Origin of the sequence: Pantoea sp. Fr+CA_20 (assembly GCF_024520835.1) — a bacterium.
Taxonomy (GTDB): domain Bacteria; phylum Pseudomonadota; class Gammaproteobacteria; order Enterobacterales; family Enterobacteriaceae; genus Pantoea; species Pantoea allii.
Map to the genome: position 1 here is coordinate 57,672 of NZ_JALNPN010000005.1, position 111,487 is coordinate 169,158.

Consider the following 111,487-nt stretch of genomic DNA (forward strand, 5'->3'; position numbering starts at 1 on the left):
CTGCTGGCCCAGTTCCTGCGCAGCGACTCCGGGCGTATCGCGGCATTTATCAAAACCAACCTCGGGGGCATGCTGCATCAGGAAGGCAACCACTGGGTGGTGGATCCGGCTGCCAGTCAGGGAATGAGCATCAGCCCCGCGTTTCTCGCCGCCATCAATAAGCTTGCCGATATCTCGGATATTGTCTTTGCTCAGGGGGATGCCGGCGTGCATTTCGAACTGATGGCTCGGCCGTCACGCGATGTGGCGCGGACCCAGTTGACGCTTGATGGCCAGAAACTGGATTACTTTAACCAGATGGAAAGCTGGCAGGGCTTCACCTGGCCCGGCAACACCTGGTACCCGGGTGTGGATCTGAGCTGGCGCTCAACAAGCACTGAAATGCGCTTGTATGAGAGCAACCAAGGGAGCTGGGGCTTCATTCGCCTACTCGATAAGGCACAGGTCACCCCACTCGACAGTAGCCACACCCAATTGGTGTGGATCACCCCTGACAGCAACCCGTTAAAATTCATCATGCGCAGCGAGCTTGGCGACGGTCCGCTTGCGCTGCTCAAACTGAAGGACTTCAGCCTGCCGCAGACCATTTTTTCTGTTGGTACTACTGACCGCTCACTCATCCTTGCCGGAGACGAATAAATGGCGACTGCAGAATCACTCCTTACCCTGTGTCTCCCGGATGCGGGACAGCGTACTGAGCTGCTCGCTAAAAGTCGGGAAAGCCTCACTCTATGGTCGCCGTGGCTGACACCACTCCCGACCGGTCATGGGGCCGGAGATGACCCGACCTATGAGGATGATTTCCAACTCATGCGCGAGGAAATCAACAAACTTTCCGGCACCGATACCGACGTGCTCTGCCGCCTGGCGGAAAGTATTCTGACCCAACATGCCCGCGATATCCGGGTGGTGACCTGGTATGCCTTTGCCCGCCTGCAGCGCGATGGTGATACCGGGCTGACGGACGGTATCCAGTTGCTGACCGCCATGCTGGAGCAGGCGGGGCAACACTGCCATCCGCAGCGCAGCGCCGCAAGGCTGGCTGCACTCGACTGGCTGAACAGTGAAAAAGTGCTTGATGCGTTCTCGCGCTGGCCGGACGTGACGCGTGAAGAGACCGCCAGAACGGCAGCGGCCCTTTCCCTGCTGGAGAACGCGCTGCAACAGCTGACTGAGGCGGAGCGCCCCACATTTGCCGGTCTGCTACGCACGCTGGAAACCCGTCTGGCCGGTAGCGGCGGGCTAGATACGCCGGTTGCTTCATCATGCCCTGACAGCTCAGATGACAGCACACACAATACGTTGGTTTCGGGCGCTGCTGTGCCGGAAGCCACTGCCGTCAAATCGGAAGTGGAGCTGGTTCGCCAACTGCGCGTGCTGTCCTGCTGGGTGGTGGAGCAGCCGCAGGGCTGGCTTGCCGCCCACCGGATGATGAAGGCTGCCCGCTGGGATCTGGTGACGCAATTACCTGCGCTGGATGCGAGCGGCAGGACGCGTCTGCTGCCGCCGAAGGCCGATTACCGCGCTCAGCTTAAACGCCTTTACCTGCAGCAGAGCTGGAACGAACTGGTGGAGCAGGCGGATATGATGTTCACCGAAGGCGGTAATCGCTTCTGGCTTGATTTGCAGTGGTACCTGTGGCAGGGCCTGAGTCGGGCTGGTGGGTCGTGGCAGCACTGGGCAGAGTACATACTCAGTGACCTGAGGTTGTTGCTGAATCGTCTGCCAGGCCTGGAGACACTTGCCTGGAATGACGGCACCCCGCTTGCCGATGAGGTGACGCTGAACTGGATAGCCGAAAAGGTCAGCGATGAGATGCCGGGAATCAGTGGCGAGCCGGCAACCGCCACCACCGCACAGGCAGATGACATTCTTGCACTGGAAGCAGAGGCAATGGAGAAGGGGGACGGCGAAGGCCCGGAGGCGGCGCTGGTCTGGCTTCAGAATCGTCCGGACATGGCCTCACCCCGCAGTCGCTGGCTACTCCGTTTACTCATGGCACGGGTTGCAGAGCAGTATGGGCGCAATGAGCTTGCCCTCCACCTGCTCGGGGAACTCACCGACAGCGCCCCACAACTGACCCTGAGCGAGTGGGAGCCGGGGCTGCTGTTCGACGTCCAGGCCCGCCGCCTGCGTCTGTTGCGCATGAAGGCCGGTCGCAGTGAAAGCGACAAAGCCCGTTTTGCCTCGGAAATGGACGCCCTGCTGGCCGGGCTGATTGCGCTCGATCCAGCACGCGCGATGGTGCTGTGCGGGTAGGATCTGCATTTATTGGTCATTGTACTGATGACGTCTCTTTTCTTTTTGATGATTTCTACACTCAGGATCGCCCTGCATGGATGATTTAACCCTTCGCTACTATGAAGCCGAAATGCGCTACCTGCGCGAAGCCGGTAAAGAGTTTGCCCGCGCCCACCCCGACCGCGCGGCCATGATCAACTTAGATAAAACCGGGGCCCGTGACCCGTATGTGGAGCGTCTCTTCGAGGGCTTCGCCTTCCTGATGGGCCGCCTGCGTGAAAAGCTCGATGATGACCTGCCGGAGCTGACCGAGGGGCTGGTGAGCCTGCTGTGGCCGCATTATATGCGCACTATCCCGTCGCTATCGGTGGTGGCGTTCACGCCGGACTGGCGTCAGCTTCGCAAAATGGAAGTGCTCGAAAACGGCTTCTCCGTGCTGTCGCGCCCGGTCGGTCCCAATAATACGGTCTGCCAGTATCGCACCACTCGTGACGTACCACTGCAGCCGCTGCATCTGAGTGAGGCCCGCCTGCAGACTGAGCCCGATGGTCGCGCCGCCATTCGCCTGCGCTTTGAGTGCCCGGATAAGGTGGACTGGTCGAAAGCCGGGATTGACAAGGTGTGCATTTATCTCGATGCAGACGGCCCGGTGGCATCGGTCCTGCATCTGGCGCTGACCCGCCGGTTACAGGCGATGTATGTTCGTCACGCTGAAACCCACACGGAACGGGTCTGCGTTGAGGGCTGGTGTAAACCCATGGGTTTTGATGACACTGACCGGCTGTGGCCGAAAGGGGACTCGGCGTTTAGTGGCTACCAACTGCTGCTGGAGTATTTCAGCTTCCGCGAGAAGTTTATGTTCGTGGAACTCAGAGGCCTGGAGCTTGCAGGTCTGAGTCAGAAAACCACCTGGTTTGAGGCCGATATCGTGCTCGACGGCGGCTGGCCGTCAGACATGCCGTTTGAGACCGACAACTTCCGCCTGCATTGCGCGCCGGTGATTAATCTGTTCTCACTGGAAGCCGACCCGCTCACACCTGATCCACTGCAGAACGAATACCTGCTGCGCCCGATGCGTGTGCAGGACGGGCATACCGAAATCTACAGCGTGGACGCCATTCATGGGGCGGTGAAGAACGGCAAACATCCGTACGTACCGTTCACCAGTTTCCGCCATCGCGGCGGCATGATGCGCCACGATGCACCGGAGCGTTACTTCCATACCCGCGTCAAGCGAGGCCCCTCGGGCCTGTATGACACGTGGCTTATACTTGGCGGTAAGTCATTCGAACTGGAGCAGCTGTCGCAGACCCCGGAGTCGCTCTCCATTCGCATTACCGGCACTAACGGCCAGCTGCCGCGCCGCTCACTGCAAAGCACCCTGCTTGACCGGGTGGTGAAAGCGGGCAAGGTCCCGGTCAGGGTGCTGAACCTGAAGGTGCCGACCCTGCCGCTTTACCCACCGGCTAACGACCGTTTCCACTGGCGGGTGATGAGCCACCTGGGCTCCTGTTTCCTCAGCATGATGGATAATCCGGAAGTACTACGCGGCACACTGGCGCTATACGACTGGACGGATGATGAGATGAACCGCCGTCGCCTGGACGCCATTGTGGCGGTGAACCACACGCTTATTCGTCGCTTCGAGAAGGGCTTTATGCTGCGCGGCGTGGACATTGAAATCACCCTCAACGCCGACAATTTTGCCGGGGAAGGGGATGTCACTCTGTTTGGTGAAATGCTGCACCGCTTCTTTGCCCTCTATGCCGATGTTCACCTCTTCAATCAGCTCACACTGGTACTGCAACCCACAGGGAAACGACTGCGATGGAAAGAGAATCACAGCCAGCACATTCCAGGCTGACAAAGCGACTTCACGACGACATCTGGCGAGTTAATTTCTACCGCTTCTGCCAGTTGCTGGAGCAGGAAAACCCGGACGCACCGAAGCTTGGCAGTACTGAAAAACTCTCTGCCGATCCGGTGCGCTTTCGTCCGTGGCCGGGAATGGGTTTCCCGGTCAGCGAGCTGAAAGCGGTCGAAACCGACGAGGGCCAGCCGGACCTGCCACCGACGGTGCGGACCACCTTCCTCGGGATGTACGGCGTGGATTCGCCGCTGCCAACGGCCTACCTTGATGATATCGCCCAGCGCCGGGAAGGACATGAAGCCACTACCGCGTTTCTCGATATCTTCAGCCACCGTATCCACACCCAGTACTACCGTATCTGGCGCAAATACGCTTACCCGGCAACCTTTGAAGCCGGTGGCGTGGATGACACTTCTCAGTGTCTGCTGGGTCTGGTTGGGCTGGGCATCCCGGGTACGGCAGAGCAGGTGGCCTCTCCGGTTTCCCGCTTCCTGGCGTTGCTCGGTACCCTGCGCCTGCCGACCCGCAATACCGAAGGCATTCGCCAACTGGTGAGCCTGCTGGCCCCGGAGACCCGGGCCACGGTTATCAGCCCGGACCCGGTAAAAGTCCCCGTGGAGAATCGCAGTGGACTTGGCAAAGCCAGCTGCGTGTCGCTCTCACAGCGGGCCACGCTCGGTAAAACCGGGAAAGAAGCCTGCAGCCGTATTCTGCTGATGCTGGCCACCGACAACCCGGACGAGGCACAGGGCTGGCTGCCCGGCGGCCAGTTGCATACCGACCTGATGGTGCTGCTGCGGGTATACATGGGTTACCGCTCCGATGTGCGCCTTCGCCTCACGGTGCTGGTCAGTTGTCTGCCTGAGCCCCGTCTGGGTAAGACCCACCGGGTACAATTGGGTCGTACCGGCGTGCTGGGCCTGAAGCGTGCCCGTCCCGAAACCCGTACGCACCTGACCGTGAGCCTGGGCACCTATGAAGGCCTGACCTGCGAAACCCTGCTGCCGGCACAGTCCGGTGGCTACCGTTTCGACTGATATTCCGACACACAACACAGACATACCGCACATTCAACACTCCCCTGTTTCTGAAAGCTGAAAAGGACTCCACGAATGACTTTCGCTTCCCTGTCGCGCAGCGCTGCACTGATGCTGCTCTGTTCCCTGTTGACCGCTTGTGGCCTGACTCAGGCCGTGTCGGATGGCACGGTCAGCGCAATCAGAGCCATCTTCTATAAAAAAATCAAGGTGCTACATCTCGATTTTGAACCGCGTGCAGCCATCAATGCCGATGAAAGCCAGACGCCGCTGGCCACCATGGTGCATGTTTACCAGCTCAACGATCGCCAGAAGGTGGATGCGGCCGACTACCAGACACTGCTGCGTGATGCGGACAACGCCCTGAAAGAGGACATCCTTGCCAGCAAGTCACTGCTGGTGATGCCTAAAGGCAGCATGACGCTCAACATGACGATGAACGATGAGACGAAGTTTGTGGCGGTGGTGGGACTGTTTAACCGCCCGGATAGCCGTAACAACACCTGGAAGCTGGTACTGAGTCTGGAAGATCTCGACCCGGACAAAGCGCGGACCATCCAGCTCAACAGTACCGGGCTGGCGTTGGTGCCGGTGAAGGAGTAGCACATGGATACCACCCCCGATAACTGGCTGGCGCTGTTTGACGGACAGACCCGCTACAGCCTTGAGATTAACGACAGTATCCTGAAGCCGGATGTGCTGAACTTTCACGGACGTGAAGCCCTTAACGAACCGTTTGAATGGCGTATTGAGTTCACCACGTCGCAGAAAGGCATCAGCCGTCAGGATGCGATGCTGAAGTATGCCACCCTTGGCATGCTCAGTGGCAGGGTTGTGCAGGGCATCATTACTGGCTTTGAATACCTGAAGGATACTGTTGACCAGACGCATTTCGCGGTGACTCTCTCCTCGCGCCTGGCGCTGCTCACTCACACCCGCCGCTGTGCGGTGTATCAGAATGTCTCTATGCCGGAACTGGTAGAGCAAATATTACGCAGTCATGGGTTCGAAGAGACTGATTTTGAATTCCGGCTGGAGCGGACTTATCCGGTACGTGAGCTTATCACCCAGTGGCGGGAGACCGACCTGCAGTTTATTCAGCGCATCCTGGCCGAAGACGGCATCTGGTTCCGCACTGGCGTCAACATCATCACCGGGCTGGACAGGGTGACTTTTGCCGACAGCCAACTGCACTATCAGTTTGATGTTCACCTGCCTTACCGGGAGCCATCAGCGTTATACGATGGTGCGGTCGAAGCGGTGTGGGATGCACGCGTGTGGCACCAGACGGTGACCGGCAGCGTCGTCACCCGGGATTACAATTACCAGGCCGCCAATACACCGATGGATGCTCAGGCCAGTGTCAGAAATGAGGCGGCTACCACAGGCGAACACTATCACTATGCGGTTCCGTGCCTTGAAGCGGGCGATGACACTTCCCCTGAACCGGAAACCGAAAGCGGGGCGTTTTACGCCCGCATTCAGCATGAGCACGTCCTCAATAATGCAACCCGGCTGCATCTGTTCAGCAACGCCAGCCATCTGACGCCGGGCATGGTGCTGGAGACCGGTGACAGTGCCGTACCGGAGCTGAAAGAGGGGATGGTCATTACGCTCACCACCTTCCGTGCGGCCCGTGACTCCCGTCTGCACGTTTCCGTGTGGGGCATGCCCTACAGCGAGCAGTTTTGCTTCAGACCCGAGCCTGTACCACGCCCGCTGATTGCCGGCACGCTGACGGCCCGTGTCGAGAGCGATGAGAAGAATGCGCCTTACGCGCATCTTGATGAAACGGGCCGCTATCGGGTGAAGCTGGACTTCAGCCGGGAAGACGCTGAACAGGGCTATAACTACCTGTGGATACGTCAGGCGAAGCCGTATGCCGGGGGAACGTACGGTTGGCACACACCGCTGACTGACGGTACCGAAGTGGGGATTGCCTTTGACGGCGGCGACCCGGACCGGCCGTACATTGCCCATGCCTTTCATGACTCTGAACACCCGGACGTGGTGACACGGGATAACCGTAGCCAGAACATTTTGCGCACTGCGGGCCAGAACGAGCTGCGGATGGAAGACCAGCGCCAGAGTGAACATATCGTGCTCCGCACGCCGTTTGGGGCCACGGCACTGAACCAGGGTCACATCGTTGACGCAGAGAACGAACCACGGGGAACCGGGTTTGAGCTGCGCACCGATGAGTACGGGGTTATTCGTGTGGCAAAAGGGCTGCTGATTACTGCTGATGGTCAGGCGAAAGCCGAAGGTGATGTACTGAGCATGAATGAAGCGCTCAGAGAAATTGAAAACGGATATAAGCGCCTTGAGCGCCTGGCGGATGCTGAGCGGCAGGCCCTGGCGCTGGGAGCGGATGTGGCAAGCCAGATTGCTATGTTCAACAAACGCCTGAAACCGCTGAATGAAGTCATTCACTTTACGGCTCCGGAAGGCGTGGCGTTTACCAGTGACGCGCATCTGCAACTGGCAGCGACGGACAATATTGCGCTAAATGCCGGCGGGGATATCAGTACAGGCTCAATGAAAAATACTGCCATTATGGCAGGTAAACAACTTGGCCTGTTTGCCCAGAATGGAAAGCTTAGCCTCATTTCCGACCAAGGGCCGGTATTGGTGCAGGCGCAAAACGATGCCTTGCACCTGAGTGCCGCGCAGAAACTCAGCATCAGCAGCATGAGCGATATCCTCTTTGCGGGAAAGAAAAAGGTCACGCTGATTGGCGGGGGCAGCTACGTCAGGATTGAGGCAGGAGGGATTGAGTACGGTACGCCACACACCTACACCCGTAATATCAAACGTACGCAAAAGCTGCGGCCGTTAAATCAACCTGTTGAGATGCCTGCACTGTTCCCGCCGATTGAAAACACAATTTGTATTCCGTGTCTGCTGAAAGCCATTCAGGCGAATGATGCGATAGTGCAGGGAGCATAACAATGGACAGTACAGAACTCATTACAGCGTTATCCTGCAGTTCAGACGAGAATATCAGCCTGCTGTTTGAAGCCGGAGCGCAGCTGGAAGAGGATTTTCTGGCGTTTAAAACGAAGCATGAAGACAGGCTGCATTCTCTTTATATCCATCCTCAATTGACAGAGTTTCAGAACTACGGTCCCTGGTTGCTGGAAATTGATAATGCAGAGCGGCTACCTGACTACCTGACGTCTTTGCCGGGATGTGCCGCAGTCATTGTTTCAACGCGTTATTCATCAATGCTGGCAGTGCAGTTATCACGTGGATGCACTATTGTGCAGCCGGATGGTTCTACGGCGCTGACGCGCTTCTATGCGAGCCACGTTATCGGTGTGCTGGCGCAGTGTGCCGAGAACGACTGGCATGCCTTTCTGTTCAACGGCATCACACAATGGTGGCTTCCTGGCGAAACGCAGTGGCAAACGCTTGCCATAAATCCCCCGGAAGTAGATAAGCCCACTAATCATATTATCAGGCTTGATAAAGCTACCTGGGAGGAGATTACGGATAAGCCGGAAGTGACCAGTGTCCTGAAAGAATGGCAGAAAATGCCGACCAGCAAGGCGTTTCCGCCTTGCGCGCAGCGATTGATGGTGATCAAGGCGCTGAATAAAGCAGAGGGGATAGGGCTGGCAAAGTCTGAGGATCGGGTGTTTTATGCGCTTTGCTATCTGGGCGGTAGAAAAGACATATTAGAATCTGAGGCGTTACGGAAACAGTTATTTAATATTGTACAGGGAAAGCAATCACTCTCGGATGTAGTGATGAAACTCTTTTCAAATATGTAAGGTAAGGAATGAAAAACATGGATACCGAAAAGCAACAAACGACTAGTGACAAAGAAATTCCTCTCAATAAAGAGAGTATGCCTGAGGGTTTAAGTGGGTGGTTAGTGCTTATAGCATTTCATTTGATAGTGATGGCTACTGTCTATGGGATTTCACTTTTGGCGCTTTTTTTTCGCCCCCGGATATATTTCGATCTTAAGCACTCGTCTGAGAAATTGTTTTTTTTAATATCTTGTGTTGCAAGTGTGATTTGCATTGTAGTAATTGTTCTGGCTCTGGTTGCATTTTTTAGAAAACAATCTATTTTCGTAATTCGCTATAGGTTGTTTATTTATTCTATTGTATTAATTTCGGTTGTTGACTGTGCCAGTTTATTATGGTTTCACGCATTAGGCTATGATTCCCGTTACGGGTACTATGAAGATGATCTATTGCTGAAGCAAGTATTAGCGTCTTTTGTTCATCCTCTTTTCCTGATATGTGTGTGTATTCCTTATTTGGAGAAATCAAAAAGGGTTGAGCAAACATTTACTCGATAATATTTTCATTGAGATGAATGAGGTTGGCAATGACGTTCTTTAATGCTTTGGAAAAAATAGATAAAACTATCAATAAATGTTATACCCGCGGTGGAAAATGGATCTGGGGCAGTTTATTGGCGATGGTTCTGGCATACGGTGGCTGGCTAATCTGGTCATCAATCTGGGGGCCGCCGACGGGGCCAGTAACATTAATTATTCACAGTGAAATTGACAGGCCCATTCTTGGATTCAGTGTCAACGGAGTGGCGGGGCCAAATGCGTTTGCTCACGGAGGTGGTAAGGCAACCTGTTGCGGCAGTATCAGCGGGAAAACGGCGGAAATTATATGGACATTAAGCACCACACGTGCTCAGTATGATGCAGGGCTTCGCAAGGAAACTCGCCGTGTTGAAATGCTAATGCCAGAACGAAAGTGGGGAGAGAATGATTTGCATGTTCACTTTTTGCCCGGGGATAAGGTGTTACTGGGCTGGAGTGATAATGCCTGGTCGCCTTATGAAAAACGGCCAGAAAATATTAAATAGCGGGTGAGCCAGAGAAATAAAAATGGGATTTTTTAAGTCTTACGACAAGGTTAATAATGCCGTGGATCGCGGTTATGCCCGCTGGGGTAAATGGATCTGGGGCAGTTTATTGGCGGTGGTTCTGGCATACGGTGGCTGGCTAATCTGGTCATCAATCTGGGGGCCGCCGACGGGTCCAGTAACATTGATCATTCACAGTGAAATTGACAGGCCGATTCTTGGGTTTAGCGTTAACGGCGTGGCAGGGGCAAATTCTTCTGCACATGATAAAAATAATCCGTATGCTTCGGGACCTGGTGGATCAACTTGTTGTGGCAGTATCAGTGGGAAAACAGCGGAAGTAATATGGACATTAAGCACCACGCGGGCCCAGTACGATGCTGGGCTTCGCAAAGAAAAACGTCGGGTTGTGATGCCAATGCCAGAAAGGAAATGGGAAGAAAATTATCTCCATGTTTATTTTTTTCCAGGAGATAAAGTTCGACTATGGTGGGGAACCGGCTTCGTAAGTCCTAATGCTGAAGCGATTTTAGAGCATACGACTGACAGGAATGATAGATATGGATATCGATAGCATAATTGCGGCTGCGAACCGTGCACAGCAAGCTGAAGATGCAAATATAGGGAATTGTAATAGAACCTGGCAGGTGGGATTCTTTTTTGATGGTATTCATCGTAATATTGAACAGGATGCATCAGAGAACCGCCTAAGTAACATTGCTCGTTTATTTCGGGCTTTCCCCATTGTGCAACAAGATACATCACATGAAAACTACTCAAAATTCTATATTTCCGGATTAGGTACTCCCTTCAAAGAAAATCTAACGTCAAAACTTCATACCATCATGGATGGCGCCCAGAGCTCTGTTATGGATGACCTTAAAAATCACCCAAAAGAAATGGCGAAAGATGCTGCCTTGGATTATTTGAAAAGTGGAAACTGGTGGGAGGTTTTAAAGGACTCAGGAAAAAAACTGATAAGCCCTTCAGAGTGTAAATCGCAGGCGGGCGATGTAGTTAAAAATGCCACAAAGAAATCGGGTATAGAGGCGACACCTTGGTTGCGCGATAATCCCACTATTGCCGAGATGTTGGTAACAGGTGTTGATACCAGAATTACTTCGACAAAAGCTACATTTGAAGAAGCTTTTAAAAACATCAAAATTAAGAGCCCTGTACCGGTAAAACTGATCTCTATTTCACTCTTTGGATACGATGTCGGAGCAACTCTTGCACGTAAATTTATTGATATAATGCTTGATGATATTTGCCAGAAGCAGGGTGATAAACATACTTACCAGGGGATCTCCGTAGAGATTGTTTTTGCAGGCCTGTTTGACTGTACTCGTCATACCCCTGCCAGTAATAATAATGGCGTGGACTGGTTTATTTCTGCTTTTGGGGGGCCAATAAAAGGCATTAGCGTGCTGATGGGCGATAAGTCTGTTGATCAGGAATCGGCATTGCCAGATACGGTTAAAAATGCACTGCACTTGGTCGCAGCACATGAAAACCGGCCATGGCGGAGTATCTATTGTCTTGGTGGAAGTAATAATAAGCACAAGGAAGAGCTGTTACCCGGCTGCGCAGAGGACGTAGGCGGAGGCCTGAAGCCAAATGAACAAAAACCGAGTGCAGAACTTTGTCGGGTGGCCCTTCACCGGATGTACCGCGCCGCGCCGATGGCTGGTGTTCCATTTCCAGATTTACAAACACTAGATCAGACGGATACTGATGTTGCTGCCTATTTCATCATGCAGGATAAGGTTAAGAATAAGTCTGTCGCTCAATGGACAAAGCTGTATCAGCAAGCGGTGCCTTTTAACACTGTCAGTATCGGAGCACAGAACCGTCATCTGGACAGCTATATTGAGTGGCTTGGGCGACAATATTATCAATACCGCTGTGAATGCATGAAGTATGAAAAACAACGTGGTGATATTTTAGCCTCCGCCGGTGCTTCTGCCGGATTATTGGGGATTTCACCACAGGCAAAAGAAACTTCAAGGCACTACCAGAATGAACTTGATGTGTTGCACAAACATTGGGGTTGGCTGGAAGATGTCCATGATGCCGCAATAAGAATGAAGAACAGTATGGAAAACCATCCTAATGATAAGCGTATCCAAATCGTGCCTGATATCTACAGGCCTGCATTGAGGCGAGCGAGGCGTTTTCTCGATTACGCCCATGCAGCTTATCTTGGTCAGCCTCAGCCTTTCCCCGAAGATAATGCGCCCTCAGATATGTATGCCTGGTTTATTCATAACAGACAAGCAACGGGAAAAGATGTTGGCATCTCTCAGGATTTCCTGGTTATTCGTTCACTGGAAAAACCTGATGTGTAACCTGTAACCGTCAGTGACTCTTGCTAAATAGTGACCCTTGGGTCGTTCATCTTTATTTATTCTAAAACGCCGATTACTTGATATCCCGTCATTGCCAGGGTACAGATGGTGTGTGGAGTATGAAGAAAATAATGCTTCGCATGCGTAGTGGCCTCGGCAGATTATGACTACTATTCAATTATGGAAAGCTAAAGGATCATGATTAGAATTGAAAGCATTGAGCAATTAGAAGCATATGTTAGCTTTCTGATTGAAAGAGAACTTTGTGTTATGCCTATTGAAAATTATGGAATAACTCTTTTATTGGATTCCCCCCTTAAAAAAACTCAAGTACAGCTAAAAAGTAAACTTGATAATCGTAATTGGGATGGTTGTTCATATCGTGATGAAGAAAGAAACTTATTGATTTTATTAAGTAGTGCAGGAGCGATGACTAATTGTATTGCCACCGTGCTATCGTTGCATTCGAATTATCTTGAACAGTTTGACTCTTTATAATTAATGATATAACTAAAGCAATGTTAATGTTGAGTAGATTGAGCTTAATCGTAATATGAAGGAAGTGGCCCATGAATCAAAATCCCCCGTCTCTGTGCGAGTTGCTTTATGGCAATTTTGTCGGTGATCTCGATCTTCAACAGGTCAGTGAAGAAAATCAGGTCATCCTTTCGGTGCTGGATAATATGCAACGTATCCTTAACTGTCGTGCCGGAACGTTGGCACATATTCCAGATTATGGGTTGCCGGATATGACCACCATCCTGCAGGGACTTCCCGGCACCGCATATAAACTGATGTCGACTTTGTCAGCCGCTTTGTTGAAGTATGAGCCGCGCCTGAAGTCTATTGAGGTGCTGCTGCTTGATCAGGAAATTCCCGGTGAGTTGCGCTACGCCATTGATGCGGAACTTAACGGTGTTGGTCTGGTGCGCTATGGCACTGAGTTTATGCCCGAGGGGCGCGTTCTCCTGAGGCATCTGAAGCAACAGCAGTATATCGACAAAACAACCCGTCTCTAAGGCGAGATCACATCCTGTCAGTAAAATCACAGTTTCTTTCTGCGTATCGATGACTGGTCTGTAAAATTTGTGCCGGTATTCCTGTATGGTCAGGGTGTGACCGGGTGTATGGAGGTGGCCTTCCAAAATGGAGGACTCGTTAGGACTCTGGGGCGACTATTTATGCGGTCAGGAACGGTGAACAAGTGGACCTTTACTCCGCCTGGTGCTTTATCCCCCTCTGGGCAGGGTTTTGATGAAAGCACTTTCTTTAACCTGATTTTTGAGCTTCTGCCATAGCGGGTGATGAAAAATTAATGATTATTTTTTGCTTTGAATCATTGCAAGTTTTCCTGATGAAATGGTTAATAGCTTTCGAATTACTTAGCCCCAAAGTAACGAAATAAATAATGAATATGAAAATGAGAAAATTAATCTTTCTTCTGGTCTCAGGAATATTGTTTACGGCACAAGCCGATGCTGCGCGTGGAAGGCAGCCCTGTTCCGGTTCAAAGGGTGGAATTGCAAACTGCACATCGGATGGACGTTTTGTCTGTAATGACGGGAGCCTGAGTCAGTCGAAGCGGTTCTGCTCCGGATATGGTTCCTCAGAAACCAGCAATCAGGTAAAACCTTCCACTTCCACTCGCAAAGCTAAGACGAAAAAAGTAACAACTGCGAAAAAGCATAAACCGCAACGCGTTGCAGAAAACGACGAACCGGTTAGTTCGCAACCCCGACCGCCTACATGCGCTCCCCTCTATATGGCCAGCAAGCCCGGATACACCCATTTACCGATTTGCTCAGGGAACCAATATTAATCCCCTTTCTCGTTTTTTAGATTAAATAGTCAGGATTTTAAGAGTAAAGGAAAAAATAAAACATGGCACGAAGAAAAAAAGATGACAATTCAGTAGGTGTTATTCTGGCTATTCTTGGCGCAATTGCCTGGGGTATTTATGTCGTGGTAAGAGCATTAATTAATCTTAATGAGCAATTTATTGAATATGTGTCGGATCCGGTCGGAATCATCGGTCTGTTCTTTGGCTTACTGATAGCCGTTGCATTGATCATACGGGTTTTCATTTACCGGGGATTCCAGAAGAAAACAGCGGAACTTGAACAGGCTGTATCGGACCTCGCTCAAAAAGAAAAAGGTTTTGACGAGCGAGTCATGACTGAAGTGGCCCGCAGCCTGTATCAGGAAAAGAAACATCTTGCCGGTCAGTGGGATGAATTTCACACTGCCAGAAATAAAGCGTCACGGGCGCTGCAGCGCATCGTGGACTCTGCGTATAAATTCAAAGTCAAAACACTGCTTTCCGGTACCACGGTAAATAACTGGCAAAGCAAGTACGACCAGCTCAGGAAGGAGAGAGACGCTTACGCTGCTATCAGCGAGAACATCACTTTTCTGAAACTCGAAGATAATGCCGACTGGGAAGGTGTGAAACAGCAGTTTCTGGATAAGGTTGTCCTGCTCGAAAAAACGCAGGAAGAAAAAGAGTATCAGGCTGAGCTGAAACGTCAGATGCGGGAAGAGAAGCAGCGGCAGGAAGAGCTGGACAGGCAGCAGCGGGAAGCGGAAGAGGAAGAACAGCGCCTTGCTGAACAACAGCATTTACTGGACGAAGCCCTGCTCGCCGCTGAAGGTGCCCACAGGGAAGAACTGGAAAGACAGCGTCTGGAACTGGAACAGAAAATCCAACAGGTACATCTGCAGTATGAACGCGCCAAATCCATGGCCCAGCTGACAAAACAGGGACATGTGTATGTCATTTCGAACATCGGTTCTTTCGGTGAAAACGTCTTCAAAATCGGTATGACCCGCCGGCTGGAACCGATGGAGCGGGTGAAAGAACTGAGCGGAGCAGCCGTACCGTTCGATTTTGACGTTCACGCCATGATTTCCTGCGATGACGCACCCGCACTTGAAAAGACTCTTCACGACCATCTGGAAAGTTACCGGATTAACAGGATTAACCTGCGCAAGGAGTTTTTCCGGGTCGAGCTCAGCAGGATTATTGATGAGGTGGAACGCCACCACGGGCAGGTTGAATACATCGCTGACCCGGTGGCACTTCAGTATCTACAGAGTCTCGAATATGCAGAAAGCAAAGCCGCATAAGCAATAACCCTCAACAGCTCCTTTTACGTCAAACGGACAACTGGTCATGAATGACATCCCCCCTCGTAAAATCAAAACCGGTGGCGACCCGCGCACATTAGCGGATTACGCCGCTCTGCGCGATGAACTGAGTAAGCTCACACATCCAGCGCGCCCGGATGTGAACTGGCGATATGTTGAAAAACGCTGCCTCTCACTGTTTGAGCAGAACGGTGTGGAACTGCAGACGGCAGCCTGGTACACGCTGGCCCGAACGCAACTGGCCGGACTGGTCGGCCTTAATGAAGGACTTGCGATACTCGACGCCCTGATAAGCCATCAATGGGGGACGCTGTGGCCGCAGCCCGTCCATGCCCGCATGGAAATCCTCAGCAGTCTGAGTCAGCGTTTGCAGCAACGGATGCGTTCGATCCCGATCAATTACAGCGACCTCAGCCAGTTGTACCGGGCTGAGCAACGGCTTACCGGTATCGGGGAAGTGCTCAAGCGCCTGGAGCTTAAACATCTCAGCCAGCTCGATACCTTGCGTACCTTAATGCACAATTGCGCTGTCCGGCTGGAAAACAGCGATGGGACAACCAATACAACGGCGACGGTTCAGTCCGGTATAGTGTTGCCGGCCACCGTGATGCATGATGCCGAAGCCTCCATGAGGGACCTTGCGGGTAGCTCGCCTGAGAATACGCCAGAAAGCGCAGTGAAGTGGGTGTACGTGGCGCAGGCGGAACATCAGGCGAATGTGGACGTTTTGGCGGCAATACCTGCTCCGGTAAAAAAACGGACATCCTTCGCTGCCGGGATGTTCACCATGCTGGTGATAAGCACCGTCGCAGTGTGGAGCTGGCAGTATTTTCACCGGCCTGACCCGCTTCAGGCTCAGCTTGCAGCATCCCTGGCGCCTTTACCTGCAACGCTCACGCCTGAACAACTGGATATGTTGCGTCAGCAAACACTTTCATCACAAACAGTGATAACACAAACACAGCAGCAACTTGCCCGACTGGATAAATTGCCTCCTGACTGGAATATCGCCTTGAGTCGACAGCTTTTGGAACAGGCCAGGGCACTGTGGCCGGAGCAGACAAAACCCCTGATAAAGCAATGGCAGCAACAACTTAATGCTGCCGCGTTGCCGACAGAACGCCTGAATGGCTGGCATCAGGGAATGATGACGCTACAGAAACTAAGTGACAGGTTGAACGGACTGGATGAGCAAAAGGGAAAATACATGACGATCAGTGAGCTGAAATCAGTGGTCTTTTCCACGATGCAATTTTTTAATCAATCCATACCGGCTGAAGAACAACTGCGGGCACTGTCACAACATCCTGCGGGGGAACCATTACCTGCTGCTGCCCGGTCTCAACTGGAAATGCATCTGAAACAACTGACAGCCCATTATGCTGAACTGAAACAGCAGACAGAAAAATAAACACAGTGCTAAAAGCCGGGGTTGATTCAATCATCGTATCGTCCAGCAAAAATAAGGTGGTCGTTTCCGGTTATTTATTCCGGCTTACAAAGGACGCTCAAGGATTGAATCGATCGTGGTACAGCATGAGGACGTTTCATTTTTATTCTGGCTTTGTGAATTTCCCCAATTAGATTATCAAAATCGATTTCATGCCATCCAGCCAAGCATAACGCTACTATTGCTAAAGCTGTCAGCGTGCGGAATCTGGTAGCAAGATGCGTTATCAGATTTATGACAATATTGCTAACATCGCAGTGTATTAATTAATGGGGGGTTAGGACATTTTGATTGTTTTTTTGTATCAAAAGAAAAGCTGTCGATACGATGTCTTTGTTTAACCGGGCTTTTTAAATCTTAAAGTCACATGGGTTATGAAAGGGAACAAATACATATAATGGATATAGGGGAGGTGCATAAATCCCGGCATTAATTTCGTGGAGACAGGAGAGATCTTTTCGTCCTAAAAGACTCTTTCACAAGTTGCCCCCACTTTGCTTATGAAGCCATAGCTAACATTGAGGTGTATTAATTGGAACCGCTCGCTTCAGATGAATGACTGTAAAGAGATAAAGTGGACTGTGGAGGTATAGATGGTGCCCTCTGCGGGAATCGAAAGTATTTTATCTTTTTGTTAGTTATCTTTATTCATTTTTCGATATCATTAATCCATGGGAATAGTTCATTAAAGTCATAGAATGGCCTATTTCGGTAGTTGAAATGATGAGCGGGAAAGTGAAGGGCTAAGGATAAACCAGTTACAGGAACTAAGAAAAATATTGTCAAATATAATAACTAAGCATTAGATTTTAACTTACTATACATGCGGTTGGTCCCGCTTGATTTATTTATTCAAGCGGGAGTTTATTAAATCTCTTTAATTAGATCTTCTAAGGATGATTGACGCTTCATTTTATCATCAGAAAGGTCGTTTGTTGTAGTAACTATACTTACGGCTTTACCAAATAAAGCAACAACATCGGCATCATGTTTTGAAAACTTATCTATAATCTTCTTACAATAGGTTTCCATCTTTTTAGAATTAGGCTTTGGGGTTACTTTTCCAGCTACTAATATGCAGGCGATTGCGATGATGTGCCACTTATATTTCCTAATGTTCTGAGGGATGTCTGCATTTGATGTTAGCAAGTTGAAACGATAAAGAGCTAAGCATGCCGTATAATAAACCACTTCTTTAATATCATCCGCAAATATTTTTTCGGCAAGTTGCTCATACATCCTTTGTGGATAACGATATGCAAGATCAGGCCGTCTGAAAAACACAGAAGCGACACATTTAACAGCAAGATTTAAAGGGAATATTCTTATTGCAGGTATATCACGCCCTGCAAATTGACGATCTCGTCTTTCAAGAAATAAACGTGCATCTTCACCATCGAATGAATCAAAGTAGGCCTCAACCTTTTTCGCTATAGGTTTAAGCGAGAGAAATTGATTCTCATCAACTTTAGTCTGACTATTAGTAGCCCTCACCAGCTCAGAGAACACATCCTCGTTTGAAGTCTCGACTATTTTTAAGTTGAGCATCATATTGCTATCTAGTAACTCACGACATTCATATAGTACGTTAGATGTTTGGCAACCGTTTACCACTTGGAAATTTTCAAGATGTATATTGTTATTTTGAACTCTCACATCAGGGCTTACAATAGTAATTCCATTGTTGAGTACAGGGAATCTTGAGGCGGCTTCCTTATTTCTTATTGTTTCTGCAATTTTTGCATTAACATTATTGTCCACACCGAGAAATGATCTTACATTTTCAAAAAATACATGACCTCGTAAAGTACCATCTTCAGTCAGTAAAAGGTTGTTTACATAATCCTCTGCTTTTACAACAGCAAGATAAGCTTCGTCGATTCCATTGATTGATGGAAGAGGTGCAAGACTAAATGTGGGAAGTTCAGCACTTATATTAGAGTATGTACTAACCCATAATTTCGTTAATTTATCCCTGTCTATGAATTCTATGTTTATTTCTGAGAAAAAACCAAGTTCTGCAAGCTCAGCAATAAATCTCTTTCTCGCATTATCAAGCTCTTTAGGTGATTTATAGACACCTGTCGCGACATATTTAACAAATATCTTCGGTTTCCCATCTCTAATCTTAGGTACATTTTTAATTATAACGTCGAAAATTTCCCTAGCATTATTTTGCAGATCATCATGAACGTGATAATCATCTTCAATGTCGACAAACTTCAATACAGATTCTTTAAACTTCAGAAAATCACCTAAATCATATGATTCACTTGTTTTTGACTGAATGAAATGTATTTCAACATCGTGATTTCTTTTAGGTTTGTCAAAGATGGTTTTAGTATCTTCAGGAGAAAGGCATAGCTCTTCATCGATTATTATTGCTATTCCGTCGGTTCCATCGTCAGCTTCACTTGTGGTCACGTCATCTAATTCGAAGTCAGTGCAAATGTGTGGGGTCAATATAGACTTATTAGAAAACATCTCGAACTGTACATCTTGTCCGAGTGATTCAATACCAAAACTTTTTGCAAAATTTTCAAGATGTGCCTGAACGATCCTATGCATGTTTTTCCCTCAGAGATAAAGTATTAGTATAAGATTTAGAAGCGAGAAAAAATTATCATCGAGATATAAATAATTCAAGATTCTTCTTCTTGGCACGCGCTCGTAGCCCGCCACGCCTGCGCACTTCATGCAGCGGTTTTCATGCACCTGTATGAGTGGCTCCATGCCGTGCCGATGCTGGTCTCTGCTGCCATGTCTGGATGCCTGAGACTTATGCGTTTTCATACAGCATAGACATGCACTCACGCAGCAGACGTAAAAAGGTACAGGCTGGCTGCGGTAATTTTATTTCTGACCGTGAAACCGCCTGCGCTGGTCAGTTCTGGCCCCACTGAAGGGGGACGGGCCTGCAAGGCTGATAACATCATCACGGAACATCAGCGGCAGCTTTGTATTCGTCCAGCTCAGCATCAGATTCATAATATATCCACGGTACAGCGTGTCTGCATCGTTTGCCCCTTCAAGTACACCCGGTGCGTGGGCTGAGTCATACCGTTCAAACTGGCTGTACTTCATTCTGAGCAGGCTGGTCAGCTCAATGGAGTGGAAGAGAAAGAATTCATTGATGAGCGCATCAATTCGCTCGTCCATAATGCGCTCATGGCAGGTGACGTAAGCGTGAGCCTTTTGCCCGATCACGTCGGCCAGCTCCGGTAGCTGCTTTTCCCTCCGGGTAATCAGCCCGGCCAGCCTGGTTGCCGTTTTCTGTTGCTCCAGATACTCCGCGCGCAGCGCCTTCACCTCAGGCGTGACGGTGCCGCCGTTCTGCTCCAGAAGCTCACGAAAGCGCGGACGGTTGTCCCGGCTTGCCTGTTCCGTTTTAGTCTGGCTCTGGCGTAGCGGCTCAACGCTCTCCGTGGCAGCGGCTTCGGCCTTTTTGGTCTCCACCCATGCCATCTTTTTTTCCTGGAGTTCCTGAATGCGGGTCTGCCAGCCAGCGGGAAGGCTTTTTACCAGCGCTGCGGTAGAGGCCAGCAGAATCCACCAGGCGATATGACTTTTCTTTTGGGCGTGCGGCATCAATCTGCTTCACAGTCACCATGTGGGCATAATTCCGGGCATAGTTTTCGGTGTGCCCACAACATGCCCGCAAAAAGTCGTCGTAGTAAATTCATGTCGGATCGCGGCGGTTATAGATGGTTTATTGCTGAGTGCGATTCTGAAGGGGGTTTGTTTTTTTTCAGTGGAGGTGGATTGGATAAAATCTGGTGTCCCTGCAGAAATCGAACTGGCGTTTAGTTTACTGATTTAAAAGGTTTTTATTGAAATTAAGTGTTTTATACCATCATAGATACCAACACTAAAAAATAACCTTAAAAACTATTGTGAGACACTTAAAAAATCGTCTTAATTATACTCAATTTTATCAGTCGTTGTTACTGTTTCACAGCTTGTTGATTGAAGAGCTGGTTCAAGGTGATGATGAGCTGACTTCTACATTGAGCTATAAAAACACAAATGTAAGGCCTCGGTATGGATACGGTTCAGATCTACAAAGAGCTACAGGCTTGGTTTGATTACGACAACTATGTTGATGTCAAGTCTTGCACTTTAAAAGGCTTACATAAGGAGTTACAGGTAAGAAAGAACATCCTCGACTCAATTGAGTTTTTTGGAGAAGGAGATGATTATTTTGACCAGATCCTTGCAGGTAACCCTCTATTCAGTAAAAGAATTGACCTCGACACTCATCTGGCAGAAAGCCAAACGCACATACGACAAGTCACTTTTGGTCATATTGAAAGCCTCAGAAGATCACTTGAAATGTTCTCGCAAGAATCGTTTGTCAAAGGTAGTGATCAACTTAAGAAAGATGTCAGGGAGAAGCCACTTACTCAAAGTATGAGAGCCGTTGTTCTGGGAACAAACGAAAGCCGTGTGTATACCTACTTTGACCTCGAAAGCTCTTCGGATGACGAAATCATAGGCTCGCTTCGTGCGCTACTTCCTATGTGGAGGAAAGAGTATGGAATCAAGGGCAGGAAGCAAGAGGCTTTCGGGCTGGGAAAGATTCTAAAGTTGGTTGACTACCGTATCCTTCCAATGATTGATCTGCTCTTGTGGGCTAAGTTAAATGATGTCTCTCTTTCAAACACCATCCTTTCCAGAGTTCTTTATCCTAAGCTCACAGATGAGGTTCGAGGAGATGAGCAACTCAAAGACACTGATCGTCCAATAGCTGAGAAAGCTATGTCAGGTGAGACCTGTAAAAACATTGAGAGTTTTATTAACAAGAATCGCCATCTCATAGATATACCGTTGTCAAAACTGCGAGAATTAATTTAGGTATATATCTGCTTATCGACAATGGTTAAAATTTACCCACTTATCACCAAAAGCTTAAGTGAAAGAGTGAGTTAGAGCGAAGGTTAAATCGTAGAAGGCTTTAAGTTCTATAGCTATGCAAAAGATATCTGAAAAATACGTAGTAATTAAGAAAAATCCGAAATACAATCATTTCAGAACTACCTTTAAGCTTCGCAGATCAACAGAAATTTATTACACCAAAATGCCATAGATTATTACGGTAGCTACGATTGTTTTTATCTTGTTAATTAAGGAAAATTAAATGGGTAGTAAAGCCTCCAATGTATTTGATGCTTTTGATAAGTTTGTTGGTGATGCATATAATAAAGAAACTAATACTTTCGATTCGGCAAAAGCTGAAGACAACGCTTTTAATGGCAAAGATAAATTCAACATAATTATTTTTGGAGCTACAGGTGTTGGTAAAAGCACTTTAGTAAATTCATTTTTTGGCGAAGATTTAGCGGAAGCAGGGAAAGGTAAGCCTGTAACCCAACATCTCACCAAAATAAAATCTAAAAAGAAAGGCGTCGTTCTATGGGATACAAAAGGAATTGAAGCAAAAGATTACGAACAAACCATTAGTCAACTCAAAAAAGATATAAAGAATAGCTTTGAAGAGTATAAACATGTTGATGATGTGCCTCATCTTGGCTGGTTATGTGTGGATTCCTCAAGCTCAAGAATTGAGCCAAGAGATATTGAACTTTTGAAGTTGACGGAAGAATATGAAATTCCAACAATTGTAGTATTTACGAAAGCCTATGGTGAGTCCGAGGATGAGTTTATAGAATGTGCGATTAAAGAAATCACCAGCGAGAAAAATAAAATAAAAAAACTAAATTACGTGAAGGTTCTTTCTTCTGACTACAGGATTAACAAAAGTATTACTATACCATCTCATGGTATGGATGAGTTACTTAATATTAGTTTGAAACTACTCCCAGAGGGAGTTAAAGGGGCAACTAACGCCCTAAAAAAGGCTCAAGTAGTAAAGTCTGAAATTAGACTTGAAGCAATGAAAAGCAGTGCAAGAAAAGTTGTTCATGCGGCATCCGTTGCTGCGGGTGTAGTCGGTGCATCACCCATACCTGGTTCAGATGCACCACTAATAGCCGCTGCTCAAAGCACTATGATTTATAAGATAAATGCGGAGTTTGAACTTAGCTCTGATATATCAAATGCAACCAGCGTGGTTACTGGTATATTAGGAATAACTGCCATTGCTCAGGTTGGAAAAGCTGTAGTTTCGAATTTATTAAAATTCATTCCAGGTGTGGGCAGTGTCATTGGTGGAGCGATCTCGGCAACAACAGCTATAGCATTGACTGAGGCAGTTGGACACGCTTACATAGCAGTTCTTGAAGCATATTTTAATAAAGAAACAGGTGTTGTTGAACTACCAAGCAATACAACAACTATTTTAAACACATTTAAAGAATACTTTTCTTTCAAAAGATAACAATTCTATATTTATGAAGTAATTATTGGTGTTCGAAAAAAAACCGTCATAAAGTCGTTAATAATTGAGATTGATCAGATTTATTAGAGTTTGACTTCCTTTTTTTTAAAAATGTCAAGGGGGAGTATTTTAAAAAAAACGTCCCCCAAGACACTAATGTAGTAATGGCCCACAAGTAATAATGTCCACTAAATCCCTTCAAAGCCTGTTCCCGTCTACTTAGTATCAACTCATCGACAAGACGAGGAGATACAATCATGAATACAGCAACTCCAAGCACCACACGACTCATTCGCTTACCTGAAGTGCTACATAAAACTGGTTACAAGAAAGCATGGATTTATCGATTGATTTCTGAAAATAGATTCCCTAAACCTATCAAATTAGGTTCGAGAGCTGTGGCTTTTATTGAGGCGGAGATTGATCAATGGGTTTCTGACACCATCAACAATTCGAGAAAGGCTGGATAGTAAGTATCCAGATCAACAACAACAACGACAAAGCGAGGACAATGTGGAAATCAAAGAATTCCTAAATATTGGAAACCTTTCAAGGCTTGTGAGTCAAGAAACCTTTGATAAGATTTTCGATACTGAAGCCATTAGATTATTACCTATGAATACATTGATTAAGAAATCTGTGGCTTGCTTAAGCTATTACCTTGAATATAGCCAACTAAGCTCATTCCATTTGTCATCAGAGTTAGATGAAGAGAGTCGAAATTATATTTATGAAAGCATACTATCAGTGGTCAAATGTAATGAGCTACTGAGAGGGTTATCAAAGAAATTCACAAAGAATGAAATTAATATCGCTGTAGAAAAGACAGAAAAGGGCGAAGACTATGTGTTGCTATGTGGCTTAAGTATTAAAAGAAGTATGCTTAACCATTATGTTGACACAATGCCGGATCTTCTCCCAGATGAAGATTCATTTATGACAGATGACATAAATCTTCTCAAGCTAAGCACTGAAGATATAAGTGAAATTTTGCTATGTGACATGTTGGAAAGAGGAGCATTGGTAATTCATATGGGAGATGAACTCCGTAGTAAAGCTAAAGTTATTCAAGAGGAATACTGGAATCAGGTGGAAGATATTTACTATGGGAAAGCGGCAAGATGAATATTAATTTGAAATCTCATGATTTAAAAATTGTAAAGTTTTAAGATCAAAAAACATAAAAACTTAACAAAATACTTTCCAAATTAGTTTTTGGCGGCGCTGTATCACTTATTCAATAAGGCTTTATTAGTTTTTCTTCTTGTATCGGGTATGACTACGAATAATATTTTACCCCTTTCATAGGTTGTCGCTTTCCGGGGATAGTCCACAGTGAATTTTTGAGATCGACTTCTGACCAGCGAGCAAATCGCAGTTCACTCGAACGGACAAAGGTCAGGAGTGTTAACTGCACTGCAATTTGGGTAATGCCTCTTCCTTTATACGCTTCCAAACGATTCATAAGCTCTGGCAATCGTTCCAGAGAAAGGGCAGGGCGATGAACACTTTTAGTGGAAACAACAGCACCAGTGAGGTCGTTTGCAGGATTCTGTTCAATCAAAGCATTGTGAACGGCATACCTCATTACCGCCGTAATGCGCTGTTGTAAGCGGGAAGCCAGTTCATGGTGTCCTGAAGCTTCTGCTTTTTTCAAAGGAACCAACAAATCACGAGTTTTTAGCTCGCTGATATTACGTTTGCCGATGACAGGGAACACATGGGAAACAAGGCTGTTCAAAACAGTTGTTCTATGACTTTCTGACCATGTTCTGTTACTGGTATGCCATTGTCGTGCAACTTGCTCAAATGTTAGCAAGCCCTTGCTCTCAATCTTTTGCGTTTTTCGCTTCTCACTTGGGTCTACATGGTTTGCAACAAGCTGACGAGCTTCGTCTCTTCGTCGTCTGGCTTCAGACAATGAAACCTCAGGATAAACACCCAGTGCGAGAATTTTCTGTTTGCCAGCGAAGCGATACTGGAAACGCCAGTATTTGGAACCACTTGTGGTAATCAAAAGATGCATACCATTACCGTCGGTCATCTTGACAGGCTTATCAGAAGGCTTTGTATTTCTTACTGTTAACTCTGTGAGCGCCATACTAAAAACCCTCAGATGATGGTATCTGCAATATCGAACTTAACATACCAACATATGTACCAACTAAACAGAGTGGATTTTGAAATACAGCGGTAAACGTCAATGGGCAATTGGCGAGAGGTAAGTGTTTGAATTTAAAGAGTTGGCTAGACTTTGAAATACTTAGGTGGGCTAACATATGGTGTCCCCTGCAGGAATCGAACCTGCAACTAGCCCTTAGGAGGGGCTCGTTATATCCATTTAACTAAGGAGACGCCAGCGCAGTATAACGCAGTTATGCGGCAGGATTCACTACACTGCCGCGCGTTTGCTCATTCTGTCAGCAATTTAGCGTTCTTCTTGTTGCTGCTGACGTTTTTTCTCTGCTTTTCGCCGTTCGGCTTTCGCTTTGGCCTGTGCAGCTTCGCCCATATCATTACGGATCTGTGCATGACTAATCAGGGCGAAAATCAGCGTGCCACCGGTAAGGTTACCCAGCAATGTCGGGATAGCGAAGGGCCAGATAAAATCGGTCCAGGGTACGCTGCCGTCAAATACCAGGTAAAACACCTCAACAGAACCCACCACGATATGCGCCAGATCGCCCAGCGCGACCAGCCAGGTCATCATCACAATCACAAACAGTTTGGCGCCCCCTGCAAAGGGGAACATCCAGACCATCGTGGCGATAATCCAGCCTGAAATCACCGCATTGGCAAACATCTCACCCGGCGTGTGTTCCATCACTTTCATGCTGATATCGGTAAAGGCTTGTCGTGTGGCCTCATCAAAGATGGGCATCTCGTTAAACGCCAGCGCCGCGAATGCCGTTCCGATGAGATTCCCCAACAGCACAATGCCCCACAGGCGCAGCAGTAATCCGACATTGCCCATCGTCGGTTTGTGCATTATCGGCAGCACGGCCGTTACGGTGTTTTCAGTAAAAAGCTGCTGACGGGCCATAATGACAATCACAAAGCCAAAGGTGTAGCCCAGGTTTTCCAGTAAAAAGGCTCCGGGTACGCCGTCCAGATGAACCTGAAAAATGCCTTTTGCCATGAGCGACGCGCCCATCGACAAACCGGCCGCAATAGCTGACCACAGCAGGGCCATGCCGTCACGCTCCAGCTCTTTCTCCCCATCCTGACGAATTTCTTCGTGGATAGCGGCAGCGCGTGAGGGAAGGGCATCTTCATTTACCTCGATATCCTCTTTGCCTTCGTCCTTTTCTTCGCTATCAACATCATTTTTGCCCTGATTCATGCTTGATGAAGGCTTCATGTTTTCTCCTGGTAACAGTGCAAATGCGTTATAAGCGTAGACGTTTTTTGGTGTGTGAAAGTGTTTCTGCAATTGCTAACAAAAGTTACAACATTTTAATGGAGCGCGCTTTTTGACCGTTGCACTACGCGTAAAGCACGAATGTCTACAACAGGCTGGAAAGCAGGAGGCGCGCGGTCTTCGGCAGATTGCAACATTGTGCTATCATTTCCGCCTTATTTGGCTGGCGCGATTTACCCTCCCATGTTGGAAATCATCAATCTGCTTTGTGTTCGTGATGAGCGTGCGCTCTTTGAGGCGCTTACGTTTAGCGTGGCAGCGGGCAACATTGTGCAAATTGAAGGGCCAAACGGGGCCGGTAAAACCTCACTGCTGCGCGTCCTGGCGGGATTAAGCACGCCAGAACAGGGTGACGTGCTGTGGCAGTCGCAGCCCATTCAGCGGCAACGCGACGAATGGCACCGTTACATGCTGTATCTGGGCCATCTTCCGGGTATCAAAGCGGCACTTTCTCCGCTGGAAAATTTGCGGTTTTATCATCATACGTGCAGCGATGAACAAATTTTTAACGCACTAGCCAGCATTGAGCTGGCGGGCTATGAAGACGTCGCGGCATCGCAACTCTCTGCGGGGCAGCAGCGTCGCATTGCCCTGGCACGGTTGTGGCTGACTCAGGCAAGGTTATGGATTCTGGATGAGCCTTTAACCGCCATCGATAAAACCGGCGTTGAAACGCTAATCGCCCGGTTTGCCGACCACCTGGGTGGCGGCGGGGCGCTGATTTTGACCAGCCATCAGGCTTTGCCCGGCTGGCGCGGAGAAATAACCAAAATCAGTCTGAAAAGCGTGGAGTGTCATTAATGCTGTTTCGCCTTATCCAGCGTGAGTTGCGTATCGCATTTCGTCGAGGGGCAGAGGTGGTCAATCCGTTGTGGTTTTTCCTGATTGTCATCACGCTCTTCCCGCTGGGCATTGGACCCGAGCCACAGCAACTGGCGCGCATTGCCCCTGGCATTGTCTGGGTTGCCGCCTTGCTTTCCTCGCTGCTCGCACTGGAAAGGCTGTTCCGTGACGACTATCTCGATGGAACGCTGGAACAGCTTTTATTATCGCCCACGCCGCTACCGGTCACGGTGATGGGCAAAGTGATCGCCCACTGGCTGGTAACCGGCCTGCCCCTGATTCTGCTTTCGCCGCTGGTTGCCATGTTGCTCTCACTGGATATGTATAGCTGGCGGGCCATGGCATTAACGCTACTGCTCGGTACGCCAACGCTGAGTTTTTTAGGTGCCATCGGGGTTGGGCTGACCGTTGGGTTGCGTCGCGGCGGCGTGCTGCTCAGCCTGCTGGTTTTACCCCTGGCGATTCCGGTCCTTATTTTTGCCAGCGCCGCCATCGATGCGGCGGGGCAGGGGTTAGCCATTGGCGGTTATCTGGCGCTGCTGGGTGCCATGCTGGTTGGCAGTGCCACGCTGGCCCCTTTTGCAACAGCGGCTGCCTTGCGCATCACGCTGCAATAAATCATCACGCAACAGACGTGCAGATAAGCACTAATTAAATGTGAGCAATTCATCATGTGGAAAGGATTACATCAGCTGGCAAAGCCTGAACGGCTCTATCAGTTATGCGGTCGGCTGGTGCCGTGGTGCGCCGTGGCCTGCATAGCGAGTTTGCTGCTGGCATGGGTGTGGGGATTTGGCTATGCACCGCCGGATTATCAGCAGGGCGACAGCTTTCGGATTATGTATATTCACGTTCCTGCGGCAATGTGGTCGATGGGCGTTTACAGCGCCATGGCGGTTGCCGCATTCACCGGCCTGGTATGGCAAATGAAAATGGCCGATCTGGTCTCGGCAGCGATGGCACCGGTGGGAGCTGTCTTCACCTTTATTGCCTTAGTCACCGGTTCTGCCTGGGGCAAACCGATGTGGGGCACCTGGTGGATTTGGGACGCCAGATTAACGTCTGAGCTGGTGCTGCTGTTTTTATATCTGGGCGTTATCGCGCTGTACCATGCGTTTGACGATCGCCGGACGGCCGGACGCGCGGCCGGTGTGCTGATTTTGGTCGGCGTGATCAATCTGCCCATCATTCATTTTTCCGTGCAGTGGTGGAATACCCTGCACCAGGGATCGTCCGGGCTGATGCAGCAGGCGATAGCGCCACCGATGCGCACGCCGCTGCGCTGGGCGATTCTGGGTTACCTGTTGTTGTTTATTACCCTTACGCTACTGCGCCTGCGTAATCTCATCCTGCTAACGGAACGCCGACGTCCCTGGGCGATTGCTCTTGCAAACTCAAGGAGCAAGTCATGACGCCTGCTTTTGCCTCATGGCATGACTTCTTTGCCATGGGAGGCTATGCCTTCTATGTCTGGCTGGCCGTCCTGTGTACGGTACTACCCATGTTGGGGCTGGCACTGCACGCGCTGCTGTCGCATCGTCGTCTGCTGGCTGACATTCGTCAGCGTGATGCCCGGGAGCGCCGCCAGCGTGCGGCCAGACGTCAACATGCCAGTGAACCGACAGGAGAGGAAAAGTGAATACCCGTCGTCGTCATCGTCTGTATGTTGTGCTGGCGATACTAACCGGACTTGGGCTGGCCACGGCGCTGGTGATGTATGCGCTGCGGTCCAATATCGATCTGTTTTACACGCCGGGTGAAATTATCAATGGCAAAGGCGAAGCGCATATCAGGCCTGAGCCGGGACAGCGCCTGCGCGTGGGCGGCATGGTGATGCCCGGCAGTGTGACACGCGATCCCCAAACCCTGGCCGTCGCCTTTCAGCTTTATGACGGCAGCGCCGTGGTCAGCGTTAACTTTGTCGGCATCTTACCGGACTTGTTTCGTGAAGGTCAGGGCGTCGTAGCCCAGGGCGTTCTTGAACCCGGCAATCTGATTAACGCGAAAGAGGTGCTGGCGAAACATGATGAAAACTACACGCCACCCGAAATTACCATGGCAATGAAGCCCGCACCGCAAGGGCAGGAAGCCGTGAAACAGCAGGCAGGGAACACACCATGATGCCAGAAGTGGGCAGTTTTTTACTCTGTCTCGGCTTAGCGCTGGCGCTTCTGCTCAGCGTTTATCCACTGTGGGGCGCATGGCGTCAGGACGCGCGTTTAATGGCAATGGCGCGCCCGCTTGCCGCCGGTTTGTTTGCCTGCATCGCGGGCGCATTTATGCTGCTGGTATGGGCCTTTATCGTTAATGATTTCACCGTCAGCTATGTCGTTAACAACGCCAATACGCTCCTGCCGGTGTATTACCGCATTGCCGCGACCTGGGGCGCGCACGAAGGCTCGTTGCTGTTGTGGGTGCTGCTGCTCAGCAGCTGGACGCTGGCCGTGGCAATATTCAGCCGTGGTATGCCGCAGGACGCGCTGGCCCGTGTGTTGTCAGTGATGGGGATGATTAATCTGGGCTTTTTGCTGTTTATTATCCTCACCTCAAATCCGTTTAGCCGGACGCTCCCCGATTTTCCTGTAGACGGTCGCGATCTCAACCCAATGTTGCAGGATATCGGTCTGATTTTTCATCCGCCACTGCTGTATATGGGTTATGTCGGCTTCTCCGTGGCCTTTGCGTTTGCCATCGCCTCGTTAATGGCGGGACGGCTGGATACGGCCTGGGCCCGCTGGTCGCGCCCCTGGACCACCGCCGCCTGGCTCTTTCTCACCATCGGCATTGTGCTGGGTTCAGCCTGGGCTTATTACGAACTGGGCTGGGGCGGCTGGTGGTTTTGGGACCCGGTGGAAAACGCGTCCTTTATGCCGTGGCTGGCGGGCACCGCTTTGATGCATTCGCTGGCGGTCACGGAAAAACGCGGCACCTTCAAAGCCTGGACGGTGTTGTTGGCCATCACCGCGTTCTCACTGAGCCTGCTCGGCACCTTCCTGGTTCGCTCTGGCGTGCTGGTGTCGGTGCACGCGTTTGCCTCCGATCCTGCGCGCGGCATGTTTATTCTGGCATTCCTGGTGATTGTGATTGGCAGTTCACTGCTGCTGTATGCCATTAAAGGCGGACAGGTGCGCAGTCGGGTGCAAAATGAACTCTGGTCGCGCGAATCTTTCCTGCTGGGGAATAACGTACTGTTGATTGCGGCCATGCTGGTGGTGCTGCTCGGTACGCTGTTGCCCTTAGTGCATAAGCAATTAGGCCTGGGCAGCATTTCGGTAGGCGAACCCTTCTTTAATGCGATGTTTAGTTGGTTAATGGCCCCGCTGGCATTGATGCTCGGTATTGGGCCGTTAGTGCGCTGGCGACGTGATGAACCGCAAAAACTGGTGCGCCGTTTGCTGTTAGCGCTGGTCGTCACGCTGATCGCGTCCGTGCTGCTGCCCTGGTGGTTACAGGATCGTGTTGAAGCCATGACGGTGGTGGGATTACTGATGGCGGTATGGATCATCGTGTTGACCCTGATGGAGCTGCATGAACGCGCCACCCATCGTCACCGTTTTTTCACCGGATTACGTCATCTTTCGCGCAGTCACTGGGGCATGGTGCTGGGACACCTTGGCGTGGGCGTCACCGTGATTGGCATTGCGTTCAGTACTCAATACAGCGTTGAGCGCGATGTAAGAATGAAAGCAGGGGACAGCGTCGATATCCATCACTACCATTTTGTTTTTCGTGATGTTCAGGAGTTACAAGGCCCTAACTACAGTGGCGGCGTCGCAGTCATTGATGTTTCTCGCAAGGGCAAGCCGGAAGCCATCTTGTATGCCGAAAAACGCTTTTACTCTGCTGCGCGTACCATGATGACCGAGGCGGCTATTGACGGGGGTTTTACCCGTGATCTTTACGCTGCGCTGGGTGAAGAGCTGAATGACGGCAGCTGGGCGGTGCGTCTTTATTACAAACCCTTTGTTCGCTGGATCTGGTTTGGTGGGTTGTTCATGGCTGTCGGCGGCCTGTTCTGTTTACTGGACCCCCGCTATCGCTCGCGCAAGAAAGCCGATCCTGAGGCGCAGGCATGAAAAAAATTCTGTTTGTTCCGCTGGGATTATTTTTACTGCTGGCAGCCGCCCTCCTGTGGCAACTGTCACGGAATGCTGAAGGGGACGATCCTTCCCGGCTGGAGTCAGCTCTGATTGGCCAGCCCCTGCCCGTTTTCAGGCTGGAGGCGCTGGATAAACCGGGTCAAACCTATAATCAGCAGACGCTGATTACCGGTAAGCCGCTGTTGCTGAACGTCTGGGCGACCTGGTGTCCAACCTGCCGCGCCGAGCATCGCTATCTTAATGCGCTGGCAGAGCAGGGCGTCCGTGTTGTAGGGCTGAACTACAAAGACGATCGCCAAAAGGCGGTGACCTGGCTGAATACGCTGGGGAATCCTTATGCGCTCAGCCTGTATGATGGTGACGGAATGCTGGGCCTCGATCTTGGCGTCTACGGTGCACCTGAAACTTTTCTGATTGATGGCAACGGGATTATTCGCTATCGCCATGCCGGTGACCTGAACCCGCGCGTCTGGCAACAGGAAGTGAAGCCATTGTGGGATAAATATATGAAGGAGAGCGGCGCATGAAATCCCTTGTGATGATGATCTGTGGGCTGCTGTTTAGCGCCAGCCTGTGGGCCGCGATGGATACCTATGCATTTGACTCCGTCGCGCAGGAAGAGCAGTACCGGGACATCACGGCCTCGCTGCGCTGCCCTAAGTGCCAGAACAACAGCATTGCCGACTCCAACGCCATGATTGCGTCAGATATGCGGTTAAAAGTTTACCAACTGATGAAACAGGGACAGAGTCGTCAGCAGATCATCGACTATATGGTGGCGCGCTATGGCCATTTCGTCAGCTACCAGCCGCCTGTCACCCCATCCACCCTGATCTTATGGGCCGGGCCGGCACTGTTTATGGTACTGGGCGCTGCCGTGATCGTGCTGCGTAGTCGTCAGCGCAAAACCCGCAGCGAGCTTGATGATGAAGAACAGCAGCGCCTGGCGGCGATTCTGAAGTCGGACAGGAAAGTATAATGGCGGTTTTTTTAATCACGATGTTGCTGCTCCTGCTGGCGGCCTGCGTGCTGTTTTTGGCTGCAGGCTGGCGACAACGCGAGGCGCGCGGAGATGCGCGTGACAGCCTTAACACACATTTTTATCAGCAACGGTTGGCTGAACTCACTCAGGATGAAGAACAGGGCGTGATTGCCGATCGGGCCGTGATGGAGCGAGAGTTGCAGCAAACCCTGCTCAGTGACATCCCGCCTGCGTCGGAGACCCACGCGCACAGCAGCAGCCGTCGTTGGGTGCTGTTACCCGGCCTTATCGTGTTGATCGTCGTGTCTGTGGCGAGCTATCTCAAAACCGGCGGATTAACGCAGTTGAGTGGCTGGATGCAGATACAGGAAGACTATCCGGCGCTGCGCGCGCAGGTCATGGACCCTCATGCCCGGCCGCTTACCCTGGAGCAACTCTCACGTTTACAGCTCGGTTTGCGCAGCCAACTGCAAAGCGAACCTGATAATCGTGGCGGCTGGGCGATGCTGGGCCGTCTTGGTATGGTACTCAATGATGCCACAACCGCCCGTCAGGCGTTTGAGCGAGCACTCCAGTTAGCACCCAACAATATGGCCTTAAAGCAGGATTATGCCGAGGTACTGACGCGATCGGGCGATCCTCAGGATAACCGCCAGGCCGGGCTGTTGCTTAAGGTTCTGCTTAAACAGCATCCGCAGAATATCCGCACGCTGAGTCTGCTGGCCTATAATGCGTTTGAACAGCAGCAGTATTCGCAGGCCATAGACAGTTGGGAAGCGCTGTTGCACATGTTGCCGGCCGATGATCCTCGTCGCGACGGCATCGCGCACAGCATTGAACAAGCCAAAACAGACGCCGGGCAGCAAAACACACAACTGGCGGTCGACGTGACACTTTCTCCGCAGGCAGAAAAAATGTTACCGCCGGGCGGAGTCATGTATATTTCGGTTACTGACGGTATATCGCCTGTCCCGGTGGCGGTGAAGCGGCTATCGCCCGGCCATTTTCCCGTATCGCTGACGCTGGATGACAGTAATGCCATGTTGCAAGATCGCCGTCTTTCGGCGCAGAAACAGATCCAGGTGCGCGTCAGAATTTCACGCAATGGCCGCGCCAGTCCAGAGCCGGGCGACTGGTTCGGGCTTAGCGCAGTGGTTCCCTGGGATGGTCATCAGCACATTGCCGTGGCGATCGATCAGCAGCAGCCTTAACCGGCTGCTATCTGGCAATGTCTGAATCTGTGAACCGCACGGGAGATATCAGCTATGCTTGCTGCAATGCGCTGATCTACCCGGTGAAACTTGCAGGGTATAAATAACTTACATGCACAGGGAGAAAAAAATGGATCACCGCCTGACCAGCCTGGCCTTGGCCAGTGTGCTTCTGGTTGGTTGTGCCAGTTCAAAGCCTGACGACGACGCGCCTGCAGGGCGTAGCGATCCGCTTGAAGGCTTTAACCGCACAATGTTCAACTTCAACTATAACGTGCTGGACCCGTACGTGCTGCGCCCTGTGGCAGTCGCCTGGCGCGACTACGTGCCCGTGCCTGCACGTGCTGGCCTGAGCAACTTCCTGGGTAACCTTGGCGAGCCAGCCAGTATGGTGAATGCTATCCTGGTCGGCGATCCGCGTAACGCGGGTATCCACTTTACGCGCTTCTTCCTGAATACGGTGCTGGGGCTGGGCGGTTTCATCGATGTCGCCGGTAAAGCCAATCCGGAACTGGCACGTCAGGGATCGCAGCGTTTTGGTACTACGCTGGGTCATTATGGTGTGGGTTACGGTCCTTATGTGCAGTTACCTGGCTATGGGAGCTTCACGGTGCGTCAGGACGGCGGTGACTACGTCGATACGCTTTATCCTGTGCTTGGCTGGTTGACCTGGCCCATGTCGATTGGTAAATGGACACTGGAAGGCATTGAATCACGCGCGCAACTGCTGGACTCGGATGCCATCCTGAAACAGCAACGCGATCCTTACGCCTTTGTGCGTAGCGCCTATTTCCAGCGCTATGACTTCCTGGCGCGCGGCGGCAAGTTGAAGCCAGAAGATAATCCTAACGCTGCGGCGATTCAGGGCGATCTGAAAGATATTGATTCTCAGTAAGCCAAGTCCAGTGAAAAGCCGCCTGTGCAAAGGGCGGCCTCAGGATGATGTAAGGCTGTTACGCTGTCGTCCTGATAACGTTGATGACTGTTGGACAATAAAAAAGCGACACGCAGTGTCGCTTTTTTTATGCGTTTAGCGCATCAGAACTTGTAGTTAAAGCTCGCGCCATACAGCCAGGCTTTACCGCTGGAGTTAAAGGTATAGTTGCCTTCCTGTACGGTGACTTTCTGACCGTGCATGTAAGACACGCCGACGTCTACCGATGCAGCGTCGTTAAACGCATAAGAGGCACCGGCGCTCAGCCACAAACGGTCCTGATCCGGGATAGAGATAGAACGTTTATCTGCCGGAACCGGGCTGTCATCAAAGGCGATACCGCTGCGGAAGGTCCAGTTTTTGTCGTACTGATAGGTGGTACCCAGTGCGATGCGGTAGGCATCATGGAACCCCTCATCTTTGTAAAACAGCGTCTGGCCGTTTGAGCCCGTCGCTTTCAGCTCCTGGAACTGGCTCCAGCTGGTATAAGCCAGGCTATAGTGCACGGCCCACTGCGGTGCCACTTTATGCCAGCCTGAAACTTCCCACATTTCTGGCAGGTTCAGGGTTAGTGACCCCGGAATGGTATTACCGCTTGTGCCAAAAGGTGCACCGGGAAGATTAAAGGCATTGATAGCGGCGGGCAGATTACTTTTGTAATCCCCATCGAAATCGACTTTCACTTCAGAGCGGTAGGTGAAACCGAAACGGTTATTTTCATCCACTTCATACAAAATACCGGCGTTCCAGCCGTAGCCCCATTTGTCACCTTTCAGGCGGGCAATCTGCGTATCAGCCGGAATGCCGAGTGCAGAGAAGGATTCGCCAGCATAACGCTCAATTTTTGCTTTGGCATAAACAGCGTCAAAGCCCACACCGAAGCTGAAATGCTCATTCAGACGATAAGCGGTGCTGAGGTTCAGGTTAGCGGTCATCAGGTCGGTTTTACCGCCGAATCCCCCCGCGGTATAGCCATCATTAAATTCTGTCGCCAGGCCGTAGTTTGAGGTCGCGGATGCGCCAACCCACCATTGATCGTTAATCGGCTGGACGTAATGCAGGTTAGGGATCCACTGATTGGGGGCGATGTTTTTCGCATCCAGACTGCGTCCCGATGGACTTTGCCCACTGATATCGACCTGAGGATCAATATAAACCGCACCGATAGAAAACTCAGGACGATCCATGAGCGCCATGGTTGCCGGGTTACGACTGGCTGAGGCCGCCGTATCACCCATTGCGCCTTCGCCAGAATAAGCGCGACCTAAACCAATGGAAGAAAATTCATTTAACTGAAATCCGGCTGCGTATACGTTAGAGGAAATTAGCGCTACTGCAGCTGCCACGGCTGACTTTGCGAACAGGTTTTTATGGTTCATGACCACAACCTCATGTGAATTATTATTTAACGTTGTGACGTCGCGTAACAAGGAACGGCGGATTGTATGGACTGATGTCAAACGTACATATCAGACCAGTGCGGAGAGTATAGGTCCGACCTGTACACATGTTGCAATATTGTTTTTAAAATATTTCCAATTTGATCGATGAAAATTCGATCTGCTTAACACTTCTCAGGATAAAACGGCAAGAGAGGCAGGATTAAAACTGATCCATATCAAATTTTATTGTGATATTCGTCACTTAGCGCGGTGTGTCTGGCAGCCTGAAAAACGAAGGCGTAAAATTTTTAGCAGAAAATTACCCACCTTATGATGTGTTGTCAGGAGAGACCCATGACTGATGCTTTAAAAAAATGTAGCGCGACAGAAACGGCCGCGTGCTGTTGTGTTGATGTCGGTACGGTGATGGATAATTCGGACTGTACGGCCAGCTGGTCAGAATGGTTTGCCCGGCGTGCCGAGGCGGAAAGTAAACTGGCCCGCCTGACTGAAAAAGCGCGGCAGGTCGAGTCCGAACCCTGTGTTATTCAAGCCAGCATGGTGGAAGCGGCCGACGGCGTGCAGCTTAATATCGATTTCACCTTTAGCTGTCAGGCTGAAACCCTGATTTTTCAACTCGGTTTACGTTAAGGCTTTCGACGCCGCTTCTGTGCGGCGTTTTTCATTTTCGTGTTTCTCATCTCACTTTTCTCCTCCTGATGTTGGCGGCGCCCCGGCTTGTGGTTAACACTGTGGATCAGGTCAGACCTCTTTCGGCAATGATGCCTCGGTCACGATGTACAGGTGAAAACAATGAGCAAAGCGCAGTCACTGCTGACGCGTAATGGCGAGCGCATCGCCATAACCCACGGATTACGTACACCTTTCCTTCGCCAGGCTACGGGTTTTCACGGCATCCCAGCGGTCGAGCTGGGCCGCATGGTGATAAGCGAAATCATGGCCCGTAGTGAGCTTCCGGTCGACATCATCGAACAACTGGTCTTCGGGCAGGTGGTGCAGATGCCGGAAGCACCGAATATTGCGCGTGAGATTGTGCTGAGCAGTGGCCTGAGTGTGAATACCGACGCCTACAGCGTCAGCCGGGCCTGCGCCACCAGCTTTCAGGCGGTGGCAAACGTCACTGAAAGCTTACTGGCCGGTACCATTTCTGCGGGCATTGCGGGCGGGGCTGACTCCTCCTCGGTGTTGCCTGTCGGGGTGAGTAAAACGCTGGCGCGTGCGCTGGTGGACATGAATAAAGCGCGCAGCCTTTCGCAGAAGTTACATATTCTGCGGCGGTTGCGGCCCCGAGATCTGTTACCGGTGCCGCCTGCGGTCGCGGAATATTCCACAGGATTACGCATGGGTGATACCGCAGAACAGATGGCGAAAACGCACGGCATTAGCCGGGAAGAGCAGGACGCGCTGGCCTTGCGATCGCATCAGCGTGCAGCCCAGGCCTGGCAGTCAGGCGTGCTGAATCAGGAAGTGATGGCCGCTTTTGTACCGCCGTGGAAAACGCCCATTGAACAGGATAATAATGTGCGCATGGATGCGAAAGCCGCCGACTATGCCCGACTGCGTCCGGCGTTTGACCGCCAGCACGGTACTGTCACCGCGGCAAACAGCACGCCGCTTACCGACGGTGCGGCGGCAGTCATTTTGATGCGTGAAGGCCGGGCAAAAGAGCTTGGTTTACAGCCGCTGGGCTACTTACGCAGCTATGCGTTTACCGCTATCGACGTCTGGCAGGACATGCTGCTAGGGCCGGCCTATGCTTCACCTTTAGCGCTGGATCGCGCCGGAATCACGCTAAGTGATTTAACCCTGATAGATATGCACGAGGCGTTCGCGGCGCAGACGTTAAGCAATTTAAAAATGTTCCGTGATGAACGCTTTGCCCGGGACGTGCTAAACCGTCCGCATGCGCTGGGCGAGGTCGACGAGGCGCGCTTTAACGTCTCGGGCGGATCGATCGCCTTTGGGCATCCCTTTGCCGCCACCGGTGCGCGCATGATCACCCAGACGTTAAATGAATTACGCCGCCGGGGCGGGGGGCTGGGTTTAGTCACGGCCTGTGCCGCCGGGGGTTTAGGTGCAGCAATGGTTCTGGAGGCCGAATAATGGAACAGAGCGCTTTCACATTACAGATGCGGGACGATCACATTGGCGTGATCACCATTGATGTGCCAGATGAAAAGATGAATACATTAAAGGCGGAATTTGCGGCGCAGATTGCGGCGATCATCGCGCAGGCGCGCAAGAACCCGCAGTTGCTGGGGCTGGTGCTGATTTCCGGCAAGCCTGACAACTTTGTTGCAGGTGCCGATATCAGCATGATCGATCGTTGTCGAAACGCCCATGAGGCGGAAGCGCTGGCGAGACAAGGACAGGAGGTGATGGCCGCTATCGCAGCCTTACCTTTTCCGGTGGTTGCAGCGATCCACGGTGCCTGCCTGGGCGGTGGTCTTGAGCTGGCGCTGGCCTGTAACACGCGCATCTGCTCGCTGGATGATAAAACCCGCATCGGCCTGCCGGAGGTACAGTTGGGATTACTGCCGGGCTCGGGTGGTACCCAGCGTCTGCCTCGCTTAATCGGCGTGCAGAAAGCGCTACCGCTCATTCTTACCGGTAAAAATCTGCGAGCAAAACAGGCGAAAAAGCTGGGCATTGTGGATGATGCCGTGCCGCAGGCCATTCTGCTGGATACCGCCATTGCGCAGGTAAAAAAAGGAAAATTGCGCAGAGCGCCGCTGCCATTGCGCGATCGACTGCTGCAAGGCCCGGTGGCTCGCCAGGCGCTGTTCGCGCTGGTCAGGCGTGAAACCGACCGTAAAACGCAGGGTAACTATCCTGCGGCACAGCGCATCATCGAGGTGGTACGCATCGGCCTGGAGCAGAACAGCCAGGCCGGTTATGCCGCCGAGGCGCGCGCGTTTGGCGAGCTGGCGATGACACCCGAGTCGGCCGCGCTGCGCAGTCTGTTTTTTGCCTCAACAGCACTGAAGAAAGAGAACGGGACCCGTGCCGAACCACGACTCATCCAACGGGTTGGGGTTTTGGGGGGCGGACTGATGGGCGGCGGGATCGCCAGCGTCAGCGCCATGAATGCCGGGTTGCCGGTGCGCATCAAAGACATCAGCCTGCAAGGCATCAACCATGCGCTGCAAACCAGTTGGGCGCTGCTCGGTAAAAAAGTGAAACGTCGGCAGTTAAGTCCGGCGCAGCGTCAGCAGCAGATGGCACGCATCAGCGGCGGCACGGATTATCAGGGTTTTGCTCACCGCGATATGGTCATTGAGGCGGTGTTTGAGGATCTGGCGCTTAAAAGGCAGATGGTGGCCGACGTCGAGGCGCATTGTCAGCCTGATACGATCTTTGCGTCTAACACGTCATCGATCCCTATTGCGGAGATTGCTGCGACGGCCCAGCGTCCGCAGAACATCATCGGTCTGCATTACTTTAGTCCGGTAGAAAAAATGCCGCTGGTGGAGGTGATTCCGCATGCGACAACCTCACCTGAAACGCTGGCCAGCACGGTCACGCTGGCACGAAAACAGGGTAAAACGCCGATAGTGGTGGCGGACAAACCGGGCTTTTACGTCAACCGTATTCTGACGCCTTACATCAATGAAGCCATGCGCTGTGTGGTGGAAGGGGAGCCGATCGATCACATCGATCGGGCACTGGTGAAGTTTGGTTTCCCGGTCGGGCCCGTTCAGTTGCTGGATGAAGTGGGGATTGATGTCGGCAGTAAAATCTCTCCGGGGTTACAGCAGGCTTATGGCGAGCGGTTTGCTGCGCCTTCTGCGCTGGATGCGGTGATTCAGGATGGACGCAAAGGGCGTAAAAACGGTAAGGGGTTTTATCTGTATGGATCATCGCGATTCGCGCGCAAAAAAGTCGATCCCGCGGTGTACAGCTTATTGAAGCGTAAACCGGTGAAGACGCAGAGTGGCGCGCAGATTGCCGAGCGTTGTGTGTTGATGATGGTAAACGAAGCGGTGCGCTGTCTGGATGAGCAGGTTATTCGCTCGCCGCGGGACGGTGATATCGGTGCCGTGTTTGGCATTGGCTTTCCGCCGTTCCTGGGAGGGCCGTTTCATTACATTGACAGGCTGGGCGCAGCAGAGGTTGTGAGCAGATTAACGCGGCTTGAGCAGCAATACGGTGACCGTTTTGCGCCCTGTGACGCACTGCTGCGCGCGGCGGAACAGCAGACAAAGTTTTACACTTCTTCATAAATACGAATACCCATCCTGATTCAGGGGGTTAGAAACGCGCCGCACAAGCGTGAGGCGCTACACGAATCTGACAGGTGCTTATTTAATAAACAACCGGTTGACTATACTGAAGTCATTAGGGTACAACACGACGTTCATTCGCAGAATGAAGCGCCTGACGCGAATGCATCAGGCGATGTCGACAAACTACAGCGGTGCTTTATGCAAGTTTTTATCATGCGTCACGGCGATGCGGCTCTTGAGGCTGCCAGTGATTCGGTCAGGCCTTTAACGCTTTGTGGATGTGACGAATCACGTCAAATGGCAAACTGGTTAAAAGGTCAGTCTGTTGACATTGAACGTGTACTGGTCAGTCCTTATCTGCGTGCGCAGCAAACGCTCGCCACGTTTCGTGAGGCCTTTCCTTTGCCAGACGGTGAGGATATTTTGCCGGAACTCACGCCCGGCGGCGATCCCGGTCTGGTGGGATGCCATTTGCAGGCGCTGGCCAATGAAGGAGTGAAATCGGTGCTGGTGATCTCTCACTTACCGTTGGTGGGATACCTGGTGTCGGAACTGTGCCCCCAGGAAACACCGCCAATGTTTGCCACTTCTGCAATCGCCTGCGTTGACTTCGATCCCGCTGAAAGCCAGGGCACATTGCTGTGGCAGATTAGCCCGAAAAAACTGGCGAAAGCCATGTAATGATGTCGGGCCATAAAATGGCCCGAACATGCATGAATCCTCAACGGAACAACCATCCCGTCAGGCTTTTCCCGAACAGATTACGCAATCACAAAACGTGATACCGAGCCTGCCAGCGTTTGTGCCTGGTCATGAAGCGCACTGGCCGCCGCAGAGGACTGTTCCACTAACGCCGCGTTTTGCTGCGTCACGTTATCCATTTCAACGATAGCCACGCCCACCTGCGCAATGCCGCGGTTCTGCTCTTCAGATGCCTGAGAAATCTCGTTCAGTATCTCTGTCACATTGCTGACTGAGGTAACGATTTCACCCATGGTGTTGCCTGTCTGACTGACCAGTTGCGAACCCGCGCTGATACGGGCAACCGAATCCTGAATCAGCGTTTCGATTTCTTTCGCGGCCAACGCGCTGCGCTGCGCCAGGTTTCTCACTTCACTGGCGACGACGGCAAAACCCCGACCCTGTTCGCCGGCCCGTGCCGCTTCGACCGCAGCGTTCAGTGCCAGGATATTGGTCTGAAACGCGATGCTGTTAATCACGGAGGTGATCTCCGAGATTTTTCCTGAGCTGGCAGAAATTTCATTCATCGTGCTGACCACGCTGGTAACCAGTTGTCCGCCACGGCTGGCCGTGTCGAAGGTTTCCTGCGCCAGTCTGCTGGAATGATGAATATTATCGGCATTCTGTTTTACGGTGGATGTCAGCTGCTCCATGCTGGCTGCCGTTTGCGCAAGGGCGGCCGCCTGACTTTCCGTTCGCGCAGACAAGTCATTATTCCCGGAGGCGATTTCTGCCGACGCCTGACTCACGCTGGTGACGCCGCTGCGGATACCGCTGATAATCCGGCGCAGTTCATCACTCATTTCACCTACCGCATGCATGAGTTCGCCCAGTTCATCCCGGCGAGAGGTGTGCATCACGGTGCTGAGATCGCCACGTGCCATTTGTCGGGCAATATGCAGAAGCTCAGATAAGGGACGCGTCAGCTGGCGGGTAATAAACAGCGCAATAAGAATACCCGCAATGATGGCACCAATAACAATGGTCGCCATCAGCCAAACGGCTTGTCTGGCATCGTGATTAGTGGCGTCCAGCTGTTGGGTGAACAACGCATTGCTCATATCGGTCAGGGTTTTGCCTGCCGCCGCCAGTTCGGCTGTGGCCTCTTCGCCCGCTTTTACCGAGGCCATCATCGCGCTGATATCCGCTTGTTTTGTCACGAGCTGTTCACTGATTTTGTCGATTGCTGCAGCGTCTGCGGGGTTAAGCCGAGATTTGATCTGCGCAATAAGTCCGACGGTTTCAGTGAGGAAGCTGCTGAGCACATTGCGATCTTCATCTTTATGCTCAAGGCCAAAGAGTTTCACCCGCACCGCTACGCCGCTCAAATGCTTATTGATCTCCTGCAACGCGGCGGCGGTCTGCGCGTCACCGTTATTGCTTGCGGCGAGCTGACCAATAGCACGCATCTCATCAGCCACGGAGAGATTCGTCAGCGCCTGCGTACCGTCACGGACGGCCTGCACGGTACCGGCCCGTTTCTGCCGGTAAGTGGCAATGGCCGACGGCATCGCGGTAATCATTGCCTGCTGACTGTCATCCCAACGAAAAACGCCCAGGTTTTTCAAGTTCTGATCTACCTCTTTCAGCATGTCTTCGTTCAGAACGATGAATTTTTCATCATGTGTTTTAACGAATTGCAGGCGGGCATCTTTGGCCTGTGAAAACCTGTCATTGACGCTTTTAAGCTCCCTGAGCTTTTCGGCCCGCACGCTAATGTCATTCAGATTTTTAATGCCGCATATCGCGACAGCCAGACTCAACAATAAAATAAGCCCAAAACCGAGCATGAGCTTTTTGCCCACTTTTAAATTCTCAAAAAAATTACTCAACCCGCTCATTCAAAAAGTTCCCTTGGTCAATGTGCCAATAATGTTCAAACGTAATATGCCTAAATGCCTGAACGTTATCGGCAGCGGGAAAATTGTATTCAGTATAAATAGTTTCTTAAGCAAATAGTCTGCGTCAGCCTGAACAGAAATCAGCAGAACGCCCGGACAATAAGTGGCGGAATGACGCGTGATGAGGGAAGAAGGTGTAACGCAGTGGCGCGGATTCCCCCGGCAAAGGGGGAACAAGCGGGACGGCAGGGCAAGGGGCTTAAGACGTTTTTTTGCCTGAATATCAAGGCAATTCTGGCGGTTGCCACTCTTCAATTTCAATAAGGACTAATAACGCGGCATCGCCGCCAAACATTTTGGGTGCCTGGTGAAAGGCCATCACCCAGGGATGCTGGGCCAGCCACAACGGCGTTTGTTGCTTTAAAATATGTTTACCATGTCCGGTCATCACGCTGGCACAAAAAAGGTGTTCGCGACGACAGGCGGCAATCAACGCGCCTAACTCCTGCTTGGCTTGCATCTGGGTCAGCCCGTGCAGATCAAGAAAAATCTCTGGCGTGTAATCACCCCGGCGCAGCTTCTTCAGCTCAAAGTGGCTCACGTCGGCACGAACATAGCGCGTTGCCCCTTCAGTGGACAGCAGCGGCTGGAATTCATCTGAAAAGTAGTGGCTGTTATCCGCTTGTTCAGACAACAGTCTTTTTATCGGGACTTCCCGGGTTTTGACTGCCGGTTTGTGCACGATAGTGTCTTGTTTTAATTGACGCGTGCCCGTCATCAACTGGCGAAACAGCGCTTGATCATCCTGGCTCAGGGGGGTTTTTTTACTCATTATTCGTAAATCATATCTGAGGTGGCTGATTAACAGCAGAAGCCGATACCTTACCGTTAACCGTCATTAATTGTCAGCTTTTTCACCTTGCCGCGCTGAATTCTCCTCGGCTTCGTGGCAAACTATCGGCCGATTTAGTAAAAGGCCTGCGGAGGGCTACGTGGACAAAATTTTCGTCGATGAGGCAGTGAATGAACTGCACACCATTCAGGATATGCTGCGCTGGTCGGTAAGCCGCTTTACCGCTGCCGGAATCTGGTACGGACACGGCACAGATAATCCCTGGGACGAAGCTGTCCAGCTGGTTCTGCCCACGCTGTGGTTACCCTTAGATATCCCGGAAGATATGCGAAACGCGCGCCTGACAGCCAGCGAACGCCATCGCATCGTTGAGCGCGTCATTCGCCGCGTGAACGAGCGTATCCCGGTCGCCTATCTCACCAACAAGGCCTGGTTCTGCGGCCATGAGTTTTACGTTGATGAACGCGTTCTGGTGCCTCGTTCACCGATTGGTGAACTGATTGAAAACCGCTTTGCCGGTTTAGTGACGGAAAAACCGCGTCATATTCTGGACATGTGCACCGGCAGCGGCTGTATTGCGATTGCCTGTGCCTATGCGTTCCCGGAAGCTGAAGTCGATGCGGTGGATATTTCTCATGATGCGCTGGCGGTAGCCGAGCAGAATATTGAAGAGCACGGTCTGATGCATCACGTGACGCCGATTCGCGCCGATCTGTTCCGCGAACTGCCGCCGGTACAGTACGATCTGATCGTGACTAACCCGCCTTATGTTGATGCAGAAGATATGGACGACCTGCCGAGCGAATATCAGCATGAACCCGAACTGGGTCTGGCTGCGGGCAGCGACGGGCTTAAACTGGTGCGTCGCATCCTCGCCTGCGCGCCGGGCTATTTGAGCGAACAGGGCGTGCTGATTTGCGAAGTGGGTAACAGCATGGTGCATATGATGGAGCAATATCCTGACGTGCCTTTCACCTGGCTGGAGTTCGACAACGGCGGTGACGGTGTCTTTATGCTCACCCGTCAGCAGATCGTTGATGCACAGCACCATTTCTCATTTTATAAAGACTAAAAGGGTGGGCGAACTTTCGCCCGTCAAACCGTAACAAGGAATCTCAATGGCCGGAAACAGCATCGGACAGTTCTTTCGCGTCACCACGTTTGGTGAATCTCACGGTATTGCCCTGGGCTGTATCGTTGATGGCGTGCCGCCGGGCATTCCGTTAACCGAAGCCGATATCCAGCACGATCTTGATCGTCGCCGTCCGGGAACGTCGCGCTACACCACCCAGCGCCGTGAGCCGGATCAGGTGAAAATTTTGTCCGGTGTCTTTGACGGCATCACCACCGGTACCTCGATTGGCCTGCTGATCGAGAATACCGATCAACGTTCGCAGGATTACGGTGCCATCAAAGACCTGTTCCGTCCGGGCCATGCGGATTACACCTATGAGCAAAAATACGGCACGCGTGACTACCGTGGCGGTGGCCGTTCATCGGCACGCGAAACCGCGATGCGCGTGGCGGCCGGCGTGATTGCTAAAAAATACCTGCAGATGAAGCACGGTATCCTGGTTCGCGGCTATCTGGCGCAGATCGGCGACGTTGCCTGCGAACTGAAAGACTGGAGCATCGTTGAACAGAATCCCTTCTTTTGCCCGGATGCCGACAAGCTGGAGGCGCTGGATGAACTGATGCGCGCCCTGAAGAAAGAAGGGGATTCGATTGGGGCCAGGGTCACGGTTATGGCGGAAAATGTCCCACCAGGCCTGGGCGAACCGGTTTTTGATCGCCTGGATGCTGACCTCGCGCATGCGCTCATGAGCATTAACGCGGTGAAAGGTGTGGAAATCGGCGACGGTTTTGCCGTAGTGAATCAGCGCGGCAGTCAACATCGTGATGAAATCCGCGCCACCGGTTTTCAGAGCAATCATGCAGGCGGTATCCTCGGCGGCATCAGCAGCGGTCAGACGATTAGCGCGAATCTGGCCATGAAACCGACCTCCAGTATTACCGTACCGGGTAAAACCATCACCCGCGATGGCGAGGAAGTGGAGATGATCACCAAAGGTCGTCACGATCCTTGTGTGGGCATCCGTGCCGTGCCCATTGCAGAAGCCATGATGGCGATCGTGCTGATGGATCATCTGCTGCGCCAGCGCGCGCAGTGCGGTGAGGTTAACTCGACGGTGCCACGTTGGTGAGCCTATGAAAATCTTGCTGATGGTGAGTGCGCTCCTGCTGAGTGCCTCCAGCCTGGCGGCAACGCCGTGGCAACGTATCCAGCACCCTGTTGCGGGTGAGCCCAATGCGATTGGGGGCTTTGCCAACGGCTGTATCGTGGGTGCCCAGGCGTTGCCGCTTAACTCGCCGGATTATCAGGTCATGCGCCAGGATCAGCGCCGCTATTTCGGTCATCCCGATCTGATCCTGTTTATTCAGCGCCTGGCAACCCAGGCGCATAACCTCCAACTGGGAAACGTGCTGATTGGCGATATGGGCATGGCGGCAGGCGGGCGCTTTAGCAGTGGACATGCCAGCCACCAAACCGGGCTGGACGTCGATATTTGGCTACAACTGCCTAAAACCCGCTGGAGCGCGCAGCAACTCCTTAAACCGCAGCCGTTGGATCTCGTCACCGCTGACGACAAGAACGTGGTGGCGCGTCACTGGCAGCCTGAAATCGATAGCCTGATCAAACTGGCGGCCAAAGATGAGGATGTGACACGTATCTTCGTCAATCCGGCGATTAAAAAGCAGCTTTGTGCTGATGCAGGTAGCGACCGCGGCTGGCTACGAAAAGTGCGTCCCTGGTTTGCGCATCGCGCGCACATGCACGTTCGCTTGCGCTGTCCTCAGGGCAGCACCGAGTGTGAAGAGCAGGCCCCACCGCCTGCGGGTGATGGCTGTGGAGCCGAACTTCAGAGCTGGTTTTTACCCAAACAGCCTGGTTCTGCGCCGGTAAAACGTGAGCCACCGCCGCTGCCTGCGGCCTGTCAGGCACTGCTGGATAAACATTTACTGTAAGGGTTCCCATGGAATGGTTCGTTGTCAGCCCGCTGTTGGTTGTGCTGCTGTTTTTTATTGCCCTGCTGGCCGGTTTCATTGACTCCATTGCGGGCGGCGGCGGACTGTTAACGGTTCCCTCTTTGCTGGCTGCCGGGCTGTCACCGGCGCAGGCGCTGGCGACCAACAAGCTGCAATCGGTCGGCGGATCTTTCTCATCCAGCCTCTATTTTGTCCGGCGCGGGGCCATCCGACTCAGCGAGCAGCGGCTGAATATCGCCATGACCTTTTTGGGGTCGATTGGCGGGGCCATTCTCATCCAGCACCTGCAGGCTGATATGCTGCGTCAGGTGTTGCCGCTGTTGTTAATCGCTATCGGCATGTGGTTTCTGCTGATGCCACGTATCGGTGAAGAAGACCGCGTTCACCGTCTGCAGGGGCTGCCTTTCGCCCTGATTGGCGGTGGCTGTATCGGCTTTTATGACGGTTTTTTTGGGCCGGGTGCCGGCTCATTTTACGCACTGGCCTTCGTTACGCTGTGCGGTTATAACCTGGCAAAAGCCACCGCGCACGCCAAGCTGCTTAACTTCACCTCCAACTTTGGTAGCCTGCTGTTTTTTATATTTGGTGGCAAAGTGGTGTGGGGCACAGGGCTTATCATGATGCTGGGGGCATTTTGTGGCGCCCGGCTGGGTGCAAGGCTGGTGCTGGCACGTGGACAAAAGCTGATCCGCCCGATGGTGGTAATCGTTTCGGCGGTCATGAGCGCCAAACTGCTCTGGGACAGCCACGGCAGTGAATTGATGGCCTGGCTGACCACGCTGAATCTGTAATACTTTTACGTGATGATTTAATGACAACAACTCATAACTACGAACAGCTGATCGCGCTGTTTGATGATTGCTTTAGCCACGACTTTCAGACCCGTCTAATTAAAGGCGATGACGAACCGATCTATCTTCCTGCGGATGACGAATCGCCATGGAATCGGGTGGTGTTTGCTCATGGATATTACGCCAGCGCGTTACATGAAATTTCGCACTGGTGCATCGCGGGTGAAGCCCGGCGCAAGCTGGTGGATTTTGGTTACTGGTATTGTCCGGATGGTCGCGACGCGCAAACGCAAAGCCAGTTCGAAGCGGTAGAGGTTAAGCCGCAGGCGCTGGAATGGATGTTTTGTGTGGCTGCAGGCTTTCCCTTCAACGTCAGTTGTGACAATCTCGAAGGAGATTGTGAGCCAGATCGCATTGTGTTCCAGCGAAAGGTTCATGCCCAGGTCATGAACTACCTGGCGTCGGGTATTCCTGCCCGTCCCGCACGCTTTATTTCAGCCCTGGCTGACTATTATGGCAGGCCTTCTCTGACCGCATCGCAATTTCCCTGGCCGGACGATTTGTGATGCAGAAGGGACTTAATAACAGAGGAATGATGAGATGATCGCAGAATTTGAGGCACGTATTCTGGCCCTGATTGACGACATGGTTGAGCACGCCAGTGACGATGAGCTATTTGCCAGCGGTTATCTGCGTGGCCACCTCACGTTGGCAGTGGCGGAAGTGGAACGCCTGGACGAACACACGCCGCAAGCGTTACAGATCCAGGTGACACGAAGCCTGCAAAACGCTATCGCCGCCGGAGAATTATCGCCCCGGGATCAGGCGCTGGTGATTGGTATGTGGGATAACCTGTTTTTACAGGCCCGCCAGCAGTCTGCCTGAATGCACGGGGCGGTACGCCGCCCGTGCTAGTTCCCCGCTTTTTTGCCCTTCAGCAATTTTCTTACCCAATAACGATTTGGATTGAGCGCCGCCAGCGTGCTGGCATCCAGCGGCTGGGGTTCGCCGCTGAGCTGAGCCGCCAGCACTTCTGCCGCCAGGGGCGCACTGCACAATCCACGTGAGCCAAGCGCGCCAAACACATAAAGCCCTGAAAAATACGGTGCCGTTTCGCTTTCTGCTTCGCGGGCGCGTTGCTGTGCAAGATCCGCATAGGTGGTAAGCGTCGCCGCGTAATCCGGCACGCTGCCCACCATGGGCAAATGGTCCCGGGTGGCGCAGCGCACGCCATTGCGCGCCTCGCCCTGGCTGACGTCCACTTCATCCACCCACCTGCTGTGGGGCAGGCAGTGCTGCAGACGGCTGCGGTTTTGCTGCTGGTCGTCTTCACGGTAGTCCGTTGACGTATCGCCACGGTGATAGCTGGCGCCGATACAGTGCGTCCCAAACTGTGGGCTGGCTGGGGTCAGATAACCGTCATAACAGAGCACCGTTTTCAGCGCCGATAACGCGGGTGAAGCCGGAATATGACTGACCTGGCCGGCGACCGGATAAACCGGCAGCGAGTCGGTCTGGGTCAGATGGGTAATCGCATGACCGTTGGCCAGCACCACAGCCTGGTGGCAGGTGGCGGGTTGTTCACTGAAGGTCAACTGCCAGCCTTGCGAATGCGGTTCCAGCGCGGTGACGCGGTGCAGCCAGTGAACACGCAATCCGAGTCGTTCTCCGTAGGATAACAACGCAGACGTCAATTCGGCCGGGGCTAACCAGCCACCCAGCGGATAAAAGATGCCGCCACAATCCAGCGCCACGTTGGCCAGTGCCTCCGCCTCGTCGCGATTGACGCTGTAAGCGACCTCAGCCGGTAAGGCCATCTTCAGCATCTGCGCAATCTTGCTGGCACTTTTCTCGTCCCAGCCCAACTGTAATACACCGCTCCAGTCATGTTCGTAAGGGAGATCGAGTGCGTCATACAGGCGACGGGCGAAACTGAATGCAGCAGGAAAGAAGCTGGCCAGCGCGGGATCGTGCTGATTCAGCAGGGGATACAGCGCGCCCTGGCGATTACTGGACGCGCCCAGAGCGGGTGCCTCATCGGCACAGTAGAGCGTTACCTGAAAGCCCCGGCGCAGCAGCGCAAGGGCCAGCGTGGCGCTTGCGACGCCGCCGCCAATCAGGGCAATCTCCTTGCCGGACAGTGCAGGGCGCGCATACCAGGGCTGGCGATGCGCCAGCGCGGGTGCGGTCTCAAGCGAACCGCACAGCATTTCCCGTTTTGGCCCGAACCCTTTACGCCGGGTCACCGCAAAGCCCGCCTGTTGCAAACCGCGCCGCACAAAACCCGCCGCCGTAAAGGTCGCGAAGGTGCCACCCGGTCGCGCCAGTTTTGCCATCGACTGGAACAGGTCAGGCGTCCACATATCGGGGTTTTTCGACGGCGCAAAGCCATCTAAAAACCAGGCATCGACCTGACGATGCAGACTGTCATCAAAATTATCAATTAGCGCATTAATATCGCCTAACCACAGATCCAGCGTGATGCGGCCCGAATCAAATAACACACGTTGGCAGCCCGGCAGTGCCAGGGGCCACTGGCACTGAAGTTGTTCAGCCCAGGGGGCCAGTTCGGGCCAGTGCTGATGCGCCGCCGTCAAATCGGCCTGGGTCAGCGGAAATTTTTCAAAGCTGATGAAATGCAGTCGTTTTAAGGCCGCATCAGGATGGTGGCGCTGAAAGGAATCAAAGGCTTGCCACAGCGTCAGAAAATTAAGGCCTGTGCCGAAACCGCTTTCGGCAACAATCAGCAGATCGCGTTGATGCTGATGAAAGCGTTGCGGGAAATCATTGCCACCCAGAAAGACATACCGCGTCTCTTCCAGACCGTTGTCATTGGAAAAATAGACGTCGTTAAACGCTCGGGAAACAGGTGTACCCTGTTCGTTCCAGCTCAGTTGGGCGTGTTCAACCTGGGGCAGTTTCACAGTAAAGGCTCATTTTTCAGGGAGTGTCAGGATTTTATCGGTCGACGTGACATGACGCAAATTTACAAAAGGAAATGGCTGATCGGACTTGTTCGGCGTACAAGTGTAAGCTAGAGTGCTCGTCAAATAACAGAAGTGGTGAGGATGATTGAATGAAACGTGCTGTGATTACTGGCTTAGGGATCGTTTCCAGTATTGGTAATAACCAGCAAGAGGTGCTGGCATCTCTGCGTGAGGGCCGCTCAGGCATCACTTTTTCCCAAGAGATGAAAGATTCCGGCATGCGTAGTCACGTCTGGGGTAACGTTAAACTCGATACCACTGGCCTCATCGATCGCAAAGTTGTGCGTTTTATGAGTGATGCGTCCATCTATGCTTACCTCTCTATGGAAGAGGCTATCAAAGATTCTGGCCTTAGCAACGAGGCTTACCAGAACAATCCACGCGTTGGTCTGATTGCAGGATCTGGCGGAGGTTCCCCACGTTTTCAGGTTTTTGGTGCGGATGCCATGCGCAGCCCACGCGGTCTGAAAGCGGTAGGCCCTTATGTGGTGACCAAGGCGATGGCGTCAGGCGTTTCAGCCTGTCTGGCTACGCCGTTCAAGATCCACGGCGTAAACTATTCGATCAGTTCAGCCTGTGCGACTTCTGCGCACTGTATCGGTAACGCGGTTGAGCAGATTCAGCTGGGCAAACAGGATATTGTTTTTGCGGGCGGCGGCGAAGAGCTGTGCTGGGAAATGGCCTGTGAGTTCGATGCAATGGGCGCACTGTCTACGCGTTACAACGAGACGCCAGAAAAAGCCTCACGTACCTATGATAACGAACGCGATGGCTTCGTCATTGCGGGCGGCGGCGGTATGGTCGTGGTTGAGGAACTGGAGCATGCACTGGCACGTGGTGCGCACATTTACGCTGAAATCGTAGGTTACGGTGCAACCTCAGATGGTGCAGACATGGTCGCGCCATCGGGTGAAGGCGCAGTGCGCTGCATGAAGATGGCGATGCACGGCGTGGACACGCCAATCGACTACCTGAACAGCCACGGTACTTCTACCCCGGTCGGTGATGTCAAAGAACTGGGCGCGATTCGAGAAGTGTTTGGCGACAACACGCCGTACATTTCTGCCACCAAAGCGATGACCGGCCACTCCTTAGGGGCGGCGGGCGTGCAGGAAGCCATCTACTCGCTGCTAATGCTGGAGCACAGTTTTATTGCCCCAAGCATCAATATCAGTTCGCTGGATGCGGCGGCAGAAGGCATGAATATCGTGACGCAGCCGACAGAAAAAACGCTGACCACCGTGATGTCTAACAGCTTTGGTTTTGGTGGCACCAACGCCACGCTGACCATGCGCAAATACCAGGCATAACGCTGGATTAAAACGTCATGCTGCACGCAGCATGACGTGAACCCTACGAAAAGGTCGGCGCTTGCCGGCCTTTTTTACGTTGGGATTGCCACTCAGCCACTATTGCGTGATGAGCCTGCTGAAAGCAGCCTGACCAGCTTGTCGCACCCGGCCACAATCTCATCGGGCGTTAGCGCCGCAAAGCCTAAAATCCAGCCTTGCTGAGGTGCGCTATCGCCGTACAGTGGGCTGAGTCGGGGCAGTAATAAACCCACCTTTGTCGCCTGTAACGTTAAGGCGGCGTCGTCGCCCTGCACCAGTGCAACGGTTGTCTGCAATCCAGCCGGGCAGGGAAACGGCCTGAGCCATGGCGTCAGACGCTGCGCTAGCTGCTCCAGCAGGCGATCGCGACGGCTGTGATAAAGCTGGCGCATTAGCCGCAAGTGGCTGGCAAAATGCCCCTGCTGCATAAATTCTGCCGTTACCGCCTGCGGCAGCAGCGCGCTATGCCCGTCCAGCAGGCTGCGCGCCCGGCCTAAAGGTGCCACCAACGGGCCTGGCACCACCATCCACGCCAGACGCAGCGAGGGAAACAGCGATTTCGAAAAGGTTCCGAGGGTAATGACCCGGCTATCGTTGTCGAGCGCGTGCAGCGCAGGCGCAGGGCGATCGTCATAGTGAAACTCGCTGTCGTAATCGTCTTCAATCAGCCAACTGCCGTGACGACGTGCCCAGTCCAGCCAGGCGAGACGGCGCGGCAGGCTTAAGGACACGCCGGTGGGATACTGATGCGAAGGGGTCAGATACATCAGTTTTGCGGAACCGGGTTGGGGAACCGCACCCTCGGCATCCACCTGAATACCGCGCACTCTGGCCGCCGCAGAAAGAAAAGCATTACGCGCCCCCGCATAGCCCGGCTCTTCCATCCAGATCTCATCACCCGCATCAACCAGCATTAGCGCCAGCAGCTGCAGCGCCTGTTGTGAACTGGTTAAAATAATCACCTGATCAGCCTCGCACTGCACGCCACGTGACAGAGCCAGATAGTCAGCAAGCGCGCGGCGCAGTGGCAGATAACCCAGCGGATCGCCGTAGCCCATCACGTCAGGGCCAGCGGTGCGCTGAACGCGGGCGGTTAACCGCCGCCAGAGAGGATGAGGAAAGGCACGTAAATCCGGCGAACCTGCCGCAAACGCATAGGGAAAGGGCGCATCCTGACAGCCGCCCGTTGCCAGCATCTGCTGGCCGCGCTGTGAGAATGTCGCCATCCGGTTGGCGCGCACGCGGGGCGAACTGCCCGGCAGCGTGATGGCGACGAAGCTGCCTCGACCGGATTCACGCCGCAGGTAACCTTCACTTTCAAGCTGGGCGTAAGCGGCTTCAACCGTGACGCGCGACAGCGCTAAATCGGTTGCCAGCTGACGCGTTGAGGGCAGTTTCTGCCCGACCTGAAGGTGCGCGGTTTCAATCCACTGACGAAGTGTGGCGCACAGACGGTCGCGCAGACCTCCGGTTGCCTGATGATGAAACAATTGCAGCAGCGGCGACGTCATAATGGTCTTATCACCTCGTTGAAAGCGGTATTATTCAGTAGGCCACTTTGCCGTAAACTGCCTGTCTGTCACAACAGGAGAAAAAAGAATGTCATCTGTTTTAGGTTTTCCCCCGGCGTTACCGCAGCAGAGCGTTGCGTATCTGCAGGCCAAACTGGCTTATTACACCGATGCCTGGGATCTGGCTGACGATCTGGCCCACCAACGGCAGGGGATTGTCGTGATCGATGCCCGTCAGGTGGAAGCCTGGCGGGCAGGCCATATCAGCGGCGCGGTAAACTTCCCTCATCGGGAAATCAATGAAGCCAGCACGGCTTCTTTGGATCGCGACCTGCTCTATGTGACTTACTGCGATGGCATCGGCTGTAATGGCTCGACCAAAGCGGCGTATCAACTGGCGTTACTGGGATTTAAAGTCAAAGAACTGATTGGCGGGCTGGATTTCTGGAAGCGAGACGGTCATCCGATGACATGGGGCGATGAGGCGGGCGAATGGCCGCAGACAGCTTCTGCGGCATCCTGTGGGTGTTAAATTACAACACCAGCCACAGTAAAAAGGCCAGAACAATCAACCCCACGACCGCGCTCAGCACCGGGCGCGCTGCCAGCGGTTGCAAAGCCGGCGGCAGCGAACCGGAAATGGGCGCCCATATCGGATGCGGATTCAGTTCGTTGTCGGCCAGGGCTTGCTCATGGGCTCTTTCCGCCCGACGCGCAAACAGGAAGTTAAGCAGATCCTGGGTTTGCGTCGGGGTCAGCACCATTTGCGGCGTGGCCTGAAAACGTTGCAGGCTGTAATCCTGCAGCATCTGCTGTTCACGCTGATCCAAAGGATGTTTTAACGAGGCTTCAATCAGCTGTAACGTCGGCGCACTATGCTGGCTCAACGTCTGACGCACCTGCAAATACTGTGTAAGCAGCGGGTAATGGCGCGACGGAATAGGATCGCCGCTGGTGAGATTGACCAGCTTCAGCGCAGCGGTCCATATTTTGCCACTGGATTCGCCTGTCGCGGCAGCCAGACGAACAATTTGCTGATTCAGCGCCTGATGCTCGGCAGGCAGCAGCGAACGATCGCTGGTACGGCTCTGTTGGGGTTGCGGAATCGCCATCTGGCCATTTTGCAGCATGGTTAATACCTGGCGCAGCTGGTCCTGGGTTAAGGCGCTCAGCACCGTCTGACCAAACTGCTGGCGGATAAAATCACTGACCGCCTGGCGATTATTACCTTTCGGCAGCAGGTCGGTCAGCTGCGTCATTAACTGACGTGTGCCGTGGCCTGTCTGCACCTGCGCCAGGCGGGCATTGAGAAACTGCTCCGCAGCCGGAAAATGGCGCGACTGAAGCTCTGCTTCGCTTTTAACACCTACTTCATGGCGTAAACCGGCCCAGAGTTCGGGCGCCTTAAGCGTGCTAAGCGACATAATGCGCACAATCAAACGCTCAAGCGTCGTGCGCTGGGCAGGAGAAAGGGGCTGTTCACCGGCAACGCTTCCTGCACGCGGGGCGTCAGTTTGCGGATTAACAGATGAACGATCGCCGACCGGCACACCGGGGCCGCTGACAGGTTGCATGGCGGATTCCTTGGGAAACAGAACAGCGTGGGGTGCGCCGGAAACAGAATACGCTATGATAACAAAAGCCCCTGGGAAATCCACGGGGCTTGTGTGTTTCGCACAAAGATTTACTTACTGATGCACGGGGGCGGGTTTACGGCGCAGTCGTTTCCACACCAGAGGCACAATCAATACGGCTACAGCCAGGATAAGCAGCACCTTGGCAATCGGGCTTTCCCACAGGATAGCCATTTCACCATTGCTGATAGACAGCGCCCGACGCAGGTTTTGCTCCAGCATTTCACCCAGTACAAACCCCAAAATCAGCGGTGACATAGGGAAATCCATTTTTCGCAGGATATAGCCGAAAATGCCCAATCCCACCATCAGCAGCAGGTCAAAGGTGGTGCTGTGAACCGCATAAACGCCCACCGCGGAGATGGCGGCGATAGCCGGGACTAAGAACCACAGCGGAATCGTCAGCATACGCGCAAACACGTTAATCATCGGGATGTTCATGATCAACAGCATCAGGTTGCCAATCAGCAGCGCGGCAATCAATCCCCAGACAATATCCGGCTGCTCAGTAAACATCGCCGGGCCAGGGGTGATGTTATACAACGTTAGCGCACCGACCATCACTGCGGTGGTACCGGAACCGGGAATGCCGAGCGTCAGCATCGGAATAAACGAGCCACAGGCGGAGGCATTGTTCGCCGCTTCCGGCGCAGCCACACCGCGAATATCCCCTTTACCAAACTGATCGCTGCCGCTGATTTTTTTCTCGGCCATGTAGGCGATAGCACTGGCGATGGTCGCGCCCGCGCCGGGTAACACACCCACAAAGAAGCCAATAAACGAGGCACGCAGCGTGGCACCGGTAGACATGGCGGCCTCTTTCATATTGAACATCATGCGGCCACTTGCGCGGACCACTTTCTGCCCGCTGTGTGTGGATTCCAGCATCAGCAAAATTTCGCTGACCGAGAACAGGCCAATGACCACCACCACAAACTGGATGCCGTCAGAAAGGTGCACACTGTCAAAGGTGAAGCGATAGACGCCGGTATTGGCATCGACGCCCACGGTCGCCATGCTCAGCCCGATCAGGGCCGACAGGAACGACTTAAGTGGATTCTGACTCATCATGCTGCCCAGACAGGCAATGGCAAAGACCATTAGCGCAAAATATTCGGCCGGACCAAACGCTAGCGACCAGCGGGCCAGCAACGGGGCGAATAAGATGATGCCGAGGATGGCAATGGTGGAACCGACGAAGGAGCTGACGGCAGAGATCGAGAGTGCCACACCCGCTTTGCCTTGCTGCGCCATCGGGTAGCCATCCAGCGCGGTCATGATCGCGCCGGCATCGCCCGGGACGTTGAGCAAGATGGAGGAAATGCGCCCACCGTATTCACAACCCAGATAAACCGTCGCCAGCAGAATCAACGCTGATTCGGCAGGCAGGTGCAGGGCGAACGCCAGCGGCATCAAAATCGCCACGCCGTTGATCGGCCCGAGTCCGGGCAGTAAGCCGACGATCGTGCCGATAAAGCAGCCGATGAGGGCAATCAGCAGGTTTTCAGGCGTCATGGCAACGGCAAAACCGTGCATCAGGAAAGACCAGGTTTCCATTATTTCTCTCCTTAATTGAACAGGCTGCCAGCGGGCAAGGTCACGTCAAGTAAACGGTCAAAGGCGTAGAACAGTGACCATCCCATTACCGCACCGGAGAGCAGGGCGGCCCACCAACGTGCACCAAACAGCATGCCGAGACCGAAAGTCAGCAGCGAAGTGGATAGCGGAAAGCCCAGGGTTTCAAACATCCCGCCGTAAACCAGCATCATCACCGCCAGCGCCACCAGACGTTTCATCGTGGCTGCCGTGGGCCACTGGATGTCATCCGGTTTTCTCAGCAGCAGCATCAGGGCACAGAATGCCATCAGGCTGAGAAGGATGAGCGGAAAAGGACGCGGTCCAACGGGCTCATAGCTGTATTCGCTTTGAATTTGCCAGGCGATGACCAGGCCTGCCAGGCACATCAGTAGCCACAGGGTGGCGAAAATACGATCGCTCATGATGTCCCCCGGTTACTTAGCCAGACCAAAGGATTTCGCCTGCTCGCGGTAAGCGGCAACCTGATCTTTCACGTATTTATCCAGTTCTGCGCCGAACATATTGAATTCAAACAGGCCACGCAGTTCGCGCTGCTTTTTGAACTCTGGGGTTTGCACCATTTTCTCGAAGGCGCTCTGCCACCACTGATAATCGGCATCGCTGACTTTAGGGCCAAGATAGAAGCCACGGATAATGGGCCATTCCACGTTAAATCCCTGCTCTTTGGCGGTCGGAATTGACGCCAGCTGATCGGGCAGGCGTTTGTCTGCCATTACCGCCAGCACGCGCAGTTTGCCCCCTTGTAAATGCGGCACCATCTCGCTGAGATCGCCCGACATTACCTGAATATGATTCCCCAACAGGGCGGTGACCACTTCACCTCCGCCTTCGAAGGCGACATAGCGCATTTTGCGTGGATCAATACCGGCTTCTTTTGCGATCAGCGCGGTTTTCATCCAGTCCTGGCTGCCGATGGAGGCACCCGCGCCCACCACCACTTTGGTCGGATCTTTTTTCATCGCGGCCATGAGCTCGCCCAGGTTTTTCCACGGCGCGTCTTCACGGACGGCAATCATGCCGTAATCGGTGCCAATCGCCGCCAGCCACTTAACGTCATCAACCGAATAGCGACCAAACTTGCCCTGGGACAGATTCAGCAGTGAGCCACCCGAAAAGGCTACGACCGTACCGGCTTCGGCAGGACGCTGCGCAATGATCGCGTTATAGGCCACTGCACCCACGCCGCCTGGCATATAGGTGATGCGCATCGGTTTCTCAATCTGTTTGGTTTCCATCAGCGAAACCTGAATCAGCTTACAGGTCAGGTCGAAACCGCCACCGGGTTTAGCCGGTGCGATGCATTCCGTTCTGTCTGGTGCAGCGGCATAGCCGGATGACGGCAACATTAAAGCCAGCAGGGCAGAGGCGAGGGCGGTATGGATTATTTTTTTCATCGTGCGCTCCATCTTTCTTCCAGAGTGTGATTACCACCGACAATTCGGCGTTGCTGAATTGTTAAATCAGTAACCTTTCATTTACCTTTCATTGATGAGGTTTAGTGAAAGGATGTGATATGCGTCTCTTACTGGTTGAAGATACGGCGGAACTGGGGCGATGGTTACAGAAAGCGTTAACCCAGAAAGGCTTTGCCGTGGACTGGGTGGTCGATGGCGTGGCGGCCGACCACAGCCTGCAAAGCGAAGACTATGCGCTGGTGGTGCTGGATGTCTCTTTGCCGCGTCTGGATGGCATCGAGGTCTTAACGCGGCTGCGCCGTCGGGGACAAAATATGCCAGTGCTGCTGCTGACCGCGCGCACTACGCTGGACGACCGCGTGCGCGGCCTGAACACCGGTGCTGATGACTACCTGACCAAACCCTTCGAACTGGATGAACTGGATGCGCGTCTGCGTGCGCTGTTGCGGCGTTCACAGGGGCAATCACCACAAAATCAAACGCTGGGACAGCTTGAGCTTAACGGCGAGGGCTACTTTTTGCTGGACGAAAAACCCCTGGCGCTGACGCCGCGTGAGTCCAGTGTGCTTACCACGCTGATGCAGCGCCGTGGCCGTCCGGTCTCGCGGCAGCACCTCTATGAGCAGACCTTTACGCTGGTGGACGAGGCCAGCCCGGAAAGCATTGAGCTGTATGTCCATCGGGTGCGGAAAAAACTGGCCGGGAGTGATGTGGGCATTGTGACGCTGAGAGGGCTGGGCTATAGCCTGGAAACCCTGCCATGCGACTGATTCACTCTCTACGCGGTGAGCTGCTGGCGTGGCTCGGCCTGCCGCTGGTGCTGCTGTGGATTCTGTCGGTTTATACCCATTATCAGAGCGGTCTGGCGGCGGCGAATCAGGCCTACGATCGCTCCCTGTTGGCCTCTGCGCGCACCGTCGCCGAGCGGCTGGTGGTTCGTCATCAGCATCTGGAGGTGGATGTGCCCTGGGTGGTGCTCGACAGCTTTGAGCGCAATATGAATGACCGCCTGTATTACCAGGTGATTTCGCCCCAGGGCAAAACGTTATCAGGCTATGACGGGCTGCCCCCGATTCCTGCCACCAGCGAAATGTCTGAAGCCTATCCCGCGTTAGTGCATTTTTATGACGGGCTTTACCAGAAGCAGCGCATTCGGGTGGCTGCATTATGGCAGCCGGTCAGTGACTCGGGCGTGGAAGGCATGGCGCTGGTGCTGGTGGCGGAAACCATTCACTCCCGTGAGGCATTTGCTCAGGGGCTGATGCGCACTGCGTTACTCAGCCAAAGCGCGCTGGTATTCATCACGCTGTTACTGGCGAGCATGATGCTGCGCCGGGTATTGCGGCCGCTGCGCCGTCTGTCACGCATCGTGCTGCGCCGTAACGGCGCGGCGCTGACACCGTTACCGTCCCTGCCGTGGTCGGAGTTACAGCCGCTTATTATCGCCTTTAATCGCTACCTTGAGCGACTGAGAGGGCTACTGGCGCGGCAGGACAGGTTTAGCGCCGATGCCGCTCACCAGCTTCGCACCCCGCTCACCATCCTTAAAACCCAGATCAGCACGGCGCTGGACAGCGACCGGCCTGAACAGTGGCGCGAAAGCCTGCAGGGCATGCAGCATACGCTGGATGACACCATCCTGCTGACCGATCGCCTGCTGCAACTGGCGCGAATTAAAGCCCGTCACGGGGAAGATAAGCCCATGGCGCGGGTGGATTTAGCGGCCATCGTCCGCGAGGCCTGCTTTAGCCGTTATGCCGCGGCACGCGCAAAATACATTGATCTGGGTTATGAGGGTGATGAACACAGTGAGGTGAAAGGCGACGCGCTGTTGCTGGGCGAACTCTGTGCCAATCTGCTGGATAACGCGATTAAATATACCCCTTCTCAAGGGATGATCACTGCGCGCCTCCAGGGCGGAACGCTTCAAATTGAAGACGCGGGACCGGGGATTAGCCCGGACGAGCAGCAAAAAGCGCTGCAGCCTTTTATCCGGCTGGATAATGCCGCTATGCATGCCGGCGCCGGCATTGGGCTGGCGCTGGTCCAGGATATTTGTGCCTGGCACGGTGCTGTCGTGACGCTGGATCGCAGCCCGTTACTGGGCGGGCTACGGGTTACCGTCCAGTTCAATGTGGATCGGTGTTAACCGGTTTGCGCGCGGTTAACGGCCTGCGCAGCCGCTGGGCCAGCAGAACGCCCGTCAGCGTCAGACCGCCGCCAATCCAGTGATAGCTGTGCAGATGTTCATGCAGAAACAGCACCGCAATGATGGCGGTAAACACCGGTGTCAGATTCATAAAAATACTGGTGATGCTGGCCCCTAACTTTTGAACGCCATGTATCCACAGCCAGGGCGCAAGAATAGAGGCAAACAGCCCGGCAAAGGCCACCAGGGGAAGATTGCGCGGCGTGAGCGAGACATCTGACGTCATCAAAAAGCCGGGTAACAGCAACAAAACGCCAAAGGCAATTTGCACGTAAAGGCTCTGCCAGACCGGCAACGGAATCGACCAGCGTTTTGTCATCACGCCATAAAGCGCATAGCAGCTGGATGCCGCCAGCATCATCGCTTCTCCGGCACCGATACCGTGATTCAGCAGCTGGTGAAGGTTGCCTGCGCTGACCAGCCAGATTAAGCCGCAGAACGAAATCAGGCTGCCCACCAGAATGCCCACCGTCGGCGCAATCCGCAGGACCAGCACGCTGAGCAACACCGTTAACAGCGGAATCAGCGCCGCAATAATGCCCATAAACAGGGCGCTCACGCTGTGGGCGGCATAGTAAGCCAGACTTTGATACAGCGCCATGCCCAGCAGACCCAGAACCATCAAACGCCAGAGGTGCGGCCTGATTGCCTGCCAGCGCCGTATTACGCCGGGTAACACAAACGGCGTTAACACCAGCAACGCCAGTAGCCAGCGATAAAAGGAGATGGCTGCAGGCTCGATTGCCCCCGCCGATAATTTATTAACGATAGCGTTAACCGACCAAATCAATACCGCAAACAGCGGAAACAGAAAAAACATAGCATGACTCCAGCCTCAGACCCGCGGCAGTTTACGCCTGTCTGACATGCTTCTGCCAGCCTTATGGTCGACGGCATGGGGAGGTTAGGCTAAGGCGGGGCTTTTGTGCCAGAATAGCGCCCTTAAATGCAACACACAGGAAAGCCGTGGTGAAAATTCTCGTCGATGAAAATATGCCCTACGCCCGTGAACTCTTTAGCCGTACGGGCGATGTGGTTGCCGTACCTGGTAGGCCATTACCCGAAGCGCAATTAGCCGACGCTGATGGACTGATGGTGCGATCGGTCACTCAGGTTAACGCGGCGTTACTGCAGGATAAACCTGTCAGGTTTGTGGGCACGGCCACGGCCGGGACGGATCACGTCGATGAAGCCTGGCTGGCGCAGGCGGGCATCGCGTTCTCGGCCGCACCCGGTTGTAACGCCATCGCCGTCGTAGAGTATGTTTTTTCTGCCTTGCTGCTGCTGGCTGAACGCGACGGTTTTCTGTTGCGCGATCGTACCGTGGGCATTGTTGGCGTGGGTAACGTGGGCAGCCGTCTGCAGAAACGCCTGGAAGCCTGGGGCGTGAAAACGCTGCTGTGCGATCCACCCCGGGCTGACCGTGGGGACGAAGGGGATTTTCACTCGCTCGATACGCTGGTTGAGCAGGCCGATATTTTGACGTTTCATACGCCACTGTTTAAATCTGGCCCTTACAAGAGCTGGCATCTGGCGGATGCTGCGCGACTGATGGCCCTGAAGCCTGACACCATTCTGATTAATGCCTGCCGCGGCCCGGTAGTCGATAATGCCGCGCTGCTGGAAGTGCTGAACATGCGCCACGATCTGAGCGTGGTGCTGGACGTCTGGGAGCCGGAGCCGGATCTCTCCCTGGCACTGCTGGATAAGGTCGATATCGCCACAGCCCACATTGCCGGTTATACCCTGGAAGGCAAAGCGCGCGGCACCACCCAGGTTTTCGAGGCCTGGTGCGACTTTATTGGGCAACCGCAGCAGGTGCCGCTCGACAGCCTGTTACCGACGCCGGAATTCAGCCAGATCCGTCTGAATGGGCCGCTCGATCAGCCAACGCTGAAACGGTTAGTGCATCTGGTGTATGATGTGCGCCGCGATGATGCGCCACTGCGAAAAGTGGCGGCAAAACCGGGCGAGTTTGACCGCCTGCGCAAACAGTATGAAGAGCGTCGTGAATGGTCATCATTACAGGTGAACTGTGATGATCAGGCCACCGCTGATCTGCTTATTCAACTGGGCTTTAACGCCATATTATCCTCAACCTGATTGGTTCCGCCTGCGTGAACGGCGGGTGAAGGTAGGGATAATTCTGAATCCCCGGGCGGTGACATCACCGCCTTCTGTTTTTATGTCATTGTCTGAGGTAAACCAACATGTCTGACGGCTGGAATATTGCGCTACTTGGCGCAACAGGCGCAGTAGGGAACGCTGTACTGGAACTGCTGGCTCAACGCCAGTTCCCGGTTGGTGAATTGTATTTGCTGGCGAGCGATAACGGTGCCGGTGAAATTAAACGTTTCGAAGGCCGCTCTGTTCGGGTCGAAAACGCGGCGGAGTTTGACTGGTCACAGGCGCAACTGGCCTTTTTTGTAGCCGGTCGCGAGGCATCAGAACGCTATGCAGAAGAAGCGGCGAGTGCAGGCTGCCTGGTTATCGACAGCAGTGAGCTGTTTGCCCTGTCACCGGACGTGCCGCTGGTGGTGCCGGACGTCAATCCCCAGGTGCTGGCTGATTACCGTAATCGCAATATCATCAGCGTGGCAGATAATCTGGTGAGCCAGCTGCTGACGGCGATTAAACCGCTGGTCGATGCGGCAGGTTTAGGCCGTTTACAGGTGACGAATCTGATCTCTGTCTCCACGCACGGCAAAGCGGCCGTGGATGCGCTGGCAGGGGAAAGTGCACGTTTGCTGAACGGCGTGCCCGCTGACGAGCACCATTTTGGTCGCCAGCTGGCTTTTAACCTTCTGCCGCAGCAGGCGGACAGTGAAGGCAGCGTAGAAAGCGAGCGTCGCCTGGTCGATCAGGTGCGTAAAGTGTTACAGGACGACGGGTTGCCGGTTGCCGTCAGCAGCATTCAGGCACCGGTGTTTTATGGCAATGCGCAGATTGTCCACATTGAAAACCTGCGCCCGCTGTCGGCCGAAGAGGCGAGGGCAGAATGGGCACTGGCGGCCGATATTCGTCTGAGTGAAGAGGCCGAGGTGCCGACGCCGGTCACGGATGCCTCCGGCACCGATGAAATGAGCATCGGCTGTGTGCGTAATGATTACGGCATTCCGGAGCTGTTGCAGTTCTGGTCAGTGGCGGACAACGTTCGTTTCGGCGGCGCACTGATGGTCGTAAAAACCGCTGAGAAGCTGGTCCAGGAGTACATGTACTGATGTCAGAAGGTCAGACAAAAAAACTGGCACTGGGCATTGAGTACGACGGCAGCCGTTACTATGGCTGGCAACGTCAGCAGGAAGTGCGCAGCGTGCAGGAAAAGCTGGAGCGGGCGCTGTCGAAAGTGGCTGACCATCCGGTCAGCGTATTCTGTGCCGGCCGCACCGATGCCGGGGTCCATGGCACCGGACAGGTGGTGCATTTTGAAACCGTGGCGCCGCGTGCCGATGCGGCCTGGACGTTAGGCGTCAACGCCAACCTGCCTGATGATATCGCTGTGCGTTGGGTAAAGGCGGTGCCGGATGACTTTCACGCCCGCTTTAGCGCGACGGCCCGGCGCTATCGTTATCTGATTTACAATCAGCGGCTACGTCCGGCGATTCTGGGCAACGGTGTAACGCACTTTTACTATCCTCTGGATGTGGAAAAGATGCAGCGTGCCGGTCAGTGCCTGCTGGGCGAGAATGATTTTACGTCTTTTCGCGCCGTGCAGTGCCAGTCGCGAACGCCGTGGCGCAATGTGATGCACCTTAATGTCACGCGTCAGGGGCCTTATGTGATTGTCGATATCAAAGCGAATGCCTTTGTGCACCATATGGTGCGCAATATTGTCGGAAGTCTGATGGAAATTGGCTGTGGAAATCAGTCAGAATCCTGGATGGCTGAACTGCTGGCCGCCAAAGACCGTACCCTGGCAGCGGCGACGGCGAAAGCCGAAGGGCTTTATCTGGTTGCGGTGGATTATCCCGCGCATTTTGCTTTACCACAGCCGGCGATGGGGCCATTGTTCCTCGCGGATTAATTAACCTTACGTACAAGGGATCGTTATGGAGTTCATCCATTTTGTGGTCGATTTTATTCTGCACATTGACGTGCATCTGGCCGAATTAGTAGCGCAGTATGGCATCTGGATTTACGCCATTTTATTCCTGATTTTGTTCTGCGAAACGGGATTAGTGGTGACGCCGTTTTTGCCAGGGGATTCGCTGCTGTTCGTGGCAGGGGCGCTGGCCGCGTTGCCGGGTAACGATCTCAACGTGCATCTCATGGTGGCGCTGTTGGTCATTGCCGCTATTCTCGGGGATGCCGTGAACTACACCATTGGCAAACTGTTTGGCGAACGGCTGTTCAGTAACCCAGACTCAAAGATTTTCCGCCGCAGCTATCTCGATAAAACCCATGCGTTTTATGCCCGTCACGGGGGGAAAACCATTATTCTGGCCCGCTTCGTGCCTATCGTGCGCACCTTTGCGCCTTTCGTCGCCGGAATGGGGCACATGTCCTATCGCCACTTCGCGCTGTTTAACGTCACTGGCGCGCTGGCCTGGGTGCTGCTGTTCTCCTATGCGGGTTATCTGTTTGGCGATTTGCCTGTGGTGCAGGAAAATCTTAAGCTGCTTATCCTCGGGATCATCGTGGTATCGATTCTGCCGGGTGTGATTGAAATCTGGCGTCATCGCCGCCAGGCTAAGCAGTAAAATCCACCCTGAGCAGCGGCGTTGCTCAGGGGTAAGACCAGATTTTTATCCACAGTCTTAATTGGTTGTGGTTTAATGAGCGACATTTACCGTCTGCTGAAGCGGTTTTCAGCAGTATCGAGACGACTGGACCAGGTCAGTTTTTAACAGAAAGGTCATCAATGAGCTGGATTGATGGATTTTGGAAAAATTAGCTAAGTTTTAATTGGTTACGGTGAAAAATCCGAAATCATTCGAAATTAATCCATTATTCTATCTCCAGCCATTGGCTACCCCGAGCGTCTGTGTAACGCTCAGTCATCTCCGCTGACTTGTGTCCGAGGATGCTCTGAGCGTATTTTTCCCCTTTACCTGCTTCATACAGCCTTGCAGCAAGACTCCTGATCTCATGAAAAGATGGTGGGTTACCTTCCCAGTTGATTCCTGTTGCGTCTCTCGCTTTAGCAAAAGCACGAGATACGCTTTTAACGTCAAGCTCGCCACCCGTCCGCGTTGCTATGACAGTGGAACACGACGCATAGAGTGATCGGCACTCCCCCAGAACGTCTGAAAGAGTCATACCACCCACAGCTGTTGAAAGAGGTATAGCAAGTTTCATCCCCGTCTTCTTCTGTTCTACGCGGATCCTCTCATTATGAATTTGCTCCCATCTCATTTTAACGATGTCACTTACGCGCTGGGCTGTGACCAAAGCCAGTTTCATACTTAGAGAAATCCATGGTTGACACCCATTTGTTGCGGCAAGAATGGCGTTGAACTCATCCTCTGATAACCTGCTGCGTTTAATCTTTATTCTGGCGTTTCTGGTGGCTTCTACTGGATTAGTTTCCACTATCCCTTCGGCTATTGCCTCGCGGAACATATCTAATAAAGTTGAGCGTAAAAGTTTCGCCCTGGCTTCTTTACCCGATGTAACATAACCCTCAAGAAATATAGCTATATCCTTTGTTGTTATGCTATTCACATGGGAATCAAAAAACGTATTTTTTATGGCGTTAACGCGGCTTTTATATTCAGCCATTGTTCCAGAGCTTATTTCTCTACGTTCTAAAATTTGTATGTATTTTTCACACCACTCACCCATATTATGAACTTCCGTATTATTTATTCTGTCTACTAACCCTCTCACAGGCTTAATTACTATCGTCATGTTGGCATCAATAGCTTGAGTGACAGCATACCTTTTATCACGACCCAGCCCATATTCCTTACCCGTCCTTGGGTCACGAAAACTGTAATAACCATTCCGACAATATAAATTCGGAGGGAGGTCATTGGTTTTACTGCTTCGTCTCCTTGCTGCCATTTCTTATCCTCTGGGTTAATGATTTTTTTAGCTGGGGCGTTGCTGCAGGATTTCTTGGATCAATTTTTACAGCATCCTCTTGAATGAGGTATTCACGCCCATCAAGGCGAGGTGGTGGGAAAAGCCTGTGCTGCCTGACCCAGCGCCTTACCTGTTCCATACACCGGGGGCGTGGTTGACGTTCGTTCCATTCACGCAAAGTTATTTCTGGCATGATGACCCCTTAATATAAGAATTCCTATTAAGTTAGAAGGATGGAAATTAGTGGTTAGAGTAATACTCACGCTCTTTTTTCGTTGCATAACGCCACGTGTAACCACGGTGTGACTTTGCACGTCCGCTTATTGCTTCTTTAATTCCAGAACGGTGGAAACCCGGAGCGTAATAAGCTGATTTAAAGTACACTTCCTCACCTGTTTTTTCGTTCGTTCCAATGACAGCCATCTGGCGAGAAGGGATTTCTTTCATGCGATTTTCTCCTGTGAAAGAGGCGAACACATTTCCGGCAAATTGGCCCTTACAAGCGCCTCGGCAAACGGGGGTGGAACGGCATTGCCGCAGCGGGCAACCTGTTTATCTTTGGCATATTTGTTACCGCGATAATCCCGATCGATGACATACCAGGAAGGGAAACCCTGCGCAGCATAGAGCTCATGCGGCTGGAGCATGCGCATGCCGATATCGACAATCTGATAATCGGTGCCATCGACCGTGACCAGACCAAAGCGGTCGTTAGTGGTCACCGTTCCCAGCGGTTCGTCCAGGCTTACGCCGCCTTTTTCATTCCCGTAATATTTCATCAGGAACGCCCGGACCTCGCCCAGGTGATTACCGTTTGCTGTGATAGTGTGGGCCGGGCTGTCAGTGGTCTGGCCCGTATTGGTTCCGCGAAACTTAATAAGGTTCGATGTGACAACAGCATGGTGATTTCCGGTCGTCACTGTGTGAGCGGGTTCCTCAACGGAGCCGCCCGGGTGGCCCGTGTTGTTAACCATGATGTTAGCGGTAACCAGTGCATGATGATCCGTGGTGGTTACGGTATGTGCTGGCCCATCTACCGCGGCGCCGGGGCCGGTATAGTTGCCGCCAAAATGCTTAGCCATGAACGCCGAGACAAGCGCAAACTTGTTGCCGCCCGCTGTGACAGTTCCGACAGGTTTACCCAGATTCAGTACGCGCGGTGCCTGTCCGACTCTTTCCCCGTATCCCATCTGAATTAAGGTCGGACAAACCAGAGCGCTTTTTCCTCCGCCGCCAGCTGTCACTGTGCCTGATGGTGAATCAACAGTATGGCCAGTGCTTTTGCCAAACTGTCTTACAACCACTGGTGTTATCAGGCAGGAGTGATTTTTGTTAACCACGGTATTAATCGGCTGGTCTGTAGACCGGGGATTAGCAGAGTATTTCGGGCCACAGGCACCTACGATAAACGGAGTCAGGTGCGTGATAACCATGCCCAGCGCATGACCATTGCCGCCCGGACGTTTAGAGGTACCCGCTGTAATGGTAGGTACAGGATCGGTAACTTCCTGCCCGGTTGCCCCGGTACGGAATTTTGTCAGATGAGGTGTGACCACCGCATAGCCATGTTTGCGCGTGATTGTCTGTAGCGGGTCGTGCAGCGACTGTCCGCGAAAGCAGTCATATCCACCTTTGCTGGTGGTGTGATTGCACTTAACGATAAACGGAGTCGGATTGTCGAGCACGAATCGCTGGATGCCGCGTGCAATACGTTTCATCGTGTTTTCTGCCAGCGGCTTACTGCGTCCAAATATGCTCGGGCAGGGAATAGACCAGTCGATGCACTCGGCAGCTGTGCGCCATGGCTTGAGGTGTCCGGACTGGACGGCCAGGCTTTTCGGATCACCGTGTGAGGGCTCCGGCCACGTTACTGGTTGCCCGTCACAGCGCATGACCATAAAGAAGCGTTTACGGATGGTTGGCGCGCCGAAATCGCAGGCACGTAATTCCCGATGCTCAACTGCATAGCCCAGGCCTTTTACCAGTTTATGCGCGTCTGCGCTGTGCCTGCCGATTTGCAGAAAGTCGCAGACCTCATCCAGCGCAGGGTGATCAGCAGGAACACCGGTACTCAGCATGCCGACGAACGCGGCAAAGGTTTCACCTGCGCGGGCCGTATCCGGTCGTTCCTCTGTGGGTAACAGCGGCCCCCAGGTTTTAAATTCTTCGACGTTCTCAAGCATGATAACGCGGGGACGCTTTGCCAGTGCCCAGCGAACGACTATCCAGGCCAGACCGCGAATTTCTTTTTTAACCGGTTTACTGCCTTTGGCTTTGCTGAAATGGCGGCAGTCAGGTGAAAACCACGCCAGCCCGACTGGTGCACCTGCGGTCGCTGCCACTGGGTCAATGTCGAACACAGACTCACAGTAATGAAGCGTGTCAGGGTGGTTGGTGGTGTGCATGGCGATCGCGTTTGGATCATGGTTAATGGCGATATCGACACTGCGGCCGGTTGCCATTTCAATGCCGGTGCTGGCTCCGCCGCCCCCGGCAAAATTATCGACAATGATTTCTCTCACAGGGTTTGTTCTCCGAAAGTGGCCGTCAGCGACTGCGCTGCAGCAATGATTTCTGTTGAGGGCTGGCGCTCCAGCAGCATGCGGTTCATGTGATGCATGACCTTGCGCTTGTGCTCGGTAGCGAGTGAATTAAGATCTGGAAGCTGGTCCGCTAATAGCTGCACTTCGGCTGGCCAGACATCATTCGCTGACTCTGGGATGGGGACCGGAATATTTGGAGGCGTCAGACGTTGCGCGGCTCGCTCAATTTGAGCCATAAACGTGGCGCCGCGGGCTTCCAACTTATCACGACTGATGTAATCGAACTTTGGCCCTCGCCAGGACTTATCAAAAACAGCGACAGCAGCGCCAAACCCGGCAGACGATTCGCTGGGCTGGCCTTCTTCTGGCCGGTACCAGACGGGCAGGTCAAAACTGATTCGGCCCCGAATGAAGGCGATATGGTCGGCATCCTCGGGCCACCAGACTTCGCCCGTTGCCGCTTTAATCAGAAAGACGTAGCGACCGCCAGCCTCTCGCATCGTCAGCGTATGGGCCATTATCTGGCGCATGCCTGTTATATACTGCCCGTCGTGCTGCGAGGCGCGGGAATAGGGCGGGTTAGCGTATGCTGCGCCTTTTAGCTCTGCCAGGCGTTCCGACCAGTTCTGCGAAAGTGTGTTATCTTCGGCGCTGTAATACGCCTCGCATTTGGCATTACTCTCATCGGCGAAGAGGTCCAGCACGAACGGACCGAACATCGAATTTATTCCCCACCAGAGACGATCGGGCGTACGCCACTGATCGCCAATCTGTTTTAGCTGGTGGGTAGGCTGGGCGCGCAAAGTTTCAAGCGCCAGGCAATATGGCGATAGATGGGTTGGTTCCATACGTGGGATACCTCAAATCAGCGTTTGAATTTTCTCGATAAATCAATCTGGTAGTAAGAGCAAAAATCCACTACGTGCGGGCATTCGGCGGGAGTTTCGGTTTCGTTCACTACGTCGCAGCCGCCTTCATGAAGGCAAATGCAATTCAGGCAGCTGAGGCGATTTTCGAAGCAGTTTTTTGCCATCTGGTAGCCATTGCATCGGCCACCGCTAAAGCGATGCGGGAAATCATAGGCGGAACAGCAGCAGGTGACCTGCCGGCCGTTCCAGTAGGCTTTCCCTCAGGTGGCTGAGTTTGCATTAACTCACCTCACAGTTATAAAGCTCAAGGCAAAACATAACGATGAGCAGCATGTTCCAGACGCCTACATAGGCAGTGGTGTCGTAAAGGGGGGATTGCGCGTAGTGCGCAAGGAATTTAGACATTCATAGAATTTGCGGCAATTGAAAACCCCGCCTTGGCGAGGTAATTTTGATCAATTTTTTAATTTGTGATTATGTTAACTATCTTATCGAAATGGTGATAAAGATAAGTTCCAGAAATTAACATAGACATGACCGCTAAAGAGGAAGCAATCCACACACAAATTCTGTATTTCAATTCACCTCTTTTTACTCTCTTCCACTCAGCTTTTAAAACTTTACTTCCTGCTTTGAGTAATTGGATAACTAAATTTACTACATTAGCATTTTCAGCTAGCACCTCACTCTCAGCTTTTACAAGGATTTCCTTAAGTGCTAGCTCGTGTTTATTTGGATTGTTACCATTCAGCCTTAGCTGTATCTCCGCAACTAATTTATTTACCTCTAAGCGCGCCTTTTTTTTGTCCTCCTTGGAATTAGGGGCTCTATCAGCTGCTAGTTGATAGGCTTGTGACAATCCAACAATTGCATCACGTAGTTCATTTATCCATAACTGCCGAAACTCAGATGTCTTATTTTCTTTTGTTATGATTAAACCAATGGCTGCTCCTATAGCTCCTAGCGCCGCAGCAAGTAAAGCAGCAATACCTCCGTCCATGAAAATTCCTCTTATTAATTTTCGGATTGTTTCTGAGCGTAATTTCATCGCAGCGTTAGTATTGTGCTGCAATCTCTTCTTAATAAACCTAGCTACTTGATAATGTTCACATAGTTATCAATCCGGATCGAAGCCTGTTAGCTGTTTGATCTTTTGCTTGGCGAAGCCTTGTGCGAGTTGTTTTGCAACATCTACCAACGTCGAGATGCTTGCTTCCTTGAAGTTATCCTTTACTGAATTCCAAACCTCTTTTTGACGCAAAGCTTCGATGAAATCGTGCCCTTGAGATGTTAGGCGAAGAGGGAGAACAGCCCAACTCGCGGTATCATCAGCACCTAAGAAAAGTCCAAATCCGGGTTCTCCGTCGGTACGAGAAATTAAATTTTTGTCGTCCAGTAAACGCATGTGAAAAATAAACTTTTGCTCTGAATAGTCAAACCCAGCATCTTTCAACTCTAAGATATTTGTCTGAGGGCCATCATTGTCTTCAAAAGCAATAAGCAGATCTTTGAGGTATTGCTGATCAATTTTCATGTTTTTCTCCGTGACATGTCACAGAACATTATATAATTAATTTCGTTTCATGCCAGCCTAGGCAAACCCAACAGTCTGACTCTTCTTTCAGTGGGCAATCCTGCACAGGCAGGCAATCACCACACTTACCGCACTTGCGCTTACTCATCGATTTGAACCGGCTACGGGCCCGCGCATCGTCCTGGCGAATAAGCAGAGCGATATACTCTGCCATTTCGTAGGGCTCACGCCCTGGACGGCGAGCGGAGCAGTTCTGCTCCAGCATCGCCAGTTCCTGCTCATCAAGAACAATCTCCAGCTTTCTGACACCGGCGGCGGCCTGCCTGGCACGCTGCTGTGCTTTGCGTTCGGCGGGGGACTTTGCCATTATTCAGCACCTCTACAAATAGGGCATGAGTTGTCAGCCATCGAATAAGGAAAGCTGCTATCCAGCTCATCGCACCATTGGAGATGTTCGTAACACCAGAATGGCTCCCACGGCATCCGGTAATACTTCATCTGACAGGTAATGAGGTATGGAACGGGAATCGGCGGCATTTCCTCTGGATAGAGCTTGTCATTCAGCTCACGCTCCGCGCGGTCCAGAAGCTTTTTCAGCGCCTGATTATCCTTTTCCAACTCAATTACCTTGGCCTGCAAATCAGACTTAGTAACCATCAGTCGTCATCCTCATCCCAATCCTCATCTTCATCTTCGTCATCATCACCGAAGGCTAAGAGTGGATTGGTAGCAGCCAGCATCTGGCTGGCCGCGCCACGGCGCTGAAGTCGGCGCAAAGCTTCCGACAGATCAAACGCCTCTATGCGCTCCGGTCCCAAATCAAGCGAAGCAGCGTAACTGTATGCCTGACTAACAAGCTTCTGTAAGCCTTCACTGATTTCCTCTTTGGTCGCCATCACTCCACCTCCACGCGCTTAAACTCCATGACCCACACCCACGGGTTAGCCTGCCAGCTTTCCTCGCCGTAGATACTCCACCACGTTTGTCCGAACCACGACCGGGAGAAGTCCGGGAAACAGTAATCCTGCGATACAGCGTCAATAGATGGGTGGCTCTGCGGCCCACCTTCCGCAATTGCATCTGCGCGACTGATATCCTGCAAACGTTCCACACGAACGCCGGTAATCTCAAACGTTATGCGGGAAGCCCAGCGCGGCATGTGGATGGATGGACGCCAGCGACCTCCTTTCGGCCAATCGTCAGGAGTAGTGGCACGATAAGCAATATCGTGGCTATCTTGGTCAATGTTGTATCGGGCCCAAGTCTCACGCACCTACAGGCGATCACCTACTGCACCGAACGGGCACCATTCGCGGTAGTAACTTTGGCTGTTTTCATGCTGGTGGCCGGACTCAAGCGGATAGCATTCACCGAAACTGGCAGCGGCATCTATCATCTTCAGTTGGCGCGGAGTCAACATGCGGCGCGTCTGCGTCTTCCTGCCGTCCAGAACTGCACGAACCATTTCGGCGTTTAAGAGGATTGGTCGCTCACGCATCTTCTTCATCCCCTTCGACAACTTCTACTTCAGTGCTATCGTAAGCGGCCTTGACGCTATTAGCTGCAGCGATAATGGCGTTGAACTGGTCAGCGTCTACAGTTACGCCGGGATACTGGCGAGAGACTTCAAAGCTAATCGCAGTTACCAACTTCATCTGGTCAATACGGATAGTAGTTTTCATCACACACCCGCCTTATCCGCATTGTCATGGGGCAAACTATTTGCACTTGTGAACTCGCGTACTTTGGCCGAAAACCGTTCAGCTTCTGTGGCAAGTCCCTCGAGGCCTCGCCACGTCGCGAGCGCACCTGTATGACGTATGAAGCGCACAGCATCGGCTACCTCTTTAATAGCCCCATAGCCATCAATCGAAAGGCCCGTTTCCCTCTCAAATTCCGCCAATTTTTCCAGGGCTGTATTGGCTTTTGTTGCCCGATAATCAACCTCGCGTTGCAAACGATCATTAAATAGCGCTTCTAACTGCTCACGTTCTCGCGAGACCGCCGCCGCCATAACCGCTTCATCAACGCCACCGGCTCGCCGCAACATGGCAGCCACAAAGGATTTGTTGACAGGAACTGATTCAAGCTTTGGCGCTGCAACCATCTGGCGAATAATTCCAGCAGGAGTTACGTCGTAATGCCCCCATGTAGGCGGTAGCTCGCCGGGCTTAATGATTTCTTTAGGCGCCACAATCCACCAACGGTCACAGAACTGCTGAACCGTAGATGATTTTTCTGGGTTTTTGAGTTCACGCAGCCAGTCTCCGCGGCTAACCTTAATTTCAAAACCGTGAATTTCCATGCCGCGTGATGGGTACATGTTCATGGCCACTGCGTCTGCCCAGCGTCGCTGATGCATTCCAGTACCATCAGCAACCTCAAAAAATATTGACCATTCCGGGGAGCAGAAACGCGCGCGCAATGCCGATTTAACGTCTGGTGTTTTCATTGTTCCGTTCTCCGGTTTTCAAATCGTTGTAACGTTGAAGGAAAAGCACACGTGCCTGGCGGGGATTTAAAGGCGAGATAATGAAGTGTTGAGCTGGTTCAATTCCATTCAGCATCTGCCAGTGCGTGCCAGTGTCAAAATCGAGGTCGCGGCGTTCGGTCGCAAGCATGACCAGATCAGCGTGCTTAACTTGCTGGCTCATCTCAGGAGGAAGGCCATATTTAGCGGCAATGACTTTCTCAACCCGTTTGATGATGTATCGGTAATCGGGTAGTAAGCGCTTAAGCGGCGCATTAATGTCGCTGCAGTAAGCCTCGGCGGCATCATGCAGCAGGGCTTCAAGTGCGAACTCTGGCTCTACCAGGTAGCTCACATGAACGGAGTGCTGCGCGACACTGTAAAAATCATGCAAGTGGCCAGTGAAGCGGCAGATATTGGAAAGGGCGCAGGCGATATCTTCAATGCAGATACTGTCAACAGAAGGATTGAGGTAATCGAAGTGCTTGCCGGACTGAGTGGTTATCCATGACATGGTTAGATCTCATAAAAAAACCGCCTTAGCTGCAGGCGGTTATGGTGAACGGTAATCAGTAAATTGATTGTTTTTACAGCAACGCATTGCTAAAACTTCAGAGGATCGTTGATTGGTGCGTTGTCGAATTTGCTTCACTACGTGCCAGCTGGTGGGCCAGCATTTCCAGATCGGCAGAGCTGATTTTGTATTGCTCACACAGCACCAGGATGGTACTGATCGCCAGCGAACGCATGGCCTCGTTGAGGGCTAATTCAGTGGGGATCGTTGTCACTGTCATAGCAAACACATTCCCGCCACCACACACAATGCGATGAGTAATGGTGTTAGCCAGTGGCGTGGCTTTGGATGGAAATCAGCGCCCGTCAGGCGATGTTTGAACTGCAGGCGATTTACATGGCTCATGAGATACGTCTCCTTGGTTTGCCCTGGCGCGCAGCCGGGACGCGGATTGTTTGCTGGTAAAGGTTTGCGCAGCCTTTGTCGCTGCAAAAAGAGAGGACTTCGCTACGGTTCCAGAAGCGGATAATCCTGCGCTTAATGTCCGTGGGATGCCGGAATCGGGCACAGTATTCACACAGCTCCGACTCAATGAATTCGGTAGCAGACTCGAGTAACAGCCATTCAAAGTGACGATGGCGTTGGCCGTTCTTATCGATGTAATAAACAAAAGTTTGTTCTTCGCCCTTGTAATTGGGCTCAATGCTGCAGCCATCGAAAATGACGTTGCGATTACCGATGCGGATCGGCGTACCTTTGGGAAGTTCGCTAATGCGCTGCCGCGTTAGTTTTGGTATGAAATCCATGGATACCTCGGAAGGCTAAAAAGAAGTCAAAAAAAGGCCCCCGGTTAGGGGGGCTAAAGACTCCACAGCAATTATGGGGTTGTGGCGCCAGACGCTGATCTTCTGGTTGTCTCGATGGACTGCAATTCACCACAACGGATAGAACACTCTTCGCCGGCTTAATGGTTCGCCTCCAAATGCTCTACCCTGTTACGGACTGACCTCCCAGCCAGCATGGTTCGGGTCACACGCGGACACGTGCTTGAAGAACTGGCAGACTTTTCCGGTGCTGCCCCCGTTTTGTTGTGGTGGCTGGTGACATACCCAGCTCAGTGGCGCGGTGTTTAAAATCGTAGCCGCCCGTTCCATCCGCGTCTGACCAGTCCTTATGCTCGCTTAGAACGTTTCGCCCGCTTATCAATCTCAACCGTTTGACGGTCATCATCCGTCATTCACCACAACGGAAAGAGCACTGCGTAACCTGGCACCGATCTGGCCGCCGGTCGGTTTGTACTGGATTCTTCCCCAGCCACTGGCCCGGACAACAAAGCTTCTATGTGCGTTCCAACCAATGCTCTTACCTGTTGTGTGCCGGGCTTCCACCGGCTCCCATCTGTTTTTTAAGCCACTCAGATATCGTCTGGGCTTGCCCTGGTGAGGCGTCAACCTTTCTTGGCTGGTGCTAAAGCTTCGCAAAACTCGGCAAAGCTCAGCACTTCTTCGCCTTCTTTCAGGCTTTCAAAATATTCTTCGTAGGCTTTATCCATCTCTACTTTCCCCATGCGATAAGTTGGTCAGTTCGTTTTGATGCTGCGCCTGCTATCTCACGCAGCTCAAAAGAAACTACCGCCACACTGACGCAGTGGCCGCGCTCATGCCCTTGAGTTCGTAACCCCGGTTCATCTCAGTTCCCCGTTGGCTCTGACCAGTGCGTAATTGGCAGTTACGCTGCGACACCGGCGCTTCTTTTCTTATTTACCCTCACCAGATGCAAAGCTGGCTCTCAACGTGGAGACTCGGGGCAACATCATTACAGCTGCATTGCCATACGGCTGCGGTCTTACCGCTTTTCTACTTCATCTGCTTATCTCCTTTTGGTTATTAAAAAGCGCTTTTGTATCAGTTGTACCCTCTGCTTTGCTCACTGTGCTGGCGTATGTTTTGCCTCGCCTGTAGCACCTTCCATGATGTCGCAGGGAGTGAGCGAGCTGCGTACTGTCTGCCTTGATACAGAAGCGCTTGCCGAATTGTTAAAGAGCGAGAAATCTGTGGTGCAGGATGAATATATTGCGCTTAGCGCATATGCGTCAAGCGCATATTTTGTGATTTGGATGTAGAAGTGCAGATAAAAAGTTTTAACTTTTTGTTTTTGAATGGCTTAAAAAAGCGGTTTTTTTTGCGAGAGAAACAAAAAAACCCGCAAAGCGGGTTTCAAGATTGGTCCATGGAGGGGTTAGCCGTGTCGCCTGAATTGCTGTGTCTGACTTAACATCACTCTACCAGACACATGTAGCATCTCAGATTCTTCAGGGGTTATAGTCCACTCTCGATATTTGGAATTATCAGAGATCACTATCAAGTCGTTTTTAACTTTTTGCAATCGCTTAACAAATGTATCGCCATTAAAATCAAAAACATAAATCCCATCTCCATCAAAATAGGTGACTCGCTGATCGACAAAAATTAAGTCTCCCGGCTCGATAGTGCCTTGCATACTATCTCCACGGACGTTGATCAGTTTCACTTTTTCTTGAGGAATAGAACCAAAAATTAGTTTGGCTTGCTCAGGTTCATATTCTATCGATCGTATAACTTCAACCAAATCACGAGATGGTGAGCCATTGCCTGCGCTTGCAGAAACTTCAAGTACATCAACCCTGTACACATCATGCCTCCTCGCCTGAATCAGCGAATCAATACTGTATGAAAGTACAGTATCATTAACATCATCAGTTGAGAATAGCTCCGATGCTGGTACATGAAGCGCAGCGGCAATTTTTATGATCTGGGCATGACTGTACCCCTGTTTACCACGCTCTAATCGTGACAGGTTCCCTACATCGCTCTCCGCAAGCAATGCCAATTCATTCAATGTCATGTTTTTCGCCTTGCGGATTTGGCGAATTTTTTCTCCAACATTCATATGTGTATTTGAAATCATTTATGCGTCACTCGCAAAGCGTGTTGCGCAAATTATGCGAATGCAATAATATGCGTACAGCGCATTAAATGAGGGCGTCAGATGCAAACACCACTACGAAAAATGCGTGAGGAGAATGGATTAACGATCAGTGAGGTAGCCTTAGCCGTAAAAATCGATGTTGGAAACTTGAGCCGCATTGAAAGGGGCATCCAAGTCACGTCGATCGAGACTGCAGAAAGAATCTCAAGATTTTTCAAAGGTAAAATCAGTGAGATGCAAATTCTTTATCCGCAGAGATACGTCTAAGAGCACTCGTCTGTCAGTTAAACATCCTATTCACGCTTTACTTCCAGCTGAAAAGCTGGAGTCAAGTCAATCAAATATCAGGCATTCATGGAGAAAAATTAGATGGATTCAATTGCAATTTCGAGCAATTCGGTACGAGTTAACTGCAAGCCGGAAACACTGGAGAGTTTTTTCCACCGACAGGCTATGACTCAGGGTAATAAGGCTTTGGCTATAGATATGGGTATTCATCCATCTGGCCTAAGCCGTAACAGGATGAGCATTTGCAAACTGGCTTGTCGGATGATCCACCAACTGGGGTTGCCAGAGGGATGTATTGCAGCGCCGGGCTGTGAACAGAACGTAGTGCTAACCGGTGAAACGGCGAAAGCGCTTCTCTCAATGCTTGAGCACATTCGTTTAAATGACGGGGGCGCTGGTGGATGAAAGGTTTGTTGAAACCGACAAGCGCTTCAGGAACAAGCGCGGCATTGTCGTGCGCGTCATCAGCTATGACAGGAAAGAGCGGCAGATCATTTTCATGTATGACGATTATGAACACGAATGCATCGTATCAAGGGAGCACTTCGATAAATTTTTTAACGAGGTTAAAAAAGAGGAAGGCTGAACAGGGGGAACTGTTCAGCCGGGTACTTATGCAGTTACTACCTTTAGCGAGGTTAATTATGCGACAAAAACGCCGTAAACCGCAACAGGAACCTACTGTACATAAAGACATGGCACGGGATGTACTCGCACGCCAGTATTCACCCGATGCCTGTCGCCTCCTTCGTCAAGCCCTTGAACAGGCGAAGCGTGAGGTATCCGGCCATGAGTAACGTGATTGCATTACCCAAAGCCACACCTGTCAGAACGGAGGCCGCCGTAAGGGGGTTCGCCTTGATCCACCGAAAAATTAAGCAGTTACCCTTTTACAATAAGGACTCTGAAGCCGTGCACCTGTGGGTGCATTTGATTATGGAAATGAACCATGCACCTGAGACCGTGGCAACTGATTACGGTGATGTTGTCATTGGCCGTGGGCAGAAAATTACAGGCGCTCCAACTTTGTCTAAGGAGACAGGTATTGAACTTGAACGGGTTAAATACCTGCTTAAAAAATTCCGCAAGCTGGAAATGATTTCAACATATTCACCCGGCAAATTTACCATCATTACTGTTGAAAAATACGACGAATATCAGGGTGAAATTAACAGGGATTTTCTCCCTCAAGTTTCCCCTGTTATTCCCTCAATAAAGCCAGTCGTGGCAACGGATGGCGAGGTGTTGTTCCCTCATGATTCCCTCGATATTCCCACAAACAACAATATTATAAATAATAACTCAATATCTAACGATATTGAGTGTGCTCCAGTCCCCTCTGAACAGCCTACTTTTCAGACAGGAAATCAGGACATCAATGAACCTAAAAAGCCGGCCTTCTCCTGTGAAGAAGTTTTAGCGGTTTATCACGAAGTTCTGCCTGAGGCTAAAGCCGTTCGCCTGCTTAGCGACAAACGACGCAACCAGATCCGCACCTTCTGGAAGAAGGCGACCAAAATGACCCGCCAGCTGGACGGCGTACCGTTCACACTCGAATCATGGCGTCAGTACCTGACCTACATTGCTGAAAACTGCCGGTGGATGCTGGAAGACCGTCAGGATCAGCGGTCCGGGCGCGTCTGGCATCGTAAAGGGCTGGAATACTTTCTCAACGATGAGACCTATCTGCTGGTGAGAGAGGGGGCGAAGGATGATCGCTGAGCCAAAAGTTATGCCTCAAAACATCGAAGCCGAGAAATGCGTTATTGGCAGCGTCATGCACGGTACGGGAAATGAGCGTGTTGAAAACGTCCTGGCCAGACTCAAACCGGAATCATTTTATCTTCCACAGCACAGGCTGATTTATGCAGAAATGCAGGCTCTGAATAAAAACCAGATGCCGGTTGATCTGCTGACGCTGGCCACTGCTCTGGACAATAAGGGCGTGACTGAAAGCGTTGGTGGGTTTGCCTACCTTGCCGAACTGTCCCGGTTTGTGCCCAGCGCGGCAAACATCACTGCCTATGCAGACGAAGTTCGTGATAAAGCCATGCTGCGTTATGGCATTGAAAAAACCACTGAAATGATGGCTTATTTCTATGAGTCGAATGGTCTGTCAGCTGCCGAACGTTATGAGGCGGCTCAGCGGGTATTTACGGACCTTGCCGATCACGCACGCACGGGTAAGCGCACGGGTTATCGCCCGTTTATGGACTGGCTGGGCGACTGGTCAAAGGAAGTCGATCAGCGATTTAACGATCCGGAATCTGTCCGTGGCCTGACAACTGGCATACCGGGCCTTGATGCGCTGATGGAGCCAAAACTCATTGTCCGAGGCTCACTTTTCGTTATCGGTGCGCGTCCTAAAATGGGTAAAACCACCATTTTGCAGCAGATAGCAATCAACTGTGCGCTGGTGGAAAAGAAAACCACACTTCTTTTCAGCCTTGAAATGCCAGGTATCCAGATGGTTGAGCGCACGATTAGCCAGCTGGCGCGAGTGAATTCCGAAACGTTCTATCCCGAAAAATTTGATGACATGCAGTTTTCTAAGGCCAGCGCAAAAGCGATGGAACTGGCCGAAAGCGGGAATATTTTCATGGATGACACACCCGGGATAACCCTGTCCTACATTCAGGCCGAGAGTCGCCGTCTTAAGCGTGAAAAGGGCTCCCTCAGCTTGGTCCTGGTGGATTACCTCACCCTGATGAAGCCTGAAAAATCAGAGCGCACAAGCCTTGGCTTTGGTTTGATTACCCAGGGTCTGAAAAACCTGGCTAAAGAGCTGGGATGCGCTGTCGTACTCCTCACGCAGCTGAACCGTGGTGTCGAAGGCCGTTCGGTCAAGCGCCCACGCCCGAGCGACAGTCGAGAAACCGGCTCGATTGAACAGGATTGCGATTACTGGGTAGGGATCCATGCTGACGAGGATGAAAACGGCATTCCCGATCTGTCTCTTACTGAATACATCCTGAGCCTCAACCGCCATGGCCGGACAGGCGTCTGTTACGCAGAGCAGCGCAATGGTGTGCTCTACGAACTTGATCAGTACCACGCTGCAGAGATGGCCCGCACACGCACTGATAACAAAAATCACAAATCAAACAAAAGAGGTGGATTCTGATGTTACAGATCTACGAAATAACGCCGCTGGGTAAGCCCCGTCAGACACAGCGCGACCGCTGGGCCAGGCGTCCGGCGGTCGTGCGTTACCGGGCATTTTGCGATGAGGTACGCCTACATGGCATCACTCTGCCTGACAGTGGCTGTCACATCACGTTTGTGTTGCCCATGCCTGACAGCTGGAGCAAAAAGAAGCGCACGCAGTTCACCGGCCAGCCCCACCAGCAGCGGCCCGATGTCGATAATCTGCACAAGGCTTTGATGGATGCTGTGTTTGATGAAGACAGCGCCGTATGGGATGCACGTATTACAAAAATCTGGGGAGAGACAGGGCTGATAAGGATCGAGAGCATTGCCTGAAACAACATACGCAGCAAAATTCAGTAAGGAGAATCACCTTGAACCTTGAAAGCACGATAAAGTTTTTCGCACCTAAATCACCTACGTTCAGCGATTCTCCACGGGCAACGGCCAGTGACAGCCTTGATATTTCGGATGTGATGGCATCCTTCGGGCTGACTGGCGCGCAGGCTCGTTTCGGATTTGAATTATTCCTGTCCAAGCATGGCATCACGTCCAGCGATCGCGCCGTTGAGATGTTAACTGAATTCGGTCTGAGTAAGGCGGGGCTTTTCCGGGCGGTCGCCGAACTCGAAGAGAATATTAAATGCGAATTTGTGCAATTGCTCGCAACGTTTGCCTACATGGATTATTCGCGCAGTGCGGCAAGTAAACACCCCTGTACCTGTTGCGGTGGTACCGGGTTTATTGATACTGAGGTATTCAGCACAAAGTCACACATGCCGTTCCCTGCGCGCGACTTTGTCAAAGCCTCTGTCCGTATGGGCGTTGAAGGCTTCACACCGTCCAGTTATGAGAAAGTCAGAGAGGTGAGAGAGATTCAGCGTGTCCGTTGCGGCACCTGTGAAGGGAAGGGCGTGATCAGCAATGCGTGTCGCTGTCATGGAAAGGGCAAAGTGCTGGACCTTGAGCAGAGCGAGATTCAGGGCGTACCTGTCATGAAAACCTGCACTAAATGTACCGGCCGCGGCTATGCGCGACTGCCTGCTGAAACTGTGCGGCGTGCTGTTGGCTATGCCGTTATGGCAGTAAGCCAGCCAACGTGGTCACGAAATTTTAAACCATTCTATGAAGCGCTCATTACTCAGTGCCATAAGGAAGAGTCCATAGCAGGGGAGATGCTGCAGCGTGTCACCGGAAACGGCGAAATCAGGCGTTTGAAGCGATAAGATTTATCTCATGTATTGACGGCGTGAATAAAATGGACCATTATCACGCCAATGATGGGATTTCTGCGTGCTGTTCATCAGTTCGAAATCCCGATAATCGGTCTTCATGACACTCAAAGCGCCCTGCGGTCTTAAAACTGCAGGGCGTTTTTTATTTCTGGTATTTATCTCTTGATGGTCTTTGCATACAGAGTTATCTGTATGTTACTTACGGTTTTCAAAGTGAAAAAAGACATGATTAATCATGAAGATATGACTGATACGGCGCAGGCCGTTTTACATTTCCTTCCCTCTAAATGGACTTCCCCGGATAAGGTTTCAGAGATGACAGGAATCACACCGCCAAAATGCCAGCTTATTTTGACTCAGCTGGCTATGGCAGGTCTGGTGGAAGATTTATCGGGGGGCGGAGAGAATTTCAGGCGCTGCGGATAACCCGCAGCATTCATGCTGTGAAAATGGGCGGCTGGCAGGGTGTTGGAGCACCTTACCAGCCATTCGCTCATGGGTAAGATCATAAGCAAACCGAGGCCCACTGCTTTAGCGCAAAAGCACAGTGAGCCTATCAGAGTAAAGCTTAGGGATCTATGGAAAATACTGTAAATTTAAACAGTGTTAATCTGGTCAATGCTGATTCACTGCAATTCATCAAAACCCTTCCTGACAGTTCTGTTGACCTTATCGCCACTGACCCACCTTATTACCGTGTTAAAGCGTGTAAATGGGATAATCAGTGGAAAAGTGAGGAACATTACCTTTCGTGGCTTGATGAGCTTCTTTCAGAGTTCTGGCGGGTACTTAAACCGTCAGGCAGTCTTTATATGTTTTGTGGTTCCCGTCTGGCAGCTGACACCGAATTACTGGTTCGCAACCGGTTCGATGTGTTGAGTCATATTGTGTGGGCCAAACCGCACGGCCCATGGATGAGGCAAAACAAAGAAAGTCTGCGGGCTTTTTTCCCTGCGACGGAACGAATTATTTTTGCTGCGCATTACGCCGGGCCTTATAAACCGCAGAGTAATGAATGGTCAGAAACCAGGAACCAGTTAAAGCAGAATGTATTCAGCCCTTTGATAAGTTATTTCCGGGTCGCAAGAGAGTCTCTGGGCGTTTCTTCTAAAGCCATTAACGAGGCAACAGGGACCAGCATGGCCAGCCACTGGTTTAGTGGAAGCCAGTGGCAGCTACCCGGTGAAAAACATTACAAACAGCTGCAGCATCTGTTTGAGAAAATCGCCGCCGAAAAGCAGCAGTCAAGTTTGCTGGAAAGGGGGCATAGTTCGCTGGTGGATAACTGGCAGATCCTCGACAGAAATTACAGGGACTTGCTGAAGGAACATGACTACCTCAGGCGCCCTTTTTCAGTCACAGCGAAAGTGCCTTACACTGACGTCTGGACGTATGCGCCCGTTGCCTTTTATCCTGGAAAACATCCTTGTGAAAAACCGGCAGAGATGATGGAACACATCATCCAAACCAGTAGCCGGCCTGGCGATCTGGTCGCTGATTTTTTTATGGGTTCTGGCGCGACTGTCAAGGCAGCGATAAAGCATGGAAGAAGGGCGCTCGGGGTTGAACTGGAGCGTGAGCGTTTTGAGCAGACATCTGCTGAAATCAACAATTAAAAATTTGCTCTGGGCAGACGTGCCGGGCTGTTAATCGCAATTGCGTCAGAGCACCCAATAAAAAAGGCCGCACAAGGCGGCCAATTAAGACGAAGGAATTCGGTCAGATATTGGAAAGCTCTTTCCGCGCCGCTTCTGCAATGAAATGGCTTCGGCTGGAATAACGTGAGTTTTGGCCCACTGCCTTGTCGATTTTATCAATTAAAAGTTGCGGCATGGTGATGTTGATGCGCTCAGATTTACCCTGATACTTGGTAATGTCGATATCAACGCAGATTAACATCACTTTGTTGCCGTGCTTGTTGATAGTCCCTGAATCAATGTCAGGAATAGGGTTGCTCTCAGGAATCGGAAAGCCTTTCTCAGCCGAAAGCTCAAAGTGTGCTTCAAGGGCTGACTCAGCTTCGATAAACGCTTCCTTGAGATTGTCGCCAGCATATGAGCATCCATCAATGCCGGGAAATACACCGCTGGCTGACCCGTCGAGAGTATCGATTTCAACGACACCGTAATAGATCATAAGCACTCCTCATAAAGAGCGCCCTTGCGGGCGGCTCCTGATTATTTAAGTTTCGCATCCTTCATGATTTGATGAACAGTGCCGATTTTCAAATCCTTCTTAGGGTGCGGAACCGTTACAACGATAGAGAAATCAGGATGACTAAACTGGTGATGACTTCCTTTCACTCGTTCAAGTTGCCAACCGTTTTTCTCCAACAGCTTTATCAGTTCCGAACTCTTCAAGCTTCCTCCGTCTCGCTAACTGATAACTGAATTATACGCACCATACACATTGAATCAATATAAAAGTGTGTATTGTGTGTATTTATTTATTCCCTTACTACTCACAGCTTCCGTCAATAACGGAGGTACTCACATGGTCAAAATTATGCCTGACAAAATAGCATCAGGGGTTACCTACTGCGCGTCAGGTGGCCTTGTCTGTAACGGTCTTTTCAATTGGTACGACTGGGTTTATCACCTGGACTGGAATTTCATCGGGCTGGTCAGTGGTGTGATGCTCGGTATAGCGACATTTGCTGTGAATGCGTACTACAAACGCAAAGAGAGCAACCGGGAGGAAATGGCCAGAAAGTTCGAGGCAGAGCAGGAAAGTTTACGCACTGCGGCGATCCAGAGTTATCTCAACAGGTCACCCGCGCATGATGAGGACAAAGCGCCCGAAGTAGTTGATACAGTCAACAAGGCTTTGAAGCTGGCGGAGAAAGCATAATGGCTATTTCACCTGCTTTACGTAAAAGCCTCATCACAGCAGCTGGTGGCGGTGCGTTGGCCATCGCGGCTGTTCTGGTTCCAAGCCTCGAAGGCAATTCTTACACACCATACCGTGACGTCGGCGGCATCTGGACTGTATGCAACGGCATAACTGGCCCGGACGTTATTCAGGGGAAAACATATACCCAAAAAGAGTGCGACGCGCTTCTGCAAAAGCACCTGCAGCCCTATGCCCGGTCGGTGGAAAGGTCCGTAAAGGTGCCGTCGAATGCATATCAGAAAGCCGCACTTATCAGTTTTAGCTATAACGTCGGCATTAATGCATTCGAGCACTCATCAGTACTGCGCAACCTTAATGCCGGCCGCTATCAGCAAGCCTGTGATGGCCTTCGCAGCTGGGTTTATGTTGACCGGGTGAGAATTCAGGGCCTGGCAAACCGCCGTGACGTAGAGCGGGAGATCTGTAACTGGAGCCTGAACCCATGACCTGGTTAATTATTAACTGGCGCGTTGTACTGGCGTTTCTGCTGGTGGTGTTGTTAGCGGCTTTATTGCTGGGCTTAGGCCATTATCGTGATAACGCCGTACGATATAAAAATCAGAGGGATACACAAAAATCACTCGCTGATAACCGACAGGCAGTGATTGATGAAATGACCCGGCGCCAACTTTCGATTGCTTCCATTGATGCCAAATACACGAAGGATTTAGCCGATGCGCAAAAAACCATTAGCGATCTGCGTAGGGATGTCGATTCTGGGGCTAAGCGCCTGCGCGTCTCAGCCAAATGTGATCGGCCAGTGTCCAGTAAATCCTCCGCCACCCGCGTGGATGATGATGGCAGCCCCAGACTTACAGACGCCGCTCAGCGGGATTATTTCACCCTCAGAGAACGAATCGAAACCGTCACAAAGCAACTGACCGGCCTACAGGATTATGTTCGTCAGATCTGTTTAACTCCTGCACCCTCAAAAGGTAAATAAGCCCATGTATACCACTACCGCACTCATTGCCTGGGCGCTATTTGCGCTTGTTACTGGTTTCGCCGCTGGATGGCTGGTGGGCTTGTTCCGCTGGAAAAACAGCCCTGTTAAAGCTGAGGCCGAATCAACAGCCATTCGTGACGGCTGGCACGATGTAGAGCAGCGGTTTCAGGCTCAGATTGACGAACTGAAAAGCAAACTGGATGAGCAGGCCATCACTCAGCCGCAGGAGGCGCAGAGTGAAGCGCCAAAAAAGATTTAACCGATGCCCTGTTGCAGATGAACAGGGCACTAACCATGAGAGAGGAAGTAAAGATGCCCGATGAAGTAATTGAAGATAGCACCCTGACTACCGCTGTACCGGCTCCAGTCATTGCATCGACCGATAACACCGATGCAATTCTGGCAAAGGTGAAAGAGCTGCTTAAGGTGGCTGGCCATGACGTCGAAGCGCTATTCGACGATGTGGCTTCACTGGCTAAAAAGCTGGCGTAATCATCACAAGGCGCATTTACGAGTGCGCCTTGTGACTTAAATTTTCACCATTTAAAGCGTTCATGAATACAGTAAATGAGTTACAAGCCTTAAAATTTTTTTAAAACTCAAGTTAAAAAGTTTTTCAGTGTTGCTAAACTTAGAGTTAGGGTAAAATTTTATAGGAAAAAAACTATGTTCAGAGGCGTTATTACTTCACCGGCTGTTTTAGTTCCTATTCCTGGCGGTGGATTTGAGAGTAGGGGCAGTTTGAATCTAACCGACTTAAATTATTACTCTCTTTACTGGGATAGACTGGTAGTACCCGATAACCATGTGGTTAGGTATCGCCTTCCTCTTGAAGAACACTATATAGGTGAAGGTATTTTGGTCCGACCTATGGTGGATGTCGATAACAGTGATGAATTGATTAGGAAAACCAGTGAAAAACAGATCGAATTGTTAAAACTGTACAGGGAGGAAAAAAGAACTGATGATTGGTTCATTCACGATATGGGGCAAGAGACAGCATTAATTAAGGTTTATGATGAGTCTAAAAAAAGCCTGAGAATTAAGCTTATCAATGCTCTTCCTGTACCATCTGATGATGTTCCGCTAGTGGATGTCCTTGAGTTCAAAAGAAGGCATTCATCAGCGTTGAGTGACTTGCATAATTATCTGGATGAGGTCTATAAACAAGTATTATATTGTCCAGACGACCCATTGTTTGAAGCCAAAGCCTACTCGAAGATGGAGGCTGTAATAAAAGCTATAAACCAGCTGAGTCAAAAGAGATGGGGTGAAGGTTTGCTTGGTTACAGTTTGACCTTAGATTTTTCTTCCACTAGAGACGTCGTTCAAACTATTATAAGTACAGCCAGGGCATTTACCAGTGGCGAACCATCCCAAGCTGTTCTTGATTTAGGACAGGCTGCTTTAAGCTTTGTAAGAATTAAGAGTTATGATGAATATATTCCTGAATTGGGCGGTGATGGTAGGAACCTAATGTTTTTGGCGGATGCCTTTAAAGAAAGAATATTAGCTCCAATTTAGAGCTTTAAGTATTTTTATAAAAATCAATTGTGCTGTGTTGCTTTTATCGAATGACTTGATAATTTTTTAGATTTTTATAAAGAGATATGAATATGGTTGACCTTAAGTCACTTACAATGCACCTCCAGGCTATTCGTAAACAAATACCTTTTGCCATAGCTCAGTCATTGACAAGTGTTGCTAGTAACATCGCAGCAGCAGAAAAAAAAGCGCTGACCCGTCGTCTTGATTCGCCCACGCCGTTCACAGTAAACGCAGTGGGATCCACAGGAGCGCGTAAAAGCAATCTTCAGGCTAAAGTTTTTGTCCGGGACATTGCTGCGAGCTACCTCGCACCGTTTGAGTTCGGGGGCCAGCACAAGCTCAACAGCAGTGCGCTGCTTAACCCGAAAAACATCAAGCTGAACAAATACGGCAACTTGCCACGTAATAAACTGAACCAGTTAAAGGCAAAAGATAACGTCTTTATCGGTGAAGTGGGCAATCGTAACGGTGTTTTCCAGCGCGTTAAGTCTAAGAAAGGCAAAAAGGCTAAAAAGCGGCTTAAGCGTTCGGCTAATGGTACGCGCAGGGAACGAGGTAAGTCTCCCGCGCCAAAGCTGCTGATACAGTTCGGTAATGCGCTGCCTGTCAAACCAGTGCTGGGCTATATGGAAAGGGCTGAGAAAATGGCCGGTGCGTTGATGCCAGCGGCGCTGAGTGCTGCTATCAGTCTGGCACTGAGAACGGCAAAGTAATTTATCTGTTTATGAAGCTCCGCAAAGATGGTGTGATTAAAATTTCTATCACAACAGCAAAAGGGAGAATGTCAATGAACGTGAGATCGATTGAACTTTGTGTTGTGGTCCTTTCATTTTGTCAGCTGTGCCAGATGGCTGCTGATTTCGTATCACTGATGTGAAGCCTGAAACTTAAAAATCACCTTTCATAAAGCAGAAAGAGTATTATCATAACGTTCGAGTTCAATGTGTGCTCCAGCGCGGCGAAGCTCCTTGCTGGTTCGGCATGGACTAGATCAAGCTCGATCGCAAAGTCATCCTTGACGTCGTAGTGATCCGCAGCAACGTGGATCAGCCGCGTGTGTTTGGGACTTCTTTTTGCAAAAAAATTACTTAAACAGCATAAGGATTTGGCGTGAAAATTAAAAAATTATTATTTGTAATGGCAGTTTCTTCTCTTGGTTACGTATCGTTAGCTTCAGCTGAGCCAAAAGCTGATACGGCAGAGTATTTCTTGAGGGAGCTCTGCTTAGTTAACCAAAATAATCCACAATCAGTTGCTATTGATCCTTCTGAAAAAATCGATGCAGCCCCAGCACATCAGACAGCATACCTGAAAAGGCAATTAGCGATTGCCAGAAAAGTCCACAATGCATTAAGTGATAAAGAAAAAGCAGAGTGTAATACTTATCAGGACGATAAATTGCATTCCTTGGTCCTAAAACATAAGTAATATAAACCCGCTACGGCGGGTTTTTTATTGGAGATAAAATATGTCAGCAGGTTACCCACCAATTAGCGGCGGAATTAGACAGTGTTGCAACTGCCACGTGTGTAGCCATACCGTTGGTGGTGGCGGCATCGGCATCAAGTATGGTGGCGGAATTAATCAGTGTTCCCCAATCGACATCGTTGCGCTGCGTCTCGCGGTTGAGGACCTCAACAAAACGCTCGAAGTCGTTGTCGAGACATTTGGACCACTCAGCGACCCGGGCATGATCGGCGGCTGGGGTATTGAATCCCCAATGGAGCGGGTGAAGTAAGAATCGTGAGCCAGGATTGGCTCGACGCTCTGACCCTGCCATGAAGATGACGTTTGCAACTGACTCAACGTTACTGATGTTGTGAGTTGCGATTGGGATGCTTAGTGATTTTAAAAAGTGATATGCCGTAAATCCTGCAATTAAATCTCCACCACCGCTTGAAATGTGTATTTGCAGTGACGTTGCCCCATTACCTAAAGCTTGCAGGCAACCTTGCTGAAAAAAAGAAACAGTCTGAGCTGTAACTGGGCATAAAAAATGAATTGTGTGCAGCATATCTTTATCCTTAAGAATATTCCGAGTGGATAACATAAGTCGAAATATAATGATTTGTAATCCTGACATTTGATCAGTAACCACTATGGTGGTTTTTTTATGTCCGAAGAAAACGAAATGACGGTAACCCCTCACTCTCTGGACGGCAGTGAAGATCAGGTAGTGAAAGTCCTAACAAACACCATCTTTTCAAAACTTCACATCTCGATGCCTGGCATCACGAATCATTCGAACATAAATGCCTTGAACACGATGACGACTACCGCGAAAGGTAATGGTTGTTCCGTTTTCAGGCCCCCAAAATGAATCTTTTATAAAGATGATAACCGTTATCAATTGAATGGGTCCCTCCTGAGACCTTTTTATTTCACGGGCATTGCGCGCCGCGTTATCCGGCTAGCTACGAACTTTTGAAATTTGGGTAACAGGTAACAGCCAGGGTAACACATGAATCAGTCCGATTTTGCAAAGCTACACGGAGTCAGCCGTAAGACGGTGACCACGTGGAAGGCCCGTGGCTGGCTGGTTCTGGACGGTGAAGAGATAAATGTTGATGCCTCAAACGCCCTGATCGAACGCTTCCGTAAAACTGTTACCCGACCCGAAAAAAAAGCACCAGGTAACAGCCAGGGTAACAAACAGGGTAACAAGTCAGGTAACAGACAGGGTAATAACGGGAAGGGTAACAAATCCGCTCAGACCCGCGACGAGGAGCGCGCCGAATCGGCTTCGAAAGTCGTCGAGCGTATCATCAGCGAAAACGGTCTGGAAATGACGCTGGATGAAGCGCGCCAGATGAAGGAAAACTATCTGGCCCTGCTGACCCAACTGGAGTACGACATCAAGTCCGGCCAGGTTCTCCCCTATAAAGACATGATCGCCGCTGTCGGTCAGGAATATTCACGCATGCGAACACGCCTTATTGCCATTGCACCTGAACACGGTCCTCGCCTGCGGGTGCTTGCCTCAACCACCAGTGATGCGGAGTTTGTTGCAGCGCTTCAGGAGGTGGTTCATGAGGCAATGGAGGAGTTAAGCCTGGATGAAAATGATAAACGAGGGCCTCAGTAACTCCGCAGCATGGCATAACTTCAGCGGTGAGTTGACCGCAAGACGCAGTGATATCCGTCCCCCTCTGCCGCTGTCCCTGAGCCAGTGGGCCAATACTTACGCCGTCCTGTCAAAAGAGACCAGTGCCCAGACCGGGCGGTTTCGCTCGTTTGGTTATCAGGACGGCATGATGGACGCCATTACCGATCCGCACGTGACCCAGGTGTCGGTGATGAAATCGGCCAGGGTGGGCTATACCAAAATACTCGACCACGTGGTCGGGTATTACCTGCAGCACGATCCGTCTCCGATTCTGGTCGTTCAGCCCCGCGTTGAGGATGCTGAAGACTACAGTAAGACCGAAATCGCGCCCATGCTGCGCGATACGCCGGTGCTGGCCGCCATTACCGGTGACAGCAAGGCGAAAGACAGTAACCAGACCATCCTGAAAAAGCAGTTTCTCAACGGTGCCAACCTGACACTGGTCGGAGCCAACAGCCCCGGTGGTTTCCGCCGTATCACGTGCCGCATCATCCTTTTTGATGAGGTGGATGGTTACCCGTCCGGCGGTGCCGGTACCGAGGGTGACCAGATAGCGCTGGGCATCAAGCGCTCGGAAACCTTCTGGAACCGCAAGATAGTGCTCGGCTCAACGCCCACGGTTAAGGGCGTGTCCCGTATTGAAAAAGCGTTTGCCGAAAGCGATCAGCGCCATTTCTATGTCCCGTGCCCGCACTGTGGTGAGTATCAGGTGCTGGAGTGGGGCGGTCCCGACACGCCTTACGGCATCAAATGGGACAAGGACGAGAACGGTGAGGGCCTGCCTGAGACGGCGTTTTATGTGTGCCGCCACCATGGCTGCGTCATCCATCACAACGACAAGGCCGGTATGGTGAAGCGCGGCGAATGGCGGGCGCACCGTCCGTTCACTGGTCACGCCGGTTTCCATATCTGGGCGGGTTACAGCCTCTTTCCCAACGCCGCCTGGAAATATCTGGTGGCGGAGTGGCTGCGCGTGAAAGATGATCCGCTCATGCGCCAGACCTTCATTAACCTGGTGCTGGGTGAGGTGTATGAGGATCGCGGCGAAAAAGCACTGAGCGAGCGTAAGCTCACTGAGCGTGGCGAAGTCTGGCCGGCTGAGGTGCCTGACGGCGTGGCCGTGCTGGTGGCCGGGGTCGATACCCAGGACGGTCGTTTTGAAATAGAGGTGGTGGGCTGGGGCCTTAATGAAGAGTCCTGGTCTGTTGCGTTTGATGTCATCGAGGGCGATCTGGAGACGGATGAGCCGTGGCTCAGGCTGGATGCATATCTGAAACAAATCTGGCGCCGGGCCGACGGTCGCGGATTCAGCATCATGGCCACCTGCATGGACTCCGGCGGTCACCACACGCAAAAGGTGTATGAGTTCGCCAAGGCCCGTCTGGGGCGGCGCGTCTGGGCAATCAAAGGTGAGTCGGCACGGGGCGGCAAACGCTCCCCGGTCTGGCCTGCCAAAGCGCCGTCTGCACGCAACCGCAGTCAGTTCAGGCCGGTGATAATCGGTGTCAACGCGGCAAAGGATGCTATCCGTGCCCGCCTGCACATTGAACCGCCCGAGCCGGGTCAGGCCTCCGCGGGCTACATGCATTTCCCTGCCGATCGGGATCTGGGGTATTTCAGTCAGCTGCTGGCTGAGCGGTCGGTGGTGAAAGTGTCAGGCGGCCAGCGCTACCGCGTGTGGGAGCAGTTGCCGGGGCGGGCGAACGAGGCGCTCGACTGCCGGGTGTATGCCTACGCGGCATTGTGTGGCCTGCTTCATATGGGCTTTAAGCTCAACGCCTTTGCGGCAAGCATCGCGGAAAATCCGGACAGGTTAATCGCGCCGGCCGCCGCGCCGGTGGAAAAAACCAGCCTGCGGCTGCCGGGCGCCGTGATTTCTGAGCCGGAACAACCGGCCAGGAAAAAATCCATCTCAAAGCTTCTGGCCTAGGAAAATCATCATGTTCAACCGTAATACCAGCCTGCTTGCCGGGTCGATGACGCCTGCGCAGCTGCAGGACGCACTGGTGAAGGCACAGCAGGCTTACATCGATCTGACCACGGGCAGCCGCGGGGTGTCGTTTTCCTATTCTCAGGGCGACGGCACCCGCTCGGTGACCTATCAGCAGAGTTCGCTTGCAGATCTTCTGGCGCTGATCCAGCTTCTTCAGGCTCAGCTTGGCATCGTCACCCGTCCGCGTCGCCCGGTAAGGTTCAGATTCTGATGAACGGAAAAGTACAGATACTGGGCGCGGACGGTCAGCCGCTGCGCCCCTCACGCCCATCTTTTTCTGCGCTAACGGGCGGCAGCCGTGTGCCCTATGACGCGGCGGATTCCTTCAGCGACCAGCTGGCCAACTGGCAGCCTGCGCTCTGGTCGCCGGATAATGAAATCAACATCTACCGCGACCGCATTGTGTCGCGCGTACGTGACCTCGCACGAAATGACGGCTGGGCAAGCGGCAGCATCACCCGCGTGCTGGATAATGCGGTGGGGGCGAATTTCCGGCCCATCCTCAAGCCGGACTACCGCATGCTGGCCATGATGACCGGGAACAAAGCCTTTGATGCCAGCTGGGCCGACGAATACGGCAAGGTGGTGGAGGCGCACTGGCGTTCCTGGGCAAATGACCCCGGACGGTGGTGCGACGCTGAGCGCAAGCAGACCGTATCGCAGATGCTGCGCCTGGGATTCCGGCACAAGCTGCTGGACGGTGATGCGCTGGCCGTCCTGCAGTACCGTACCGACAGGCTCGGACACGGGCGCGGGCGTTACGCCACTACGGTGCAGATTGTCGATCCGGACCGTCTGAGCAACCCGCAGCAGAATTTCGACATGCCCCACATTCGCGGCGGTGTGGAGATTGATGCGGACGGTGCGCCCGTTGCCTATCACATCCGTGAGGCGCACATAGGGGACTGGTTCAGCGGACCGAAGACCATGACCTGGCAGCGGATCCCGCGCGAAACGTCCTGGGGCCGTCCCCATGTCGTGCACGATTACGATCACGACAGGGCCGCGCAGCATCGCGGCAACGGCATCCTGACCCCCGTGGTGCAGCGCCTGAAAATGCTCATCAAGTACGATCAGTCAGAGCTCGAGGCGGCCATTCTCAACGCCGTCTTCGGAGCTTATGTCACCTCGCCTTATGACCCTGAGATGGTGCAATCGGCACTCGGTGAAAACTATGACGATACCGCGCTGGGCACCTATCAGGACGGGCGGACAGAGTTTCACAGGGACCGACGCATTTCGCTGCAGAACGGGGTGAGGCTGCCAACGCTGTATCCGGGTGAAAGCATCACCACCGTTAACGCCGCCAGGCCCACCAGTAACTTTGAGGGCTTTGAAAGCGCGGCGCTGCGTAACATCGCGGCCGCGACGGGGCTCTCGACGCAGCAGGTGACGCAGGACTGGTCTGACGTTAACTACAGTTCGGCACGTTCGGCGATGCTGGAGGCCTGGAAAACTCTGACCCGACGCCGTGATGATTTTTCGTCCGGCTTTGCGCAGCCCATTCTCTCCGCCTTTATTGAGGAAATCCACGACACCGAAGACTTACCGCTGCCGCGAAATGCGCCGGACTTCATTGACGCCCGCGCGGCCTACTGTCGCGCCCGCTGGATGGGACCGGGACGGGGCTGGGTGGATCCGGTTGCCGAGAAAAAAGGCGCCATTCTGGGTCTCGATGCGGGTATCTCGACGCTCGAGCTGGAGGTGGCAGAAAACGTGGGCGAAGACTGGGAAGAAATCATGGACCAGCGCAAGCGGGAAATCGACGCCTGTATCGAGCGCGGGCTGCCGCTGCCGAGCTGGGCGCAGGCCGATGTCTTCGCGCCCGAAACCATTCGTGATCCGGAGGAAAAGTGAATTTACCCCATCTGGCGCAGCGGCTGTTCAACACGCCGCTGGCTATCCATCCCCGCAAGGCCGAAGTCGTTATGGCTGCGCTCACCGACCGGTTTGGCATTACGCGCATCGAAGCCAGCATGGCGATGGAAGACGATGACGATTATGACTACCGCCGCCGGCGGCAGACCAAAGCCGATCCCGGTTATGACAACGTCGGCGGCGTGGCGGTGATAAGCATACAGGGCACGCTGGTGCAGAAACTCGGCAGTCTGCGGCCTTACAGCGGCATGACGGGCTATAACGGCATCCGCCAGGCCTTTCTCACTGCCATGGCCGATCCTGAGGTGGCCGGTATCTGCCTCGACATTGATTCACCCGGTGGCGAGGTGGCCGGGTGCTTTGACCTGGCGGATGAAATTTATCGTGCGCGGGGTGAAAAGCCCGTTCACGCCATCCTGACCGAAAACGCCTACTCAGCAGCGTATGCGCTGGCCAGTGCAGCCGATCGTATCTGCGTTCCCCGTACGGGCGGCGTGGGATCGGTGGGCGTCATTACCATGCACGTTGACTGGTCGCAGCGCATCAAGGAGGAGGGGCTGGCGGTCACCATCATCACCTACGGTTCACGCAAGGCGGAAAGCAATCCTTACCGCACGCTGTCCGACGAGGCCGCCGCGGCCATCCAGCGAGACATTAACGCCATGGGCGAAATCTTTGTCGGTACCGTTGCGCGCAACCGCGGCATGAAAGAGAAGGTGGTGCGTGACACCGAGGCGGCCTGCTTCATGGCGGCTGACGGCGTGGCGCTGGGCCTGGCGGATGAGGTGATCACCCCTGACGCGGCATTTCTTAACTTACTTAAACTGACCGGAGCCTGACATGGCAAAAAAACCGTTTTCCTTTGCTCACCTGGTGGGCCTGAACCGTTCCGCCGCCGCGCGCGCCGCGGAAGAACACGATGACGACGACGAGGAGAAAAAGGGCAAAAAGGCCCGCAGCCGTCGCGCGGAAGAGCAGGATGATGACGACAACCGCGACCCGGATGCTGATGACGACAGCGACGATCCGGACGCGGAAGGCGATGATAATAAGGACCCTGACGCCGACGAAGATGACGATAAAAAACGTGATCCGGACGCCAGCGAAGGGGATGACGACGACGGTGATGACGATGAAAAGCGCGACGGCCGCAAGGCACGAACCGCTGAACGTCAGCGCTGTGCCCGCATTTTTAACAGTTCTTACGCCGCCGCAAACCCGGCGCTGGCGGCCTCGCTGGCCTTTAACACCGGCATGAGCTCCGCCGACGCCATCCGCGTCATGAAGTCATCCGGATCGGCCGCCGCCGCACCTGAGCCGCGTCGCGCCTCGCTTGACGATCGCATGCGCAGTGCGGGTAACGTGCGTCTGGGCCCCGATGGTCAGAAAACCACGGCAACCCGCGCCAGTGCAGTCGTGGATAAAATGACCGGTCTCTACAACTCAGCCCGAGGTAATAAATAATGGATCAGTTTGGACAGAATCAGTTTGCGCCGGGAATGACCAGCTCACTCTTCGTGCCGGACCAGCTTGTCAGCGGTCCGCTGCAGCTTGTTACCGACAGCGTGACCATTGCAAAACTGGGTCCGCTGCTTCGCGGTACCGTGCTGGGGCGTCAGTCGCAGAAATCAGCCGCCGCCACGGCGGGCAGTGCCAACAAAGGCAACGGTACGCTGACGGGTCTCACCCTGGGGTCACAGGCCGTGGCCGGTGCCTATACGGTGACCGCCACCGATCCCAACACCTTCCAGGTCACTGACCCGACCAGCGCCGTGCTGGGTAATGCCACCGTGGGCAGCGTCTATCGCAGTACGCAGGTCAGCTTCACCCTTACCGCGGGGGCTAACGCCTTTGTGGCAGGCGATACCTTTACCCTTACCGTTGCCGCCGGCGCGGGCAAGTGGGTACCGTGCGTGCGCACCGCCACCGACGGCAGTCAGGTCCCGGCGGCCATTCTGGTGGACAACGTGGACAGCACCCTGGCGGACGTGATCGGCGGCGTGTACCTGATGGGTGAGTTTAACCAGAACCGCCTGATTGTAGACAAAACGTGGTACGTGAACAGCGTGCTGCTGCTGGATGACCTGAAAGCCGCGCTGATGCCGCAGGGCATTTTCCTGCGCGACAGCATTCAGGCCCCGGTTTCCTGATTTAACTCCCTTTTAAACTGCGCCTTATGCCATTTCCCCGGCAGGGTCGCGCGCGTCCGGAATCCGTACCGGCAGTGGCCGGTACGTCTCACAGAGAGAAACCATGAATATTTTTGATACCAACGTCCTGGTGCAGGTCGTTCCCAACCTGATGACCAGTCAGAACTGGCTGCTCGACCGCTTCTTTCCGAACGTGGTGACCTACGAAACGGAAGAGGTGTCGATCGATGTCGATATCGGTAAACGTCGTATGGCCCCGTTTGTGTCGCCGCTGGTGGAGGGCAAGCTGGTTGAGCAGCGCAAATACCAGACCAACACGTTTAAGCCCCCCTACATCAAAGACAAGCGCGCGCCGGATCTGCGCAAGCCTATCCGCCGCCAGATTGGTGAGCGCATCGGCGGCGAATACACCGCAGCTGAGCGCGAAATGCTGAACCTGCAGTTCGAGATGGCCGATCAGATTGACATGATCAACCGCCGCCTGGAGTGGATGGCGGCCAGTGCGCTGGTCTCCGGCACGGTGACCGTCGCGGGTGAGGGCTATGAAACCAAGGTGGTGGATTTTGGCCGCTCCGCGGACCTGACCATTGTGCTCAGCGGGACGGACAAATGGCCGACTTCGGTCCCGTTCGGGCAGACCAACACCCAGCCGTCTGATGATGTTGAAGAGTGGCAGACCACCTATCTCAAAGAGTCGGGCGGCGTGCCAACCGACCTGATTTTTACCAACAAGTCGTGGCGCGCGTTTCGCCTGGACACCACCATCAAGGACAACGCCATCACGTTCCCGGCGCTGAGCCCGTTTGGCAACCAGGTGAATGCCGGTGCGCAGGTCATGAAGGGGGCGGTTTATAAAGGGCGCTGGGGTAACTTTGACCTGTGGCTGTACAACGACTGGTTCATTGACCCGCTGGATAACATTGAAAAGCCGATGATCCCCGACGGCGCAGTGATCATGAGCGGTGCGGACCTGATGGGGACCCGCGCCTTTGGCGTCATTCTTGATCCGGCTTTCGCCTACGGTCCGCTGGCATACGCGCCCAAGACCTGGGTAAAAGAAGATCCGGCACAGCGCCTGCTGATGATGCAGTCCGCGCCGCTGGTCATCCCGAGTCGTGTGAACGCGTCCCTGTGCGCAACGGTGGTGTGATATGGCAAAAACTGACAATTCAAAAACCGAAGACGATCTCGGCGGCTTGCCTCCTGAGCTGATGACCGGCGACCAGACAACAACGGTCACGCCGCCTGAGGTAACGGACGAAGACACTGACGGTGATGCAGAGCACACAGAGAATGACGGAGATGAAGACGTTTCCGGTTTTGTGGTGCGTAAGGGCCACACCCTGCGTCACGATGGCAAAACCTATCGTCAGAACACCCGGCTGTACCTGCCTGCGGATGAGGCGAAACGCCTGATTGCTGCGGGCGTTGTCGTTGACTTTGACACGCTTCGCCGCGAGGCGCAGGCGCGTGAGGCCGCATCGGTTTCCGTCAGCTCACCGGGTGTTGCGTCATGAGCGTGAACTGGGACCAGCATCTGCTGGCCCCGCTCCACGGCATATTCGGTGACGCCGTGGAGTTTCGCCCGAACAAGGGCCGTGGCCAGCCGTACACCATCAACGGGATTTTTGACCGGGCCTACACGCAGGATGTCCAGCCCATGGATGCAGGCGATCCGTCCATCAATACCACCAAACCCGTGCTGGGCGTGCGTGACGCGGAATTCCGGTCACCGCCGCGCCAGGGCGATCAACTTTACATTGCCGTCGCCGGCGGGCGGACAGTGAACCAGCTTTTCGTGATCGCGGACGTCCAGCCGGACAGTCACGGCGGCACGAAGCTGGTTCTCAACGAAGTCAGGGGGTAGTACATGAATGCCGCCGACATTCGCGGCCTGGTGGTGGCCGCGCTCAAAAACAACACCGACGCCGGCGACCGAGTCTATTCTCCGCGCGACTGGCCCACCATGGACGAAGACTTTCCGGTGCTGCTGGTGCAGACGCCGCTGGACGTCAAGCACTCTCTCGGGCGCAACGCGCCGCAGTTCACCACGGTGACCACGGTGCGGATCACCTGCCGCACCCAGGCTTTTGATACCCAAGAGGGCAACACCGGCGCGCAGCAGTCAGAAATCGCGCTGGAAACGCTCCGCGAGCAGATTGAGCGCGGCATCATCAACAGCTACGAGCTGACCCGGCAGATACAGCAGTATCAGCAGGTCCGCTCTGCCGTGGCGGTCAGCAGTGAGGGATCCGGCCATATCGGTGAACTCACCGTTGAAATTGACGTGGAGTATTACCAGGGGCCCGAAGACTTCTATCCGGTCACCACCGCACCGCTCGCCGGGATTGACCTGGCCGTGAAAATGCCCGACGGCACAACACAACCCGGTATGATTATTAACCTTCAGGAGTAACCACATGTTAGTAAAACCCGCTGATGGCAGGCTTGTCCGCTGCCCCGTCAGGGGCACGGTGTTGCCCGAATCCGGCGAAGACGTACCGGAAAACATCTTCTGGACCCGCCGTCTGCGAGACGGTGATGTGGTTCGCGTCAAAGACAGTCAGAAGCCCGTGACCGCCGCACCCGCCGCGGCACCCGCGTCTGACAGCAGCAAAAACGCAGGAGAACAGTAATGGTTGCTTTCAGCCGTATTCCTGATCAGCTCAGGACCCCGCTGTTTTATGTTGAGTTTGATAATTCGCGCGCCAATACCGCCACCGCCGTTCAGCGTACGCTCATCATTGGCCAGCAGCTCGATACCGCCACCGCGACGCCGGGTATTCCCCAGCAGGTTTCCTCCGATACCCTGGTGGCGGGGCTCTGCGGCAAGGGGAGCATGCTGCACGGCATGATGACCGCGTATCAGGCCAATGATACCGCTGCGGAAATCTGGATCCTGCCGCTCGCGGATGCACAGGGCAGCATGACCGCCGCCAGCGGGTCGCTGAAGTTTCTCACCGCACCCAGCGCCACCGGCGTCATTTCGCTGTATATCGCCGGGCTGCGGGTTCAGGTGACGGTGCTCGCCACCGACACGGTGGTCACCATGGCGTCTGCCCTGAGCGCAGCCATTAACGGCACCACCGCGCTGCCGGTGACGGCGCAGGTAACGGCAGGGGCAACGGATACCGTCACGCTGACCGCAAAAAACCGCGGTGCGCACGGCAACGGCATCGACATCCGCATGAACTATCTGGGGCGAACCGGCGGCGAAACCACGCCTGCCGGTCTGACCTACACCCTTACGCCGATGTCCGGCGGGGCGGGTGCGCCGGACATGACCGCGGCGCTGGCCAGCCTTCAGGACCGGACCTTTGATTTTATCGTCAGCCCCTATGCCGACACGGCATCGCTTGACGTGCTCAAGGCGTTTCTGTCGGACGCCACGGGGCGCTGGGCCTGGGACAAGCAGCTCTACGGACACGCGTTCAGCGTGGTCAACGGTACTTACGGCCAGCTGGGTACCATGGGTGCCGCGCGGAACAACCAGCATGAGTCCCTGCTCGGTGTTTACCGCTCACCCACGCCCGCTTACGTCTGGGCGGCGGCCTATACCGCGGCGATCGCCCCGAGCCTTCGCAACACACCTGGACGGCCGACCCAGACCCTGCCGGTCAGCGGGGTACTGGCCCCGGCGCTGGAAGACCGTTTTGACCTGCCGGAGCGCAACAACCTGCTGTTCAGCGGGATTTCAACCTTTACGGTCGCCGATGACGGCACCGTGCAGGTTGAAAACATCATCACCACCTACCAGAAAAATGCCTACGGCGACGCCGATGACAGCTATCTGCAGGTGGAGACGCTGTTTCAGCTGATGTTCATTACCCGCTATCTGCGCACCCAGATCACCAGCAAGTTCGGGCGCATGCAGCTTGCCGCCAACGGTACGCGCTTCGCGCCGGGCCTGCCGATCGTGACGCCTAACGTCATCCGTGCCGACCAGATTGCCGAGTATCAGACGCTGGTCTGGAACGGCTATGCGCAGGACGCGGAAGGTTTTGCCAGCGGCCTCATCGTTGAGCTGAATGCGAAAAACCCGAACCGCGTGGATGTCCTCTGGGACGGCACGCTGATGAACCAGCTGCGCATCTTCGCGCTGCTTAACCAGTTCCGCCTGCAGGCCAGTTAAGGAGTCATCATGGCAGGAAATACCTCAAACCGGCTCGCCGGTCTGGCCTACGTCACCGTCGACGGGATCACCATCATGGTGGCCGGCCAGTTTAAATACCGTCCGTCAAAAATGGAGCGCACCACGCTGAGCGGCATGGATACCGTGCACGGGTATAAAGAAAAGCCCGTGCCTGGGTTCATCTCCTGCCAGGTGCGTGATGCCGGTGGCCTGTCTGTATCTGCCTTCAACAGTCAGACCAATGTCAACGTGATCGCCGAACTGGCAAACGGGAAAACCATCATTGGGCGCGCACTCTGGACGGTCAACACCCAGGAAGTGGACAGTGAAGAAGCCGTATTTGACGTGCGCTGGGAAGGCGCTGATGTGACGGAGAACTGAGATGGCTGAACTTGAAAAAAGCACCGTTATCCCGCTGAGCGTCCCGCTCAGTTCCGATTCGCTGAAACAGACCTGGGAAAGCCTGCCGCTCAAAGCGCCGGTGCTGTCTCAGGTGGAGCAGTTTTACGATGCGCAGGCAAAACGTGGATCCCTTCCCGCCATGCGTCTGCTGCTGTCGCTCACCAGCGGCGTACCGGAGTCGGTTCTGTCCGGCATGGATTTTATCGATTACCGCAAGTGTGAGGAGTACCTGCTCAGTTTTTTGAGCTGGAAGCCTTCGGGCGATGGCAGCGCCTAGCCGCTGAGGTGACCTTTTACTACCGCTGGCCGCCGGACAGCGCCTGGGCAATGAGCCTGCAGCGCCTGTCCTGGTGGCACGCCCAGGCGGTGCGCATCAATCATCTGAGAAAAGGGGGCGACGACGATGGCTAACGTGTTTGACTTCACGCTCGCCGGTAATGACGAGGCGAGCGCCGCCATCGCGCGTATTGAAGAGGCCGTCCGCAAACTTGAACCGGAGCTGGATAAAACCCGCGATGCGCTGAAACTCGGCGGACAGGAGTCGGCGGGCGAGCTCAGCACGTTTACCCGCTACCTGCAGGGGATGTCGCAGGCCGCACGGGACAACGTACAGTTTATCGGCGACATGGTGCCGCCGCTCAAAATGGTAGGGGAACTGGCCGGACGGTTCGGGGGCATTGCCGGAAGAATGGGCGTCGCGGGCGTTGCCGCGTATGGTCTCGCCAGAGGCGCGCAGGCGCTTGCCGGTAATATGAAAGAGGCCGCTGACAACGCCTACAGCCTGGACGTGGCTGCAAAAAACAGCGGTATGCGGGTTGATGATTTCACCCGCCTTTCCGGGGCCATGCAGATTCTTGGCGCTGACAGCGACGGTGCGCGCGCGTCGGTTGAGGGCATGTACAAAACCTTCAACGATGCTCTGCAGGGGCGTAACGGCAGCGTGCTGTCTGTGCTCAGCCAGATGGGCGTGCAGATTGTTAAAAACAAAGACGGCACCGCCGACGTCATGCGCACGTTTGAGCAGCTGGCGCAGGTATTCCCGTCGCTGACGCCGGATCGCCAGAAAACGGTCGCGGACGCGTTAGGCCTTGATGCCAGTGGCCTGGCGTTGTTACGTGAAGGGGCGAAGCTGAAAGCTTACCTCACCCGAGCAAATGAGCTGGGCCTCACCGTTGATCCCAAAGTTAACACGCAGCTGGTGGAGCTGAACCGCAACCTGACTGGCCTGAGTGCGGCCTGGGACGGCTTTAAAAACCGGGTCCGCCAGAAGGTGGCGGGCGGTCTGCTTTCCGACGGCTCTGTTAATGACGGCCTGCGTGGCGTCGGGCGTCTGATGCAGAATCCCGGCGATCCGGTGGCACTGAATGAGGCTCTGGGTAATCTTCGGGGCAGCGAGGGCGACTGGGTACGCCGGGCCAGAGACGATAAAAAATACCTGAATTCGCTGCCCGCCGATGAGCAGGTGAATCTCATCACGGGTCAGATCACCGACAAACAGCGCCGTGATCTGCGGGAACGTTACGGCCTGGGCGATCAGGCAAGTGTGCTGCAGGGCGATATTGCCGCTGCACTTAAAGCACCCTCTGCTATGGTTCCCGCCGCCTATACCGGCCCGGGCACGGGGGGTAACGCCCGCGGTATCCGAAACAATAACCCGGGTAACCTCAGGCATGCGCCAAATGCCAGCGGCAGCGACGGTGATTTTGTCACCTTTCCCACCCCGCATGACGGGATGGCGGCGCTGTCGCGCCAGCTTCAGCTGTATGGTGACCGGGGAAACAACACCCTTAACGGCATTATCCATACCTATGCCCCCGCCAGGGAGAACAATACACGGGGTTATATTGATGATGTGGCGAAAAAAACCGGCTTTGATCCGCGTGAGCGTATCAACCTGCACGATCCGGCCACGCTTCGCCGGGTGATGAGCGCCATTATTTCTCATGAAAACGGGGCGCAGCCTTATACCGATAATGAGATTAATCAGGCCATTCACACGTCCATCAACGATGACCGCTGGAAGGGGCTGCGGGATCCGCAGACCTTACAGGCGCAACGGCAGGCCGATGCACAGACGTCAGGCGGCACGCTTTCCTCTCCCGTTTCCTCTGCGGGCAGCGGTGGACAGTCAGGCGCCGCCGGTCAGGAGAATAAAGTCGCCGTCGAACTGACGCTCATTAACGATAAGACCGGCGAACGTAAACAGCTCATCACGCAGGGCGGTCGCGTTGCGACATCCATGTCCTGGCCCTGATAACAACCGGATTTCAACTCTATGGCAATCATACAAAACCTGCTTTCCGGCCTTACCGGGAGCGGCGATGGCTGGGACTGGCAGGCACATCTGCGACCGGCAAGCTTTCGCGGCGTGCCGTTCGGCGTTTATGAGGGGGAGGGGGTTTTTGGGCGACGTCAGGCCGTGCACGAATATCCGTACCGCGACACGGTCTGGGTGGAGGACATGGGCCGCGACGTCAGGAAAATAGCGATCCGGGGTTTCCTGGTGCAGGACAGCCTGCGCTACCAGGCAGGCGATGTGCTGAGCCAGCGTCAGGCGCTGATTGCGGCCTGCGAAACCAGCGGTTCGGGCACGCTTATTCACCCGACGCTGGGTGAGCTGACGGTGAGCGTGCCGGAAGGCGGCCTGAGGGTCACTGAAAGCATGGATGCGGCTCGCGTCTTTGAGTTCACGCTGACGGTTATTGAGTCGGGACTTCGCGTGTTTTCCGTTACGGGCAGCACCCAGGCGGGGGACGTGGTGAGCACAAACTGGCTGAAGCTTGCCAGCACCACGGCGGCCTCCTTTCTGGCGCAGGTCAAAGGGGAGATCCGGAGCGTTTCCCAGGCGATCAAAACGGTGCGCGGGGTTGCCTCATTCTGGCAGGGCATGGTGACGGACACCGTCAGCGAAGTCACCAACCTCAGCAGCACGCTGCGCTCAACGTTCGGGAGCACCCGGTACGGGCGGTACAGCCGGGGAACCGTGGGCGGCAGTGCCTCCGGGGCCACCGGCACCACGGATGTGGATGACACCGCAGATACCGCGCAGCTGGTAAATATCACCATGGCCAGAAGTGTGACGGCCCGTGACAGCATCACGCAACTGGCCTCAGCGCTTCCGGCGTTCACGTCCATGGACGATTTTGCCTCACAGGTTCAGGCCATCGTGCTGGCGATACTGAACAGCCCCGGTGGTGCCGAAGAGCGTATCCGGACGCTGGAAAAGCTGGCAGCGGCAGACAGCGGGCAGTATTACGCCACGCCTGAAAACGCTTCCGTGGCGGCCAGCGCCACACTGCTTATCCTCGTGCTCTGCTCGGGGGCGATGGCGGTTGCCGGTGCAGAAGCGAATCCGGCGGGGACAGGCGATGCATCGGCAATCAAAGACAGCGTCTGTGATCAGCTTGACGCTGCGCTGGTGATGGCCGGTGACCGGGGAGACGACGACAGTTACAACGCGCTTCTGGCGCTCAGGCAGGCTTTTGTGGACGCTATGGCGCTGAAAGGTGCCACTGGCGCAGACGTGATGCAGGTGTCCGTCCCTGCGGTGATGCCGTCGCTGGTGCTGGCCACGCGCCTTTATCAGGATGCGTCCCGCAGCGATGAACTGATTCAGGAGACCGGCGTGCGTCACCCGGCTTTTATGCCTTTACGCTTTATGGCGAGGAAACCCCAGTGAAAGATGAACTTATTCTGACCGTCGGGGGCAAAAATATTCAGGGCTGGGACGACGTGCGGGTGACGCGCGGCATCGAGCGGCTTCCCTCGGATTTCGATCTCGGCCTGATGGACTACTTCCCCGGCAGCAGTGAAAAACAGCTGGTCAGGGAAGGGGAGCCCTGCGAGGTTCGTCTGGACGATGACCTGGTCATGACCGGCTACGTTGACCAGTGGAGCCCGATGATCTCCGCGCGGCGTCATGAGGTGCGGGCGACGGGGCGCAGTAAGTGCCAGGACCTGGTGGACTGCTCCGCAGAATGGCCCAATAACGTGATCAACGAATCGGATGCGCTGCAGATAGCTTCACGCCTGGCGCAGCCCTACGGCATCAGCGTTCACTCTGACGTTTCCGATCTGGCGCGCGTGCCGCAGTTTACCCTCAACTGGGGCGAGTCGCCGCAGGAGATTATTGACCGCATCAGCCGGTGGTCCGCGCTGCTCTATTTTGATCAGCCTGACGGCAGCCTGCTGCTGACGCGCGTCGGTACCCGGCGTGCCGCCAGCGGTGTGGCGCAGGGGGTAAACATCGAGGATGCCTACTTTCGGGCGTCCATGGATGAGCGCTTTTCTGACTATGTCGGCGTCTCCATGAGCATGACGCCCACGTCTGAAATTTCACCGTCGGCGAGTTACGGTGCGGTCACGCTTGCCACGTCGCGCGATCCGGAAGCCGCCAGCATGCGCTATCGCAAGCGCATCGTGATCGTGGAATCCACCATGACGGCGCAGGCACTCTCCCAGCGCTGTATCGACTGGGAAATGAACCGCCGCTACGGTCGCTCAAAACAGCTTAACGTCATTGTGGACAACTGGCGCGACAGCGCGGGTAAGCTGTGGGAGCCCAACACGCTCGTCCCCATCAATATCCCGGCGTTCGGGCTGGAGAATGAGGAGTGGCTGCTGGCGGAGGTGTCGTATCTGCGTAACAGCGAAGGCACCCACGCCCAGCTTTCCCTGATGCCCCCCGCCGCCTTCACCGTTCAGCCCTATGCCTTCTATCAGCAACTTCTGGAGCTAACCCGATGAACGCTTTGAATGATGTCGTGCGTAAGCTGTCAACGCGGATCGCCGGCCTGCTGGGCATTGGTCGCATTACCGGACTTGATGACTCGGGCGTCGTACAGAAGGTGCAGTACCAGACCCCGCTGGAGGCCGCCAGCGCAACGCGCATGGCAGAGTTCGGCTTTACCTCGGGCCTGCCTGCGGGCACCGACGTGGTTCTGGGTTTTCTGGGTGGGGATCGGTCAAATCCCGTGGTCATTGCCACCAGTCACCAGACATACCGGCTGGTCGGCCTTAATCCCGGTGAGTCCGCGATGTATAACCAGTGGGGGTTGTTTGTGCGCCTCACAGAGCAGGGGATCGAGATTGAGGCCAGAGGGCAGGACGTCACGGTCAGCAACGCCCGCAAACTGACCGCCACCGCGACGGACTCCGTACGCCTCAATACGCCGGTGTTGTATGTCACGGGCGACGTTATTGATAACTGCGACACTAACAGCGTGTCGGTTAAGGCGCTGCGGGATAAATATAACGACCACAGTCATCAGATCAAAAACGTGCAGGGCGGCAGCAGCACGCTCAGCACGGAGAAAACGGGAGAACCGGCATCGTGAGCGATATTGCGGACACCTGGAATGTGGCAGAGATGAGGGCGGACTGGTCAGTCGCCGGCGGGATGCTGGAAACCGGTCACGATCTGCGCACGGCGGTTATCCTCAGCCTTTTCAGCGACAGGATGGCGCGCGACGATGATGACTATGAAGGCAGCGACCGGCGCGGCTGGTGGGGCGATACCGGCAGCGCGGATCCCATGGGGTCCCGTCTGTGGTTACTCGACAGACAGGTGCTCAGCCGGGAGGTTGCCCTCAGGGCAGAAGAGTACGCGCTGGAGTCGCTGGCCTGGCTGCGTGACGACGGCATTGTCAGTGATCTGGGTGCAAGCGCTCAAATCATCTGGCCCTCACGGCTGGACCTGATACTGACCCTGCAGCAGCCGGGGGCGTCGCGTCCGGTGGCAATGAAATTTTACTGGCTCTGGGAGCAGATCCGCTATGCCGTTTAAACGTCCTACCCTGACCGAACTGCGTCAGCAGAACCGGCTTTACCTTGAAACTGAGCTTGATGGCACCGGGACCGTCCTTAAAAACAGCAACCTTGCCGTGCTCGCCGATGCCGATGCGGGGATGGCACACCTGCACAATGCCTATCTTGATTACATCGCGCTGCAGACCAACCCGTTTACCTCAACCGATGAGTATCTGGCCGGCTGGGGCGCCATGAAAAAGGTGTACCGCAAAGCGGCCAGCGCGGCCACGTCCCCGACCTTTACCCTACAGGGCTCAGTGAACACGACACTGCCCGCGGGCAGCCTGCTTAACCGCAGCGACGGCGTTCAGTACAGAACCACGGCCGATATTACACCGGATGCCACCGGCAGCGGCAGCGGTCCGGTCACGGCGCTGCTGTCCGATCCCGCCGCCGATATCACCGGCGGTGGTGCGAAAGGGAATGCGCCGGCCGGTACCGTGCTCACGCTGGATGTTAACGTGCCGGGGCTTCAGAGCAGCGGCACACTGACCACGGCCGCGACCGGCGGCGCGGACATCGAAGACGAAGAGGACTTTCGCCAGCGCGTGCTGCTGGCATATCAGAACCCGCCTCAGGGCGGCAGTGATGCGGATTACAAATCCTGGGCGCTGGAAGTGTCCGGGATCACGCGCGCCTGGGTGAAGCGGCGCATCATGGGCGCGGGTACCGTTGGGATTTACATCATGACCGATAATGCGACCGCGAGCGGGGGTTTTCCGACGGGCAGCGACGGGGTCTCTTCGCTTGAGCCGTATTATGCGGTTAAAGCCAGCGGCGACCAGGGAAGGGTGGCAGACCATATCTTTCCGCTGCAGAGCGATACGGCGGTTGTGTGGGTCTGTTCCCCGGTAAAGAAGACGGTCGATTTTGTGATAAACGGCATAAATCAGGCCGGCAGCACCACGGTGGCCGCCATCGCGGCGGCGATCGACGGCGTGTTTTTTGAAGGGGGTAACCCGGACGGGACCGGGAAAATTTACCTGTCAGACCTTAACAAGGCGATAGGCGACGTGGACGGGACCACGGGTTACGTGCTGGTGCAGCCCGCCGCCAACATTGCTCTCGCTACGGGGGAATTACCCGTCAGAGGTAAGGTGACCTACACATGAGCCAGTACAGCGCAGATGACTATGCCGGCGCACTGAGCCAGCTTCTTCCCCCCGGCAGAGCCTGGCCCCGTGATATAAACAGCGTGCATTTCAAAACGCTTCGCGCCGTGGGGCGGCGTTATGAGGTGACCGACAGCACCGGCGAGCTTTTACTTTCAGGGTCCTTCCCCCCTACCGCAACGGTCATGTTGCCGGAGTGGGAGGCATCGCTGGGTCTGCCTGACGACTGTGCAATCAGTGAGATTAACAGCATCGGCGATCGTCAGGCCGCAGTGGTCTCTAAACTGACGAGTACGGGCGGTCTGTCACCGGGGTATTTTGTGCAGATGGCTGCAAACCTTGGTTATACGGTCACCATCACGCTGTTTCGTCCAGCCCTGTGCGGGCTGTCGGTGTGCGGGGACCCACTGAACGGTGACGACTGGCCTTTTGTGTGGCGTGTCAATGCCCCGCAGACGACCATCAAATATGCCCAGGCGGGCATCAGCTATTGTGGCGATCCGCTGCGTTCCTGGGGGAACAAACAGCTTGAGTGCCAGCTGAACAGGCTCGCACCCTCACACCTGATTCTCCTGTTTAACTACGCCGGTTAGGCACTTTTCTTCTCATTCATTATTGCCGTAAGGTAAGGGTTATACATGCTTAAAATTGGTGATTTAACGCCGACAGCAACGGCTGACGGGCACTGGACAGACGGCAACGTGGCAGGCGGTGTGTCGCCGACGCGCATGATGGCAGGCTGGTTTAACGCGGTACAGGACGAGTTTGTTAACGTTCTTACCGCAGCAGGAGTGGCGACCGATCCCAAAAACAGCGCGCAACTGCTGGCTGCGATGAATAAGCTCTATGTGGCACCTTCCCAGGTCCCGGCAACACTGAGTGGAATTGTCGGTAGCACGCGCAATCTCGCAATGAACGTCACCGCAGCTTCAGCCACAGCAACCATTAACGCTGATGAGATTATCGTAGAGACAGCGCTTGGGGGAAGTCAGTACCGAATTGGCTCATTCAGCAAGACCATTAACATGTCAACAACTGGCGCAGGTGGTATGGATACTGGCTCAGCCCCGGTTAGTGGATATGTAGGACTTTATGCAATATTCAACCCGACAACCGCCACGTCGGCGTTGCTGGCAGTCAATGCGACATCTGCAGTCATTCCTGAGGTTTACGGTGGCGCAAATATGCCGTCAGGATATACGGCATCTGCCCTGCTTAGCGTTGTGCCTACTGACTCCACAGGTAAAATCATTGTTCTCTATCAGCAGGGCAGGAATGTATTGCTGTCCACAACACAGATATCATCGACCACGTCTTTCATTAACACTCCCACAGCGGTCAATCTCAGCTCTATCGTTCCGAAGAATTGTAAAACCATTGACGGGATTTTGTTTCTCACATCAGGTAACTCAACCAGGCCGACGCTTCGATTACAGTCTTTAGCAAGCACTGACAACGGGATGAAGCAAATCGTTTCTGGCACAAACTCGAGTTACAACAGCATGCAGGCACCATTTTCTAATTTGGCAGTGGCAACCCCGCAAACACTTTACTGGTCAGTGACGAAAGGTGATTCAGGAGATACTTTGGCGTCAGCCTATGCATATTTAACGTCTTATACATTCTAACAGGGGGAAAAGATGGCTTACGTACAGTTTTCGGACAGTTCAAAATCCAAAATCATATCCACATTCGCATCCCCTCAAGAGGAAGGCGTTTACGAAAACTATGGAGAGGTGGAGGATACAGACAAAAGGTATCTGGCTTATTTAAAGTTGCCAGCCTGGAACGCGCTTCAGGGCAGGGCTTCGACAGCCCTGAGAGATTCAGACACTGTATTGATGAATTTTTTCTCACAGGGGAAGCAGCCGACGAGTGACTGGGCGGAATACAGGGGGAAACTGAAAGCGATACTGGATGCCGATCAGGGCGATCCTGAAGCGGGCCTGCCGTCTCCTCCTAAATCATAATCAGCAATTCATAGTGCAAGGATAAAAAAATATAAAATTATTAGCCCTCCTCTGATACGGAGGGCGAAAATATTATGAGTAGAATAATTCGTCTACATATCCATCCCGAACCCAACACTTGGACCTGTATGATTTTTTCATTCCACCAGCTTTGTCAACTAAATGTGAAACAGTCTTTGGATGGAAAAACTCATGATTAATACTCAGCATGCCAACTTTAGTAGTTCGTTTTATACATTTGATGAACTCAATTACCAAGTTGTCAGCTATTTCTGGAAAGCTGTCTTGGTTTAATGCTATATCATATTCATTTTCTTGTGATTTTGAGCACTCCCAGTATGGAAGTATTCTTACACATCCTTCTTTATGTTCCTCTCCATAAAGAGTTACGTTTTCTCCACCAAGGGCGTGGATTAAATAATTTGCGCAAAGTAAATTAGTGATTGGTAGATCAAATATCGTATAGTTACTGAATCCAATCTTTTTCATGTAGTAGGCTGATATCCCTAATCCGCCGCCAAATTCACAAATAGATGATATACTCCCGACAGCCTCAGAAACTCTTAACGCACTATACAAAGCATTTATATGTCTATAATGCAGCGCGTGATTTCCAACAGGAATTCCAGCCGTATGAATAATCCCCATAGGTGGGAGAATATCAAACCCCAATTTTTCTGACAGTAAGCGGCATAAAGATTCTGGTGTCATACTCATGGAATCACCCCAGTTATCATATTCTGGTCCGCTGGACGGGATTACCCCTGCAAACTCACATAATGATACAAGCTTGTCAAAATATGTAAGTGCAACATGACCAGGATTTAAATTTTTGTTGTAACCATCAACTCCTGTAGTTATACCGCCAAACCAAACATAATCACTGCCGAAAGATTTGAGAAAATCAGCTAGTTTTTTAGGGTCATTATCTTCGATTGCTTTCAACAGGTCTGGTAGCTCATTTCTTAACAGCCCCGTCCACAAATCCTCACCTTCTCGCTTTAAAGCGCTTTTTTCTTCATCTTCGATAGCTTTCATATAAGCAGTTATGATTCGCTCGGCGACATGAATTCTGCTTTCAATTTCATAAGAAGGTATTTCTGTCATAGACACGCCATTCAAACTGACTTTTATTGGGTGTGACAACAGTCTTTCAGTTAAAAAATCATCTTCTTCAGTAAAAAGAAGAGGACTTTTGGACTTTGAAATAAGCACTCTTAAATGATTTATTTCATTTTTGAGCCTGTTTATTTCGTCTTCATTTTTATTCCGCTTTCCATTCAACCAATTCATTATCATTTTCCGTTATTCAAATTTTAACTATATTATGAAATGATAGCACTCAACTTAGGTAGAATGCAGCAGATTTGCTTATTGGGCTATCAAATGTCAGCCAACCACACCAACCCCTCAGAATTAAACTCCTTCAGCGTCAATGTCTTTACAAATCTTCCCCTGTGCTCGCTTGATCAAATCTACAGATTGATATTACTGTAATTATATACAGTAATTATCGGAGCTATCACCATGCCACTTTACGGCGACATAAAGGTTTCATTCCATCAGGCTATGCGGCGCAGCGCGAAGATGGGTGTAACCGTCTC

General features: G+C 53.0%; 124 protein-coding genes, 1 tRNA gene and 3 pseudogenes (2 of these 128 only partly in view). 91 read left to right on the forward strand and 37 right to left on the reverse strand.

The window, feature by feature from the left end; genetic code table 11:
* From NR177_RS08615 to NR177_RS08690, 17 genes and pseudogenes are all read left to right on the forward strand, one after another.
* Positions 1-639 carry the 3' end of an ImcF-related family protein gene (locus NR177_RS08615; RefSeq protein WP_256852678.1) on the forward strand. It extends 2,781 nt beyond the left edge of the window, so the window shows 639 of its 3,420 coding nt (coding positions 2,782-3,420); its start codon lies beyond the left edge, outside the window; its stop codon occupies positions 637-639.
* The gene (gene tssA / locus NR177_RS08620) at positions 640-2,259 is read left to right on the forward strand and encodes a type VI secretion system protein TssA (RefSeq protein ID WP_256852679.1); all 1,620 of its coding nucleotides are present in this window, start codon (positions 640-642) and stop codon (positions 2,257-2,259) included.
* A gap of 76 nt (positions 2,260-2,335) precedes the next feature.
* The gene (tssF, locus tag NR177_RS08625; protein ID WP_256852680.1) at positions 2,336-4,105 is read left to right on the forward strand and encodes a type VI secretion system baseplate subunit TssF; all 1,770 of its coding nucleotides are present in this window, start codon (positions 2,336-2,338) and stop codon (positions 4,103-4,105) included.
* On the forward strand, positions 4,069-5,148 hold the full coding sequence (gene tssG / locus NR177_RS08630) for a type VI secretion system baseplate subunit TssG (RefSeq protein WP_256852681.1): 1,080 nt from the start codon (positions 4,069-4,071) through the stop codon (positions 5,146-5,148). Before tssF ends, tssG begins: the two co-directional genes overlap by 37 nt.
* Positions 5,149-5,223: 75 nt before the next feature.
* A complete protein-coding gene (gene tssJ / locus NR177_RS08635) occupies positions 5,224-5,751 on the forward strand; it encodes a type VI secretion system lipoprotein TssJ (protein ID WP_256852682.1) in 528 nt (175 codons plus the stop codon).
* Between the two features lie 3 nt (positions 5,752-5,754).
* A complete protein-coding gene (locus NR177_RS08640) occupies positions 5,755-8,097 on the forward strand; it encodes a type VI secretion system Vgr family protein (protein WP_256852683.1) in 2,343 nt (780 codons plus the stop codon).
* A 2-nt stretch (positions 8,098-8,099) separates the two neighbouring features.
* On the forward strand, positions 8,100-8,924 hold the full coding sequence (locus NR177_RS08645) for a DUF4123 domain-containing protein (protein ID WP_256852684.1): 825 nt from the start codon (positions 8,100-8,102) through the stop codon (positions 8,922-8,924).
* Positions 8,925-8,941: 17 nt separating this feature from the next.
* Entirely contained in the window at positions 8,942-9,463 is a 522-nt protein-coding gene (locus tag NR177_RS08650) for a DUF2569 family protein (protein WP_256852685.1), read from the forward strand.
* Between the two features lie 29 nt (positions 9,464-9,492).
* Positions 9,493-9,990, forward strand: coding sequence for a DUF3304 domain-containing protein (locus NR177_RS08655; protein ID WP_256852686.1), 498 nt, complete (start codon positions 9,493-9,495; stop codon positions 9,988-9,990).
* A 22-nt stretch (positions 9,991-10,012) separates the two neighbouring features.
* On the forward strand, positions 10,013-10,564 hold the full coding sequence (locus tag NR177_RS08660) for a DUF3304 domain-containing protein (protein ID WP_256852687.1): 552 nt from the start codon (positions 10,013-10,015) through the stop codon (positions 10,562-10,564).
* On the forward strand, positions 10,551-12,338 hold the full coding sequence (locus NR177_RS08665) for a phospholipase effector Tle1 domain-containing protein (RefSeq protein WP_256852688.1): 1,788 nt from the start codon (positions 10,551-10,553) through the stop codon (positions 12,336-12,338). Before NR177_RS08660 ends, NR177_RS08665 begins: the two co-directional genes overlap by 14 nt.
* 198 nt (positions 12,339-12,536) lie before the next feature.
* Complete coding sequence (locus NR177_RS08670) at positions 12,537-12,836, forward strand: hypothetical protein (protein ID WP_256852689.1); 300 nt, start codon at positions 12,537-12,539, stop codon at positions 12,834-12,836.
* Between the two features lie 71 nt (positions 12,837-12,907).
* Positions 12,908-13,357 carry a type VI secretion system baseplate subunit TssE gene (gene tssE, locus NR177_RS08675; protein WP_256852690.1) on the forward strand — a complete coding sequence of 150 codons (450 nt, stop codon included), beginning with the start codon at positions 12,908-12,910 and terminating at the stop codon, positions 13,355-13,357.
* Between the two features lie 39 nt (positions 13,358-13,396).
* A pseudogene (locus NR177_RS08680) lies at positions 13,397-13,636 on the forward strand (hypothetical protein); the annotation flags it as partial.
* Between the two features lie 122 nt (positions 13,637-13,758).
* A complete protein-coding gene (locus NR177_RS23975) occupies positions 13,759-14,157 on the forward strand; it encodes a hypothetical protein (protein WP_372340337.1) in 399 nt (132 codons plus the stop codon).
* 62 nt (positions 14,158-14,219) lie between these two features.
* Positions 14,220-15,464 carry a GIY-YIG nuclease family protein gene (locus NR177_RS08685; protein WP_256852691.1) on the forward strand — a complete coding sequence of 415 codons (1,245 nt, stop codon included), beginning with the start codon at positions 14,220-14,222 and terminating at the stop codon, positions 15,462-15,464.
* A gap of 46 nt (positions 15,465-15,510) precedes the next feature.
* Positions 15,511-16,896, forward strand: coding sequence for a VasL domain-containing protein (locus tag NR177_RS08690; protein ID WP_256852692.1), 1,386 nt, complete (start codon positions 15,511-15,513; stop codon positions 16,894-16,896).
* 906 nt (positions 16,897-17,802) lie between these two features.
* Here the strand turns inward: NR177_RS08690 and NR177_RS08695 are convergent.
* A complete protein-coding gene (locus tag NR177_RS08695) occupies positions 17,803-19,503 on the reverse strand; it encodes an AIPR family protein (RefSeq protein ID WP_256852693.1) in 1,701 nt (566 codons plus the stop codon).
* 285 nt (positions 19,504-19,788) lie between these two features.
* The gene (locus tag NR177_RS08700) at positions 19,789-20,523 is read right to left on the reverse strand and encodes a hypothetical protein (RefSeq protein ID WP_256852694.1); all 735 of its coding nucleotides are present in this window, start codon (positions 20,521-20,523) and stop codon (positions 19,789-19,791) included.
* Between the two features lie 453 nt (positions 20,524-20,976).
* Between NR177_RS08700 and NR177_RS08705 the strand changes: the two genes are divergently transcribed.
* From NR177_RS08705 to NR177_RS08720, 4 genes are all read left to right on the forward strand, one after another.
* Positions 20,977-21,789 (forward strand): DUF6387 family protein, encoded by an 813-nt coding sequence (locus NR177_RS08705; RefSeq protein WP_256852695.1) that lies wholly within the window; start codon positions 20,977-20,979, stop codon positions 21,787-21,789.
* Positions 21,790-22,072: 283 nt separating this feature from the next.
* A complete protein-coding gene (locus NR177_RS08710; RefSeq protein WP_256852696.1) occupies positions 22,073-23,272 on the forward strand; it encodes a GTPase in 1,200 nt (399 codons plus the stop codon).
* 257 nt (positions 23,273-23,529) lie between these two features.
* Positions 23,530-23,742: an AlpA family transcriptional regulator gene (locus NR177_RS08715; protein ID WP_210494171.1), complete on the forward strand. Its 213-nt coding sequence runs from the start codon at positions 23,530-23,532 to the stop codon at positions 23,740-23,742.
* Between the two features lie 43 nt (positions 23,743-23,785).
* Entirely contained in the window at positions 23,786-24,397 is a 612-nt protein-coding gene (locus NR177_RS08720; protein WP_256852697.1) for a hypothetical protein, read from the forward strand.
* A gap of 163 nt (positions 24,398-24,560) precedes the next feature.
* Here NR177_RS08720 and NR177_RS08725 read toward each other — a convergent pair.
* The 3 genes and pseudogenes from NR177_RS08725 to NR177_RS08735 form a co-directional block, all read right to left on the reverse strand.
* Positions 24,561-25,373, reverse strand: a pseudogene (locus NR177_RS08725) (tyrosine-type recombinase/integrase); the annotation flags it as partial.
* A 179-nt stretch (positions 25,374-25,552) separates the two neighbouring features.
* Positions 25,553-25,627: transfer RNA gene (locus NR177_RS08730), tRNA-Arg, on the reverse strand.
* 73 nt (positions 25,628-25,700) lie between these two features.
* The gene (locus tag NR177_RS08735) at positions 25,701-26,633 is read right to left on the reverse strand and encodes a formate/nitrite transporter family protein (protein WP_096010926.1); all 933 of its coding nucleotides are present in this window, start codon (positions 26,631-26,633) and stop codon (positions 25,701-25,703) included.
* A 243-nt stretch (positions 26,634-26,876) separates the two neighbouring features.
* Here NR177_RS08735 and ccmA point away from each other — a divergent pair, with 243 nt between their 5' ends.
* From ccmA to mlaA, 10 genes are all read left to right on the forward strand, one after another.
* Positions 26,877-27,494, forward strand: coding sequence for a cytochrome c biogenesis heme-transporting ATPase CcmA (gene ccmA / locus NR177_RS08740; protein ID WP_256852698.1), 618 nt, complete (start codon positions 26,877-26,879; stop codon positions 27,492-27,494).
* Positions 27,494-28,153 carry a heme exporter protein CcmB gene (gene ccmB, locus NR177_RS08745; RefSeq protein ID WP_218995441.1) on the forward strand — a complete coding sequence of 220 codons (660 nt, stop codon included), beginning with the start codon at positions 27,494-27,496 and terminating at the stop codon, positions 28,151-28,153. The genes ccmA and ccmB overlap by 1 nt, the downstream gene beginning before the upstream one ends.
* 54 nt (positions 28,154-28,207) lie before the next feature.
* A complete protein-coding gene (locus NR177_RS08750; RefSeq protein WP_109717628.1) occupies positions 28,208-28,948 on the forward strand; it encodes a heme ABC transporter permease in 741 nt (246 codons plus the stop codon).
* Positions 28,945-29,175 carry a heme exporter protein CcmD gene (ccmD, locus tag NR177_RS08755; protein WP_256852699.1) on the forward strand — a complete coding sequence of 77 codons (231 nt, stop codon included), beginning with the start codon at positions 28,945-28,947 and terminating at the stop codon, positions 29,173-29,175. The genes NR177_RS08750 and ccmD overlap by 4 nt, the downstream gene beginning before the upstream one ends.
* Positions 29,172-29,657 (forward strand): cytochrome c maturation protein CcmE, encoded by a 486-nt coding sequence (gene ccmE, locus NR177_RS08760; RefSeq protein ID WP_256852700.1) that lies wholly within the window; start codon positions 29,172-29,174, stop codon positions 29,655-29,657. Before ccmD ends, ccmE begins: the two co-directional genes overlap by 4 nt.
* Positions 29,654-31,612, forward strand: a complete 1,959-nt coding sequence (locus NR177_RS08765) for a heme lyase CcmF/NrfE family subunit (RefSeq protein WP_256852701.1) — start codon at positions 29,654-29,656, stop codon at positions 31,610-31,612. The genes ccmE and NR177_RS08765 overlap by 4 nt, the downstream gene beginning before the upstream one ends.
* Positions 31,609-32,163: a DsbE family thiol:disulfide interchange protein gene (locus tag NR177_RS08770; RefSeq protein ID WP_063880359.1), complete on the forward strand. Its 555-nt coding sequence runs from the start codon at positions 31,609-31,611 to the stop codon at positions 32,161-32,163. The genes NR177_RS08765 and NR177_RS08770 overlap by 4 nt, the downstream gene beginning before the upstream one ends.
* On the forward strand, positions 32,160-32,615 hold the full coding sequence (locus NR177_RS08775) for a cytochrome c-type biogenesis protein (protein WP_256852702.1): 456 nt from the start codon (positions 32,160-32,162) through the stop codon (positions 32,613-32,615). The genes NR177_RS08770 and NR177_RS08775 overlap by 4 nt, the downstream gene beginning before the upstream one ends.
* Positions 32,615-33,829, forward strand: coding sequence for a c-type cytochrome biogenesis protein CcmI (gene ccmI, locus NR177_RS08780; RefSeq protein WP_256852703.1), 1,215 nt, complete (start codon positions 32,615-32,617; stop codon positions 33,827-33,829). The genes NR177_RS08775 and ccmI overlap by 1 nt, the downstream gene beginning before the upstream one ends.
* Positions 33,830-33,959: 130 nt before the next feature.
* A complete protein-coding gene (gene mlaA, locus NR177_RS08785; RefSeq protein WP_063880356.1) occupies positions 33,960-34,724 on the forward strand; it encodes a phospholipid-binding lipoprotein MlaA in 765 nt (254 codons plus the stop codon).
* Between the two features lie 143 nt (positions 34,725-34,867).
* Here mlaA and fadL read toward each other — a convergent pair whose 3' ends face one another.
* Entirely contained in the window at positions 34,868-36,142 is a 1,275-nt protein-coding gene (gene fadL, locus NR177_RS08790) for a long-chain fatty acid transporter FadL (RefSeq protein ID WP_063880355.1), read from the reverse strand.
* Between the two features lie 357 nt (positions 36,143-36,499).
* Between fadL and NR177_RS08795 the strand changes: the two genes are divergently transcribed.
* The 4 genes from NR177_RS08795 to sixA all read left to right on the forward strand — a co-directional run bounded on the left by NR177_RS08795 (position 36,500) and on the right by sixA (position 41,073).
* The gene (locus tag NR177_RS08795; protein WP_256852704.1) at positions 36,500-36,796 is read left to right on the forward strand and encodes a YfcZ/YiiS family protein; all 297 of its coding nucleotides are present in this window, start codon (positions 36,500-36,502) and stop codon (positions 36,794-36,796) included.
* A 162-nt stretch (positions 36,797-36,958) separates the two neighbouring features.
* On the forward strand, positions 36,959-38,269 hold the full coding sequence (gene fadI / locus NR177_RS08800) for an acetyl-CoA C-acyltransferase FadI (protein WP_256852705.1): 1,311 nt from the start codon (positions 36,959-36,961) through the stop codon (positions 38,267-38,269).
* Entirely contained in the window at positions 38,269-40,389 is a 2,121-nt protein-coding gene (gene fadJ, locus NR177_RS08805; RefSeq protein ID WP_256852706.1) for a fatty acid oxidation complex subunit alpha FadJ, read from the forward strand. Before fadI ends, fadJ begins: the two co-directional genes overlap by 1 nt.
* A 201-nt stretch (positions 40,390-40,590) precedes the next feature.
* Positions 40,591-41,073: a phosphohistidine phosphatase SixA gene (gene sixA / locus NR177_RS08810; RefSeq protein ID WP_063880351.1), complete on the forward strand. Its 483-nt coding sequence runs from the start codon at positions 40,591-40,593 to the stop codon at positions 41,071-41,073.
* An 80-nt stretch (positions 41,074-41,153) separates the two neighbouring features.
* Here the strand turns inward: sixA and NR177_RS08815 are convergent, their stop codons facing one another.
* Positions 41,154-42,974 (reverse strand): methyl-accepting chemotaxis protein, encoded by a 1,821-nt coding sequence (locus NR177_RS08815; protein WP_145393998.1) that lies wholly within the window; start codon positions 42,972-42,974, stop codon positions 41,154-41,156.
* Between the two features lie 283 nt (positions 42,975-43,257).
* A complete protein-coding gene (gene smrB / locus NR177_RS08820; protein ID WP_063880349.1) occupies positions 43,258-43,806 on the reverse strand; it encodes an endonuclease SmrB in 549 nt (182 codons plus the stop codon).
* Positions 43,807-43,966: 160 nt separating this feature from the next.
* Between smrB and prmB the strand changes: the two genes are divergently transcribed.
* Genes prmB through NR177_RS08850 form a run of 6 tightly spaced genes read left to right on the forward strand, consistent with a single transcriptional unit; the run spans position 43,967 to position 48,551 of the window.
* Positions 43,967-44,899 carry a 50S ribosomal protein L3 N(5)-glutamine methyltransferase gene (gene prmB, locus NR177_RS08825; RefSeq protein ID WP_096010913.1) on the forward strand — a complete coding sequence of 311 codons (933 nt, stop codon included), beginning with the start codon at positions 43,967-43,969 and terminating at the stop codon, positions 44,897-44,899.
* 46 nt (positions 44,900-44,945) lie between these two features.
* Positions 44,946-46,031: a chorismate synthase gene (gene aroC, locus NR177_RS08830; RefSeq protein ID WP_063880347.1), complete on the forward strand. Its 1,086-nt coding sequence runs from the start codon at positions 44,946-44,948 to the stop codon at positions 46,029-46,031.
* A 4-nt stretch (positions 46,032-46,035) separates the two neighbouring features.
* A complete protein-coding gene (gene mepA, locus NR177_RS08835) occupies positions 46,036-46,854 on the forward strand; it encodes a penicillin-insensitive murein endopeptidase (RefSeq protein ID WP_096010911.1) in 819 nt (272 codons plus the stop codon).
* 8 nt (positions 46,855-46,862) lie between these two features.
* Positions 46,863-47,666, forward strand: coding sequence for a sulfite exporter TauE/SafE family protein (locus NR177_RS08840; RefSeq protein WP_256852707.1), 804 nt, complete (start codon positions 46,863-46,865; stop codon positions 47,664-47,666).
* A 20-nt stretch (positions 47,667-47,686) separates the two neighbouring features.
* Positions 47,687-48,232, forward strand: a complete 546-nt coding sequence (locus NR177_RS08845; RefSeq protein ID WP_063880344.1) for an elongation factor P hydroxylase — start codon at positions 47,687-47,689, stop codon at positions 48,230-48,232.
* Positions 48,233-48,266: 34 nt separating this feature from the next.
* Positions 48,267-48,551 (forward strand): YfcL family protein, encoded by a 285-nt coding sequence (locus tag NR177_RS08850; RefSeq protein ID WP_063880343.1) that lies wholly within the window; start codon positions 48,267-48,269, stop codon positions 48,549-48,551.
* A 26-nt stretch (positions 48,552-48,577) separates the two neighbouring features.
* Here NR177_RS08850 and mnmC read toward each other — a convergent pair whose 3' ends face one another.
* Positions 48,578-50,590 carry a bifunctional tRNA (5-methylaminomethyl-2-thiouridine)(34)-methyltransferase MnmD/FAD-dependent 5-carboxymethylaminomethyl-2-thiouridine(34) oxidoreductase MnmC gene (gene mnmC, locus NR177_RS08855; RefSeq protein ID WP_256852708.1) on the reverse strand — a complete coding sequence of 671 codons (2,013 nt, stop codon included), beginning with the start codon at positions 50,588-50,590 and terminating at the stop codon, positions 48,578-48,580.
* A 152-nt stretch (positions 50,591-50,742) separates the two neighbouring features.
* Here mnmC and fabB point away from each other — a divergent pair, with 152 nt between their 5' ends.
* A complete protein-coding gene (gene fabB, locus NR177_RS08860) occupies positions 50,743-51,963 on the forward strand; it encodes a beta-ketoacyl-ACP synthase I (protein WP_063880341.1) in 1,221 nt (406 codons plus the stop codon).
* Positions 51,964-52,055: 92 nt separating this feature from the next.
* Here the strand turns inward: fabB and NR177_RS08865 are convergent, their stop codons facing one another.
* Entirely contained in the window at positions 52,056-53,495 is a 1,440-nt protein-coding gene (locus NR177_RS08865; protein ID WP_256852709.1) for a PLP-dependent aminotransferase family protein, read from the reverse strand.
* A gap of 88 nt (positions 53,496-53,583) precedes the next feature.
* Here NR177_RS08865 and NR177_RS08870 point away from each other — a divergent pair, with 88 nt between their 5' ends.
* Entirely contained in the window at positions 53,584-54,027 is a 444-nt protein-coding gene (locus NR177_RS08870; protein ID WP_063880339.1) for a rhodanese-like domain-containing protein, read from the forward strand.
* 1 nt (position 54,028) lies between these two features.
* Here the strand turns inward: NR177_RS08870 and flk are convergent, their stop codons facing one another.
* The 4 genes from flk to NR177_RS08890 all read right to left on the reverse strand — a co-directional run bounded on the left by flk (position 54,029) and on the right by NR177_RS08890 (position 58,122).
* Positions 54,029-55,069: a flagella biosynthesis regulator Flk gene (gene flk, locus NR177_RS08875; RefSeq protein ID WP_063880338.1), complete on the reverse strand. Its 1,041-nt coding sequence runs from the start codon at positions 55,067-55,069 to the stop codon at positions 54,029-54,031.
* A 114-nt stretch (positions 55,070-55,183) separates the two neighbouring features.
* A complete protein-coding gene (locus NR177_RS08880; RefSeq protein ID WP_145393994.1) occupies positions 55,184-56,686 on the reverse strand; it encodes a tripartite tricarboxylate transporter permease in 1,503 nt (500 codons plus the stop codon).
* 11 nt (positions 56,687-56,697) lie between these two features.
* Positions 56,698-57,129, reverse strand: coding sequence for a tripartite tricarboxylate transporter TctB family protein (locus NR177_RS08885; protein ID WP_172898302.1), 432 nt, complete (start codon positions 57,127-57,129; stop codon positions 56,698-56,700).
* A gap of 12 nt (positions 57,130-57,141) precedes the next feature.
* Positions 57,142-58,122: a tripartite tricarboxylate transporter substrate binding protein gene (locus tag NR177_RS08890; RefSeq protein WP_082875239.1), complete on the reverse strand. Its 981-nt coding sequence runs from the start codon at positions 58,120-58,122 to the stop codon at positions 57,142-57,144.
* Between the two features lie 119 nt (positions 58,123-58,241).
* Here NR177_RS08890 and tctD point away from each other — a divergent pair, with 119 nt between their 5' ends.
* Together tctD and NR177_RS08900 are read left to right on the forward strand one after the other, a co-directional pair.
* Positions 58,242-58,913, forward strand: a complete 672-nt coding sequence (gene tctD, locus NR177_RS08895) for a transcriptional regulator TctD (protein ID WP_063880334.1) — start codon at positions 58,242-58,244, stop codon at positions 58,911-58,913.
* Entirely contained in the window at positions 58,904-60,292 is a 1,389-nt protein-coding gene (locus NR177_RS08900; RefSeq protein ID WP_256852710.1) for a sensor histidine kinase, read from the forward strand. The genes tctD and NR177_RS08900 overlap by 10 nt, the downstream gene beginning before the upstream one ends.
* On the opposite strand, the gene NR177_RS08905 is transcribed toward NR177_RS08900, so the two are convergent.
* Positions 60,273-61,172: a DMT family transporter gene (locus NR177_RS08905; RefSeq protein ID WP_256852711.1), complete on the reverse strand. Its 900-nt coding sequence runs from the start codon at positions 61,170-61,172 to the stop codon at positions 60,273-60,275. The two genes, NR177_RS08900 and NR177_RS08905, sit on opposite strands and share 20 nt — an antisense overlap.
* Positions 61,173-61,321: 149 nt before the next feature.
* Between NR177_RS08905 and pdxB the strand changes: the two genes are divergently transcribed.
* The 4 genes from pdxB (at position 61,322) to NR177_RS08925 (ending at position 65,052) form a co-directional block, all read left to right on the forward strand.
* Entirely contained in the window at positions 61,322-62,455 is a 1,134-nt protein-coding gene (gene pdxB / locus NR177_RS08910) for a 4-phosphoerythronate dehydrogenase PdxB (protein ID WP_063880331.1), read from the forward strand.
* Positions 62,456-62,562: 107 nt separating this feature from the next.
* Positions 62,563-63,573 carry an aspartate-semialdehyde dehydrogenase gene (locus NR177_RS08915; RefSeq protein WP_256852712.1) on the forward strand — a complete coding sequence of 337 codons (1,011 nt, stop codon included), beginning with the start codon at positions 62,563-62,565 and terminating at the stop codon, positions 63,571-63,573.
* Positions 63,573-64,376, forward strand: coding sequence for a tRNA pseudouridine(38-40) synthase TruA (gene truA, locus NR177_RS08920; protein ID WP_109717424.1), 804 nt, complete (start codon positions 63,573-63,575; stop codon positions 64,374-64,376). The genes NR177_RS08915 and truA overlap by 1 nt, the downstream gene beginning before the upstream one ends.
* 25 nt (positions 64,377-64,401) lie before the next feature.
* Positions 64,402-65,052: a DedA family protein gene (locus tag NR177_RS08925; protein WP_063880328.1), complete on the forward strand. Its 651-nt coding sequence runs from the start codon at positions 64,402-64,404 to the stop codon at positions 65,050-65,052.
* A 247-nt stretch (positions 65,053-65,299) separates the two neighbouring features.
* Here the strand turns inward: NR177_RS08925 and NR177_RS08930 are convergent, their stop codons facing one another.
* From NR177_RS08930 to NR177_RS09015, 18 genes and pseudogenes are all read right to left on the reverse strand, one after another.
* The gene (locus NR177_RS08930) at positions 65,300-66,358 is read right to left on the reverse strand and encodes a site-specific integrase (RefSeq protein WP_256852713.1); all 1,059 of its coding nucleotides are present in this window, start codon (positions 66,356-66,358) and stop codon (positions 65,300-65,302) included.
* On the reverse strand, positions 66,333-66,572 hold the full coding sequence (locus NR177_RS08935; RefSeq protein ID WP_306278005.1) for an excisionase: 240 nt from the start codon (positions 66,570-66,572) through the stop codon (positions 66,333-66,335). Before NR177_RS08935 ends, NR177_RS08930 begins: the two co-directional genes overlap by 26 nt.
* Before the next feature lie 47 nt (positions 66,573-66,619).
* A complete protein-coding gene (locus NR177_RS08940; protein WP_256852714.1) occupies positions 66,620-66,826 on the reverse strand; it encodes a hypothetical protein in 207 nt (68 codons plus the stop codon).
* A complete protein-coding gene (locus tag NR177_RS08945) occupies positions 66,823-68,901 on the reverse strand; it encodes a DNA cytosine methyltransferase (RefSeq protein ID WP_256852715.1) in 2,079 nt (692 codons plus the stop codon). The genes NR177_RS08940 and NR177_RS08945 overlap by 4 nt, the downstream gene beginning before the upstream one ends.
* Positions 68,898-69,770 (reverse strand): phage N-6-adenine-methyltransferase, encoded by an 873-nt coding sequence (locus NR177_RS08950; protein ID WP_256852716.1) that lies wholly within the window; start codon positions 69,768-69,770, stop codon positions 68,898-68,900. Before NR177_RS08950 ends, NR177_RS08945 begins: the two co-directional genes overlap by 4 nt.
* Positions 69,771-70,254: 484 nt before the next feature.
* Positions 70,255-70,791 carry a hypothetical protein gene (locus tag NR177_RS08955; protein WP_256852717.1) on the reverse strand — a complete coding sequence of 179 codons (537 nt, stop codon included), beginning with the start codon at positions 70,789-70,791 and terminating at the stop codon, positions 70,255-70,257.
* Positions 70,792-70,908: 117 nt separating this feature from the next.
* The gene (locus NR177_RS08960) at positions 70,909-71,325 is read right to left on the reverse strand and encodes a DUF2513 domain-containing protein (protein WP_256852718.1); all 417 of its coding nucleotides are present in this window, start codon (positions 71,323-71,325) and stop codon (positions 70,909-70,911) included.
* A gap of 28 nt (positions 71,326-71,353) precedes the next feature.
* Entirely contained in the window at positions 71,354-71,692 is a 339-nt protein-coding gene (locus NR177_RS08965; protein ID WP_256852719.1) for a hypothetical protein, read from the reverse strand.
* Complete coding sequence (locus tag NR177_RS08970; protein ID WP_256852720.1) at positions 71,692-71,982, reverse strand: antitoxin PHD; 291 nt, start codon at positions 71,980-71,982, stop codon at positions 71,692-71,694. The genes NR177_RS08965 and NR177_RS08970 overlap by 1 nt, the downstream gene beginning before the upstream one ends.
* Positions 71,982-72,221: a hypothetical protein gene (locus NR177_RS08975; RefSeq protein ID WP_256852721.1), complete on the reverse strand. Its 240-nt coding sequence runs from the start codon at positions 72,219-72,221 to the stop codon at positions 71,982-71,984. The genes NR177_RS08970 and NR177_RS08975 overlap by 1 nt, the downstream gene beginning before the upstream one ends.
* Positions 72,221-72,823: pseudogene (locus NR177_RS23980) on the reverse strand (hypothetical protein). Before NR177_RS23980 ends, NR177_RS08975 begins: the two are co-directional and overlap by 1 nt.
* Positions 72,816-73,007 carry a hypothetical protein gene (locus NR177_RS08985; protein ID WP_256852722.1) on the reverse strand — a complete coding sequence of 64 codons (192 nt, stop codon included), beginning with the start codon at positions 73,005-73,007 and terminating at the stop codon, positions 72,816-72,818. Before NR177_RS08985 ends, NR177_RS23980 begins: the two are co-directional and overlap by 8 nt.
* The gene (locus NR177_RS08990) at positions 73,007-73,777 is read right to left on the reverse strand and encodes a hypothetical protein (protein WP_256852723.1); all 771 of its coding nucleotides are present in this window, start codon (positions 73,775-73,777) and stop codon (positions 73,007-73,009) included. The genes NR177_RS08985 and NR177_RS08990 overlap by 1 nt, the downstream gene beginning before the upstream one ends.
* Positions 73,758-74,309 (reverse strand): HD family hydrolase, encoded by a 552-nt coding sequence (locus NR177_RS08995; protein WP_256852724.1) that lies wholly within the window; start codon positions 74,307-74,309, stop codon positions 73,758-73,760. Before NR177_RS08995 ends, NR177_RS08990 begins: the two co-directional genes overlap by 20 nt.
* 97 nt (positions 74,310-74,406) lie before the next feature.
* Positions 74,407-74,589, reverse strand: a complete 183-nt coding sequence (locus NR177_RS09000) for a hypothetical protein (RefSeq protein ID WP_256852725.1) — start codon at positions 74,587-74,589, stop codon at positions 74,407-74,409.
* Entirely contained in the window at positions 74,586-74,714 is a 129-nt protein-coding gene (locus NR177_RS09005) for a hypothetical protein (protein WP_256852726.1), read from the reverse strand. Before NR177_RS09005 ends, NR177_RS09000 begins: the two co-directional genes overlap by 4 nt.
* Complete coding sequence (locus NR177_RS09010) at positions 74,711-75,115, reverse strand: hypothetical protein (protein WP_256852727.1); 405 nt, start codon at positions 75,113-75,115, stop codon at positions 74,711-74,713. The genes NR177_RS09005 and NR177_RS09010 overlap by 4 nt, the downstream gene beginning before the upstream one ends.
* A gap of 1,432 nt (positions 75,116-76,547) precedes the next feature.
* Entirely contained in the window at positions 76,548-77,255 is a 708-nt protein-coding gene (locus NR177_RS09015) for an XRE family transcriptional regulator (RefSeq protein ID WP_372340335.1), read from the reverse strand.
* An 81-nt stretch (positions 77,256-77,336) separates the two neighbouring features.
* Between NR177_RS09015 and NR177_RS09020 the strand changes: the two genes are divergently transcribed.
* The 8 genes from NR177_RS09020 to NR177_RS09055 all read left to right on the forward strand — a co-directional run bounded on the left by NR177_RS09020 (position 77,337) and on the right by NR177_RS09055 (position 83,562).
* The gene (locus NR177_RS09020) at positions 77,337-77,543 is read left to right on the forward strand and encodes a helix-turn-helix transcriptional regulator (RefSeq protein WP_210507426.1); all 207 of its coding nucleotides are present in this window, start codon (positions 77,337-77,339) and stop codon (positions 77,541-77,543) included.
* A gap of 403 nt (positions 77,544-77,946) precedes the next feature.
* A complete protein-coding gene (locus NR177_RS09025) occupies positions 77,947-78,150 on the forward strand; it encodes a DUF4222 domain-containing protein (RefSeq protein ID WP_256852728.1) in 204 nt (67 codons plus the stop codon).
* Positions 78,151-78,353: 203 nt separating this feature from the next.
* Positions 78,354-79,286, forward strand: a complete 933-nt coding sequence (locus NR177_RS09030) for a DNA replication protein (protein ID WP_256852729.1) — start codon at positions 78,354-78,356, stop codon at positions 79,284-79,286.
* Positions 79,276-80,688: a DnaB-like helicase C-terminal domain-containing protein gene (locus NR177_RS09035; protein ID WP_256852730.1), complete on the forward strand. Its 1,413-nt coding sequence runs from the start codon at positions 79,276-79,278 to the stop codon at positions 80,686-80,688. The genes NR177_RS09030 and NR177_RS09035 overlap by 11 nt, the downstream gene beginning before the upstream one ends.
* Positions 80,688-81,047: a RusA family crossover junction endodeoxyribonuclease gene (locus NR177_RS09040; protein ID WP_256852731.1), complete on the forward strand. Its 360-nt coding sequence runs from the start codon at positions 80,688-80,690 to the stop codon at positions 81,045-81,047. The genes NR177_RS09035 and NR177_RS09040 overlap by 1 nt, the downstream gene beginning before the upstream one ends.
* Before the next feature lie 38 nt (positions 81,048-81,085).
* A complete protein-coding gene (locus NR177_RS09045; protein WP_256852732.1) occupies positions 81,086-81,937 on the forward strand; it encodes an antitermination protein in 852 nt (283 codons plus the stop codon).
* A gap of 201 nt (positions 81,938-82,138) precedes the next feature.
* Positions 82,139-82,372, forward strand: a complete 234-nt coding sequence (locus NR177_RS09050) for a hypothetical protein (protein ID WP_306278008.1) — start codon at positions 82,139-82,141, stop codon at positions 82,370-82,372.
* 152 nt (positions 82,373-82,524) lie between these two features.
* The gene (locus tag NR177_RS09055) at positions 82,525-83,562 is read left to right on the forward strand and encodes a site-specific DNA-methyltransferase (protein ID WP_256852733.1); all 1,038 of its coding nucleotides are present in this window, start codon (positions 82,525-82,527) and stop codon (positions 83,560-83,562) included.
* A gap of 103 nt (positions 83,563-83,665) precedes the next feature.
* On the opposite strand, the gene NR177_RS09060 is transcribed toward NR177_RS09055, so the two are convergent.
* On the reverse strand, positions 83,666-84,082 hold the full coding sequence (locus NR177_RS09060) for a type II toxin-antitoxin system HicB family antitoxin (RefSeq protein ID WP_256852734.1): 417 nt from the start codon (positions 84,080-84,082) through the stop codon (positions 83,666-83,668).
* Positions 84,083-84,123: 41 nt separating this feature from the next.
* The gene (locus tag NR177_RS09065) at positions 84,124-84,306 is read right to left on the reverse strand and encodes a type II toxin-antitoxin system HicA family toxin (RefSeq protein WP_256852735.1); all 183 of its coding nucleotides are present in this window, start codon (positions 84,304-84,306) and stop codon (positions 84,124-84,126) included.
* A 133-nt stretch (positions 84,307-84,439) separates the two neighbouring features.
* Here NR177_RS09065 and NR177_RS09070 point away from each other — a divergent pair, with 133 nt between their 5' ends.
* From NR177_RS09070 to NR177_RS09105, 8 genes are all read left to right on the forward strand, one after another.
* Positions 84,440-84,796 carry a class II holin family protein gene (locus NR177_RS09070; protein ID WP_176019080.1) on the forward strand — a complete coding sequence of 119 codons (357 nt, stop codon included), beginning with the start codon at positions 84,440-84,442 and terminating at the stop codon, positions 84,794-84,796.
* Positions 84,796-85,284 (forward strand): lysozyme, encoded by a 489-nt coding sequence (locus tag NR177_RS09075; protein WP_306278009.1) that lies wholly within the window; start codon positions 84,796-84,798, stop codon positions 85,282-85,284. The genes NR177_RS09070 and NR177_RS09075 overlap by 1 nt, the downstream gene beginning before the upstream one ends.
* A complete protein-coding gene (locus tag NR177_RS09080; RefSeq protein WP_256852736.1) occupies positions 85,281-85,781 on the forward strand; it encodes a lysis protein in 501 nt (166 codons plus the stop codon). Before NR177_RS09075 ends, NR177_RS09080 begins: the two co-directional genes overlap by 4 nt.
* Positions 85,782-85,785: 4 nt before the next feature.
* Positions 85,786-86,043: a hypothetical protein gene (locus NR177_RS09085; RefSeq protein WP_256852737.1), complete on the forward strand. Its 258-nt coding sequence runs from the start codon at positions 85,786-85,788 to the stop codon at positions 86,041-86,043.
* A gap of 53 nt (positions 86,044-86,096) precedes the next feature.
* Positions 86,097-86,276 (forward strand): hypothetical protein, encoded by a 180-nt coding sequence (locus NR177_RS09090; RefSeq protein WP_256852738.1) that lies wholly within the window; start codon positions 86,097-86,099, stop codon positions 86,274-86,276.
* A gap of 174 nt (positions 86,277-86,450) precedes the next feature.
* On the forward strand, positions 86,451-87,308 hold the full coding sequence (locus tag NR177_RS09095) for a DUF6236 family protein (RefSeq protein ID WP_256852739.1): 858 nt from the start codon (positions 86,451-86,453) through the stop codon (positions 87,306-87,308).
* Between the two features lie 92 nt (positions 87,309-87,400).
* Positions 87,401-88,045 (forward strand): hypothetical protein, encoded by a 645-nt coding sequence (locus NR177_RS09100; RefSeq protein ID WP_256852793.1) that lies wholly within the window; start codon positions 87,401-87,403, stop codon positions 88,043-88,045.
* Positions 88,046-88,442: 397 nt separating this feature from the next.
* The gene (locus NR177_RS09105) at positions 88,443-88,760 is read left to right on the forward strand and encodes a hypothetical protein (protein WP_256852740.1); all 318 of its coding nucleotides are present in this window, start codon (positions 88,443-88,445) and stop codon (positions 88,758-88,760) included.
* A gap of 43 nt (positions 88,761-88,803) precedes the next feature.
* On the opposite strand, the gene NR177_RS09110 is transcribed toward NR177_RS09105, so the two are convergent.
* A complete protein-coding gene (locus tag NR177_RS09110; protein ID WP_256852741.1) occupies positions 88,804-89,346 on the reverse strand; it encodes an ATP-dependent Clp protease proteolytic subunit in 543 nt (180 codons plus the stop codon).
* A 447-nt stretch (positions 89,347-89,793) separates the two neighbouring features.
* Here NR177_RS09110 and NR177_RS09115 point away from each other — a divergent pair, with 447 nt between their 5' ends.
* From NR177_RS09115 to NR177_RS09235, 25 genes are all read left to right on the forward strand, one after another.
* The gene (locus NR177_RS09115) at positions 89,794-90,417 is read left to right on the forward strand and encodes an RNA polymerase subunit sigma-70 (protein WP_256852742.1); all 624 of its coding nucleotides are present in this window, start codon (positions 89,794-89,796) and stop codon (positions 90,415-90,417) included.
* On the forward strand, positions 90,389-92,368 hold the full coding sequence (locus tag NR177_RS09120; RefSeq protein ID WP_256852743.1) for a phage terminase large subunit family protein: 1,980 nt from the start codon (positions 90,389-90,391) through the stop codon (positions 92,366-92,368). The genes NR177_RS09115 and NR177_RS09120 overlap by 29 nt, the downstream gene beginning before the upstream one ends.
* A 10-nt stretch (positions 92,369-92,378) precedes the next feature.
* Positions 92,379-92,642 (forward strand): gpW family head-tail joining protein, encoded by a 264-nt coding sequence (gene gpW / locus NR177_RS09125; RefSeq protein WP_029568882.1) that lies wholly within the window; start codon positions 92,379-92,381, stop codon positions 92,640-92,642.
* Positions 92,642-94,288 (forward strand): phage portal protein, encoded by a 1,647-nt coding sequence (locus NR177_RS09130; protein ID WP_256852744.1) that lies wholly within the window; start codon positions 92,642-92,644, stop codon positions 94,286-94,288. The genes gpW and NR177_RS09130 overlap by 1 nt, the downstream gene beginning before the upstream one ends.
* Positions 94,285-95,148: a S49 family peptidase gene (locus tag NR177_RS09135; protein WP_029568880.1), complete on the forward strand. Its 864-nt coding sequence runs from the start codon at positions 94,285-94,287 to the stop codon at positions 95,146-95,148. The genes NR177_RS09130 and NR177_RS09135 overlap by 4 nt, the downstream gene beginning before the upstream one ends.
* Before the next feature lies 1 nt (position 95,149).
* The gene (locus NR177_RS09140) at positions 95,150-95,773 is read left to right on the forward strand and encodes a hypothetical protein (RefSeq protein ID WP_256852745.1); all 624 of its coding nucleotides are present in this window, start codon (positions 95,150-95,152) and stop codon (positions 95,771-95,773) included.
* Positions 95,773-96,459, forward strand: a complete 687-nt coding sequence (locus tag NR177_RS09145) for a head decoration protein (protein WP_256852746.1) — start codon at positions 95,773-95,775, stop codon at positions 96,457-96,459. Before NR177_RS09140 ends, NR177_RS09145 begins: the two co-directional genes overlap by 1 nt.
* Positions 96,460-96,562: 103 nt before the next feature.
* Positions 96,563-97,609: a major capsid protein gene (locus tag NR177_RS09150; RefSeq protein ID WP_256852747.1), complete on the forward strand. Its 1,047-nt coding sequence runs from the start codon at positions 96,563-96,565 to the stop codon at positions 97,607-97,609.
* Between the two features lies 1 nt (position 97,610).
* Positions 97,611-97,976 carry a hypothetical protein gene (locus NR177_RS09155; RefSeq protein WP_256852748.1) on the forward strand — a complete coding sequence of 122 codons (366 nt, stop codon included), beginning with the start codon at positions 97,611-97,613 and terminating at the stop codon, positions 97,974-97,976.
* Entirely contained in the window at positions 97,973-98,326 is a 354-nt protein-coding gene (locus NR177_RS09160) for a hypothetical protein (RefSeq protein WP_256852749.1), read from the forward strand. Before NR177_RS09155 ends, NR177_RS09160 begins: the two co-directional genes overlap by 4 nt.
* 3 nt (positions 98,327-98,329) lie before the next feature.
* A complete protein-coding gene (locus NR177_RS09165) occupies positions 98,330-98,875 on the forward strand; it encodes an ATP-binding protein (RefSeq protein WP_256852750.1) in 546 nt (181 codons plus the stop codon).
* Positions 98,876-98,879: 4 nt separating this feature from the next.
* Positions 98,880-99,095, forward strand: a complete 216-nt coding sequence (locus tag NR177_RS09170) for a DUF2635 domain-containing protein (protein ID WP_058708023.1) — start codon at positions 98,880-98,882, stop codon at positions 99,093-99,095.
* Complete coding sequence (locus NR177_RS09175; RefSeq protein ID WP_256852751.1) at positions 99,095-100,591, forward strand: phage tail sheath subtilisin-like domain-containing protein; 1,497 nt, start codon at positions 99,095-99,097, stop codon at positions 100,589-100,591. The genes NR177_RS09170 and NR177_RS09175 overlap by 1 nt, the downstream gene beginning before the upstream one ends.
* A 9-nt stretch (positions 100,592-100,600) precedes the next feature.
* Positions 100,601-100,972, forward strand: coding sequence for a phage tail tube protein (locus NR177_RS09180; protein ID WP_058708025.1), 372 nt, complete (start codon positions 100,601-100,603; stop codon positions 100,970-100,972).
* Position 100,973: 1 nt separating this feature from the next.
* Positions 100,974-101,270 carry a phage tail assembly protein gene (locus NR177_RS09185; RefSeq protein ID WP_256852752.1) on the forward strand — a complete coding sequence of 99 codons (297 nt, stop codon included), beginning with the start codon at positions 100,974-100,976 and terminating at the stop codon, positions 101,268-101,270.
* A gap of 8 nt (positions 101,271-101,278) precedes the next feature.
* Positions 101,279-101,404, forward strand: a complete 126-nt coding sequence (locus NR177_RS09190) for a hypothetical protein (RefSeq protein ID WP_022622596.1) — start codon at positions 101,279-101,281, stop codon at positions 101,402-101,404.
* Positions 101,397-103,247 carry a hypothetical protein gene (locus tag NR177_RS09195; RefSeq protein WP_256852753.1) on the forward strand — a complete coding sequence of 617 codons (1,851 nt, stop codon included), beginning with the start codon at positions 101,397-101,399 and terminating at the stop codon, positions 103,245-103,247. The genes NR177_RS09190 and NR177_RS09195 overlap by 8 nt, the downstream gene beginning before the upstream one ends.
* 21 nt (positions 103,248-103,268) lie before the next feature.
* The gene (locus NR177_RS09200) at positions 103,269-104,672 is read left to right on the forward strand and encodes a DNA circularization protein (protein WP_256852754.1); all 1,404 of its coding nucleotides are present in this window, start codon (positions 103,269-103,271) and stop codon (positions 104,670-104,672) included.
* Positions 104,669-105,739, forward strand: coding sequence for a phage baseplate assembly protein (locus NR177_RS09205; RefSeq protein ID WP_256852755.1), 1,071 nt, complete (start codon positions 104,669-104,671; stop codon positions 105,737-105,739). The genes NR177_RS09200 and NR177_RS09205 overlap by 4 nt, the downstream gene beginning before the upstream one ends.
* A gap of 5 nt (positions 105,740-105,744) precedes the next feature.
* Positions 105,745-106,329, forward strand: a complete 585-nt coding sequence (locus NR177_RS09210) for a phage baseplate assembly protein (RefSeq protein WP_256852794.1) — start codon at positions 105,745-105,747, stop codon at positions 106,327-106,329.
* Positions 106,326-106,778 carry a phage GP46 family protein gene (locus tag NR177_RS09215; RefSeq protein ID WP_210452490.1) on the forward strand — a complete coding sequence of 151 codons (453 nt, stop codon included), beginning with the start codon at positions 106,326-106,328 and terminating at the stop codon, positions 106,776-106,778. The genes NR177_RS09210 and NR177_RS09215 overlap by 4 nt, the downstream gene beginning before the upstream one ends.
* Complete coding sequence (locus tag NR177_RS09220) at positions 106,768-107,913, forward strand: baseplate J/gp47 family protein (protein ID WP_256852756.1); 1,146 nt, start codon at positions 106,768-106,770, stop codon at positions 107,911-107,913. Before NR177_RS09215 ends, NR177_RS09220 begins: the two co-directional genes overlap by 11 nt.
* Positions 107,910-108,506: a YmfQ family protein gene (locus NR177_RS09225; RefSeq protein ID WP_256852757.1), complete on the forward strand. Its 597-nt coding sequence runs from the start codon at positions 107,910-107,912 to the stop codon at positions 108,504-108,506. The genes NR177_RS09220 and NR177_RS09225 overlap by 4 nt, the downstream gene beginning before the upstream one ends.
* Positions 108,507-108,551: 45 nt before the next feature.
* Positions 108,552-109,541: a hypothetical protein gene (locus NR177_RS09230; protein ID WP_256852758.1), complete on the forward strand. Its 990-nt coding sequence runs from the start codon at positions 108,552-108,554 to the stop codon at positions 109,539-109,541.
* 12 nt (positions 109,542-109,553) lie between these two features.
* The gene (locus tag NR177_RS09235) at positions 109,554-109,883 is read left to right on the forward strand and encodes a hypothetical protein (protein ID WP_256852759.1); all 330 of its coding nucleotides are present in this window, start codon (positions 109,554-109,556) and stop codon (positions 109,881-109,883) included.
* Positions 109,884-109,955: 72 nt separating this feature from the next.
* On the opposite strand, the gene NR177_RS09240 is transcribed toward NR177_RS09235, so the two are convergent.
* Positions 109,956-111,176: a putative sugar O-methyltransferase gene (locus NR177_RS09240; RefSeq protein ID WP_256852760.1), complete on the reverse strand. Its 1,221-nt coding sequence runs from the start codon at positions 111,174-111,176 to the stop codon at positions 109,956-109,958.
* Positions 111,177-111,410: 234 nt separating this feature from the next.
* Between NR177_RS09240 and NR177_RS09245 the strand changes: the two genes are divergently transcribed.
* Positions 111,411-111,487, forward strand: the start of a protein-coding gene (locus NR177_RS09245) for a DNA polymerase V (RefSeq protein ID WP_256852761.1). Its footprint extends 163 nt past the window's final position; only the first 77 of its 240 coding nucleotides appear in the window; it begins with the start codon at positions 111,411-111,413; the stop codon falls past the right edge of the window.

What these genes read in the sequence shown, in the direction of transcription:
- tssA (WP_256852679.1), top strand. Translation starts at nt 640, where the DNA reads ATGGCGACTGCAGAATCACTCCTTACCCTGTGTCTCCCGGATGCGGGA.
- tssF (WP_256852680.1), top strand. Translation starts at nt 2,336, where the DNA reads ATGGATGATTTAACCCTTCGCTACTATGAAGCCGAAATGCGCTACCTG.
- tssG (WP_256852681.1), top strand. Translation starts at nt 4,069, where the DNA reads ATGGAAAGAGAATCACAGCCAGCACATTCCAGGCTGACAAAGCGACTT.
- tssJ (WP_256852682.1), top strand. Translation starts at nt 5,224, where the DNA reads ATGACTTTCGCTTCCCTGTCGCGCAGCGCTGCACTGATGCTGCTCTGT.
- NR177_RS08640 (WP_256852683.1), top strand. Translation starts at nt 5,755, where the DNA reads ATGGATACCACCCCCGATAACTGGCTGGCGCTGTTTGACGGACAGACC.
- NR177_RS08645 (WP_256852684.1), top strand. Translation starts at nt 8,100, where the DNA reads ATGGACAGTACAGAACTCATTACAGCGTTATCCTGCAGTTCAGACGAG.
- NR177_RS08650 (WP_256852685.1), top strand. Translation starts at nt 8,942, where the DNA reads ATGGATACCGAAAAGCAACAAACGACTAGTGACAAAGAAATTCCTCTC.
- NR177_RS08655 (WP_256852686.1), top strand. Translation starts at nt 9,493, where the DNA reads ATGACGTTCTTTAATGCTTTGGAAAAAATAGATAAAACTATCAATAAA.
- NR177_RS08660 (WP_256852687.1), top strand. Translation starts at nt 10,013, where the DNA reads ATGGGATTTTTTAAGTCTTACGACAAGGTTAATAATGCCGTGGATCGC.
- NR177_RS08665 (WP_256852688.1), top strand. Translation starts at nt 10,551, where the DNA reads ATGGATATCGATAGCATAATTGCGGCTGCGAACCGTGCACAGCAAGCT.
- NR177_RS08670 (WP_256852689.1), top strand. Translation starts at nt 12,537, where the DNA reads ATGATTAGAATTGAAAGCATTGAGCAATTAGAAGCATATGTTAGCTTT.
- tssE (WP_256852690.1), top strand. Translation starts at nt 12,908, where the DNA reads ATGAATCAAAATCCCCCGTCTCTGTGCGAGTTGCTTTATGGCAATTTT.
- NR177_RS23975 (WP_372340337.1), top strand. Translation starts at nt 13,759, where the DNA reads ATGAGAAAATTAATCTTTCTTCTGGTCTCAGGAATATTGTTTACGGCA.
- NR177_RS08685 (WP_256852691.1), top strand. Translation starts at nt 14,220, where the DNA reads ATGGCACGAAGAAAAAAAGATGACAATTCAGTAGGTGTTATTCTGGCT.
- NR177_RS08690 (WP_256852692.1), top strand. Translation starts at nt 15,511, where the DNA reads ATGAATGACATCCCCCCTCGTAAAATCAAAACCGGTGGCGACCCGCGC.
- NR177_RS08695 (WP_256852693.1), bottom strand. Translation starts at nt 19,503, where the DNA reads ATGCATAGGATCGTTCAGGCACATCTTGAAAATTTTGCAAAAAGTTTT.
- NR177_RS08700 (WP_256852694.1), bottom strand. Translation starts at nt 20,523, where the DNA reads ATGCCGCACGCCCAAAAGAAAAGTCATATCGCCTGGTGGATTCTGCTG.
- NR177_RS08705 (WP_256852695.1), top strand. Translation starts at nt 20,977, where the DNA reads ATGGATACGGTTCAGATCTACAAAGAGCTACAGGCTTGGTTTGATTAC.
- NR177_RS08710 (WP_256852696.1), top strand. Translation starts at nt 22,073, where the DNA reads ATGGGTAGTAAAGCCTCCAATGTATTTGATGCTTTTGATAAGTTTGTT.
- NR177_RS08715 (WP_210494171.1), top strand. Translation starts at nt 23,530, where the DNA reads ATGAATACAGCAACTCCAAGCACCACACGACTCATTCGCTTACCTGAA.
- NR177_RS08735 (WP_096010926.1), bottom strand. Translation starts at nt 26,633, where the DNA reads ATGAAGCCTTCATCAAGCATGAATCAGGGCAAAAATGATGTTGATAGC.
- ccmA (WP_256852698.1), top strand. Translation starts at nt 26,877, where the DNA reads ATGTTGGAAATCATCAATCTGCTTTGTGTTCGTGATGAGCGTGCGCTC.
- ccmB (WP_218995441.1), top strand. Translation starts at nt 27,494, where the DNA reads ATGCTGTTTCGCCTTATCCAGCGTGAGTTGCGTATCGCATTTCGTCGA.
- NR177_RS08750 (WP_109717628.1), top strand. Translation starts at nt 28,208, where the DNA reads ATGTGGAAAGGATTACATCAGCTGGCAAAGCCTGAACGGCTCTATCAG.
- ccmD (WP_256852699.1), top strand. Translation starts at nt 28,945, where the DNA reads ATGACGCCTGCTTTTGCCTCATGGCATGACTTCTTTGCCATGGGAGGC.
- NR177_RS08765 (WP_256852701.1), top strand. Translation starts at nt 29,654, where the DNA reads ATGATGCCAGAAGTGGGCAGTTTTTTACTCTGTCTCGGCTTAGCGCTG.
- NR177_RS08770 (WP_063880359.1), top strand. Translation starts at nt 31,609, where the DNA reads ATGAAAAAAATTCTGTTTGTTCCGCTGGGATTATTTTTACTGCTGGCA.
- NR177_RS08775 (WP_256852702.1), top strand. Translation starts at nt 32,160, where the DNA reads ATGAAATCCCTTGTGATGATGATCTGTGGGCTGCTGTTTAGCGCCAGC.
- ccmI (WP_256852703.1), top strand. Translation starts at nt 32,615, where the DNA reads ATGGCGGTTTTTTTAATCACGATGTTGCTGCTCCTGCTGGCGGCCTGC.
- mlaA (WP_063880356.1), top strand. Translation starts at nt 33,960, where the DNA reads ATGGATCACCGCCTGACCAGCCTGGCCTTGGCCAGTGTGCTTCTGGTT.
- fadL (WP_063880355.1), bottom strand. Translation starts at nt 36,142, where the DNA reads ATGAACCATAAAAACCTGTTCGCAAAGTCAGCCGTGGCAGCTGCAGTA.
- NR177_RS08795 (WP_256852704.1), top strand. Translation starts at nt 36,500, where the DNA reads ATGACTGATGCTTTAAAAAAATGTAGCGCGACAGAAACGGCCGCGTGC.
- fadI (WP_256852705.1), top strand. Translation starts at nt 36,959, where the DNA reads ATGAGCAAAGCGCAGTCACTGCTGACGCGTAATGGCGAGCGCATCGCC.
- fadJ (WP_256852706.1), top strand. Translation starts at nt 38,269, where the DNA reads ATGGAACAGAGCGCTTTCACATTACAGATGCGGGACGATCACATTGGC.
- sixA (WP_063880351.1), top strand. Translation starts at nt 40,591, where the DNA reads ATGCAAGTTTTTATCATGCGTCACGGCGATGCGGCTCTTGAGGCTGCC.
- NR177_RS08815 (WP_145393998.1), bottom strand. Translation starts at nt 42,974, where the DNA reads ATGAGCGGGTTGAGTAATTTTTTTGAGAATTTAAAAGTGGGCAAAAAG.
- smrB (WP_063880349.1), bottom strand. Translation starts at nt 43,806, where the DNA reads ATGAGTAAAAAAACCCCCCTGAGCCAGGATGATCAAGCGCTGTTTCGC.
- aroC (WP_063880347.1), top strand. Translation starts at nt 44,946, where the DNA reads ATGGCCGGAAACAGCATCGGACAGTTCTTTCGCGTCACCACGTTTGGT.
- mepA (WP_096010911.1), top strand. Translation starts at nt 46,036, where the DNA reads ATGAAAATCTTGCTGATGGTGAGTGCGCTCCTGCTGAGTGCCTCCAGC.
- NR177_RS08840 (WP_256852707.1), top strand. Translation starts at nt 46,863, where the DNA reads ATGGAATGGTTCGTTGTCAGCCCGCTGTTGGTTGTGCTGCTGTTTTTT.
- NR177_RS08845 (WP_063880344.1), top strand. Translation starts at nt 47,687, where the DNA reads ATGACAACAACTCATAACTACGAACAGCTGATCGCGCTGTTTGATGAT.
- NR177_RS08850 (WP_063880343.1), top strand. Translation starts at nt 48,267, where the DNA reads ATGATCGCAGAATTTGAGGCACGTATTCTGGCCCTGATTGACGACATG.
- fabB (WP_063880341.1), top strand. Translation starts at nt 50,743, where the DNA reads ATGAAACGTGCTGTGATTACTGGCTTAGGGATCGTTTCCAGTATTGGT.
- NR177_RS08865 (WP_256852709.1), bottom strand. Translation starts at nt 53,495, where the DNA reads ATGACGTCGCCGCTGCTGCAATTGTTTCATCATCAGGCAACCGGAGGT.
- NR177_RS08870 (WP_063880339.1), top strand. Translation starts at nt 53,584, where the DNA reads ATGTCATCTGTTTTAGGTTTTCCCCCGGCGTTACCGCAGCAGAGCGTT.
- flk (WP_063880338.1), bottom strand. Translation starts at nt 55,069, where the DNA reads ATGCAACCTGTCAGCGGCCCCGGTGTGCCGGTCGGCGATCGTTCATCT.
- NR177_RS08880 (WP_145393994.1), bottom strand. Translation starts at nt 56,686, where the DNA reads ATGGAAACCTGGTCTTTCCTGATGCACGGTTTTGCCGTTGCCATGACG.
- NR177_RS08885 (WP_172898302.1), bottom strand. Translation starts at nt 57,129, where the DNA reads ATGAGCGATCGTATTTTCGCCACCCTGTGGCTACTGATGTGCCTGGCA.
- NR177_RS08890 (WP_082875239.1), bottom strand. Translation starts at nt 58,122, where the DNA reads ATGAAAAAAATAATCCATACCGCCCTCGCCTCTGCCCTGCTGGCTTTA.
- tctD (WP_063880334.1), top strand. Translation starts at nt 58,242, where the DNA reads ATGCGTCTCTTACTGGTTGAAGATACGGCGGAACTGGGGCGATGGTTA.
- NR177_RS08900 (WP_256852710.1), top strand. Translation starts at nt 58,904, where the DNA reads ATGCGACTGATTCACTCTCTACGCGGTGAGCTGCTGGCGTGGCTCGGC.
- NR177_RS08905 (WP_256852711.1), bottom strand. Translation starts at nt 61,172, where the DNA reads ATGTTTTTTCTGTTTCCGCTGTTTGCGGTATTGATTTGGTCGGTTAAC.
- NR177_RS08915 (WP_256852712.1), top strand. Translation starts at nt 62,563, where the DNA reads ATGTCTGACGGCTGGAATATTGCGCTACTTGGCGCAACAGGCGCAGTA.
- truA (WP_109717424.1), top strand. Translation starts at nt 63,573, where the DNA reads ATGTCAGAAGGTCAGACAAAAAAACTGGCACTGGGCATTGAGTACGAC.
- NR177_RS08925 (WP_063880328.1), top strand. Translation starts at nt 64,402, where the DNA reads ATGGAGTTCATCCATTTTGTGGTCGATTTTATTCTGCACATTGACGTG.
- NR177_RS08930 (WP_256852713.1), bottom strand. Translation starts at nt 66,358, where the DNA reads ATGGCAGCAAGGAGACGAAGCAGTAAAACCAATGACCTCCCTCCGAAT.
- NR177_RS08935 (WP_306278005.1), bottom strand. Translation starts at nt 66,572, where the DNA reads ATGCCAGAAATAACTTTGCGTGAATGGAACGAACGTCAACCACGCCCC.
- NR177_RS08940 (WP_256852714.1), bottom strand. Translation starts at nt 66,826, where the DNA reads ATGAAAGAAATCCCTTCTCGCCAGATGGCTGTCATTGGAACGAACGAA.
- NR177_RS08950 (WP_256852716.1), bottom strand. Translation starts at nt 69,770, where the DNA reads ATGGAACCAACCCATCTATCGCCATATTGCCTGGCGCTTGAAACTTTG.
- NR177_RS08955 (WP_256852717.1), bottom strand. Translation starts at nt 70,791, where the DNA reads ATGGACGGAGGTATTGCTGCTTTACTTGCTGCGGCGCTAGGAGCTATA.
- NR177_RS08960 (WP_256852718.1), bottom strand. Translation starts at nt 71,325, where the DNA reads ATGAAAATTGATCAGCAATACCTCAAAGATCTGCTTATTGCTTTTGAA.
- NR177_RS08965 (WP_256852719.1), bottom strand. Translation starts at nt 71,692, where the DNA reads ATGGCAAAGTCCCCCGCCGAACGCAAAGCACAGCAGCGTGCCAGGCAG.
- NR177_RS08970 (WP_256852720.1), bottom strand. Translation starts at nt 71,982, where the DNA reads ATGGTTACTAAGTCTGATTTGCAGGCCAAGGTAATTGAGTTGGAAAAG.
- NR177_RS08975 (WP_256852721.1), bottom strand. Translation starts at nt 72,221, where the DNA reads ATGGCGACCAAAGAGGAAATCAGTGAAGGCTTACAGAAGCTTGTTAGT.
- NR177_RS08985 (WP_256852722.1), bottom strand. Translation starts at nt 73,007, where the DNA reads ATGAAAACTACTATCCGTATTGACCAGATGAAGTTGGTAACTGCGATT.
- NR177_RS08990 (WP_256852723.1), bottom strand. Translation starts at nt 73,777, where the DNA reads ATGAAAACACCAGACGTTAAATCGGCATTGCGCGCGCGTTTCTGCTCC.
- NR177_RS08995 (WP_256852724.1), bottom strand. Translation starts at nt 74,309, where the DNA reads ATGTCATGGATAACCACTCAGTCCGGCAAGCACTTCGATTACCTCAAT.
- NR177_RS09000 (WP_256852725.1), bottom strand. Translation starts at nt 74,589, where the DNA reads ATGACAGTGACAACGATCCCCACTGAATTAGCCCTCAACGAGGCCATG.
- NR177_RS09005 (WP_256852726.1), bottom strand. Translation starts at nt 74,714, where the DNA reads ATGAGCCATGTAAATCGCCTGCAGTTCAAACATCGCCTGACGGGCGCT.
- NR177_RS09010 (WP_256852727.1), bottom strand. Translation starts at nt 75,115, where the DNA reads ATGGATTTCATACCAAAACTAACGCGGCAGCGCATTAGCGAACTTCCC.
- NR177_RS09015 (WP_372340335.1), bottom strand. Translation starts at nt 77,255, where the DNA reads ATGATTTCAAATACACATATGAATGTTGGAGAAAAAATTCGCCAAATC.
- NR177_RS09020 (WP_210507426.1), top strand. Translation starts at nt 77,337, where the DNA reads ATGCAAACACCACTACGAAAAATGCGTGAGGAGAATGGATTAACGATC.
- NR177_RS09025 (WP_256852728.1), top strand. Translation starts at nt 77,947, where the DNA reads ATGACGGGGGCGCTGGTGGATGAAAGGTTTGTTGAAACCGACAAGCGC.
- NR177_RS09030 (WP_256852729.1), top strand. Translation starts at nt 78,354, where the DNA reads ATGAGTAACGTGATTGCATTACCCAAAGCCACACCTGTCAGAACGGAG.
- NR177_RS09035 (WP_256852730.1), top strand. Translation starts at nt 79,276, where the DNA reads ATGATCGCTGAGCCAAAAGTTATGCCTCAAAACATCGAAGCCGAGAAA.
- NR177_RS09040 (WP_256852731.1), top strand. Translation starts at nt 80,688, where the DNA reads ATGTTACAGATCTACGAAATAACGCCGCTGGGTAAGCCCCGTCAGACA.
- NR177_RS09050 (WP_306278008.1), top strand. Translation starts at nt 82,139, where the DNA reads ATGTTACTTACGGTTTTCAAAGTGAAAAAAGACATGATTAATCATGAA.
- NR177_RS09055 (WP_256852733.1), top strand. Translation starts at nt 82,525, where the DNA reads ATGGAAAATACTGTAAATTTAAACAGTGTTAATCTGGTCAATGCTGAT.
- NR177_RS09060 (WP_256852734.1), bottom strand. Translation starts at nt 84,082, where the DNA reads ATGATCTATTACGGTGTCGTTGAAATCGATACTCTCGACGGGTCAGCC.
- NR177_RS09070 (WP_176019080.1), top strand. Translation starts at nt 84,440, where the DNA reads ATGGTCAAAATTATGCCTGACAAAATAGCATCAGGGGTTACCTACTGC.
- NR177_RS09075 (WP_306278009.1), top strand. Translation starts at nt 84,796, where the DNA reads ATGGCTATTTCACCTGCTTTACGTAAAAGCCTCATCACAGCAGCTGGT.
- NR177_RS09080 (WP_256852736.1), top strand. Translation starts at nt 85,281, where the DNA reads ATGACCTGGTTAATTATTAACTGGCGCGTTGTACTGGCGTTTCTGCTG.
- NR177_RS09085 (WP_256852737.1), top strand. Translation starts at nt 85,786, where the DNA reads ATGTATACCACTACCGCACTCATTGCCTGGGCGCTATTTGCGCTTGTT.
- NR177_RS09090 (WP_256852738.1), top strand. Translation starts at nt 86,097, where the DNA reads ATGCCCGATGAAGTAATTGAAGATAGCACCCTGACTACCGCTGTACCG.
- NR177_RS09095 (WP_256852739.1), top strand. Translation starts at nt 86,451, where the DNA reads ATGTTCAGAGGCGTTATTACTTCACCGGCTGTTTTAGTTCCTATTCCT.
- NR177_RS09100 (WP_256852793.1), top strand. Translation starts at nt 87,401, where the DNA reads ATGGTTGACCTTAAGTCACTTACAATGCACCTCCAGGCTATTCGTAAA.
- NR177_RS09110 (WP_256852741.1), bottom strand. Translation starts at nt 89,346, where the DNA reads ATGCTGCACACAATTCATTTTTTATGCCCAGTTACAGCTCAGACTGTT.
- NR177_RS09115 (WP_256852742.1), top strand. Translation starts at nt 89,794, where the DNA reads ATGAATCAGTCCGATTTTGCAAAGCTACACGGAGTCAGCCGTAAGACG.
- NR177_RS09120 (WP_256852743.1), top strand. Translation starts at nt 90,389, where the DNA reads ATGAAAATGATAAACGAGGGCCTCAGTAACTCCGCAGCATGGCATAAC.
- gpW (WP_029568882.1), top strand. Translation starts at nt 92,379, where the DNA reads ATGTTCAACCGTAATACCAGCCTGCTTGCCGGGTCGATGACGCCTGCG.
- NR177_RS09130 (WP_256852744.1), top strand. Translation starts at nt 92,642, where the DNA reads ATGAACGGAAAAGTACAGATACTGGGCGCGGACGGTCAGCCGCTGCGC.
- NR177_RS09140 (WP_256852745.1), top strand. Translation starts at nt 95,150, where the DNA reads ATGGCAAAAAAACCGTTTTCCTTTGCTCACCTGGTGGGCCTGAACCGT.
- NR177_RS09145 (WP_256852746.1), top strand. Translation starts at nt 95,773, where the DNA reads ATGGATCAGTTTGGACAGAATCAGTTTGCGCCGGGAATGACCAGCTCA.
- NR177_RS09150 (WP_256852747.1), top strand. Translation starts at nt 96,563, where the DNA reads ATGAATATTTTTGATACCAACGTCCTGGTGCAGGTCGTTCCCAACCTG.
- NR177_RS09155 (WP_256852748.1), top strand. Translation starts at nt 97,611, where the DNA reads ATGGCAAAAACTGACAATTCAAAAACCGAAGACGATCTCGGCGGCTTG.
- NR177_RS09160 (WP_256852749.1), top strand. Translation starts at nt 97,973, where the DNA reads ATGAGCGTGAACTGGGACCAGCATCTGCTGGCCCCGCTCCACGGCATA.
- NR177_RS09165 (WP_256852750.1), top strand. Translation starts at nt 98,330, where the DNA reads ATGAATGCCGCCGACATTCGCGGCCTGGTGGTGGCCGCGCTCAAAAAC.
- NR177_RS09170 (WP_058708023.1), top strand. Translation starts at nt 98,880, where the DNA reads ATGTTAGTAAAACCCGCTGATGGCAGGCTTGTCCGCTGCCCCGTCAGG.
- NR177_RS09175 (WP_256852751.1), top strand. Translation starts at nt 99,095, where the DNA reads ATGGTTGCTTTCAGCCGTATTCCTGATCAGCTCAGGACCCCGCTGTTT.
- NR177_RS09180 (WP_058708025.1), top strand. Translation starts at nt 100,601, where the DNA reads ATGGCAGGAAATACCTCAAACCGGCTCGCCGGTCTGGCCTACGTCACC.
- NR177_RS09185 (WP_256852752.1), top strand. Translation starts at nt 100,974, where the DNA reads ATGGCTGAACTTGAAAAAAGCACCGTTATCCCGCTGAGCGTCCCGCTC.
- NR177_RS09195 (WP_256852753.1), top strand. Translation starts at nt 101,397, where the DNA reads ATGGCTAACGTGTTTGACTTCACGCTCGCCGGTAATGACGAGGCGAGC.
- NR177_RS09200 (WP_256852754.1), top strand. Translation starts at nt 103,269, where the DNA reads ATGGCAATCATACAAAACCTGCTTTCCGGCCTTACCGGGAGCGGCGAT.
- NR177_RS09220 (WP_256852756.1), top strand. Translation starts at nt 106,768, where the DNA reads ATGCCGTTTAAACGTCCTACCCTGACCGAACTGCGTCAGCAGAACCGG.
- NR177_RS09225 (WP_256852757.1), top strand. Translation starts at nt 107,910, where the DNA reads ATGAGCCAGTACAGCGCAGATGACTATGCCGGCGCACTGAGCCAGCTT.
- NR177_RS09230 (WP_256852758.1), top strand. Translation starts at nt 108,552, where the DNA reads ATGCTTAAAATTGGTGATTTAACGCCGACAGCAACGGCTGACGGGCAC.
- NR177_RS09235 (WP_256852759.1), top strand. Translation starts at nt 109,554, where the DNA reads ATGGCTTACGTACAGTTTTCGGACAGTTCAAAATCCAAAATCATATCC.
- NR177_RS09240 (WP_256852760.1), bottom strand. Translation starts at nt 111,176, where the DNA reads ATGAATTGGTTGAATGGAAAGCGGAATAAAAATGAAGACGAAATAAAC.